Raw genomic sequence first — 90894 nt, 5'->3', positions numbered from 1 at the left:
GTGGTGCTCACCGACCGCGGCTGCGCCTCGGCGTGTGAGCACTTCAGCTCCGCGGTCAAGGACCTGCGCCTCGGACAGCTGGCCGGCACCAGGACCGCCGGGCTCGTCTCCGGCCCGGCGCAACCGTACCTGCTCGCCAACAACACCCTCCTGAGCTTCCCCACCAGGCACCACCTCGGGCCCGATCGCGAGGTGATCGACAAGATCGGCGTGCCGCCCGACCACCACGTGCCCCTGACCCCCACCGACGCCGCCGCCGGACGCGACCCCGCCCTGGCCAAGGCCCTGGCCCTGCTGCACGCGTGAAGGGACCCCCATGAGACAGCTCCTGGCCCTGGCGACGGGACTGGCCACGGGACTGATCGTCCTGGCCGCGTCCGCCTGCTCCGCGCCCACGCCGCCCCGATCCGACGTCCCGCCGGTCACCCCGACCGGCCCCGCCGCCCTGCCCGCCCCCACCGGCCCCCACCCGGTCGGCACCACCGCCCTGCATCTGACCGACACCTCCCGCCCCGATCCCTGGGACCCCGACGCCGACGCCAGGCGGCTCAAGGTCACCCTGTGGTACCCCACCGAGCGGCGCGACGGGCAGCGCTCGCCCTACATGACGGCCAAGGAATCGGAACTCCTGCTGAAGGGCTCCAGGATCACCGGCGCGCCGTACGACGTGCTGAGCAAGACGCGCACGAATGCCGTCAAGGACGCCGACCCTGCGGGGGGCGGGCTCCCGCTGGTGGTGCTCTCCCCCGGCTTCACCAAACCGGTGAGCACCCTCACCTCCCTGGCCGAGGACCTCGCCAGCCGCGGGTACGTCGTGGCCGGCATCGACCACACCCACGAGAGCTACGCCACCACCCTGTCCGACGGGCGGATCGCCGAATGCCTCGCCTGCGACGGCGACACCGACCCCGGCTTCGGCCCGAGAGTGGTCCAGGGGCGGGCCGCCGACGTCTCCTTCGTCCTCGACTGGCTGACCTCCAGCTGGAAACGCTCCGGCCTGATCGACGGCGGAAGGATCGCGATGGTGGGCCAGTCGATCGGCGGGGCCGCCGCCGTGGCGGCCATGGTGAAGGACTCGCGCGTACGCGCCGGGATCGACATGGACGGCACCACCTACGCCCGGATTCCCAAGAGCGGGTTCGCCCGGCCGTTCATGTTCATCGGTGCGCCGCAGCACGTTCCCGGGGGCCGCGACACCTCGTGGGACCGCGACTGGAAGCTGCTGACCGGGTGGAAACGCTGGCTCGTGCTGTCGGACGCCGAACACCACTCCTTCACCGACCTGCCGCTGCTGGCGGGCGCCCTCGGCATCAGGCCCTCCCTCCGCGCTCTGTCCGGGGCGCGCTCCGCCGAGCTCACCCGCACCTACGTGGCGGCCTTCCTCGACCAGCACCTGAAGTCGCAGCGGCAGCCCCTGCTGAAGGGGCCGTCACCGCGCCACCCCGAGGTCACGTTCTGCCCCGCGACGTGCGGCACCCCTTGAAGCCGTACGGCATGAGTGCAGGGGACGTCGGCCGCTCGCCGTCCCGCCACTCGTCACGGCGCCTCCGGGGTCCTGCCCTCATCCGGGCAGGGGGCGGTCACGGAGTTCGGATTTGCGAATCTTGCCCGATCCCGTCTTCGGCAGCGCGTCGACGATCTCGAAACAGACGGGGATCTTGTACTTCGCGAGCCGGGGACGGAGGAAAGCCGTCAGCTCGCCGGAGGTGACGGCGGCGCCGGGACGGAGCACGGCGAAAGCGCGGCCCACCTCGCCCCACCTCCGGTCCGGCATCCCCACCACGGCGACCTCCGCCACCGCCGGATGCGCGAAGAGCGCGTTCTCGACCTCCGCCGGGTAGACGTTCTCCCCGCCGGAGACGTACATGTCCTTGACGCGGTCGACGATGGTCAGGTGGCCCTCCTCGTCCACGGTCGCGATGTCGCCGGAGTGGAACCAGCCGTCCTCGCTCAGCGCGGCGGCGGTCGCCTCCGGGTCCCGCCAGTAGCCGGGGGTGACGTTCGGCCCCCGGATGAGGACCTCGCCGGGCTCCCCGACCGGTGCCGGGGTGAGATCGGGGCGGACCACGGACACCTCGGAGAAGAAGACCGGGACCCCGGCCGAGCCCACCTTGCGCACGCTCTCGCCCGCCTCGAGGAAGGTCGCGCCGGGTGCGGTCTCGGTCAGCCCGTAGCCCTGGCAGAAGACCAGGCCCCTCTCCTGGTAGGCGTGGATCAGCGTCACGGGGACGGCGGCGCCGCCGGACATGAGGGTGCGCAGCGACGAGAGGTCGGCACCGGCCCAGCGCGGCGACCGGGCGAGGTCGGCGAACATCGTGGTGACGCCGAACATCCACGTCACGCGGTGCCTCTCGATGAGGTCGTAACAGAGCTCGACGTCCCAGGACGGCATGATCACCGAGGTGCCGCCCTTGAGGAAGGTCGGCAGCATCGTCTGGTTCAGGGCCGCGACGTGGAAGAGCGGCGCGCTGATCAGCGTCACCTCGGTGCTCGTCACGTCCACGCCGATCATCATGTTGAAGCAGTTCCACACCAGGTTGGCGTGGCTGAGCATCGCGCCCTTGGGACGGCCGGTCGTGCCGGAGGTGTAGAGGATCAGGGCGACGTCGTCGAGCGCCACCGGGACGTCTACGGGATCCGGATCGCCCCGCGCCACCCAGGTCTCGAAGTCGTGCTCCCCCGGGGCGGGCGACCGCAGGGCCACGACCGTGTACGGTCCGGGCAGGTCGCGTACCGTCTCCGCGCAGCCTGGGTCGTACACGAGGAGCGAGGCGCCCGAGTGCCGGAGCATGTAGGCGATCTCGGGCGCGGCCAGCCGGAAGTTCAGCGGGACGAAGACGCCGCCCAGCATGTGGGTGGCGAACATGGTCTCGGCGAAGGCGACGTGGTTGGGGCCGAGGTAGGCGACCCGGTCCCCCGGCCGGATCCCCGTCTCGCGCATCCGCGACGCCAGGCGGGTAGCCCGCTCGTGGACGTCGGCGTAACTGACCGACCGGCCCGCGAAGACGAACGCGGTGCGACCGGGGCTCATCCGGGCCCGGCGGGCGGGCCAGCCGCCGAGCCCGGTGTTACGCATCGGTGGCGGCGGGAATCGCCGGGGCGTCCGAGGCGAGGTCGTCGGTGCTGGTCTCACGCAGGGCCAGCACGCAGACCACGGTCAGCAGGCAGCAGACAGCGATGATCACCGAGATCGTCGTCGTGCTGCCGCCCCCGGACGACGCGTCCAGCTGGGCGAAGAGCAACGGGCCCAGGCCGGCGCCGAGTCCGGCGAGCTGGTAGCCGAGCGAGGCGCCGGTGTAGCGGTTCCTGGTGGGGAAGAGCTCGGCGTACAGCGCCGCGAGCGGACCGAACATCAGCGGGTGGATGACCGCCTGGCCCAGCACCAGCGCGATGACGAGCACGGCGACGCTGCCGGTGTTCACCATCGGGAACAGGACGAAGCCGAACACGGCCATGAGCAGCGCTCCCGCCAGCACGACCGGACGGCGTCCGACCCGGTCCGAGAGCGCCGCCCAGGCGACGATGCTCACCACGGCCAGCGCGGAGGAGAGCGTGAGACCGTTCAGCACGGCCTGCCGGGTGAAACCGGTCCGGACGCCGTAGGCGATGAGATAGGTGGTCAGCGTGCCCTGGGCCACGAACGCGGACAGCCCGACACCCACCCCGAGAAGCAGTGCCTTCGGATGGTGGCGGAACACCTCCAGCAGCGGCATCCGGGCGGCGCGGCCGCCGGCCGCCTCGAACACCGGGGTCTCCTCGACCCGCAACCGGACGAACAGGCCGACCGCCAGGAGCAGGATGCTGAGCAGGAACGGCACCCGCCAGCCCCAGCTCAGGAACGCCTCCTCGCCCACGACGGCCGCGGTGCCGCTGAGCACCCCGGTGGAGAGCACCATGCCGAACGGGGCGCCGGCGTTGGTGAAGCCCGCCCAGAGGCCGCGGCGGCTGGTCGCGTGCTCGGCGGACATCAGCACGGCGCCTCCCCATTCGCCGCCGATGGCGACGCCCTGCAGCACGCGAAGGGCGACGAGGGCGACGGGGGCGAGGACGCCGATCTGCTCGTAGGTGGGGAGCACGCCGATGAGGAAGCTGGCGAGGCCCATCAGGATCATGGTCAGGACCAGCATGCGCTTGCGGCCGAGCCGGTCGCCGAAGTGACCGAAGATCACTCCGCCGAGCGGCCTGGCGAGGTAGCCCGTGGCGAAGGTGCCGAAGCTGGCGGCCGTGGCCGCGAGCGGGTCGAGCGAGGAGAAGAAGATCTTACTGAAGACCACCGCCGAGGCCGTGGCGTACAGCAGGAAGTCGTAGTACTCGATGACGCTGCCCAGGAAGCTGGAGGCCACCGCGCGGCGGAGCTGAACCTGGTTGGGAGGTGAGACCGACGGGTTCGTCATGACCGAGCTCCTCAGCCCGAGAGCGAACTGCTGCGCTTACTTGCCCGGAGGTTAGGCACATTCATGACGAACGTCAATGCTTTGCCCGACATTAGGGAGCGTCGAGCCCGAGCAGGCGTACGGCGTTGTCCTTGACGATCTTCGGGCGGACCTCGGGTTTGATGTCGAGGGCGTCGAAGTCGGCGAGCCATCGGTCCGGCGTGATCATCGGGTAGTCGGACCCGAAGAGCACCTTGTCCTTCAGCAGCGTGTTGGCGTACCGGATGAGCAGCGGAGGAAAGTACTTCGGCGACCATCCGGACAGGTCGATGTAGACGTACGGCTTGTGCGTGGCGACCGCCAGAGCCTCATCCTGCCAGGGAAAGGACGGATGAGCGAGGATGATCCGCAGTTCGGGGAAGTCCACGGCGACGTCGTCGACCAGCATCGGGTTGGAGTACTTCAGCCGGATCCCGCCCCCGCCGGGCAGGCCGGCGCCGATGCCGGTCTGGCCGGTGTGGAACAGCGCCGGCACGCCCATCTCCTCGATCGCCTCGTAGAGGGGGTAGGCCGCCCGGTCGTCGGGCGCCATGCCCTGGACGCTCGGATGGAACTTGAAGCCGCGCACCCCGTGCTCGGCCACGAGCCGGCGTGCCTCGCGGACACCGGCCCTGCCCTTCCACGGGTCGACGCTGGCGAAGGGGATCAGCACGTCGGCGTGGGCGGCGCAACTCGCCGCGACCTCCTCGTTCGAGATGCGCGGATGCCCGGTGGCGTGCTCGGCGTCGACGGTGAACACCACCGCCGCCATCCTGCGCTCGCGGTAGTAGGCGGCCGTCTCGGGGATGGTGGGCCGGGAGTGTCCCCTGAAGTACTTCGCCGAGGCAGCGGCCAGCTCGTCACCGAGCGAGGCGTGCCCGTCGGCGGAGACCTCCGCGTGCGTGTGTACGTCGATGGCGACCAGTTCGTCGACGTTCATGAGCTCTCCTCGGGCAGATATCTGACTTCCGTCAATTATGTGCCTGACATCCGGTCCGTCTACGCTTTCGGTGTGACCATCGGCGGCGAAGACGAACCGGCAGTGCCGGCCGTGCCGGCAGTGCCGGCAGTGCGCCCGCAGTCCCTGATATTCAGCTTCCTCGGCATCTACGCGCTGGACCGGGGCACCGCCATCTCCTCGGGCGGCATCATCGAGGTGTTCGCCCGCCTCGGCGTCTCCGAGGAGGCCGTCCGGTCCACGCTCGCTCGCATGGTGAAGCGCAACCTCGTGACCCGGTACCGGGTGGGACGCAGGGCGTACATCGAGCTCACCCCGTACGCCGTGGCGGTGCTCCGGGACGGGCGCCGGCGGATCTGGGAGACCGGCGCGGTGAACCGCGACTGGGACGGCACCTGGACGGTCGTCGGGTTCTCCCTGCCGGACAGCCGGCGCAGCACCCGCCACGACCTGCGGTCCCGGCTCGTCTGGGCCGGGTTCGGCCCGCTGCAGAACGGGCTGTGGATCGCGCCGGGCGCGAAGGAGGTCACCGGCGTGTTCGACTCGCTGGACGTGGACGACCACGTCACGGTGCTGACCGCCAGGGCGTTCGAACCCACCGAGGCCGCCGACCTGGTCGCGAAGGCCTTCGACATCGAGCAGATCGCCCGGCGCTATCGGGCGTTCCTCACCAGGTGGGACGTCACCCGGCCACTTCCCGACGCGCCGGACGATCTCGTACGGCAGCTGTTGCTGCACACCGACTGGCTGCAGCTCGTCCGGCAGGATCCCCACCTGCCGGCCGAACACCTCCCCGCGGACTGGCCGGCGATCCGGGCAGAGCAGGTCTTCCACGCACGCGCCGAGGAGTACGAACGGCCCGCCCTGAAAGTGGCCGCCGGCCTCCTGGACGGACTCACCCCATGACGCAGGGGGTCCCGTTCAGTGCGAACGCCGTCGGAGCCGAGTTCGTGCCGCTGTACGTGCCCTGGAACCCGAAACCGGTCCGGGCCTGCGGGGCGAGGGTGCCGTTGTAGGAGAGGTTGCGCGCGCTGACCTGGGAGCCCGACTGGGTCACCGTGGCGTTCCAGGCACTGGTGACCCGCTGGTTCCCCGGCCACGTCCAGGTCACGGTCCAGCCGTTGACGGGGGTCGCGCCGGTGTTCGTCACGGTGACGTCGGCGGTGAAGCCGTTGTTCCAGGTGCTGGGAACGTAGGTGACCCTGCACCCGGTGCCCGGGTCGGGGGTGGGGGTGGGGGTGGGGGTGGGGGAAGGAGTCGGCGTCGGGGTGGGACTCGGAGTCGGGGTCGGGGTCGGGGTCGGGGTCGGGGTCGGGGTCGGGGTCGGGGTCGGGGTCGGGGTCGGCCCGCCGGTGAGGCCGAAGAACTGGATCGCGGCGGCGGCCATCCCGCTCATCGGCAGGCTGTGGCCGGCCCCCTGGATGCTGTACGCCTCGACCCGCACCGTGCCGGAGTTGTCGGCGTAGCGGCGGCGGTTCCAGTTCGGCTGCGGCGTGTCCGTGGCGGTGGGCGTCTGGCTCAGGCCGAACACGTTGGTCCACTGGTCGATCGCCTGCTGGTGGGTGGCGTAGTACACGAGGTTGTCCGTGGTGCCGTGCCAGAGCTGGACGCGCGGCCGGGGACCGCTGTACCCGGGATAGGCGGCGCGGACCAGGTCTCCCCACTGCTGGGGCGTCTTGCTGATCCGCCCGGAGGCACAGTTGCTCGCGCCGGGCGAGGGGATGTAGTCGGCCTCGTTCGCGAAGCAGCCGAACGGCACCCCCATGAACGCCGCCCCGGCCTTGAAGACGTCGGGATAGTTGCCGAGCATGATGTTCGTTTCCATGCCGCCGGCGGAGCTGCCGGTGACGTAGATGCGGTCGGCGTCACCGTTGTGGCGCTGCCGCGTGTAGGTGATCATGGACATCAGCGAGACCGGGTCGCTGCCCCCGTCGCGCACCTGCGACGCGGCGGACCAGGAGTCGAAGCAGTTGCCCTTCTTGGACGCCGACGGGTAGATGACGATGAATCCGTGCCGGTCGGCGAGCGTCCGGAACTCCGAACCCGAGTAGAAGCCCGGGCCCGAACCGCCGCAACCGTGCATGGCGAGCACGATCGCAGGGCTGGGTTGCACGTTGTCCGGCACGTAGAGGTGCATCCGCAGGTTGCCGGGATTGGCGCCGAAGCCGGTCACCTCGGTCAGGGTGGCCGCGGCGGCGGACTGTCCGGTCACCAGGAATGTGGCGGCGCACAGTACCGCGGCACTGACGCCCGCGAGCACGGCGGTCAATGACTTCATCGGCTCTCCTCTGCTTGATGTTCGCTCGATGCACGAGGCCGGGGCGCCGCCGACTCGTCCTGACATCAGCCGGTATAGGGCGACACCGACGAACGGTCAAGCCACGCCTGCAAGGGATCATGATGCTCCATTCATGGAAAAGCGCTGCTTGCGCTGGTTATCAAGCCATTTGTTATCAAGTAGCTTGATATAGAGGGCGCGAAACTTACATCGCCGGTTATGGTCATCCCGTGACCTCGCGCCGCACCCCCGCAACCGACCAGCCGGTCAAGCCGGCTCCCCGCCTGAGCTATGTGGTCTACCGGCTGGAGCGTCGCATCCGCGCCCGGCTCGACGAGGCGCTCGTCCGGTACGGCATCACGACGACCGAATACATGGCGCTCAGCGAGCTGCGCACGCGCGCCGGGCTCTCCTCGGCCGAACTGGCCCGCATCGCCTTCGTCACGCCACAGGCGATGAACCTGGTCGTCCGCGAGCTGGAACAACGCGGCCTGATCCACCGTGACGCGCACCCGGACGGCGGCCGGGTGCTCCGCGCCCATCTCACCCGTGAAGGACAGGCGGTGCTGCGGCACTGCGACCGTTCGCTCGACGGCATCGAGGAGGACATGCTCGCCGAGGTCGACGACACCACGCGTGCCACGCTGATGGAGGGTCTCACTCTCTGCACGCGAGCCTTGCGCCCACCCGCCTCCGGCCCGTGAGGCGGGCCCTTCCATCACTTCACCGCGGACGACGAGGCCGTCTCGTCACGTGAGTGCCGTCGCGGTGTCGTCACGTGAGTGCCGTCGCGGTGTCAGCGGGCGCCGGCCAGGCTGCCCGCGCGCAGTCCGGCCATCTCCGGCACCAGCTCGAACCACACCCTGTTGGACCCGGCCTCCCTGACCACGCCCCAGCGGTGGGCCAGCGCCTCCAGCAGGGGCAGGCCGCGGCCCCCTGTCGCGTCGGCCGAAGCTCGGCTCGTGGTGGGGGCCGCGGAGGAGCCCTCGTCCTGGACGGAGACCCGTACCCCCGTCGCCGAGCAGGTCACCGTGACGGTGAACGCCCCGCCGTCCCCCGACCGGGAGTGGATCACCGCGTTGGTGGCGATCTCGCTGGTCAGCAGGACGCAGTCGTCGTGGAGGGGATGGTCTCGCCCCAGGATCATCGAGACCAGGCGGCGGGCTCTGACCACCTGGTCCGGGGAACCCGCCAGGCGGAGAACCCATTCACTGCCGTCGTACTCCGACGAGTCCATACCGCCCCCTCCGATGCTGTTTCACTTCTGGGAAGACGCGGAGCTCGGCGGAGAAGATGTCGCGGAAAAGTAGGAATGCGATCACTTACCGGATAGACAGGTGGGGCTTGCCAAAGGCCCCTTCACCTGCGTGTCCGCACCTGGCGTACCGTGCGGTTCCATCCGTCACACGCGGTGCCAGCGAGCCTCGAAGAAACAGTAGACCGCGAACAGCAGCAGACCGATCGCGACGGCACCGAGCAGCCACGGACCGGCCGGGGTGTCGGCCAGCGAGCGCAGCGTCGAGTCGATGCCCTTGGCCTTGTCGGGGTCGTAGGTGACCGCGGCCTGGATGACGAAGACACCGGCGACCGCGGCGATCACGCCTCGGGCGATGTATCCCGCCATGCCGAACTTCTCGGCGAGCTCTCGCGCCCTCGCGGGCATCTCGCCGGTGCGCAGGTCCTTGAGGAACTCCTTCTTCCAGCCCTGGCGGATCCAGTAGGCACCCAGGCCGATCAGGCCCAGGCCGATCAGGCCGACGATGAACTGCCCCAGGGGCAGGTCCATCAGCGTGGCCGTGATGTCCTTCGAGTGGCTGTCCAGCGAGGCGCCGGGGTCGCCGCGCAGCAGCACGCCGAGCAGCGTGGCCACGATCAGCGTGTAGACCGCCACCCGCGCGCCCGACTCCACCCGGTCCCTGGTCCGCCCGTGGCCCATGATGGCCTCCGACAGCTGCCAGACGACCAGCGCGACGAACCCGACGACCATGAGCCAGAGCAGGAACGTGCCGAACGGCTGCTCGGCCACCATCTCGATCGCGCCGGTCTTGTCGGCCTCCTTGTTGCCGCTTCCCCCGCCGAAGGCGATCTGCAGGGCGAGGAAACCGATCAAACCGTAGAGGACACCCCGGCAGGCCAATCCAACCCGCGCCAGCCTGTCGAGCGTCTGACTGTTGGCCGCTCTGCGAGCGGCACCTTCCACGTGAGCCTGAGGGCTGTTCATGACTATGCGCTCTTACCTGTGAACGCTCTGGTAAACCTCACCGTTCCGGCATCGCGTCCAGCCGCCGCAGGATCACTCCCTCGCGCAGCGCCCAGGGGCACACCTCCAGCTGGGTCACCCCGAACAGGTCCATCGCGGCGTCGGCGACGATCGCCCCGGCCGGCAGCTGCGGCGCCCGCCCCTCGGAGACCCCGGGCAGCTCGGCCCGCTCCCTGGTGCTCATCCTGATCAGCCGGTCGGTCCACCCGACCAGGTCCGCGTGCCTGAGCACCCGGCGCACGGACGGTCCCTCGTGCGAGGGCGCCGCCCCGGCGATCCTGGCGAGCTGCCTGAACGTCTTGGACGTCGCCACCGCGTGGTCGGCCTGGCCGTACCGGGCGACGTTTCCCACCGTGCGGGCGATCTCGGCCCGTACGTGCCTGCGCAGTGCCCGCACCTCGTCGGCGGGCGGCGGGTCGACGGTGAAGCAGTCGCGGGTGAGCCGGCCCGCCCCCAGCGGGAGCGACACCGCCGCGTCGGGCTGCTCGTCGATGCCCGAGGCGATCTCCAGCGACCCCCCTCCTATGTCCAGAACCAGCAGCCGCCCGGACGACCACCCGAACCAGCGGCGCACCGCCAGGAACGTCAGCCTCGCCTCGTCCTGGCCGGACAGCACCTCGATGTCGACCTGCGTGTCGGCCTTGATCCCGGCGAGGACCTCCTCGCCGTTCACCGATTCCCTGACCGCGGACGTCGCGAAGGCCATGAGGTCCTCGACGCCCTTGTCCTCGGCGAGCCGCAGCGCCTCCTCGACGAACTCCCGCAGCCGCGCGGCGCCCCGCGCGGACAGGCGGTCGCCGTCCTCCATGTGCTCGGAAAGCCTCAGGTCCACCTTGTGCGAGTACGCCGGCAGCGGCCGGGCCCCCCGGTGCGCGTCCATCACCAGCAGATGGACCGTGTTGGAACCGATGTCGAGAACGCCCAGTCGCATGGGATGAAGTTACTACTCCCCCGGGACCCGTCAGCCCGCGGTGCGCGTGTGGACGCTCACCGCGTATCCGCCGCCGTCGTAGGGTGCGCCGTCCCAGGTCGCCAGGCGCCGCAGCGGGGTGAGCCCCGACATACGGCACCAGTCGTCGTAGTCCGCCAGGGTGACCGTCGCCGAGGCGAGCGGGAGGTGCGCGGCGTCCAGCCCGAACCCGCTCACCAGCAGCCCGCCGGGCCGCAGCAGCGCCGCGAGCCCCGCGACGGTCCGTGCCTCGGTCCCGGGGGCGAGCAGGGGGATGACGTTGCCCGCGGCGACGACCATGTCGAAGCGCCCGCCTCTCCCGCCCTTCCCCGCCTTCTGCGCCTTCCCGGTCGAATCGCCATGGCCGCCCCGGACGGCCCGGTCCGCCCCCGCCATGAGGTCCGCGGGGTCCGCGGGATCGCCGAGCGCGCCGAGCGCGTCAAGGTCGCCGAGATCGCTGAGGTCGGCCAGGATCCAGGGCAGCCATGGCGCGGTCCGCCGGGCGACGTCGAGCATGGACGCGTCGAGATCGACGCCCACGCAGTCGTATCCCAGCTCGGCCAGCCGGATCGCCACCCGCCCGGTGCCGCACCCGGCGTCCAGCACCCGGGCGCCCGGCGGCAGCAGCTCCGCGCACAACCGCGCCTCGCCGTGCATGTCCGCCCCCGACTCGGCCAGCCGGGCGAACCTCTCCGCGTACCGCTCTCCGGCGTCGCCCCCCGCGATGTCCGTCCAGCGACTCCTCGGTTCCTTCATCGAATACCCCCGGTGTGCCGCCCCCGGCCTGAGCCGTGGGGCGGGATCGCGGCATGGTGCCGCGGGTCGGCGCACCCACCGGCCTTGACCGGCCGTGCGGTGGTGGTGCGGTGGTCGTGTGGTCGTTCCGCGCTAGGAGGACGTCGACGCATCAGGGTTTCATTCCCGAGGGAACCTCTCGCGGCGGCCCGGCGCGAGGGCGTCGCGCACGGCTCGCGCCCCGGCGAACGGCAGGGCAACCGGGCCGCCGACCCCCGGAAGGGGTAGCGTGATCCACACCGCTCTCACGGGCGGCGGCACCTGCGGGAAGACCGGCGAGAGATCGGGGAGAGCCATCGTGGCCCTTATGCGGGCGATCAGCCAGGACGCCTTCGGCGGCCCCGAGGTGCTGCGTCCGGTCCGCGTGGAGCGCCCGGAACCACTGCCCACCGAGGTGCTGGTACGGGTCGTCTCGGCGGGAGTGAACCCGGTGGACCTCAAGACCAGGGCGGGCGCGGGTATGGCCGGGGTCCTGGGGGAGCCGCCCTTCGTCCTGGGCTGGGACGTCTCCGGTGTCGTCGAGGAGACCGGCTTCGGGGTGAGCTCCCTGGAGGTGGGAGACGAGGTGTACGGCATGCCGTGGTTCCCGCGCCAGGCCGGCGCCTACGCCGAGTTCGTGACCGCGCCGTCGAGGCAGTTCACCCTCAAGCCGCGCTCCCTGGGACACGACGAGGCCGGCGCCATGCCGCTGGCCTCGCTGACCGCGTGGCAGGTCCTGGTGGACGCCGCGAGGGTCGCTCCGGGACAGCGCGTCCTCGTCCACGCCGCCGCGGGCGGCGTCGGGCACCTCGCCGTCCAGATCGCCAAGCATCTCGGCGCGTACGTGATCGGCACCGCCCGCGCCGGCAAACACGAGTGGCTGCGCGGGCTGGGAGCCGACGAGCTCGTCGACTACACGGCCGTCCGCTTCGAGGACGTGGTGCGCGACGTGGACGTGGTCGTCGACCTGGTCGGAGACGGGCACGACGCGACGAGCACGCGTTCCCTCGACGTCCTCCGCCCCGGCGGGCTGCTCGTTCCGGTGCCCTCGGGCGCCTCCCCCGACCTGCTGCGCGCCGCCGAGGCCCGGGGGTTTCGCACCCGCACGTTCCTGGTGGAGCCGGACGGGTCCGCCCTGGCCCAGATCACCGAGCTGATCGACGGCGAGCTGATCGCCCCCGAGGTCGAGGAGGTGTTCCCGCTCGACGAGGCCGCCGCGGCCCACGAGCGGCTCGCCGGCGGCCACGCCAGGGGAAAGATCGTGCTGCGGGTGGCCCCCTGATCGCCTTTCCGGCCTTCTGCCCTTTCGGCCTTTTCGGCCTTCCCGCTTTCCCGTTTTCCTGCTTTCCGCCGCGCGTACGGCGCCACTACGACGCCGCCACGACGCGGATACGTGGCGGTGGCCGGATCCGGGCGGGCGCGAATCCCGGATGAGCCGCGCCGGTTCTGTCAACACCACCGTGCGGCCCCTGTCCAGGGATTGTCCGGATCCGGCCACGATAACTAATAGATCTTGTCAGTATGGGCAATTACTGCGAATACTTGCAATTTGTTCTATTCGCGAGGAAGGCCGATAATGAAACGTGTCATTGTCCACAAGCCTGGCACCATCGCACTCAGTGGCACCGCGAGTCCTAAGCACGTCGGCTGAGACTGAATCACAGAACCGGCGTCCAGTGATGGGCGCCGGCTCCCCGGCATAGCCATATCATCAAATATCAGCTAATCGAGTTAAAGGAGTCCGGTGAGTCGGGGACCGTACCCGCAGGGCGACCCGTCTCGTCCCGCACCGCCGCTGCCCGTGGTGGACGCGGACCGGCGCCTGCGCGGGCCGTACACCGCGGGGGGCGCGATCGTCTCCGCCCTGCTGCCCGCGGCCCGGCCCGACCTCGTCGCCCGCTACGACATCGAGCTGCGCGCCGTGGCGCCCGACCTGCGCGATCTGATCCCCGCCCGGCGCCGGTCGGTGGCCGCGAGCCTGCCCGGCGCGGAGCGAATCCTGGTGCACGCGCCGCGTCGCACGTTGCGCCTGGCCAACGGCCTGGCCGAGTTCGTCCGTGAGCACCTGTCGGAAACCGGCCCTCGCACGCTCGTCGTCGAGAACACCGACCTGGCCGACCCCACCGACCTGGAGCTCCTGACGGTGCTGCGGCGCCGCGTCCCCGGGGAGCTGCTGACAGTGGTGACCCGTGATCGGGCCGCCGCCCCCGAGGAGCCGCTCGGCGCGGAACGGCACGACGCCCTCGCCGACGAGCTGGAGAGGGAGGGAACGGTCGGCGCGCGGCTTGGAGCGATCCCGTACCACCGCGAGCGCGGCGGCGACCCGTCGAAGGCGGTGCGGGCGTTCCTGTTCGCGGTGCAGTGGTGCCTGGACGAGGGTTACCACGACGCCGTGGCGGATCTCGGCGAGCGTGCTCTCCGCCTCGCCGGCCCCGAGGACGACCCCGCGACCTGGTGGCGGCTCCTGCACAGCACCGCGACCGCATTGGCCGCGCTGGGCCGCGAGGACGAGTCGGAGGCGCTGTTCGACGTGGCCAGGAGGGAGAGCCTCTCCCCCACGGTCCACGCCTCGGCCGCCTACGCCACCGGGATGCTGAAGGTACGCCACCGCGACCGTACCCGGCGCGACCCCGAGGCCGCGCTGGCGCTGGTGAACCAGGCGATCGCCATCTCCTCGCTGCTGCCCGACCCGCGCGAGCGGGCGTTCAAGATGGGGTTCGACCTCAACGGCCGGGCACTGGTGGAGGTGCGGCGTGGCCGTCCCGCCAGGGCCCTGGAACTGGTCGAGGAGGCCGTCGCCCTGGCCGACCGCGACCTGCGGCCCGGTGAGCACCCGATACACCGGCTGGTGCTGCTGGCCAACAGGGCACAGCTCGCCGTGATGCTGGGCCGCCCCGAGAAGGCGCTGGAGGACCTGGACGCGGTGATCGCGGCCGACCCCGGCTATCCCGACTACTACATCGACCGGGGCAACCTGCTGCACCGGCTGGGCCGGATGGACGCGGCGGTCGCCGACTACGAGACGGCGATGCGGGTCGGCCCGCCCTTCCCCGAGCCCTACTACAACCGGGCCGAGATCCGCTTCTCCGCGGGTGACCACCGGGGCGCGCTCGCCGACCTGGACCACGCGCTGGAGCTGGACCCGGAGTTCGTGGACGGCCTGGCCAACCGGGCGGGGCTGCTGGCCGCGCTCGGCGAGTACGCCGCGGCCAGGGCGGACGCGGAGACCGGGCTGGCGATCGATCCCGCCAACCCGTACCTGCTGTGTGCGCTGGGCCAGGTGGAGACCGCGGAGGGCCGTTACGACAGGGCGCGCACCGCCTTCGACCGGGCCCTGGAGCTCGCGCCCTCGCTGGCGGCGGCCTGGGCGAACCGGGGGCTCCTGTCGTTCGAGACCGGCGACCCCGAAGGCGCCGCCGCGGACTTCACGCGGGCCCTCGGCTCCGGGGACGACCCCGCCCTGCTGTTCAACCGGGCGATGGCGCTGCGCGCCGCCGGACGCGACGGGGAGGCGGTCGCCGATCTCACCCGCGCGCTGGAACTGGCACCGGACGACGAGGACATCAGGCGCGAGCTGAAGTCCTGACCTCCTCCCGGCCGGGGCCGGGAGGAGGTCGCCGGAAAACATTCCGGATTCGGAAGGGCGGCCGGAAAAGCCACGGCCGGTAAGGTGGCGGCTCCGTCCGAGAAAATCCTGTTATCCGAATATCCGCGGCACACACGGTGATGCGCGCGACGTCTCGTATTCGCCCTCCCCGTATCCCCGGAGCCGCAGGCGATAGGAGTGATTTCCCGATGCGCGGTCACCGTGCGCCACGCCGTCGGACACGCTCCCTACGCGAATGCCGCGCCCGCCGGGGACGGGCGGAAACAGACGGAGACGGACGGAGACAGGCTGCGGGCAGCGGCCGGAGGGTCAGCCGAGTGAGCCGGCGAGATAGCGTTCGGCCAGTTCGCAGCTGCCCTCGGTGTAGCCGGAGCCGAGTTCCGCGGCGATGTCGGCGCCGGTGTGGGTGCCGATCCAGGCGACCAGCAGCAGGCGGCGGAACAGGATGAACGTCCAGATCTCGGCCTCGTCCTCGGCCGGGAGGTCCAGGACGGTCCGGTAGCCCCGCACCCACGCGTCGACCAGCTCGGGAACCTCGGGGCGGTGCTCGACGAAGCTGACCGCCGCGGCCAGGTCGTAGAGATGCCAGCCGAAACCGCAGTCGTCGAAGTCGATGACGCCGGGCGGGTTCTCACCCTCCACGAGCAGGTTGGCGGCGCGCAGGTCGGCGTGGATCAGGCCGTATCGTTCCGGACCGCGGCCGAAGCGGTGCAGCCGCTCGCGCAACTCCTTGTCCAGCCGTCCCAGCACGGTCCGCGCCTCTGCCTCCACCCCCAGGCCGTCCTGCCAGCGGCCCCACCGCGACTCGGTGCCGAGGGCGGCCTCGTGGTCCCAGTGGAAACGGGTGAACCCGCCGGGCCGGGACCACCCGCGCGCGTGCCGGTGCATCCGCGCCGTGAGGGCACCGAGCCGTTCGAAGCCGGGCACCGGGTCGTCGTGGGAGGGCTCGGCACCGGGCAGGAACTCGAACATCACGCAGTCGCGCGGCTCGGGGCCGGGGACGGTCAGCACCCGGGAGCCGCCGGGAGCCGGGATCACCCGGGGGGTGCGGATCCCGGCCTGCTCGCGGAGCGCCTCCAGCCAGGCCAGCTCGGACAGGATCGCCGGGGTGGTGTGGTAGCCGAGCCGGTGCACCCGCAGGATGGACCGCGTCCCCGTGACCGGGTCGTCCACCCGGTAGGTGGCGTTCTCGGACACGTTGACCAGGGTGACCTCGGCGTCGGCCAGGCCGTGGATCCGGGTCGCCTCGCGGGCCACGTCGTGCACGCGGTCCAGCACGTCGCCCCCGGCGGACAGGTCGTGGGCCCGCATCGGTTCCTCCAGGTCGGTCGCGCGAAGCGCCAGACTACATCCGGGATTCCTCCGCGAGATCCGGCGCCGCCGGCCCGGCTTCGCGGCCGAGGCGCCCCTGATGCCCCGCTCCGGGCCGGACGCGGCCTCTCTCACCCCCGGAGAGGGCGTGGTCCCGCTCGATCCCGGACGGGTCGCGGTCCCGCTCGATCTCGGGCCGCCCGTGGTCCGGTACGGCCTCCGCCGGGCGGCCGGCGTCCCGCACGGCGTGGTCCCCGGCGTTCTCCCGCCCCGGGATGGTGATGCGGATCTTGGACTGCCGGTGGGGAAGCCGCTCCCAGTCGTCCATGAAGGTCGCCTGGAGCCCGCACGCGGCGGCCAGGTCGAGCAGCGTCTCGGTGCGGTAGTAGAAGTCCTCGCGCAGGACGTGGTGCTCCCTGCCCTCGGTGCGGTCGAAGGTGAAGTCGAACCAGCCTCCCGGCCTCATGATCCGGCCGACCCCGCGGAAGCACTCCTCGATCACGTGGAGCGGGGAGTGGGAGAAGACGCTGTGGGCGTGGATGACGTCGAACGCCTGGTCGGGCAGGGCGGTGAAGCGCAGGTTCCCGACCGGCAGAAGGTGCGGGAACTTGTCGCGCAGGTCGTAGGAGACCAGGGTGTCCTGGGCGGCGATCAGGATGTCCGGGGAGATGTCGATCCCGTAGTAGTTTCCGGGGTCGAGGTAGCCGATGAACAGGCGCCCGGCCCGCAGGTTGCCGCAGCCGATCTCCAGCATGCGGTGCTCGGGCCTCAGCCCGTGCCGCACGAGATAGTCGAACTGCATCTTCCCCATGGCCACCCAGCGCCGGTACGACCTGCTGCCCACGGCCCCCTGGGGACTGCGCGCGGTGTCGGACCTCATGACCGCCCGGTAGTAGGCGACGTGATCGCGGTTGCCCAAACGCAACCACAGGTCCCTGGTCAGCCGTCTCAGGTGCCCGGGCACCCGCCCCGGATGGCCGAGGGCGTACCTGAGCTGGTGGACGACGCTCGCGCGGTTATGACTGTGCATGCCTCTCCCCACGTCCGGACGACACCTCAACGATCCCGCCAGTCACGAGATCGTAGCTCTAAGAAAGAGAAACATCACTCTTGGTGAGCATCCTCGGAATGTCGCCTCACGGTGCCACTTCCCTCGCGGGACGACGGTCCCGGCTCGTACCGGTCCTCCGGAGGGCCCGCGCGGGCGTCGCATCGTTATGACATCTCGCATCACCCGGACGGCGGCGCACGCGCACCCGGCCGCCCGCGCCGAAGACCGTCGGAACGGTTTCGAAACGGTGAGGAGACCGGTGAACCTGGAACTCGCGCTGCGCATGTGTGAGGCCGCGGTGCGGCAGGCCGCGCGGGAGGGCGCGCTCATCTCGGTGGCCGTGGTCGACGCGGGCGGGCACCTGGTCGCGTTCCAGCGGATGGACGGCGCGCGCATCACCGGGCCCGTCCTCGCCCCCGGCAAGGCCTACACCGCGGTGGCCCACCGCATGCCCACCGCCGACCTCGCGCCGCTGGTCCTGCCCGGAGGCGAGCTGTACGGCCTGGCCGGTGACCGGTACGTGTGCTTCGGCGGCGGCGTCCCGCTCGGGGAGCCCGGTGACGAGCGCGGGGTGAGCGGGGTGAGCGCGGTGGCGGGAGCGGTCGGCGTCAGCGGCGGCACCGTTTCCCAGGATGTCGCCTGCGCCGAGGCCGCCGCGGCCCTCTGGGAAGGGGCATAGTCGGATATATCAGCAAAAAATAGGGTCGGCGGAAATCATCTTCCCGACGAAACAGGGGGGCGACGTGTTACCTGCGAGGGTCGCGGGGCAGTGAGGGCTTGCCCCAGACGATGATCGTCTGGGGGTGACCCCCTGGAGGATTCTCGTGGACGTTCTCGTGCTGCTCGCCCTGGTCTGTTTCCTGGCCGCCACGATCTGGTCCGCCATCAGCCGGTCCTGGCCGATCGCGCTGCTCGCCGCCGGAGCCTTCCTGCTCACGCTGTCGGAGACGTCCCTGATCAACGGCTAGACGACCCCCGTTCCCGGCGCGCCGATGCCCCTGGGTGAGGGGCATCGCGGCCGCCCGCGAACGGGAGGCCGACGTCGAGAGGCCGGGCTCGAGCGGCATCCCTGAGCCGGACGTCTCCTCGGTGGCGGCGCTGGACGCGGTGCAGACCAGGTACGCCGCCCGCGGCAAGAAGGTCACCGTCATCGGCCTCAACGAGCCCAGCGCCCGCCTGCACGACAGCCTGGCCGGGCAGCTGTCCGGCGGCCACTGACAACAAGGCCCGGCACTCCCGAAGCGGCGACATGCGCCGACCCGGCGCTCATCGCCTCGCACCGGGCCACTACCAGGCGCTGCCGGCCGGCTCGGCCGGGCCGCGGACGTTCACGCGGTTCGCGGTCGCCGACCACAGAATGCGACTGCTGTTCGCAGAACCGAACGAGCGGGCTCGGAGACACTGATGATCGGCCGGATCCCGCTGCGACGGCTGCCGGCCCACGGCCTGGGTGACGCGCTGCGGCTGGGATCGGAGTTCACCCGGCACCGGACCCACCCCGTTGGCGGTACACCGTTTCCAGAACCGGATGGCCACCTACGCCGGCGAGGCCGTGCGCACGTCGACGCAGCCGTTGCGGTGGATACACCGGCTCGCCACACCCGCGGGAACCCGGACCGCCCGGATCGCGCTGCCGGCTTTCGCCGCCGCCGCACAGCTGGGCCGTACCCTCACCGGGACCCGTGGTGCGTGAGGCGCGGCCCGGCGAGGGGGCATGGGCCGGGCCGCGAGCATCCGCGCGCCGAGGTCAGGCACCGGCTACGGAAAGGCTCCGGTCGATCTCGGCGCGGGTGGGCATCGAGGTGCTGGCACCCGCGCGCTGGACGGACAGGCCCGCGGCCGCGGTGGCGAAGCGGACGGCCCGGCCGGCGGGCTGCCGCTCGACGCGGGCCGCGGCGAGGGCGCCCACGAAGGTGTCGCCCGCGGCCGTGGTGTCCACCACGGGCACCTCGAGGGCCTCGACGCGCACGGCGGGCCCGTCGCCCGAGGCGCTGAGCGCGCCGCGCGACCCCAGCGTGATGATCACCCAGTCGACCGTGCCCCTCAGCTCCTCCAGGGCGCGCTCGTGATCGGCCTGGCCGGTGATCGCGGCGGCCTCGTGCTCGTTGGCCACCAGGACGTCCACGGCCTCCAGCAGCTCGGCGGGGAGCGGCTGGACGGGCGCGGGGGTGAGGACCACGGTGGTCCCGGCCGCGCGGGCGGCCCTGGCGGCGGCGGTGACGGCCTCGACGGGGAGCTCCAGCTGGAGCAGAAGCATGTCGGATCGGGAGATGACCTCGATCTCGGCCTCGGAGGGGGCGGTCACGGTCCCGTTGGCACCGGGGACCACGATGATCGAGTTGCCGCCGTCGCCGTCCACCACGATCTGGGCGATGCCCGAGGGACCGGGAACCGTGCGCAGGTGCGTCACGTCGACCCCCGCCTCGGCCAGCGTGCGCCGCATCTCGGTGCCGAAGGCGTCGTCACCCACGGCCCCGAGAAAGGCCACCTCGGCGCCCGCCCGCGCGGCGGCGATGGCCTGGTTGGCGCCCTTGCCGCCGGGGACCGTGCCGAAGGCGCGGCCGGTCACGGTCTCGCCGAGCGCGGGGGCGACGTCGACGTAGGCCACGAGATCCATGTTGGCACTGCCGAAGACCGAGATCACTGTTCCTCCTCGCGGTCGGGAACGTGGCTGTGAGAGCGCGGGTGCGGGAACGCGGGGTGGGAGCGCGGGTCAGGAACGCAGGTAGGCCAGGACCGCGAGGACGCGGCGGTGCTGGTCGCCGTCCTCGGCGTACAGGCCGAGCTTGGCGAAGATGCTGCGGATGTGCTTCTCCACGGCCCCGTCGCTGACCACCAGCTGGCGGCCGATGGCCGGGTTGGACCTGCCCTCGGCCATCAGGCCGAGCACCTCGCGCTCTCGCGGGGTGAGCTGGGCGAGGGGATCGTCGCGGCGGCGTCGCACCATCAGCTGTGCCACCACCTGGGGGTCGAAGACCGTACCTCCGGCCGCGACCGTGCGCAGGCCCCCCATGAAGTCGTCCACGTCCACGACGCGGTCCTTGAGCAGGTATCCCACCGCACCCCTGGCGTCGGCGAGCAGGTCGTCGGCATAGGACACCTCCACGTACTGCGACAGGATCAGCACCGGCGTGCCCGGAACCCTCCGGCGCGCCTCCACCGCCGCCCGCAGCCCCTCGTCGGTGAAGCCGGGCGGCATCCGCACGTCCACCACCGAGACGTCGGGACGGTGCTCGGCGACGGCCTCCACCAGCCCGTCGCCGTCCCCCACCGCCGCGACCACCTGGCAGCCGAACTCCTCCAGGAGCCTGATCAGGCCCTCCCTGATGAGCACCGCGTCGTCGGCCACAACTACCCGCACGGAACCTCCGCCACTATGACCGTCGGCCCTCCGGCCGGTGAGTCGACCACCAGCTCACCGTCGACCGCCTTGAGGCGATCACCGAGCCCCGACAGGCCATGCCCCTTGGCGACATGGGCGCCGCCGACCCCATCATCCCCGATCGTCAGCATGAGGAAGTCCCCCGTCCTGCTCAGCGTCACGGTACAGACCGTGGCGTGACTGTGCTTGGCGACGTTGGTGAGCGACTCGGCGACGACGAAGTAGACGGTGTTCTCCACCGCGGCGGGGAAGCGTCCCTCGACCTGGACGTCCAGCTCGACGGGGATGGTGCAGCGCCCGGCGAGCGCGGCGAGGGCGGGAGGCAGGCCGCGGTCGCTGAGGATCGGCGGGGCGATGCCGCGCGAGAGGGCGCGCAGCTCGTCCAGGGTCTCGCGGGTGGAGGTGATCGCCTGGCCGAGCATCTGCTCGACGCCCGCCGGGTCGCGCCTGAGCTGGCGCTGGGCCCGCGACAGGTCCATGGCCAGGGAGACCAGTCGCTGCTGCGGCCCGTCGTGGATGTCACGCTCCAGCCGGCGCAGCGCGTTCGCCTCGGCCGACACCGCGGCTGCCCGGCCCTCGGCCAGGTCGTCGATGCGGTCGTGCAGCTCGGCGACCCCGGTCAGCATGGCCCGGCCGAGCCCGGCCTGGACGAGCGCGGCACCCCGCACGATCACCGGGAGGGTGAGGGCGAAGAGCACGCCGATGGTGGTGTTGATGATCACTTCGACCCACAGGCTGCCGCCCAGGCCGAGGAGCATGCCGAGGCCCCCGTCGTTGCCGGGGATGGCGTAGACGATCCACCCGTAGAGCGGGTAGGTGAGGCCGGCGATCGATCCGACCCACCAGACCACCGCCAGCACGAAGGTGACGATGGAGATCGGGAAGGCCACGATGCCGTAGAGCAGGTCGAGCCACGACTGGCCGTTGGTGAACGGGTTGATCATCCTGCGGAACCATCCGGCGTTCTCCGGAGCGGGCCGGTACCTCGGCCGGGAGACGGGACGGCCGAGCACCTCGGGCAGCCAGCGCCGCTCGACGTCCGCGAAGCCCCGGGCGACCAGGAGGGTCGTCGCGAGGATGGGCAGCCCCACGAACGCGACGGCCGAACCGGCCCCCGCGGCGAAACCGGCCACCATCAGGACGAACCAGATGACGGACAGCGGGAAGCCCACGACCAGGTAGCGGGTGTCGGTGCCGATGCGGCGCAGGAGGGTTCTCATGCCGCCCACGCTACGAGGACCGGCCGCGCCGATCGACCCTGCGTGCCCGCTTACGGGGGTGGGGCCAGCACTACCCGGGATGGTGAGGGGATCGGGCGAGAAGACTGCTGCGCGCGTCACTGTGCCGCCGGGGTCCTGGAGAGAGGCTTCTCCTATCGCCATTCCCGAGATCTTCTCTCTCCCTCCCTGAGAATCGAGCTCCTTTTGACCACCGTGATCCCCGGCCCGTCGGTGCGGCCGGCAGCGACCCCGACAGTGCCCTCGACGGTGTTTCCGACAGTGTTTCCGACGGTGTTTCCGACGGTGCCCCCGACAGCCCCCCTGGCGGCGATCCCGACCCCTCGCACGGCACCGGCGCTCGCCGGGCGCGACCCGTTCATCGACGTGCTCCGGGTGTTCGGCATGGTCCTGGTGGTGCTCCAGCACTGGAGCATGCCGCTGCTCTCCTTCGCCGACGGGCGGATATCCACCGGCAACGCGCTGGCCGCCGGGAACGGGTGGATGATCACGTGGATCAGCCAGGTGATGCCGCTGGTGTTCTTCGCGGGCGGCGCGGCCAACGCGATCAGCCGGCGCGGCGCGGCACGGCGCGGTGAGGCGACTCCCGCGTGGCTCGCGGGGCGCCTGCGCCGCCTGGCCTGGCCGGTCGTCCCGCTGGCGGCGGTCTGGCTGCCCCTCCCCCATCTGCTCCTCGCGCTCGGCGTGCCGGAGCAGCCGGTGATGACCGCCTCGCGGCTGGCCGGGCAGCTGCTCTGGTTCCTGGCGATCTATCTTGTCGCGGTGGCGGCGACCACGCCGATGCTCAGGCTCAACATGGTGTACGGCTGGCGGGTGCCGGCCGTGCTGGCGGCGGGGGCCGTGGTGGTGGACGTCCTGCGCTTCACCAGCGGCCTCGACGTCGCCGGCCTCCCCAACATCGTGCTGGTCTGGCTGGCGGTGCACCAGCTCGGCTTCCTGTACGCCGACGGCCGGCTGGGCCGCCCCTGGGCCCTGGCCCTGGCCGGATACGGCCTGGGCGCGGCGCTGACGGCCCTCGGCCCCTACCCGCTCAGCATGATCGGGATGCCGGGGGCCTCCGTCTCCAACATGGCGCCGCCCACGGTCGCGCTGCTCTCGATCGGGGTGGGCCAGGTCGGGCTGGCACTGGCGCTGCGCCGGTGGATCGTCTCCTTCGCGGGGTGGCCGGGGGTCTCGCGGGCGCTGGGCTGGGCCGGCGACCGGATGATGACCCTCTACCTGTGGCACATGAGCGCGCTGTTCGTCATCGTCTCGGTGGTCGTGGTGGGCCTGGGCATCTCCACCCCCGAGCCGGGCACCTCGGCCTGGCTGTCCGGCTGGCCGCACTGGTTGCTCATGCTCGCCCTGGCGATGTGGCCGCTGCTGCGGGGGTTCGCCCGGTTCGAGACGCCGCCCGCGGCCGGACCGTACACCGGCGGGACGGCCAGGGTCCTGGTGGCCGCCGCGCTGGTGGGACTGGGCCTGCTCACGCTCACGGTGACCGGCTTCGTCCCGGGGGCGGCCCCCCTGCTCGGGGCGGGCGCGATCGTGGCGGGCCTGGCGCTCACCGGCTCCTCCCGCGACACCTCGGCCGGCTCGCCGGGGCCGGGCGGGCGCGCTGGCCGGCTCCGCGTCGCCTCTCCGTGACATATATGGACAGTATGGTCATATGCGTGTATATGTACATAGTGTACACAAGTTCGCGGAGGGAGTATCGATCATGAGCACCGCACCGGCTCGCGTCGCCATCGTCACCGGAGGTTCCCGAGGCATCGGCCGCCAGGTCGTGGAGCGGCTCGCCGCCGACGGTTACGCCGTCGTCGTCAACTACGCGAGCAACGACGCCGAGGGACAGGCCGCGGCCAAGGAGGCCTCCACGGCCGGAGGCGGGGGCCTCGCCGTGCGGGCCGACGTCAGCGACCCCGCCGCGGTCTCCGCGCTCTTCGACACGGCCGAGGAGGCCTTCGGCGGCGTCGACGTCGTCGTCAACGCCGCCGGGATCATGGGTCCGCCCGTCCCGGTCACCGACCTCGACATGGAGACGCTGGACCGCATCCTGCGCGTCAACGTACGCGGCACCTTCGCCGTCGCCCAGCAGGCCGCCAGGAGGCTGCGCAGGGGCGGCGCCCTGATCACCGTCTCCACCTCGGTCATCAAGCTCGCCCATCCCGGCTACGGCGCCTACGCGGCCTCCAAGAGCGCAGTCGAGGGCCTCACCCTCATCCTGGCCCGCGAGCTGCGCGGCAGGGACGTCACCGTCAACGCCGTCGCACCCGGCCCCACCGCCACCGCGCTCTTCCTGGACGGCAAGGACGAGGAGACCATCACCAGGATGGCCGCCCAGTCACCGTTCGAACGGCTGGGCGAGCCCTCGGAGATCGCCGAGGTCGTGGCGTTCCTCGCCGGCCCCGCCCGCTGGGTCAACGGGCAGGTGCTTCGCGTCAACGGTGGCGCCATCTGATTTGATCAGCATTTATGCCGAAAAAAGCAGCCATAACTACACAAAGTCACGCACTTTACCTGGAATGTAAGGTGATCCGTGACCGCCTCCGGTCCGACCACCTCAAGTTCTTCGGCAGTATTGAACCGTGAGCCTCGTAGACCGCCTGCCAGAAGAGATCGACGCCGACCCCGACGCCATCTTCGACGCCTTCGTCGAATGGAACTCCGAGCGGGGACTGACCCTCTACCCGGCGCAGGAGGAGGCTCTCATCGAGGTGGTGTCGGGAAACAACCTGATCCTCGCCACCCCGACCGGCTCGGGCAAGAGCCTGGTCGCCGCCGGAGCCCATTTCACCGCGCTGACCAGGGACGTTCGCACCTTCTACACCGCGCCGATCAAGGCGCTGGTGTCGGAGAAGTTCTTCGACCTGTGCGCGGTGTTCGGCACCGAGAACGTCGGGATGATGACCGGCGACGCGAGCGTGAACCCCGGGGCGCCGATCATCTGCTGCACCGCGGAGATCCTCGCCAACGTCGCGCTGCGCGACGGCGCCGCGGCCGACATCGGCCAGGTGGTGATGGACGAGTTCCACTTCTACTCCGAGCCCGACCGCGGCTGGGCCTGGCAGGTGCCGCTCCTGGAGCTGCCGAACGTCCAGTTCATCCTGATGTCGGCGACCCTGGGAGACGTCACCAGGTTCGAGGAGGACCTCACCCGGCGCACCGGCAGACCCACCGCGGTGGTGAAGAACGCCGAGCGCCCGGTCCCGCTCGTCTACTCCTACCGGCTCACCCCCCTCCACGAGACGCTGGAGGAGATGCTCACCACCAACCAGTACCCCGTCTACGTCGTCCACTTCACCCAGGCCTCGGCCATGGAGCGGGCGCAGGCGCTGATGAGCATCAACATGTCGACCAAGGCCGAGAAGGAGGCGATCGCCTCCATGATCGGCCACTTCCGGTTCACCACCCGGTTCGGCAAGGCGCTCTCCCGCCTGGTGCGGCACGGCATCGGCGTGCACCACGCCGGGATGCTCCCGAAGTACCGCCGCCTGGTGGAACGCCTCGCCCAGGCGGGCCTGCTGAAGGTCATCTGCGGCACCGACACGCTCGGCGTCGGCGTCAACGTCCCGATCAGGACCGTGCTGTTCACCGCGCTGTCGAAGTACGACGGCAACAAGGTTCGGCGGCTGCGCGCCCGCGAGTTCCACCAGATCGCCGGGCGGGCCGGCCGGGCCGGGTTCGACACCATCGGCTACGTCGTCTGCCAGGCCCCCGACCACGTCGTGGAGAACGAGAAGGCCCTGGCCAAGATCGGCGACGATCCCAAGAGACGGCGCGGGTTCGCCCGCAAGAAGCCGCCGGAGGGTTTCGTCGGCTGGAGCGAGGAGACCTTCGAGAAGCTGCAGGCCGCCGAGCCGGAGCCGCTGAACTCCCGGTTCAAGGTCAGCAACGCCATGCTCCTCGCGGTGATCAACCGGCCCGGCGACTGCTACGCGGCGATGCGCCACCTGCTCACCGACAACCACGAGGACCGCAAGTGGCAGCGGCGGCACATCAGCCAGGCCATCGCGATCTACCGGTCGCTGCTGGCCGGAGGCGTGGTGGAGAAGCTGAGCGAGCCCGACGACCACGGCCGGATGGCCCGCCTCACCGTCGACCTGCAGGAGGACTTCGCGCTGAACCAGGCGCTGTCCACCTTCGCGCTGGCCACCCTCGAACTCCTCGACATGGAGTCGCCCAACTACGCCCTGGACATGGTCTCGATCATCGAGTCCATCCTCGACGACCCCCGCCAGATCCTGTCGGCGCAGCTCAAGAAGGCGCGCGGCGAGGCGGTGGCGCTGATGAAGGCCGACGGCATCGAGTACGAGGAGCGGATGGAGCTCCTCAACGACATCACGTACCCCATGCCGCTGGCCGACATGCTGCTGGGCGCGTACGAGACCTACCGGCGCGGCCACCCCTGGGTGGGCGACTACACGGTCAGCCCCAAGAGCGTCATCCGCGACATGTACGAGCGGGCGATGACCTTCGCCGACTACGTGCAGTTCTACGAGCTGACCCGCTCCGAGGGCACCGTGCTGCGCTATCTCGCCGACGCCTACCGCACCCTGTCGCGGACCATCCCCGAGCACCTCAAGACCGAGGACCTGGTCGACCTCATCGAATGGCTCGGCGAGCTGGTCCGCCAGGTCGACTCCAGCCTCCTGGACGAGTGGGAGCAGCTGCAGAACCCGACCGGGGAGGTGGAGGCGCCCTCGCTGGAGGAGAACACCAGGCCGGTCACCGCCAACACCCGCGCGTTCCGCGTGCTGGTCCGCAACGCGATGTTCCGCCTGATCGAGCTCGCCTCCGTGGAGAACGAGCAGGAGCTGGAGCAGCTCGCCCCCGACGTCGACTGGGGCGCCGCGCTCGACGCCTACTACGACGACCACGAGGAGATCGGCACCGGCCCGGACGCCCGCGGCCCCGGCCTGCTGCGCATCGAGGAGGAGAAGGAGTTCTGGCGGGTCCGCCAGGTCGTCTCCGATCCGGCGGGCGACGGTGACTGGGGCATCGACGCCCAGGTCGACCTCGCCGCCTCCGACGAGGAGGGTCGCGCGGTGGTCCACGTCATCGGCCTGAACCGCCTCTGACGACCTCGTCCGCCATCCTCCGGTGCGGAAACATCAAACGGGACCGACAAGAATGGCGAGATGAGCGACGACGCGATCAGGCAGGTGCTGGGCCTGCTGTACCAGGAAGACACGTTGAAGGTGCTGGCCGCCCTGGTGCTGGGCGGCAAGCCGGAGGAGGAGTCCGGCCTCGACAGGGAGGCGGTCAGGCGCGCGCTGGACCGCTTGGAACGCGGCGGGCTCGCTGTGCGGGGAGAGGGCGGCGAGTGGGAGGTCCGGCGCGAGCGCTTCCGTGAGCTGCTGCACGCCACCGCCAGGCCCGCCACCCCGGTCTCCCCCGAGGAGAGGGTGCTGCAGTCCTTCCTCGTCGAGGGACGGCTGCGGGCGATCCCCACCAAGCGCGACAAGCAGCTGGTCGTGCTCGACTACGTGGTCCAGGTCTTCGAGCCCGGGGTCCGCTACTCCGAGAAGGAGGTCAACGTCGCGTTGCGCGCCTTCCACGACGACTACGCGGCGCTGCGCCGCTATCTCGTCGACGAGGGCATGCTCAGCAGGGAGAACAACGTCTACTGGCGCAGCGGCGGCTCCGTCGAGGCCTGAAGGCGGGCGGCCAGCGTCCGGATGTGGTCGATCAGCTCGGGCGGCTCCCGTACGGTGAAGTCCAGGCCGAGCTGCCCGACGGTGAGCGCCAGCCACTCCAGCGAGTCGCCGCCGGTGCGCAGCAGGCAGCTGCGCCCGTCCAGCTCCTCCAGCACCCAGTCGGGCCCGGAGAAGCGTTCGGCGACCACGGCCAGGGGCGCGTGCACGACGACCACCGCCCGGTGGCGGCTGAGGGGGGCGACGATCGACTCCTCGACGTAGCCGGGGGGCGGCTCGCGCGGCGGGAAGCGCACGCCGGTGCCCAGCGGGGAGGCCAGCCGGTCCACCCGGTAGGTCCGCCAGTCCTGCCTGCCGGTGTCCCACGCCACCAGATACCAGCGCCGTCCGGTGCAGGCCAGCCGGTACGGGTCGGCGACCCGGCCGCTCTCCCGGCCGTCACGGCTGCGGTAGCCGAAGCGGATCCGCTCTCGGTCCCGGCAGGTCTGGGCCAGCAGCGCGAGGGTGGCCGCCTCCACGGTGGGGGCCGCCCCGATCGGCGCCACCGGCTGCGTCTGCGTCTGCAGGGTGTGCACGCGCAGGCGCAGCCGGGAGGGCAGGACCTGTTCCAGCTTCGCCAGCGCGCGGGCCGAGGTCTCCCCGATCCCGGCCACCGTGCCGCTCGCCGCCGTGCGCAGGCCCACCGCGATGGCGACGGCCTCCTCGTCGTCGAGGAGCAGCGGCGGCATGGCGGTGCCCGCCTCCAGCCGGTATCCCCCGGCCGGGCCGGTGGTCGCGCGCACCGGGTAGCCCAGCTCGCGCAGGCGGTCGATGTCGCGCCTGAGCGTGCGCGGGCTGACCTCCAGCCGCTCGGCGAGCTCGGGCCCCGGCCACTCCCGGTGCGCCTGCAGCAGCGACAGCAGTCTCAGCACCCGTCCCGTGGTGTCCGCCATGCCGTCCACGATGCCACCCATCGCGGCCAGGATCTGACCTAAACCGTGGCTAACGTGCTCGGCATGAGCCACATCGAGATAACGGGCGCCCGGGAGAACAACCTCAAGAACGTCTCGTTGAGGATCCCCAAGAAGCGGATCACGGTCTTCACGGGCGTCTCGGGGTCGGGCAAGTCGTCCATCGTCTTCGACACGATCGCCGCGGAGTCGCAGCGCCAGCTCAACGAGACCTTCACCTCGTTCGCCCGCAACCGCCTGCCCCACCACGGCCGGCCGGACGCCGACGCCATCGGCAACCTCTCGGCGGCCGTCGTCGTCGGCCAGCGGCGGCTGGGCGGCAACTCGCGCTCCACCGTCGGCACCGTCACCGACATCAACCCGCTGCTGAGGCTCCTCTACTCGCGCGCCGGCACGCCGTCCGCCGGTTACTCCAACGCGTTCTCCTTCAACGACCCGGCCGGGATGTGCCCGGAGTGCGAGGGCGTGGGCCGGAAGGTCACCCTGGACGTGGACCTGGCCTTCGACCGGTCGAAGTCGCTCAACGAGGGCGCGATCCTGCTGCCGGGCTTCCGGGTCGGCAACTGGCACTGGAAGATCTACGCCCATTCGGGGCTGTTCGACAACGACAGGCCGCTGGCCGACTACACCGACGCCGAGTGGGACACGCTGCTGTACGGGAGCGAGGCCGACGTCACCTTCGAGGAGCGGGGCGGGACGGTGCCGCAGAGGTACGAGGGCGTGGCCGAGAGGTTCGACCGGCTCCACGTCAGGCGGGATGTCGAGGGCAGGGCGGGCCGGGAGGCGATGGCGGCGTTCGCCTCGGCGCGGCCCTGCCCGCTGTGCGCGGGGGCGAGGCTCAACCAGGCCGCGCTGGCCTGCCGGATCGGCGGGCGCAACATCGCCGAGCTGGCCGCGATGGAGGTCCGGCACCTGGTGGACGTGGTCGCCGGAATCGACGCCCCGGTCGCGGCGACGATGGTCCCGGCGATCCTGACCCGGCTGCGGCACCTGGTCACCATCGGCCTCGGCTATCTCAGCCTGGACCGGCCGACGCCCACCCTCTCCGGCGGGGAGTCGCAGCGGATCAAGATGGTCAGGCACCTGGGCAGCAGCCTGACCGACATGACGTACATCTTCGACGAGCCGACCGTCGGGCTGCACCCGCGCGACGTGACGCGCATGAACGAGCTGCTGCGCGAGCTGCGGGACAAGGGCAACACCGTGCTCGTCGTCGAGCACGACCGCGACGTCATCGAGATCGCCGACCACGTGGTGGACGTCGGGCCCCGCGCCGGGACGAACGGCGGCGAGATCGTCTACGAGGGCGGCGTCGAGGGCCTGCGGCGGGCCCGTACCCTCACCGGGCGGCACCTGCGCCACAACCCGCCGCTCAAGGCGTCGTTCAGGGAGCCGACCGGCGCGCTGACCGTCACCGGGGCCACCGCGCGCAACCTCAGGAACGTCACGGTGTCCTTCCCCACCGGGGTGCTCACCGTGGTCACCGGGGTCGCGGGGTCGGGCAAGAGCACCCTGGTCAACGAGGCGCTCCTGGCCCGGCACCCGGAGGCGGTGGTGATCGACCAGGCGGCGGCCGGCACCTCGATCCGGTCCAACCCGGCCACCTACACCGGGCTGATGGACGAGATCCGCGGGCTCTTCGCCGCCGCGAACGGGGTGAGGCCCGCCCTGTTCAGCTTCAACTCCAAGGGCGCCTGCCCGGAGTGCCAGGGCCTCGGGGTCATCCACACCGACCTGGCGTTCATGGACGGGATCACGTCCAGGTGCGAGGTGTGCCGGGGGCGGCGGTTCCGGCCCGAGGTCCTGCGGCACACGCTGCGCGGCAGGTCGATCTCCGACGTGCTGGAGATGACGGTCGACGAGGCCGCGGAGTTCTTCGTCGAGCCGAAACCGCTGCGCGCGCTGCGGACGCTGCGGGAGGTCGGCCTCGGTTACCTCGGCCTCGGCCAGCCGCTCAGCAGCCTGTCGGGGGGCGAGTGCCAGCGGATCAAGCTGGCGGGGGAGCTCCACGAGAAGGGCGGCGTCTACGTGATGGACGAGCCGACGACCGGGCTGCACATGTCGGACGTCGAGCACCTGATCGAGATCATGGAAAACCTGGTGGACGGCGGCAACACGGTCATCGTCATCGAGCACAACATCGACGTGATCAAGAAAGCCGACTGGATCGTCGACCTCGGCCCCGACGGCGGCGACCGGGGCGGCACCGTGGTCTTCGAGGGCACGCCGCTGCGGCTCCTCGACGCGCGGGGATCCTTCACCGCCGAGCACCTCCGCCGCGACCTGGCCCGCCCGTAGCGGGGCGGCGTCCCCTCGGCGTCCCCTCGGCGTCCCCTCGGCGTCTCCTCAGGGGACGCAGGTGACGCGGACGCGGGACCACGAGGTGTTGGCGTACCCCTTGGGATTCCACACGTGCCGGGCCGACTCCGGCTGGGTGGCCCCGCAGCTGTCCCAGGCGCGGGCGGTGATCACGGTCTCGCCCTCCCCCAGTTCGGCGGTGGTGTGCCAGTGCCGCCACGCCCAGGGGCCCGCCTGCTCGCCGAGATCCGCCTGGACCCAGCTGTCGCCCCCGTCGAGGGAGACGTCGACGCGGGAGACGGTACGGCCGTCCCCGGCGTAGGCGTAGCCGGTGACGCGCGTGAGGCCCGGCCGCGGGCGGGCGCCGTCGGCGGGGCTCAGGATGGCGGTGTTGAGGACGACGGGTCCCAGGGAGATGCCGTCACCGGGTCCCGCCTTGGCGGGGTCGGCCTCGGGGGGCAGGAGGCGGTAGGCGGTGGCCTGGAAGTAGTTGTCCGAGGGGTCCTCCCGCGCGGTGACGCGCTGGAGCCATTTGACGCTGCGGGCGCCGACCCAGCCGGGGACGACGACACGGAGCGGGGCGCCGTGGGCCGGGGGCAGCGGCCGGTCGTTCATGGCCCAGGCCAGCAGGACGTCCCCGCCGGCGGCCTTGGCCACGGGTATCGAGCCGCCGTAGGGCTGGGCCGGATCGGCGAGCCGGGAGACGTCGGGAGCGGCGAAGGCGATGTGCGCGGCCTCGGGGAGCAGTCCGGCGCGGGCGAGGACCCCGGCCAGGCCGACGCCGCTCCAGCGGGCGGTGGAGGTGGCGCCGGCCCCCCAGGGATCCTCACCGGGAATGTCGCGCACCTCGATCAGACCGGCCCGCCGGTTGCCCGCGCACTGCAGGGTCGCCACCAGGCTGATCTCGGGGAACCCGGAGCGCAGGTCCTCCAGGGACAGCGTCAGCGGGCGCTCGACCAGGCCGTCCACGGCCAGGCGCCAGGACCCCGGGTCCAGGTCGGGGACGGGACCGTGGTTGCGGCTGTAGAAGGTGTCGAGCGGGGTGAGGATCTGATCGGCCAGGGCGCCCGGCGGGGGCTCGGCGTTGTACGGATCGGTCCCGTGGACCACCATGTCATCTCTCTTGCCCCACATGTTCACACGCTTCGGAATACCCGGGGACGGGGGCCCGACACGGCCCCCGCCCGAGACGGGAGGCAAACTTGGAGCTCACGGACGCCGCGCACGGCACGACACGGCACGCACCGCACGCGGCGCCGGGCGACGCGCGAGGCCCGCCCCGGGCCGGCCGCACCGCCTCCTCGGGTCGTCTCTCCCCTGGCTCCGCCCCCGGAGGCCGTGGGGAACCGGGAAACCGGGAACCCGGGAACCCGTCAGCCGTAGTACTTCTTCGCACCGTCGTGCAGGGGCACCGGCTCGGTCTTCTGGGCGTTGTCGCGGGTGATGTCCTTGGCCGCGGGGTGGACCTTCTCCAGATCCGCCTTGCGGTCGAAGAGCAGCTTCGTCAGGCTCCCGGCCAGGGCGGGGTCCATCTTCTCGTTCACGACGAGCAGGTTGGGCACCGAGATCGTGGACACGTCGGCCGGGGTCTCGTAGACGTCCTTGGCGATCGTGCCCGCGGCGTACACCTGGCCGTGCTCGGCCTGCATCGCGGGCAGCACCCCGTCCAGCGGGACGAAGACGACCTTGTCCTTGAGCGAGGTCAGCAGGTCGGTGAGGCCCGGTGTGGGCAGCCCGCCCGACCAGACCAGCGCGTCGAGGTCGCCGTCCTTGACGGCCTGCACGCTCTCGGGCAGGCCCAGTGACTGCCGGGTGACGTCCTTGTCCGGGTCGAGACCGGCGGCCTTCAGCAGGCGCAGCGCGATCACCTCGGTGCCGGAGTTGGGCGAGCCGGTGGAGACCCGCTTGCCCTTGAGGTCGGCGACGGACTTCACCCCGGAGCCGGCGGTGGCGACCACCTGGGTGTAGTTGTCGTACAGGCGGGCGACGGCGCGGATCGGCTGGGGCGCGGTGAACGCGCCCTTGCCCGCGACGGCGTCGGCGGCGGAGTCGGCCAGGGTGAAGGCGATGTCGGAGTCGCCCCTGACGACCCGCTGGATGTTCTCCACCGAGGCGCCGGTCGCCTCGGCCGTGGCCTGGTAGCCGGGGAGGTTCTTGCCGATCTGGTCGGCCAGCCCCCCGCCGAGGACGTAGTAGACGCCGGTGGTGTTACCGGTGGCGATCGACAGCCGCTTGCCCGCGGCGCCGCTCTGGCCCGCGCCCTGCTCGGCCGACCGGTCGCCGCCGCACCCGGCGAGGAACAGGACTCCCGCCGCCAGCAGGACGGCCACGCGTTTGACGGTCAATGAACTGCCTCTCGTTTGCGCATCACCAGATGGAGGGAGACGGCCACGATCAGGAGACCCGCCCCGGCGAGGACGGGCAGCGGCGACAGGAACAGCAGCAGCACCGCCGCCACCGCGCACAGCACCCGCTCGACGGGCCCGGCCCGGCCGAGCAGCCGCCCGCCGGTGGCGGCGGCCAGCGCGGCGACCGCGAGCGCCGAGACCCCGGTGGCCGCCAGGATCTCCCCGATCGTGCCCTGGGCCAGCAGCCCGGCTCCGCCGGGGGTCAGCACGAAGGCGAACGGCACCAGGAACGCGGGAAGCGTGTACTTCCAGGTCGCCATCATGGTCCGGTAGGCGTTGCCACCGGTGATGGCCGACGCCGCGAAGGCCGACAGCGCCGTGGGCGGGCTGACCTCCGACAGCACGGCGTAGTAGAAGATGAACATGTACGCCTCGGCCTGGCTGACGCCGAGATCCGTCAGCGCGGGCCCGATGATGACCGCCGCGATGACGAACGACGCGGTCACCGGCACGGCGAGGCCGAGCACGAGCACCGCGACCGCGCACAGCAGCGCGGTGACGGCCAGGATCCCGCCCGAGGCCCCGACGATCAGCGAGCTCGCCTTGAGGCCGAGACCGGTGAGCGTGACGACGGCGACGATGAGCCCGGCGGCGGCGCAGGTCGCCGCGACCGGCAGCACCCCGGTCGTCCCCGCCGCCAGGGCCCTCGCCGCCCTGCGCGGGGTGAGGGCGTGCTCCCTGTCGAGGAAGGAGAGCGCGGCCGCCAGCAGCGTGGCGTACACCACGGCGCGGAACGGCGACTGGCCCAGCGCCATCAGGACGACGATCACGAAGAGCGAGCTGAAGTGGTAGCCGAACCGCCTGACCAGCGGCCAGAACCTCGGCGCGTCCACCTCGACGGCCCGCGTCCCGTATGTACGGGCGTCGATCTCGATGGCGAGGAAGATGCCCAGGTAGTACAGGATCGTGGGGACGGTGGCGTAGAGCAGCACCGTGAGGTAGCTGACCCGCATGTACTCGGCGATGATGAACGCCGCCGCGCCGAGCGTGGGAGGCGACAGGATCGCCCCGATGCCCGCCGCGGCGAGCACTCCCCCGCCCTGCTCGGGCGGGTATCCCGCCCTGCGCAGGATCGGCCAGGCGACGCTGCCGACGCTCACCGTCGTCGCGACGCCGGAGCCGCTCACCGTGCCGAGCAGGAACCCGGCGAGGGTGACCGTACGGCCCGGCGCGGAGCGCGAGCGGCGGAACGCGGCCAGGGAGACGTCCACGAAGAACTTCCCCGCCCCGGAGTGGTCGAGGACCGCTCCGTAGACGGTGAACAGGATGATGTAGGTGGCCGCGACGTCGAGCGGCACCCCGTACACGCCGTCGGTGCCCATCACGAACGAGACGACGATCCGGTCGATGTCGTAGCCGCGGTGCCCGATGACCCAGTCGAAGGGCAGGTAGCCGCCGTAGTAGGCGTAGAGGGCGAACGCGACGCAGACCGCGGGCAGTATCCATCCGACGGTGCGGCGGCAGGCCTCCAGGACCAGCAGCACGATGACCGCCCCGGCCGCCACGTCGAGTGCCGTCGGCTCGAAGGCGCGCCGGATGAAGTCGTCGAAGACCACCAGCGGGTAGAGGCAGGCCACCAGCGCGAGCAGGGCCAGAACCCAGTCCACGACGCCCGGCCGGTCGGTGCCCCGCCGCCCCGGCTTGTAACAGACGAAGGTGAGCGGCAGCACGACCGCGAGGAAGATCATCCGGTACGGGAGCACGGAGGCGGGCCGGAAGGCCCGGTACAGGACGTACAGCGACAGCCCGAGGGCGACCAGCGTGACGGCCCCGGCCACCCAGCCCGACAGCCGCCGGGCGGGCCGTTCCGCGTCGAACTCCGCGATCAACTCGTCCGCCGACGCGGCGCCCGTTGTCGTGTCGCCCGCCGATCCCGCCGATCCCGCCGATGTGGTGCCTGTCAAACCGCCGTCTCCACGTGTGAGCCGCGACCTTTGACCGCACATTACATAGATCACTGACGCCCGTCCGTCAGGGCGCGGTCACATTCGCGTCACACCTGCCGTGCGGAAGGCATCGGGCCGCACGGAACGTACGAAGAGAGTGAAATGTCCAGAGAGAAAGACCGAGAACCGAGCGGCCGAGAGCGGCCGCCCCGGTGCCGTCAGCCGCCCGAGGTGTCGTTCTCGGCGTCCGCGCTGGGAACCGCGAGATCGTAGGGGTCGTCCAGCCATCCGGCGGGCAGGTGGACGCGGTCGCGCGGGTTGGTCTTGCCCCGGGGGGTGTCCACGCCGTCGGGCCACGGCTGGGCGGCGTCGAGCTCGGCGAGCCCTTCCCGCAGGACGGCCAGGCTCTCCGCGGTGGCCAGGCGGCGGCGGAGCTCGGCGCCGACGGTGAAGCCCTTGAGATACCAGCCGACGTGCTTGCGGAAGTCGACCACCGCGTGCCGCTCGCTCTCGAAGCACTCGGCCATCAGGGTGGCGTGCCGGTCCATGGTCGCGGCGACCTCGCCCAGCAGGGGACGGCTCCGCTCGTCGCCGCCCTCGCACATGGCCGCCAGGTCCGCGAACAGCCACGGGCGCCCCAGGCAGCCCCGGCCCACGACGACCCCGTCGCACCCGGTCTCGTCCATCATGCGGCGCGCGTCGGCGGCGCTCCAGATGTCGCCGTTTCCCAGCACCGGGATCTCCGTCACGCTCTCCTTGAGCCGCGCGATCGCCTCCCAGTCGGCGGTGCCGCCGTAGTGCTGGATCGCGGTGCGGCCGTGCAGCGCGATCGCGGAGACGCCCTCCTCGACGGCGATCCGCCCGGCGTCCAGGTAGGTCAGGTGGTCGTCGTCGATGCCCTTGCGCATCTTCACGGTCACCGGCAGCGTCCCCGCGTTGCGCACGGCCTCGCGCAGGATCGCCCGGAACAGGTTCCGCTTGTACGGCAGCGCGGAGCCGCCGCCCTTGCGGGTGACCTTGGGCACCGGGCAGCCGAAGTTGAGGTCGACGTGGTCGGCCAGGTCCTCCTCGGCGATCATGCGGACGGCCCTGCCGACGGTCACCGGGTCGATCCCGTACAGCTGGATGCTGCGGGGGTTCTCCTCGGGCTCGAACCTGATCATCTTGAAGGTCTTGGGATTGCGCTCCACCAGCGCCCGCGTCGTGATCATCTCGCAGACGAACAAGCCGCCGCCCTGCTCCCGGCACAGGGTACGGAACGGCGCGTTGGTGATCCCGGCCATCGGGGCGAGGACGACCGGCGGCCATACCTCCAGCGATCCCAGCTTCAACGACTCCACCTGGCTTTTCTACCGCACCGCGACGAGCAGGACGAATCATCGCTGGGTATGGTGTCTCTGGCGTAGATCAACGTGACACGGGAGGCCGCGGATGCTACTGCGACTGCGGATCGCACTGCCCGACCAGCCGGGCTCCCTGGGGAAGGTGACCCGTGTCCTCGGTGTCGCGGGCGCGGACATCACCCAGGTGGTCGTCCTCGACCGCGGCGAGGGCCGGGCGCTGGACGACATCACCGTCTACTGGCCCGACTCCGCTCCCAGGGAGAGCCTGGTCGAGGGGCTGGAGAGCGTGCCCGGGGTGACGATCGAGGGCGTCTGGGGCACGCGCGAGGCGCCGGGAACCTACCCGGAGCTGGAGATCCTCAAGTACATCACCACCGCGGGCGACCGCGCCCTGGCCACCCTGCTCGACTCCATGCCCGTACTGTTCAGCGCCGACTGGGCGGCGGCGGCGACCGAGAAGAGCCCCCGCACGCTCGTCCACTCCAGCTGGCGCGCCCCCGAGCAGGTGCCCTTCCCCGACGAGACGCCCATCCGCCCGGCGGCCTTCACCCTCGACTCCGGCCTGCACGTGATCGCCGCCCCGCTGCCCCCGCTGGCCCTGACCTTCCTGCTGGCCCGCGCCGACGGTCCCGCCTTCCACCGCATCGAGGTGCACCGCCTCACCCGCATCCTGGAGATCTTCCTCACCCTGCCCGCCGTGGAGCGCGTCGTCGCCCGCCAGCTGCGCCGCCCACCCGAGCAGGACGGCTGAACGATCACCTGGCCGGACCCTCCGCACGGACGGCCGCGGGCGGGTCCGCGCGGGCGGCCAGTGGGTCCGCCGGCTGAACGCACGGTTACGCAACCGCCGGGAAAACCCGCTAGAGTTCTCTCGTCGCCACCGGGTGGGAAACCCGGGGGAAACACGCGGAAGTGGCTCAGTGGTAGAGCATCACCTTGCCAAGGTGAGGGTCGCGGGTTCGAATCCCGTCTTCCGCTCGGAAAAGGGGCATGTGCCCCCCACTCGGTGGAGTGGCCGAGAGGCGAGGCAACGGCCTGCAAAGCCGTCTACACGGGTTCAAATCCCGTCTCCACCTCTGGTCCTTCCCCATGCGGACGATTAGCTCAGCGGGAGAGCACTTCCCTGACACGGAAGGGGTCACAGGTTCAATCCCTGTATCGTCCACCACAGTTTCCCCAGGCCAGCGGCCTGGGGTTTGCTGTTTCCCGGGTTGTCGGCCATGAGATCGGGAGCACGCCGCTCCGCGATGATCGTGACCTCCACCCGCCCCGGCGGTCCGGCGGGTAGAGGTCATCCGATCGCGGGCGTCTTCGGCGCGCCGCCTGGAACACGGGCTTCAGTACCGGCTGCTGATCAGGCAGGTGGCACGTGCGGCTCCGGCATCGTGCGCGAGCCGTCGGTACTCGACCGTCGAGGAGCCGATGCTCACGACGATTACGGCCACGCCCAGTCGCGGATCTCTGCCGGGTCCTCGCCGTGCTCGCGGGTGTGGGCGCGGGCGCGCAGGCGGGCGTCGGCCATGTGCTGGCGCAGGTGCGCCGAGCGCCCGGCCAGCCCGGGGACCCGGTCGACGACGTCCATCACCAGGTGGTAGCGGTCGATGTCGTTGAGCATGGCCACGTCGAACGGCGTGGTGGTGCCCTCCTCCTTGCAGCCGCGAACCAGGCCGGCCCGTCGGTCGGCGTCGATGACGGTGACCGTGCCCACGGCGTAGCGGCCCATCGCCCGCACGATCTCGCTGAACGTCGCGTCCTGGTCCACCGCGATGGCCACGTGACCCATGACGTCCTTGACTTCGATTGACATGGTTTCCTCCTCGGGTTCTGCCTGCACACTCCCGCCTGTGCGGCGGGCGCGGCAGCGGCGAACGTCACCGGCCTCGCCGGCTTAGGTCCCGACCGCGGCGGAGGAGGAGCTCTCTTCATCGAGCAAGCGGCACTCCCCGGGAAGCCGGCTCGGCGGCGCCGCAAGCAGGTGTCCGGGAAGGGTCCACGCGTCGGGGACGAGGTCGTGGCAGGCGGTGGTACCGACGTCGAGCCGCCTCGTGCTCCCGGGGGGAGAACGGCCCGCCGGCCACCGGCGGGCCGCCGGGCGGCGCCGCGCCGATCGGCGCGGCGCTGCCCGGCGGCGAATCGACGATCAGGAGCGGCGGGCACGCAGGCGCGCGAACGCCCGCAGGGTGAGGAGCGCGGCGACGGCCACGACCTGCCCACCCAGGATGATCTTGTTGTAGTCGATCGCGGGCTGCCAGCGGACCTCGCCGTCCTTGACGACGAAGACCCCCGCCGCGGTCGCGCTCGCGCCGAACCCGCCACCGGAGCCCTCGCCCGGCTTCTCGCCGCCCTCCTGCCTGCCGCCACCTCCCCCGCCGCCCCCGCCGACGCGGGCCACGGGGATGACGGTCACCCCGTCCCGCGTGATCGGCTCGCCGAAGACGCGGGTGACGGTGGCGGAGTCGCGAACCTTGTCGATCATTTCGATGACGTCCATGTCTTTCCCTTCATCACGGTGACGGCCGCGGCTGCGGCCGTCGTCGCGCTTGTCCTTGAGCCCGGCCTGCTCGATGACCTCGTCGGGGACCTGCGGGTGGGGGGAGAACCCGGCGAACATCCGCACCGGTTCGGCGACGCTGAACTCCTCTTCGGACCCGGCCTCCTGCAGCACGATGCCGATGCGTTCGCGGTAGGGGCGGCCACCGGTGGCCGGATCGAAGCCGAGAACCGAGACCGAACCGCCGTCGCGTCCCCTGTGTCCTTCCAGGATCTCCACAGCGGTGGTCTTGCCCGCGCCGTTCGGCCCACACCTCGCCCTCGGCCACGGTGAAGCCGACCTCGTCCAGCGCCTGGACGGTCCCGTAGCTCTTGCGCATCAATCGGTCGTGGAGCGCACGACGGCGACGGCGCTGCCGGCGTGCAGCAGCACGGCCCGGCTCACCGAGCCGAGTATCGCCGAGCTGACGGCACCCCGGCCGTGGGAGCCCACCACGACCAGGTCGGCCTCGGCCGAGGCGCGGGTGAGGGCGTCCACCGGGTGCGCGCAGACGACCTCGTGGACCACCCTCACCTGGGGGTGGCGCTCCTGCCGGCCGCGCAGCCTGTCGGCGGCGGCCTGCTGGTGGGCCTGGCCGACCTCGTCGAGGTCGTAGGTGATCTCCGGCGCGTAGACGTGCACCGGGGCCTGCCAGGCGTGGATGGCGCGCACGGTGGCGCCGCGCAGCGCGGCCTGCGCGAAGGCGTAGGCCAGGGCCGGCTCGCAGGCCGGGGAGTCGTCGACACCGACGACGATCTGACCGTGAACGCTCTGCTGCCCGGCCCGCACGACGACCACGGCGCCGTGCGCGTGCCCGGCGACGTGGACGCTCACCGAGCCCATGACCGCTCCGGCGAAACCGCCCAGACCCCGGGCGCCGACGACGAGCTCGTCGGCGTGCTCGGCCTGAGCACGCAGCACCGACACCGCGGTGCCCTCGATCGGCTCGGTGGTCACCTCGATGCCGGGCTGCCGCTTGCGCGCGACCTCCTCGGCCTCGGCCAGCACGCGCCGGGCGCCACGCTCCAGCACGTCGCCCATGACCGGGTTGGGGAACTTGGAGATCTGGTACGGCCAGCGATCGACCGCGTAGACGATGCGCAGCGGCCGGTCGGCTCGGGCGGCGTCGTCGGCGGCCCATTCCACGGCGGCGGTCCCCGCGGCCGAGCCGTCAGCCCCCACGACGATCACGTGAGTCATGATTCCTCCTTGTTTTCCTCCATCACACGCCGCGCCCGCGAGTTGCCGAAGGGCCATAGGTCCCGAGTTCCCGGAGCCTTGGGTCACCGGTGAGGCACGCGCACGACGGCCAGGGGGCAGGTGGCGTGGTGCGGCATGGCCTGGCCGACCGAGCCCGGCACCGGACCGGCGAAGCCGCCGTGCCCGGTGGAGGCCGGCACCGGCAGGTCCGCGCCCGCCGGCGTCTCACGCGGGACTTCTGCCGGATGCCCCCGAATGACCTGCTCGATCACCTCGGCCCTGGGGCGGAGCGCCCGCCGGGGGCGCCGGGCCGAGGTGTCCGCGGGAAAGGGGAACGCGTCGACGCCCGCCCCTGCGCGGGCGGGCGTCGACGCGTCGGGTCACCTCAGGTACGGGGTGCGCCGGACGATGGGCAGGTTGCCGAGTCCGAGCGTGGTGCCCGCGTCGGCCAGCGCGAGGCCGGCCAGCACGACGGCGTAGACGATGTGGTCGTCCATGAACGGGTTGGTGGTCAGCGGCAGTTCGGCCGCCCACATCAGGACCAGCAGCAGGCCGCCGGCCACCGCGGCGATCCGCAGGCCGACGCCGAGCACGAGAGCCAGGCCGATGCCCAGCAGACCGACCATGAACAGCCAGTCCACCCACGCCTGTCCCGCCAGGCCGGAGAAGCATCCTCAGCTCGCCGTGCTGGCCACCGCCGGCGTCCCCGAGGGCGCCCGCCCCGTACCGGCGGCCGGGCCCCGGGCCCGGCCGCGACACCACCCCCACCGGATGGAGGCCACCCGCGATGCGCACGAACTACGTGTACGACTTCGCCGACGGCGACATGGACATGGACATGCTCGGCGGCAAGGGGGCCAACCCGGCCGAGATGACCCGGCTGGGGCTGCCCGTGCCGCCGGGCTTCACCATCACCACCGAGACCTGCCGCTTCTACCTGGAGCGGGAGACGACCCCGCCCGAGCTGGACGCGGAGGTGGACCCGCACCTGCGGCGGGTCGAACAGGCCATCGGACGCCGCCTCGGCGACCCCGGCGACCCGCTACTGGTACCCGACCGGCCCGTGAGCCGGGGGTCGCCCGCGGGATGCGCTCACCTCAGGTTGGATCACCCGCGGATGGTGACATATACGGTGCCGCTCGGTTGGAATGGGCCTGTTCTCCAAAGACCACATCGATCCCGGACGGCGGAACACGCGGTATCCGCCCGCCGGTTCACCCGGGCGCGGGCACCGGCCGGAGCGCGGCGGAAGACGTCGAGGAAGGGCTGACCTCCCATGAACATCACCGAGTACGCCGACACCGTGTGGCGGGGCGAGGCCCCCGACAGCATCGTGCACACCGGCCTCGCCGGGCAGGGCTTCGTGGAGATCGTCGACGGCGTGGGCTTCCGCAGCGGCTTCGGCAACGTGATCGCGCTGCGGCACGGCGGGGAGGTGACCCTCTTCGACACGGGCAACCCCTTCGACGCGGACCGGCTCCACACCGAGCTGCGGGCCTGGACCAACGATCCGGTGGCCGCCGCGGTCTACTCCCACGGCCACATCGACCACGTCTCGGGCGTCGGCCCGTTCGACGCCGAGGCCGACACGGCGCGACGGCCCCGGCCGACGGTGGTGGGGCACGAGGCGGTCGCCGTCCGCTTCGAGCGCTACGTGCTGACCAACGGCTACAACGCCATCGTGAACCGGCGGCAGTTCCAGGCTCCCGGCCTGACCTGGCCCACCGAGTACCGCCACCCCGACGTGGCCTACCGCGACGTGATGTCACTCGGCCACGTCGACCTCTTCCACGCCAAGGGCGAGACCGACGACGCCAGCGTCGGCTGGGTGCCCTCGCAGCGCATCCTGCTGCCGGGCGACCTGTTCATCTGGGTGACCCCCAACTGCGGCAACCCGCAGAAGGCGCAGCGCCACCCGCGCGAGTGGGCGATCGCGCTGCGCAGGATGGCCGAGCTGCGGCCGGAGATCATGCTGCCCGGCCACGGCGCCCCGATCTTCGGCGCCGACCGGGTCGAGCAGGCGCTGACCGAGACGGCCGAGTGGCTGGAGTTCATGGTCGAGCGCACCCTGGGGATGCTCAACGAGGGCGCCAGGCTGGACGACATCGTGCGTGCCGTGCGGCCTCCCGCGCGGCTGGCGGAGCGGCCCTACCTGCGCCCGCACTACGACGAGCCGGAGTTCGTGGTGCGCAACATCTGGCGGCTTTACGGCGGCTGGTACGACGGCAACCCGGCCCACCTCAAGCCCGCGCCCGAGGCCACGCTGGCCGCGGCGGTGGCGAAGCTGGCCGGAGGCGCCGCGAGGCTGGGCGACGCCGCGCTGGAGGCGCTGGCCGCGGGAGACCAGCGGCTGGCGGGGCACCTGGCCGAGATGGCCGTGCAGGCCGCACCGGACGACACGGCACTGCACGGGGTGCGGGCCGAGGTGTTCGCCGCCAGGGCGGAGTCTGAGGCGTCGCTGATGGCCAGGGGCGTGTTCACCTGGGCGGCCGAGGAGTCGCGCAGGGTCGCGGGAGACACCCCGGCCTGACCACCGGCCTCCGGCTCGGGTTCCGGCTCGGGCTCGGGCTCCGCAGGGGCGGGCCCTCCTCGAGTGCGGGCGAGTTCTCCCCGGGTGCGGGCGTGCCCCTCGCGGCGCCGGGTTCCCGGACGTCAGGGAGACCGGATAGCGAAGGGATAGGGGGTGGATGCCGGGCCGTCCTACGGTCCGGACATGAGCACTCCGATCTTTGCGCTTTGCGACGAGTACGTCACCCGCTGGGCGGCGCTCGACCCGATCGCGGCAGGTGCCGAGGGCATCGTGTCCGACTTCGTGGCCGCCACCGACCACAGCCCGGCCGGGAGCGCCGCCCGGGCCGAGCTGATCCGTTCGACCCTGAAGCGTCTCGACGAGCTGGTCCCGACCGGCGAGCCGGACGTCAGGGCGGCCACCCATCTGCGGGAGCGGCTGGAGGCCGAGCTCGCCTGGCACGACACGGGCGAACCGCTCCGCTGGGTGGCGGCGCCGTACGGGCTGCCCTACCGGGTGCGCTCCAGCGTCGTCCTCCTCCCCCACGGCAACGACGACGAGTGGCGTGACGTCGCCGCCCGCCTGGCGGCGATCCCGGAGATGCTCGCCGGGTGGCGGGAGAGCCTGGAGGCCGGTCTGGAGATGGGCCTGCGGGGTGCCCGCAGGCAGGCGCTGGCCATGGCGGACCAGGCCGACCAGTTCGCCGGCGCCGGCGGGACTCCCCCGGCGCACGACGCCTTCGTCGCCACCTACGGCGAGGGCCCGGTCAGGGAGGAGCTGCTCAAGGCGGCCTCGGCGGCCCACGACGCCTACGCCTTCGCGGGGCGCTACCTGCGCGAGGAGTACGCGCCCCGGGCGAGCGAGACCGACGCGGTGGGCCCCGAGCGCTACGCGGTCGCCGCCAGGATCAGCCTGGGCGCCGACATCGACCTGCGCGAGGCGTACGAGTGGGGCTGGGCGGAGCTGGAGCGCATCGGGGCCGAGACTGCAGCCGAGGTCGAGCGGATCAAGCCGGGCGCGACCATCGAGGAGGCGACCGCGATCCTCAACGAGACCCAGGCGGTCGGCTCCCTGGAGGAGTACCAGGCGTGGCTGCAGGAGCGTCACGACCGGGCGGTCGAGCAGCTGAACGGCACGCACTTCGACATCCCCGAGCCGCTGCGGCTCATCGTGGCCGAGGTCGACGTGAGCTCCACGTCCGGCGCGGCCTCCTACAACGCGCCCAGCGAGGACCTGTCGCGGCCGGGCCGCACCCTGTGGCCGGTCGGGGGGCGGACCCGCTTCGCCACCTGGAGCGAGCTGACGACGATCTTCCACGAGGGGGTGCCCGGCCACCACCTGCAGTTCGGCGCGATGCGCACGGCCGGGGACACCCTGTCCAGGTTCGCCAAGGTCTCCTGGGTGGACGGTCACGGCGAGGGGTGGGGCCTGTACGCCGAGCGGCTCGCCGACGAGCTGGGCTGGTTCACCGACCCGGGCACCCGGCTGGGCATGCTCAACTGGTCGGCCCTGCGTGCCGCCCGGGTGGTCATCGACCTGGGTGTCCACCTCGACCTGCCGCTGCCCGACGGCTCGGCGTGGACCTTCGAGAAGGCCTGCGAAGTGCTGCGCGAGCAGGGCCGCTGCGAGCCGCACCGGGTCGAGGCCGAGGTGGTGCGCTACTTCGGCTGGCCCTCCCAGGCCATCTCCTACAAGCTGGGCGAACGGGCGTGGGTGCAGGCCCGCGAGGAGGCCAGGCTGCGCCTGGGTGACGCCTTCGACCTGCGTGCCTGGCACACCGCCGCGCTGGAGCTGGGACCGGTGGGCCTGTCCAGTCTCGCGGAGGCCCTGCGCCGCATCTGCTGAGCACCGGCGGCCCCGCGACCGGTGGCACGGCCGGCGACGACCGCTCGGGGAGGTCCGGCTCCCGGACCTCCCCGGACCATCCGGTCCTCAGGACGCCGGGACCTTCCCCGCCCGTCCTCGCGGTTGTTCCAGGGCGGGTGGCGGAGGAGGCTCCAGCTGGGCGCGTACCCGGGCGGCGATCGCGGGGGGCATCGTGCCGGCCAGTTCGAGGGCCTCCTCCGAGACGCTCAGCGCCGCCTCTGCCTCACCGACGGTGGTGTACGCCGCGCTGAGCATGACCAGGACGCGCATCTGGTGGAGCGGCGCGTCGATCTTGTGGAACAGGCCGAGGGCCTGGTGGAAGCGGCCGATGGCCTGTTCGGTCTGGTCGACGGCGAGCGCCAGCTCGCCGAGCGCGAGCACGACCCTGGCCTCGGCGAGCCTCTCCCCCGCGGTGGTCGCCACCTCCAGGGCGTTCTGGAGGGTGAGCTCGGCCTCCTGGAGGTCCCCCTGGCGCAGCCGCGTGACGCCCAGGCCGTGCAGGGCGTACGCCTCGCCGGTCGGGTCGCCGATGTTGCGCACGGTCGTGAGCGTCTGCTCGAAGACATCGGCCGCCGACGCGAACTCCTCCGACCTGAGGTAGGTCTCGCCCAGCCGGTGCAGGACCTGCGCCTCCACCCGGCGGCTGCCGCCGACCCTGCTGAGTTCCAGTGCCTCGCCCAGCAGACGCTTGGCCTCGTCGAGCTCGTCGCAGTCGAGCCTGATCTGGGCCATGCTGTGGAGCACGTAGGCGGAGGCGACCTGGTCGCCGGTGCCGCGGAAGATGCCCAGCGCGCGGTCATAACGTTCCACCGCGTCGTCGAGCCGTCCGCTCATCCGGTCCAGGAAGGCGATGTTGCGGATGACGAGGGCCACCCCCAGGTCGTCCCCGGCCTCCTCGAACAGCTCGGCCGCCGACTCGAAGTCGCGCCGCGCGTCCCCGAAGCGCTGCTCGGCGATGTACAGCGAGCCGATCGAGTAGAGCATCGCCGCTTGCCCCCGGCGGTCGCCTGCCTGCCGGGCGGCGGCCAGGGCGACCTGGTGGGTCTCCCGCCAGTCGTCGAAGTAGATCCTCGACTCGAACAGGGTGACCGCGCTGATCGCGAGGTCCCAGCACAGCTCGACGAACCCGGCCTGCGCCGCCTGGCGGATGCCCGAGACCAGCGTCAGCCGCTCGCGCTCGTACCAGGGAAGGGGGGCCATCACCAGTTGCTCGACCAGCCGCCCGGGCAGCGGCCAGCGCGGCGCGTCACTGTGGACCTGCACGTAGTCTCCGCCGTACTCGCGGCGGTGCGCCTCGCCGGTCAGGAAGAGCAGGCCGCCGAGCACCCTCTCCAGCGCGGCGTTGCGGTCGGCGACCGCCTCCTCGCCGGCGAGGCGCTCGCGGGCGAACACGTGGATCAGGTCGTGGAAGCGGTACTGGCTGTGCACGCCGTACCCGGCGTCGGTCGTCTCGACCAGCTGGCTGTCGGCCAGGTCGTCGAGCAGGTCCTGCGCGTCGGAGGGATGGCAGTCGAGCAGCGCGGCGGCGACCCAGCCGGAGAAGTGCCGGGACTCCAGGATGGCCAGGCGCCGGAACAGGCGGCGCGCGTCCTCGCTGACGCTCTCGTACGTCAGGGAGATGCTCGCCCTGATGCCCAGGTCGCCGTGTTTGAGCTCGTCGAGCCTGCGGGTCTCGTCCTCCAGCCGTCCCACGAGCTGGTCGATCGTCCAGTGCGGGCGGGCGGCGAGCCTGGCGCCCGCGATGCGCAGCGCCAGCGGCAGATGGCCGCAGAGGTCCGCCAGCTCGGCCGCCGACTCCCGCTCGGCCTGCACCCGCTCGACGCCGGCGATGCGGGCGAGCAGGTCCACCGACTGCCTGGAGTCGAAGAGGCCGACGTCGAGATGGGCCGCGCCCGGCAGGCCCGCGAGCCGGCTGCGGCTGGTGATTATCACCGCGGCCTCGGGATTGCCGGGCAGCAGGGGCAGCACCTGGCTCTCGCTCCTGGCGTCGTCCAGGACGATCAGCATCTTGCGCCCGGAGAGCAGCCCGCGGTACATCTCCGCCCGCTCGTCCACCCCGTCGGGTATCGCGTTGCCCGGCACGCCCAGGGCGCGCAGGAACCGTTCGAGCACCTGCCCGGAGCCGACCGGATGGGACTCCCCTCCGTGCAGGTCGGCGAAGAGCTGGCCGTCCTCGTAGCGTCCGGCGACACTGTGCGAGACGTGCACCGCGATCGTGGACTTGCCGATGCCCGGCTTGCCGACGACGGCGATGACGGGGACGGCGAGCCGCTGCCGGTCCTCCGCGGCGAACGTGAGCTGGCGGCGGATCGCCTCGACCAGCTTGATCCGGCCGGTGAAGTCGGCGATGTCGGTGGGAAGCAGGCGGGGGACCGTCCGCCGGGCGGTCGGCTCCTCCTGCGTCTCCGCGTGGCGCTGGGGCTGATGCTGGTGCTGTTGCTGCCGGCCCGGCGGGTCGAGGCTCTCGTCGGAGGTGAGGATGGCGTACTCGAGCTGCTGGAGGCTCTCGTTGGGTTCGATGCCCAGCTCGTCGATCATCGTCTGGCGGGCACGGCGATAGACCGTCAGCGCCTCGGCCTGGCGTCCCGAGCGGTAGAGCGCGATCATCAGCTGGCCGCGCAGCCGTTCCCTGAGCGGGTGTTCCTCGACGAGCTCGCTGAGCTCGCCCACCAGCTCGTGGTGCCTGCCCAGTTCCAGCTCGAGCTCGACGCAGTCCTCGTTCGCGGTGATCCGGCGCTCGCTCAGCCTGCCGACCGCCCCCTGCACGAGCCGGCTCTCCTGGCCGTCGAGGGCGGGTCCCCGCCAGAGGGCGAGCGCGTCCCGGTAGTGCCTGACGGCGTCCTCCGGACGGTGGCCCTCGCGAGCCTGGCGGGCCTGGTTCAGCAGGCTCTCGAAGGTGTGGGAGTCGAGCTCCCCCTCGGCGACCCGCAACGTGTATCCCTGGGAGTGGGTCGCGATGACGTCGGGCCCGCCGTTGGCGGCGAACAGCCGCCGCAGCGAGGAGATGCAGATCTGCACCTGCGCGCGCGAGGTGCTGGGGAGGTCCTCACCGTAGATCGCGTCTGTCAGCCGCCCGATGGTGACCATCCGGTTGGCCTCCAGCAGGAGGCAGGAGAGGACGACCTGTTGCCGAGGTGCGCCCAGATCCAGGCGCCGGGCGCCGGCGACGACCTCCAGGGGGCCGAGGATCCGATACTCCACCGAATCTCCTTACAGAGTCGCGGCCTGTCCAGAAATTCACCGCACGGTCGGTGTAAGAGAGACATCAGGGATCTAAACGCTGCCTTAAAACCAGGCAACAATAGACTCAACCCCACCCTCCTTGATCTCTGGACATATAACCCAGCGATCACGGTGGGCAATTTATATGCATGAAACGTGGTCTGCCCGGGATCATACAACGTCGCTGGTGGGAGAACCAGTGGGGTTTGTAAAGGTCTGGCCCGATTTGCGACTAACGGGCGGGTTTGAGACATGAAGAAGCGGCCGGAGCTTGGACGGCTCCGACCGCTTCGGCGAACCCCCGCCGCCGGCGACCTCTCCGGGCGGGGGTGCAGTTCAGCCCCAGGGGGTGTTGCTGGCGAGCACGGTGGTCGTCGGAGCCCCGTCGGCGACCGAGGGGACGACGGCGGCGAGACCGAGGCACCCGAGGACCGCGACGGCGGAGACGATGATCCGGAGGGTGGTGAAGCTCGCGAATTCCCGCATTTCCTGTACCTCTTCTTCGTGTCTCGCAGGCCGTTCACTGCTGTCCGCCTGTCTGCTTCAAAACGTAAATAGCCCCCCTATCCGCCCCTTATCCGATCCCTTCTGATCCGGCATCCGAGCCGTCCGGCACGAAAGAATAGGCTCGGGTAGCCGATGGATAGCGGACGGATAGCCCTCCCCTGGAACCTGATGGGACCGAGGCCGCGCGATAAGGGTCACGCGGCCCCGACCAGCAGATGGGTAACCTCACATGAGCATCGCCACGCAGGCACTTGACGGCGTTTACGGCCGGTCCGCGGCCGGTGTCCGAGCTCGCCTGGAGCGCGCCTCGGGCACCGGCTGGGAGCCGGTCTCCGAGGGCGAGACCGACACCGATGGAAACGTCAAAGAATGGACGGACGAATTCATGGAGCGCGGGCTCTATCGTCTCGTCCTCGCCACCGACCACTATTTCGCCGGGCTCGGCATGACCACCTCCTACCCGGAGATCACGGTCATGTTCCGGATGCACGACGAGCGCATGCCGTATCACGTCCAGGTCGTGCTGGCGCCACACTCGTACTCGACGTGCTTCGGCGTCCGCGGGTGAGTCCGCGAGCGGCGGAGTCCGTCCTTCCAAGGGAAGCGAACATGCCCGTTCAACAATTGGCGAAAGCCGGCCCCTGCGACCCCGGGCGGGACGAGGGCACGCCCTCGGTCATCGCCCGATGCCTGAGCAACTTCCGCCTGGAGGTCGACGGGCGGGCCGTCTCGCACTGGCGGGCCGGCAAGTCGAGGGCCTTGTTCCAGTACCTGCTGGTCAACCGTGAGCGGTTCGTCCACGGGGACCGGCTGCGCGAGGTGCTGTGGCCGGAGCGTGAGGACCACCGCTCCAGCTCGCTCAAGGTCGCCGTGCACGGCGTGCGGCGGGTGCTCAACGAGTTCGAGGACAGGGACGGCTTCACCCTGCTCCACCAGGACCACGGGTACGTGCTGCGGACGAACAGCGCGTGGGTGGACATCGAGGAGTTCCAGCGCGCCTTCGACCGGGGCCGGAGCGCGTGGGTGGCCAAGGACCACGACACCGCGATCGCGTGGTTCCAGCGGACCGCCGACCTGTACGTCGGGGACTTCCTCTCCGGCGAGACCGGCGACTGGATCAACGAGCAGCGGCAGTGGATGCGCGGGACCGCGCTGCGCGCCCTGTCCGCGCTGCGCACCGAGGCGCTGGAGCGCGAGGACTGGCCGGCCGCGATGCACTGGTGCCGCAGGGCCCTCGACGTCGATCCCCACCACGAGACCACCTACCAGACCCTGATGATGATGCACGGCGAGCTCGGCGAGCTCGGCCGCGTCCTGAGCTGGTACGAGGTGTGCCGCCACCGGTTGCGCACCGACCTCGACGTGGAGCCGAGCGAGCGCACCGAGCGGCTGCTGGCCACGCTCATGCGGGGCCGGAACCGGCCGCCCCTGACCGGTCGGCGCCCGTGACGGCGCCCGTGACGCCCCCCGGCCGGGGGCCCGATCTGGAACGCCTGCGCGCGGCGGTCGGCGAGTTCGCCCGCTACGGCGCGGCCGACAGGTCGTGGGAGCGGCTGCTGCTGGCGACCGGCCCGTGGGTCGACCCCGCACTCGCCGCCCATCGCCGGGCCCTGCTGACCTGGTTGAACGCGTGGGGGTGCCGGCTGCGCTATCCGCGCGACGGCGAGCCCGACGTCTTCGGCACGGAGACCGCGGCCTGGTGGGACCGCTGGCGGGAGCGCCTCCCCGGCCGGGACGCCACGCTCGCGGCGCTGGACGACGCGGAGATCGACGTGCTGGGCGAGTGCTACGCGGACCTGTCGGCGATGCGCGCGGCCCCCGGGGCCAGGCCCCGCTCCCTGGGGCCGACCGCCGCGACCAAGATGCTGCACGCCCTGCGCCCGGCGGCGCTGATGCCCTGGGACGCGGCCATCGCCGACGCCCTGCACGGGTCCCGTACGCCGGACGCCTACCGCGCGCACCTGCGGCTGGGCCGGGAGTGGGCGCGGCGCCTGCTGGAGGAGGCGGGTGTCGGCGAGCGGGAGCTGGCGGCGCGGCTGGGCCGCCCCGGGCGCCCGCTGGCGAAGATGCTGGACGACTACTGCTACCTGGCGTTCACCGCGGCGACCTGACCGGTCGCCGGGCTCCGCCTTCACGGCCGCGGGGACGGACGACCCGGCCGGGCTCCCTCCGCACGGCGGCGTTCGCGACCGGCGACGGTCACCGGGACGCGACCCGGACGGGTCGCGTCCCCGCGCTCATCGCAGCGACCTGACCAGGCTTCGCGCGGCCGTGCGGCTCGCGGCGAGCACGGTCTTGCCCGCGCCGCCGCTCCCCCCGGTGAAGGTGTAGACGCCCTTGGCCAGGGGACGCAGCGACAGCCCTCCCGTGGGGTGGTAGCACTCGACCGCGGTGACGGCCCTGACCGTCCCGCCGGATGGCCGGTATCCGATCCTGGCCTCGGCGACGTCGAGGATCCTGCTGGTGAGCACCGGGTCGGTCGGCGTGGGTCCAGGGGTGATGTCCCATCTGTCGGTGGGCAGCCCGAGCAGGACCCGTCCTTCGGCGTAGGACCTGCCGTACAGCCCCGACGTCTCGTCCACGAACGCGTCGGGATTCTTCCCCGCCGAGGGACCGAGCACGTACTGGATCACCTTGGTGCGCAGCCCCGCGTCCGTCAGGCCCGTACGGGCGAGAAGTCCCTGGGTCCACGCCCCGGCGGCCACCACGACGGCGTCGAACCTGGCCGGACCGCCCTCGGCCGGCCGGACCTCGGCCTCGGCGGTGATGCCGTCCACCTGCCCGTCGGTGACGAAGGCGCCCGACCTGGCGAGCTCGACCAGGAGCCGGTCGCGGAAGGCGTTCGGGGAGAGGTATCCGGCGCGCTTCTCGACGACGGCCACGCTCCCCTCCGGCAGCTCGCGGAACGTGCCGCGGGTGCTGAGCTCCGCGCCGCTGACCAGGGAGATCGAGCCGGGCAGGCGGCTGCGTACCAGCTCGACCAGGCCCTCGGTGCCCGGTCCGAGGCCGGGCAGCAGGTACACCGAGCCGGTCTCCCGGTAGGAGGCCCACTCGCGCAGCTCCCGGTTCGAGTGGAGCTCGGCCAGGCTGTCGGCGGCCTCCAGGCACAGGGCGGGGTCGGGCTCGAAGGCCCTGGTCAGGCCTCCGGAGGCGGCGCTGGCGTCGGCCCTCCTGTGCGGCTCTCCGGTGTACAGGTGGACGGCGCTCCCCCTGACGACCTCGCACAGCCGCCAGGCCAGCATGGCCCCGGCGATCCCGCCGCCCACGACGGCGATTCTGATCATGGCACTCCTCCGTTCATGTCGCCGAGGCGGTCGCGGTCCGCGACTCGTCGGCCTTGTTCGGGTCCCGCATGCCGATCAGGCCCGCCACGGTCGCGATCGCGGAGACCAGGGCCGCCCACAGCCACACCGAGCGCCCCACCTGGAACCACACCAGGGTTCCGATGACCGGCCCGATCGCGGTGCCGAGCCCGAAGACGCTCTGCATGGCGCCGATGTAGCGCCCGCGGAGCCGCTCGGGACCCGCCAGGGCGGGGTAGGCGAACGTGGTGGGCCCGCCGATGATCTCCGAGAGCGTCCAGACCAGGGTGCCGAGCATGAACCAGATCGGCAGCGGGGAGATCGCGTAGATGGCGTAGCCGACCGAGACGAGCCCGAGGCCGAGCAGCGCGGTCAGCCGGATCGGCCACTTCTGCACGACCTTCGTCATCGCCAGCTCGCAGGTGATGACGATCAGGCCGTTCAGCGACACGGCAGCGCCGTACCACCACAGGCTGATGCCGGCGGCGGAGATGTCGAGCGGGAGGGTGGCCGTGTACTGGCAGTAGACGATGGAGGTGAGCAGCATCGCGACCAGGTAGACGCTGTAGCGCCAGTCGGCGAGCACCGCGAGGTAGCCGGAGCGGCCTTCCGATGAAGACGCCGCCGACGCCTCCGACGCCTCCGCCTGCCTGGCCGCGGCGCGCGCGGCGCGCGGGGCGCGCCGGGGCAGCGCGAACATCACGATGCCGCCGAAGATCAGTGCCGCGGCGGCCTCGCCCCAGAAGAGCGCGTTGTAGGAGACGGCGAGCAGCGCGGCGCCGATCAGCGGGGCGGCGGTCATGCCGAGGTTCAGGCCGAGCCGGTACATCGCCGTGATCATCACGACCCGGTGTCGCGGTGTCAGCTCGGTGAGCATCGTCTGGGCCGCCGGCCGGTAGAACTGGCCGACCGTGCTGACCATGAAGACGGCGGCCAGGATCATGGCGTAGGACGGGGCGTAGAGGATGGACACGATCAGGAGGGCCGAGCCGCCCATGCTGATCAGGGTGACCGTCCGGGCGCCGAGCCGGTCGGAGAGCGACCCTCCGGCCAGCGAGCCCACCACCGCGCCGGCCCCGTACACGCCCAGCGCGAGCCCCGCCTGGGTGGCGGAGAAGCCCCGGTCGGTCAGGAACAGCACCAGGTAGATCTGGATGAACGCGGCCAGCCTGCTGATGAAGCCTCCGAAGAGCAGCGCCTTGACCGCGCGCGGGGACTCCCTCAGGGTGGCGAACACCCCGTCGTCCGGCTTGTCCGGGGGTGTCGAGGACAGGTTGCTCTCGTTCTCGATAACGGCGGTCATGTGGCTGCCTTCACCTTCAGGTTCGCCTCGGCCGCGTCCAGCGCGGCCCGGCACTCGTCGACGGTCGGGGATAGCGCGGTGGCGTAGGCGATACGCCCCCACAGGGTGCCCTTGGGCGGTGGTGAGACGGTCGCGCCCGCGGCGACCACCGGGACGACCCGGTCGATCTCCGGGGGCAGGCCGGTCTCGTCGAACGCGATCGACTCGATCGTGGTGTCGTCCTCGGCGACGTAGAAGAAGCGCACGCCGCCGACGAGCTTGCGCTCGGGGGCGAGGTCGGGGGTACGGCCGCAGGCCACCGCGGCGGCGGCCAGGCCGGGGTCGATCCCGGTGGTGAGCATCCCGAGGTAGGGGATCATGTCCCCGCCCAGGCGCGCGTTCACCTCGATGACGCGCAGTCCCCTGGAGGAGAGCTTGATCTCGGTGTGGGTGAAGCCGTCGGTGAACCCGAGCGCGGTGTGCGTGTCCTGCAGGACGCGGCAGAACCCGGGATCCTGCAGGAGCTCGTCCTGGGCGTCGACGAAGTGGCCTATCTCCTCGCAGTAGGGCTCGTAGCCGAGGACCTTCCTGCCGAGGAAGAGCGGGGTCACCACGCCGCCCTGGACGACGGCGTCGACGCTGACCTCGGGGCCGTCGGCGAACTCCTCGACCAGGACGGGCACCTCGAACGTCGCCCCGCCGGGGACCTTCAGGTCGTGGACGAAGGCGAACCGCTCGGCCAGCTCCGCGGGGTCCTCGACCCTGATGACGCCCAGGCTGCCGCCGAGGCCGCGCGGCTTGAGGATGGCCGGGTAGCCGACCGTCTCGGCGGCGCGCAGGGCCTCGTCGAGCGTGGAGACGGCCAGCGATCTGGGCTGCGGGACGCCGAGCGCGTCGAGCGCGACGCGGGTGAGGTGCTTGTCGCGGCAGCGGCGCACCATCTCGGGGTCGCCGCCCGGCAGGCCGAGGGCCGCCGAGACGTGCGAGGCGGCCAGGATCGTGGCCTCGTCCCAGCACAGCACCCCGTGCACGGGCTCGCGGGCGGCGAGCTCCAGGGCGGCGGCCGCCATCGCGGGGCCGTCGGCCAGGTCGGCGACGACGGTCCAGCCGGTGACGTACTCCCGCTCCCAGCCGGGCTCGGCGGTCACCATGAGGTGGACGCGGTACTCGGTGGCGATGGAGCGCAGCAGGTACTCGCGGTAGTGCCGCATCCCCGTCGCGACCACCAGGATCAGCGGTCTGGTGTCGATGGTCATGTCACGCCTCCTTGGCGGTGGTCACGAGCTGCCTGTCGGTGCTGTCGGTGCCGTCGGTGCCCTGCAGGGTGTCGAAGAACTCCTCGCGGACGGCCTCGTCCTCGGTGGGGGCGATCCTGGCGGCCGCGTGGCGCAGCAGCGGCGGCGCCATCATCGAGGTCACGACCGCGACCAGGACGATGACCGTGTAGGACGCCGTGGTGAGCACGCCCAGGCGCAGCCCCACCATCGCGATGATCACTTCGATCACGCCGCGGGAGTTGAGGCCGGCGCCGAGCGCGAGGGCCTCCCAGCGGGTACGGCGGGCGATGCGGGCCCCGAGGTAGGCCCCGGCGAACTTGGCGGCGATGGCGACGGTCAGCACCACGATCCCGGCGATGAGCACGGGCGGCTTGGCCAGCTCGGTCAGGTCCATGCGCAGGCCCGCCGTCGCGAAGAAGATCGGTGCGAGCACCGCGGCGACGAGCGTCTGCAGGGGTGCCAGCCTGGCGACCTTCAGGTCCGGCGAGGAGCCGACGAGCGCCCCGCAGACGAAGGCGCCGAGGATGGCCTCGAAGCCCATCGACTGGGTGGCGGCGGCCGAGAGCAGGATCATCATCGTCACCGCGGCGATCGTGGTGGCGCTTCCGCCCCGGTCGGCGGCGCGCAGCACCCTGGCGACCACCCTGCGGCCGAGCAGGACCGACACGGCCACGAGGCCGGCGAGCAGCGCGATCGCGGTGAGCGCGGCCTGCCCGGTGCGCGCCCCGGCGGTGGCGAGCGCGGAGACCACCGAGAGCAGGAACCAGCCGACCACGTCGTCGATGACGGCGCTGCTCAGGATGAGCTGGCCGATGTCGCGGTGGAGCAGGCGCATCTCCGTCAGCACCTTGGCGATGACGGGGATGGCGCTGACGCAGAGCGCGACGCCGAGGAAGAGGGCGAAGACGGTGTGGTCGACGCCTTCGGCGATCATCTCGGAGGGGGCGAGGAATCCGAGCCCGACGCCGAGGACCAGCGGGACGACCAGCCCGGCGCCGCTGATCCAGGCGGCGCTCCTGCCCTGGCGGCGGATGAAGCCCAGGTCGAGGTGCATGCCGGTCAGGCCCACCAGCAGCAGGACGCCGACCTGGCCGACCGCGTCGATCATGTGGAATCTGGCCGGGTCGGTGGGCAGCAGCCAGGCGGAGAACTCGGGGGCGACGTTGGCGAGCAGCGAGGGCCCGACCAGGATCCCCGCGCTGAGCTCACCGAGCAGGGCCGGCAGCCCGAAGCGGACGGAGAGACGGCCCAGGACGGTGGCCAGACCCAGGAGCAGCCCGAGCTGCAGCAGGAGGATCATCAGGTCGTGGGCGGGGATGACGGCGACGGGAGCCGCGGCGATCGGCATGGGGATCAGTCACCGCTCTCGACGTAGTACCAGTTCTCCGGGCTGATCATCCCGAAGGGGTTGATCGGCTCGAAGCCGCGGAGCCTGTTGGAGACCTCGAACAGCCGCAGGGAGAAGTTCGGGATGAAGATGACGGGCACCTGCTCGGCGATGTAGTCCTGGTACTCGTAGAGGGCGGCGGGGTCGTCGCTGGTCAGGGTGCGGTCGATGAGCTCGTCGGCCCTCGGGTCGGTGTAGTGGCCGAAGTTGCCGCCGGCGTCGGTCCGAAAGAGGATCTCGCCGCTCGGGTAGTGGTAGACCCAGCCGCCGCCCCAGGTGCTCAGCTCCCACAGGCAGGGGCTGTCGGGCCCGACGACGCAGGGGGCGTCCTCGGCCACCAGGACCGAGCCGTAGACCTCCTGCAGCCGCAGTTCGATGCCGGCCTTGGCCGCGTCGTCGCGGAACTGCTCCATCAGGCGGGTGAGGGCGGGGCGTCCCTCGGCGTACCTGAGGGAGAAGCTGAGTTTCGTGCCGCCGGGGATGTCCGCGCCCGCCTGGCCGGGGCCCTCTCCGGGGTTGACGCAGACGGCGGGCGTCGTGCTGGTGTCCCAGCCGTTGGCCTCCAGCAGCTCGCGGGCCCGCCCGGCGTCGAAGGGCAGGATCGGCGCGCCCTGCAGGGTGGGCGAGACCAGGTCGCTCACCGGGTAGCGGGGCACCGGCCCGTCCTGCCGGTAGGCGTAGCCGTGGTAGATGTCGCGGGCCGCCCGGTCCTGGTCGAGCGCGTGCTGCATCGCCTGCCTGATGTAGGTCTGGGCGAGCATCTTGCCGGCGACGGTCGGGTTGTTGTAGTTGAGCGGGATGTAGCGGATGCAGAAGGCCGCCTGCGGGACCAGCGTGTAGTGCTCGCCCAGCGGGTTGGGGCCGCCCTTGGTGGGGTCGTCGGTCGGCTCGGTGCTGAAGCTCAGCGGCAGGTAGCCGACCTGGATGCCGTCGGGCCCGTCCGGTCCCTCCAGCAGTTTCCGGTACTCCTCGCCGTCGGACATGAAGGGGACCTGCCGGAACTCGTCCAGGTGCGGCTTGTTCGGCCCGGAGTAGTGCTCGTTGGGGACGAAGGTGACGACGCCCTCCATGGTGTAGCTCTTCAGCCGCCATGGGCCGCTGACCACGCTCCACACCGGGCTCGTCGCCCAGTGCACGCGGTCGGAGTTGTCCTCCTCGATGACGCCGCCGTTCTCGCCCATCAGGAAGTCGTAGACCGCGGCGACGTTCTCCAGGCCGTACGAGGCGTCGGAGGGCCCGTCGGCGGTACGGTCCCAGGCCTTGGGCATCGGGGTGATGGTGCTGAGCTGGTTCATCAGCACCCAGCGCTTGGAGTACACCTTGTCGAAGGTGAAGTAGACCTTGTCCTCGGCGAGCTTGCCGTAGGAGACGAGGTTGTCGGGGAAGCAGCCCGGGACGTACTCGCCGTAGCGCTCACCCTTGACCGCCATCATGTTCACCCAGAACAGCACGTTGTCCGCGCAGATCGTCTCGCCGTTGGACCACTTCCAGGGCTTGACGGTGACGGTGACGGTGAGGCCGTCCTCGCTCCACTGCGGGGGCTCGCCGATGCTGAGGTCGTAGTCGACCTCGGGGGTGCCGTGCGTGCCGAAGAAGTAGAGCGGCCGGTACATCAGGATCTGGAACTCGAGCAGATTGCGGGTGCCGAAGCGCTCGGGCGGGGTGAAGGGGAAGATGATGGACGGCGGGAATCCGGGGGCGCAGGCCCAGGTCACCGTGCCGCCCTTGACGGGCTTCTCAACGTTCGGGCGGGCGATGGTGTTCAGGGTCATGGTCGGCTCTCAATCCTCTGGTGGGGCAGCGTGAAGGTGTCGGGGTCGATCTCCTCAAGGAGGGAGACGCCGCTGCTCGCGTGGGCGCCGAAGCGCTCCCACGTCTCGTGGAGCAGGACCCGGCCGTCGGGGAGCAGTTCGGGGGTGCTGCGGCAGTGGCCCGACACGACGGCGCCGGTGTCGAGGACCATGGTGTAGGCGAAGTCGAGGGTGCCGTCGGGGGCGCAGAGGCCGGTGAGGCTGCCCCGGCGGGCGTGGCCGCCGGAGAACTCGCCCCACAGCAGGTCGCCGTCCTGGCGGTACAGGGCGACCGGGTGCCTCTCCCCGGAGGGGACGCCGCCGGTGGTGAAGCGGCGCCCGTTGTAGTCGATCATGAGTGGGCCGCCCTGAGTTCGAGGGTGCAGCACTTGGCGCTGCCGCCGGACTTCAGCAGCTCGGAGAGCTCGACGCCGATGGGCTCGTAGCCGCGCTCGCGCAGCTCGCCCATGAGGTGGGTGGCCGCGGGCGGCATCAGGACGTGGCGGCCGTCGGAGACGGCGTTCAGCCCGAACACCTCGGCGTCGGCCTCGTTGGCGATGATCGCGTCGGGGTACAGGACGCGCAGGACGCCCTGGCTCTCCCTGGAGAAGGCCCCCGGGTAGTACATGATCTGGTCGCGGCCGAGCACGGCCAGCGCGGTGTCGAGGTGGTAGAAGCGCGGGTCGACCAGCCGCAGCCCCGCCACGGGCATCCCGAAGAACCTCTCCGCCTCGCGATGCGAGCGGATGTCGGTACGAAAGCCGGTGCCGGCCAGCAGGTACCTTCCGGCGTGCAGGTAGTCGCCCTCGCCCTCGTTGACGTGGACCGCCTCGCGGGTCTTGTAGCCGCGGGCGCGGAACCACTCCAGGTAGGCGGGCCCCTCGGCGGCCCGCTCCTCGTACCGGAACCTGGCCGACAGCACCTTGCCGTCGATGACCGTCGCGCCGTTGGCGGCGAACACCATGTCGGGGTTGCCGGGCAGCGGCTCGATGAACTCCACCTGGTGGCCCAGGGCGCGGAAGGCGCGCAGCAGGCCGTCCCACTGGAGTCTGGCCAGCGCGCCGTCGACCGGTTTGCCGGGATTCATCCAGGGGTTGATGGAGTAGACGACGTCGAAGTGGGTGGGCGGGCACATCAGGTAGCGGCGGGTGCGGGCGACGCGCAGGGTCCGCGACGGCGCCTCCTCGATCAGCTGTGTCATGACACTTCTCCGTCCTGGGCGAGCGTGACGTTGATCTTGGAGGCGTAGTCGAGCATCGTCTCCCTGGCGTCCTCCAGGGAGGTGCCGGTGGTGCCCAGGAAGCCGAGGATGCTGTTGCCCTCCGGCGGGCGCCGGACGACGTCCCCGGGGCTGGCGGTGATCTTGAGGAAGAAGACCTTGTCGGACTCGGAGACCTCGGCCGGCACGTCGATCGCGGTGATCCGGCCCGCGTCGCACATCAGGCACATCGCGGTGACGTGGACGCCGGTCGGCCGGTAGTGACGCACCCGCGGCGCGGCGCCCCTGGCCACGTCCATGACGGCGCGGATCGGGTTGTGCGCGGCGGTGATCCCGGCGATGAGGTCCAGCCCGCCGCCGCCGGGCCTGATCGCGATCTCCAGCAGGTACGGCTCGCCCCGGTGGAAGCGCACCTCGGCGTGCAGCACGCTGCGCCGCAGCCCCTGGGAGTGCGCCCCGGCCCTGACCACGCGGTGGACCGCGGCCACCTGCTCGGTGGTGAGCGAGGTCGGCCCGTGGTGCACGTCGTCGTCGAAGGTGCCCCCCTCGACGGTGATGCGGTCCACGATGGAGCCGAGGTAGACCTCGCCGTCCCAGGCCACGGCCTCGATGAGGAACTCGTCCCCGTCGAGGAAGGCCTCGACCAGCAGGCCGTGCGGGCCGAGGTCGAGGCCGTGCGCCTCCATCTCGAACCACGACATCCCCTCGATGCCGGCCAGCGCCTGGGGGAACAGCTTCGCCATCTCCTCCGCGTCGTCGATCTTGAACACGAAGTTGCTCGCGGCACCCAGAGTGGGCTTGAGGATGACCGGGTAGCCGAAGTCGGCGGCGGCGCCGAGCGCCGCGTCCAGCTCGGTGACGAAGCGGAAGTCCGGGTGCGGCGCGTCGTGCCTGCGGTGCGCCTCGCGCATCAGCAGCTTGTTGCGGCTGGTCCTGGCCGCCTCGACGCCCACGCCCGGCAGGCCGAGCGCCTCGGCGACGGCCGCGACCGTGGTCACGCCCGACTCGGAGAAGGTGATGATCCCGTCGAAGCGCTCCTGCTCGTGCCACTCCTTGGCCTCGGTGATGAGGTCGTCGATGTTCTGCGAGCCCACGACGCGGTAGTGGTCGCCTGGCCAGAAGTCCGGGGTGCCGATGCCGTTGAGCACGTAGAGCTCGGCGCCGTAGTCCTGCACCTGCTGGTAGCGGGAGCGGTAGTAGGTGGCGTTCTGTCGGGCTTCCATGGCGAGGAGTTTCATCGGGGGCTCCCGGGCAGTCGCGGTAGCGGGAAGGCGTCGATCGTCTCGGCGGAGGTGTCGAGGGTGAGCTCGACACCGGCCGCCTCGGCCTCGGCCGCGACGTCGATGAGGATGGGAGCGGCGCAGGAGAGGAAGGCGCGCACCTCCATCAGGAGGTCGCCGGGCTCGTCGCGCTCGGCGGTCAGCAGCCTCGCGAGCTGGGTGACGATGCCGTCCGCCGCCCTGGTCAGGCTGAACGAGGTGAGGTCGTAGCAGAGCCTGAACCTCTCGACGACGACCGCGGCCCGGCGGCGCCCGGCGTCGGTGACCTTGAACTCCTCCCCCGGGTCGGTGACGAGGGCGTCGAGGCGGTCGGCGAGCGCGTTCCACGGCTCGCGCAGCCTGCGGGCGGTGACCTTGTCGAGCCCCTCCCTGGTGAAGTTGGCCCGCTGGTCCTCCGGGCAGGTCAGGGCGAGGTAGAAGCGGACGAGGTCGCGCGGCACCTCGGCGACCAGGTCGGCGCCGCGGATGAGGTGGCCCCGGCTGGTGGAGAACTTCTCGTTCTCCAGCTCGTAGAACTCGTTGCAGACGTTGGCGTCGGGGGTGAGGTAGCGGTCGCCGTGGGCGAGCAGCATGACCAGGTCGACCATGCCCCAGAAGTAGACGTTGTCGAACCCGTGGAAGTAGACGAGGCTGTTGCCGCTCTCCGCGCGCCAGGCCCGGTCGACGGGGCCCTCGGGCTCGCCGGCCGCCTTCCAGGTGCTGTAGATCGAGGCGGGCATCGCCTCGACCCACGGGTAGAGGATCTGGCCGGGCGTCTCGGCGAACGGGGCGTCGATCCCCCAGCCCGGCGACGGCACCGTGATCGGGATCTCCGGGAGCGGCCGGGCCAGGATCTCGCGGATGAGCTGCCTGCTGTGTCCCCTCCAGGTGTGCTCGCGGGCGGCGTAGTAGGCGGTGAGCTCCTCCCGGTAGTTCTCGATGGGCAGGACCAGGACGGTGACCTCGCGCGAGGTCACCGGGTCGGCGGGGTCGAGGACCGAGCGCGGGTCGCCCAGGTCGTCGAAGTGGTTGGGGTGGCCGCAGCCCTCGCACGACCCGCCGCAGCTCTCGGTCAGGCAGGCCGGGCACTCGCCCTTGACCAGCCCGTCGAACAGGTAGGTGCCCGCGTTCTGCGCGTACGGCATGCGCACGGTCCGCGGCTCGAACCGGCCCCGCTCGTGGAGGGCGGTGACGAAGTCGAGCACGGTCCGGCGGTAGGTGTCGTCGATGGGCGGCATCGGGGCCAGGGAGATGCCCATCGCCTCCACCGACCGCTGGATGGCGGCGGTGGACGCCGAGCACAGCTCGGCGGGCGTGGTGCCGTGCCTGCGGGCGGTCGAGATCATGTACGACTGGCTGTCGTCGGTGCAGGTGTTGTAGTTGACGGGGCGGCCGTCGGCCCGCAGGTAGCGGGCGTAGACGTCGCCGGCGACGTAGGGGCCGGCCATGTGGCCGACGTGCAGGTCCCCGTTGGGCGTCGGCGTCGCGGCGATGACGATCGTCTCCGTCATGTCTCCTCCTGGTGACGACTCTCGAACACGCGGGTCATGTCGTGGTCCCACCAGATGCCGTACATCTCGAAGGAGGCGGTGCCGTCGTTGACGACCCGGTGGTCGGTGCCGGGCGGGAAGTAGGCGACGTCCCCGGCGGAGAAGGGGGCGCGCTCACCCTCGCTCTCCAGGACCGCCTCGCCGGAGACGGCGATGAAGATCTCGTACTCGTGGTGGGCGTGCCGGGTCGAGGCGGTGCCGGGCTCGATGACGCACCAGGCGCCCTCGAAGGGGGCGTTCAGCGTCTGCCAGGGCATCAGCCGCTTGGCGAGCAGGCCGTTGTCCCGGCGCAGGTGGGCGGGGTCATAGGTACGGAGGTCCACGGGGGTTCTCCTCGAAGGGTTCGGAGAGGATCAGGAGGCGATCGGGAGGGCGAACGGCGCCAGGAGCTCGGCGGCGGCGGCGCTGTCCCGGATGTCGTGGACGATCTCCTCCGCCCGGTTGGCCAGCGTGCTGAGCAGGGAGTCGGCGATGCCGTGCGTGTCCTCGTTGACGCCCTGCAGGTAGCAGGAGGCGCCCGAACCGGCGGGCAGGGACAGCTTGTAGAAGCGGTCGACGCCGATCTCGCCGAGACCGGCCCTGGCGGCGAGGTCGCGGATCAGCGCGGGCATCCGGCGGTCGAAGCCGGTGCCGAGCAGCAGGACGTCGCAGGGCAGCTCGTCGTAGCCGCCGCTCTTCCTGTCCTGGAGGGTGAGGACGATCTCGTCGCCCTCCAGCCTGGCCCCGGCGATCTCGGCCATCGTGATCATCTGGATCCTCTCCCGTCCGGTGAGGCGCTCCAGGTAGATCTGCCGGTAGAGGTTTTCCAGCAGGCCCGGGGACAGGCCCGCGTAGTTGGTGCGGTGCATCTCGCCGAGGAGCTGGCGCCGCGCCTCGGGGCGCGAGCGGTGGAACTCGTCGACGAAGGAGGCGTAGAAGAGCTCGTTGGTGAACTTGCTGCTCTCGTAGCCGTTGAGGCCGATGGAGCGCATGATCATCGTGCACTGGGCGTTGGGCATGCTCTGGTGGGTGGCCCACAGCATCTCGGCCGCGCTCTGCGCGCCGCCGATGACCGCGACCCGGTGCGGAGCGTCGTGGTCGAGCCCGGCGATTTTCCGGCTGTACTCGGTGCTGTGGATGATCCGCTCGCGGGGGAGGGTGTCGAACACCTCGGGGACGTGCGCGTCACGGCCCGCGCCGACCACCAGGGTGCGGCAGCCGATCGTCGAGCCGTCGGCGAGCCGGACGACCCACCGCTCGACGCCGCCGTCCTCGGCCATGACCGGCTCGACCGCCACGCAGCGCCGGCCGTACTCGATGCGCACCTGGGCGAGCGACTGCGCCACCCAGAGCAGGTAATTGGAGATCTCCATTCTATACGGGGTGAAACTGCCCAGATTGACGAATTCGCTGAGCCTTCCCACGGAGTGCAGGTGGTTCACGAAGGAGAATCTGCTCTGCGGATTTCTCAGCGTGACCAGGTCCTTGAGAAAGGAGACCTGGCTCTGGGTCCAGGGCAGCAGCATTCCGCGCTGCCAGACCACGTCCCCGTGCTGTTCTATGATCAGCGTTCTGGTGGCCAGTTCCGGAGCGAGCTCTTCGAGGGCAACGGCGAGGGCGAGGTTGGACGGCCCTGCGCCGAGGGCGAGTAACTCGACTTCCTGGTGCTTCACGGTGGTCGCCTCCCGGACGACTTCTCGGGCGCGGTGCCCGTGACGAATGGTTTGCTGGGTTTCTCCTGGTCGGCTCACTGCCAGCCGGCTCCGCCGGCCGGGGCGAGGGCCGCGACGAGGGACGCGGTGGCCGCGAGGCCGGCCCTCCCTCCGGGCACGGCCGCGGTGACGGGGACGGCGGTGAGCGAGCGGACGCCGAGGGCGGGGGCGATGGATCGGACCGTGGTGCTCATTGTTCTTCTTTCCTTTCGACCGGCGATTCTCGGCGCCCTTTTCCTGTTTCGCAGGCGTGCCCCGGATTAACTTTTCCGGACATTTCCTGCTTCGTTCTGACACTTCGATTCTTGGTCGACCCAGCCGGATTCCGGAAGCCCCGGAGCCTGTCAGCGCGCTGCAATGGCAGGACGCTGACAGGCCTCCTCGTCGAACGTCTCGAGGCGCCCGAGCGCGAGGTCGAGATCGGTTCCGCAGGCCACCAGCGACCAGCCGGAGAGCTCGGGCACGCCGTCGAGGGCGCGCAGGCACAGCCGGGCCGCCGCGCTCTCGGCCTCGTCGAGGGTGGGCCTGCGGATGAAGAGCCCGAGACGGATTCCGGCGGGATGCTCCTCGCCGTAGATGTGCTCTATCCCGTCGGCGGGCTCCGCCAGCGCCAGGAGCAGGCGCCGGAGCTCACGCGCGGGTATCCGCCCGCCGGCCGGGGCCGGGCGGCCTTCGATCTCGGGGGCGCGTAGGCGCGCGTTGATGAGATACATGAATCGACCGTGGTTCGCGCGCGGCGAATCCACCAGGTGTTTCCCCTGGCAGGTCCATGGCGTGGCAGGATCATGCCATCGCGCCGCGCTTTCGCGTCCCGGCTCCGGCCGGCCCCCTGGCGACGCCCCGCGAACCCCCGTGAACCGGTGTGCCCCAAAGGGAGCGGGGGCGGTCGCGTAACCCGGTCATCACTGCGCCCGGCTAGTTTCAGACTGCGATCGTCGTGGGCCCCGCCCATCGGATCGCGTCTCGGTCATGCTCGAACCGTGGAGGGGTCGTGCTCATGCTGCTTGGCATCGGGTCCGCCGAGGAAACCGTCTACCGCACCATCCTGGAGAACCCCTCCTACGGGGTGACCGAGCTGAGCCTGGAGCTGGGATGGCCGGTCCACCGGATCCGCGCCACCCTGGACGAGCTGGCCAGGTTGTCGCTCCTGCGCCCCTCGTGGGAGGAGCCGGACGTGCTGCGCCTGGTCCGCCCGGAGGTGGGGCTGGCCGCGCTGCTGGCCAGGGAGGAGGCCGCGCTGCTCGCCAAGCAGCAGGAGATCGAGCGGAGCCGGACGGCCGTCGCCCAGATGATCGCGGCCTACGGCGACCAGCACCCGGCACGCCAGGACGACGGCTCCGAGGCGCTCGTCGGCATCGACACGATCCGCAGCAGGATCGAGGAACTGGTCGCCGAGTGCCGGCAGGAGCTGCTCGGGTTCGAGCCCAAGAGCGCCCAGACCCCGGAGAACATCATGGCGAGCCGCCCGCTGGACGAGGCTCTGCTCGACCGCGGCGTGGCGATCCGCATCGTCTACCCCGACAGCGTCCGCAACGACCAGGCGACCACCGGATACGCGGCCTGGCTCACCGGGAACGGCGGCCAGGTCCGCACCACCCCCGGCCTTCCGCTTCGCATGCTCATCTTCGACCGGCGGGCGGCCCTGCTGCCGACGGACCCCGCCGACAGCAGCGTTGGAGCGGTCCTGCTGCGCGGGGCGGGCGTCGTCGCCGCCCTGATCGCCCTGTTCGAGCAGACCTGGGGGGCCGCCGCCCCTCTCGGCGAGGAGCGCAGGCGCGACGAGAAGGGCCTCAGCGACCAGGAACGCGAGGTGCTCCGCCTGCTCTCGACGGGGCTGACCGACGAGGCGGTGGCCCGCAGGCTCGACGTCTCGGTCCGCACCCTGCGGCGCGTCACCGCCGAGCTGATGGAACGGCTCGACGCTCGCAGCCGGTTCCAGGCCGGATACCTCGCGACCGCCAGGGGATGGCTGCCGTCCTGCCTGTGACCACGCCGCGAGAACCCTGGGCGCTCCCTCGTCCGGAGGCGACGCGGCACGGGGGACCGGCTCCGGCGTGAACGGGGCTCAGCTCGCCGCGGGAAGTGCCGAGCCGTCCATCGGGCCGTCGGGACTGTAGACCACGCACATGACGTCGCGGTCACCGCCGGCCCAGGTCTCCCGGGTCGGCAGGACCGGGTAGAAGTTCAGCCCCGAGGCCGACTCGCCGCTCCAGTGGCTGTCGAATCCCCGCCGGCAGCTCCGCCACGCGAAGGCGCCCAGCGCGGCCGGATCCCATTCGCCGTCGGGAGCGTGCACGAAGCCGTACGACTGGTTGGCCGCCCGCTCGTGGCAGGGCGTGTACAGCACGACGACCTCCGCCGCCTCCCCGGAGTACGCCGGATCGGTGAAGCACTCCCCCGCCTCGATGTGCAGGATCCCGCTCGTCCGCGCGGTGACGAAGGTCTCGTCCTTGATCGTCGGCGCCGCCGCCGGGGTCGGCGGCGGGAACAGCGTCCCGAGCGCCACGAGGCCGAGAAGCAGGGTCCGGCGGCGGGCGGGCCGCCGGGTGCCGGCCTGGCGGGTGACGGTCAACGGGGCGTCCTCTTCCTCGGGAAGCGGCTCTTCACCCGGGGAGCGATTCCGCTGTTCGACGGCTGGTCGGCCACACCATAGGCGTGATCCGCGGAACGCGCGGGCAACGGAGGGTGGCGAGCGCGCGGACTTCCGGCGACATCGGCGGTACGGCCGGGTTCACAGGTTTCCGAGGGAGCATGTTCATCCGGGCGCAATGCTCCATATGGGCATTTGATGATCTTTTCTGGATCAATACGGACGTCCACCGCACTCCCTCGGTGGAATGTGATTCCTCCCCTGAAAAGAGCTCATGATGGGCGAAGTCAACATGCCCCGGCCCGCCGGACCCCGGCGAACGAAGCTGACGGCGGCGGGCGCGGGCGTGCTGCTCCTCGGCGGCCTGGCGTTCGGCCCGGTGGCGTTCGGCGCGGCCGCGCCGCCGAAGTATCCCGCCGCCGACATCCACAAGCCCTCCCCCATGCCCGACCGGGTCATCCTGACCCCGACCACCACCCCGTCGACCAGCCAGAAGGTCACCTGGCGGGCCGTGGCCGACGCCGAGTCGGCGCAGGCGGAGATCCTCGAGGCCCCGCGGGCGCTCGGCGAGGTCGCGCCCGCCGCGGGCGCGGTCGTCAACGTCAAGGCGGCCGTCAGCACCCCGGTCAACACCACCCTGGGGTACGCCTCCACCTACCACACGGTGGAGTTCACCGGCCTGAAGCCGAACACCCGGTACACCTACCGGGTCGGCGACGGCACCAACTGGGCCGAGTGGAGCGACTTCACCACCGCGGCGGCCGACCTGCGGCCGTTCTCGTTCATCTACTACGGCGACGCGCAGAACTACATCGACTCGGCGGTGCCGCGCGTCTTCCGCCAGGCGTTCGCCGACCGCCCGCAGGCCAAGATGATCGTCAACGCCGGTGACCTCATCGACTCCGCGAACAGCGAGGAGCAGTGGGGCCAGTGGTACAAGGCCGCCGGCTTCATCGACGGCCAGGTCAACAACATCTCGATCCCCGGCAACCACGAGTACAGCGGCGGGCTGTCCACCTTCTGGCGGCCGCAGTTCCCCTATCCGGACAACGGGCCGGGTAACCCGGAGCTGAAGCAGACCGCCTACACCGTCGACTACCAGGGCGTGCGCTTCATCGGCCTGGACTCCAACGTGCAGGGCAACCCGGCCCTGATGGCCGCGCAGGCCACCTGGCTGGAGGGCCTGCTCAAGGACAACCCGAACAAGTGGACGGTGGTGACCTTCCACCACCCCGTCTACTCCACCACCGGCACCCGCAACAACCCCGTCGTACGTGCCCAGTGGGGCCCGCTGCTCGAGAAGTACGGCGTGGACCTGGTCCTGCAGGGCCACGACCACTCCTACGGCCGGGGCAACGTGGCGACCGCCCGCAAGTCGGTCACGGTCAACAACGGCGTCGCCTACGTCGTGTCCGTCTCCGGCGGCAAGATGTACGACCTCAACAACGGCGAGAACTGGACCGGCAACGGCGCCGAGGTCGTCAGCCGGAGCCAGAACACCCAGCTCTACCAGCTGATCGACGTCGAGGCCGACCGCATCACGTTCGAGGCCCGCTACGCCAACGGCGAGCACCACGACGGCTTCGTCATCCGCAAGAACAAGGCGGGCGAGCGTACGGTCAACGAGATCCGCACGCCGGAGAACACCGTCGGCGAGCAGGTCACCGTCGACAGGACCACCGTCGAGACGCGTGGCGAGCTCAAGATCTCCGCGTACGGCTACGACCCGGACGAGCGCGTGTCCGTCTTCCTGAGGGAGGCCGGCGACCGCGACAGGGGGAACGGGCACGACAGGGACGACTCGATCGGCGTCCGGACCGCGGACGAGCTGGGCCGCCTGACCTACACCTTCAGGCTGCCGGGCAAGGCGAAGAAGGACGACACCTACGTGGTGTACCTGGACAGCGCCAACCAGAAGATCACCAGCCCGGTCATCACCGTCACCAGGTAGTGACCTCTCCGGGCGCGGGGCGGCCGTGACGGCGGCCCCGCGCCCGGAGGTACCGGCGCCACGCCAAGCCACGCCGGCGCCAGGTCGGCGCCAGGTCGGCGCCGCGCCGAAGTCGTGCCGGAGCCGTGCCGAAGTCGTGCGAACAGGAGATCCGTTGAGAATCCACACCCGCGTGCTGGCGGGCGCGCTGCTCGTCTGCGCCCTGGGCGGCTGGGCCGCACCGGCCGCCGCCCACCCCTTCGGGCCGCCGTCCACCGCGCGGATCGGGGCCGACGGCTCGCGCGTGACCATCTCGTGGTTCGCGGCCGAGGACGACTGGGTCGCCCTCGGCCAGTCGATCGGGGCGTTCGAGGACCCGGCCGGCGGTGCCGTGTCGACGGAGCTGACCGGTGAGCAGAAACTCGAGCGGTCGCCGGCCCTGCGTGACTACCTGCTGGACCGGGTCACGGTCGCCCAGGGCGGCCGGCGGTGCGAGAGCCGGCTGGAGGAACTCCGGGCACTGGTCACCGACGGCGCCCGCTTCGTCTTCGACTGCCGGAGCCCGATCACGCAGGTGGACGTCACCGTCGCCGCCCTGACCGACCTCAACAAGGCGTACCGGACGATGCTCGTCGCCGAGACCCCCGCGACCCCCGGGCGGACGCTTCTCACCGAGACCGAGAGCACCCGGCGCCTGACCTTCTCCGGCGCGGCCGGCGGTGGCATGCCCCCGGGGACGGCCGTCGTCGTCTGGGCCGCCGTACTGCTGGCCGGAGCGGGGGTGTTCGCCGCGCTGTGGAGGCGACGCGGGACGGGCGGGCGGTCGTGACGGAGTTCGGCGGCTTCGAGAGCCGGTTCGTCTCGCTCTTCGACGACAGGGGCGTCTTCTGGGCGGTCCTCGCCGTCGCGCTCGTCGCCGGAGCCCTGCACGCCGTCGCCCCCGGCCACGGAAAGAGCGTCACGGCGGCCTATCTGGTCGGTACCCGGGGCGGTTACCGCGACGCGCTGCGCCTGGGGGTCATCGTGGCGCTGATGCACACCTTCTCGGTGTTGGTGCTGGCGTTCGCCTGGGTGGGGCTGAGCGGCGCCGCGAGTTTCGGCACGAAGAACGTCACCGCCTGGATGCAGGTCGCGGCCGGACTGGTCACGATCGGCGTCGGAGCCCATCTCACCTACCGCCACCTGCGGGAACGGAACCGGCACCGGCCGCGGATCCACCACGGCCATGGACACGGACACGGGCACGGGCACGGGCACGGGCACCAGGTCGAGGCCGGGACGGATCCCTGGTCGCGCCGGGGCCTCCTCGCGCTCGCCCTCTCCGGCGGGTTGCTGCCCTCGCCGTCCGCCTTCGTCGTCCTGATGAGCGGGCTGCTCACCGGCCGGGCCCTCGACGCCGTCGTGCTCGTCGCCGCCTTCGGCCTGGGAATGGCCCTCACCCTGACCGGCGTGGGCGTCGCGACGATCCGGGGGTACGCGCTGCTGACCCGGAGGACCCTCGGCCGGTCCCGGGCCTCCACGGCGCTGGCCTGGGCTCCGGCCGCCGCCGGGGTCGTGGTCTCCTTCGCCGGCGGCCTCTATCTCGTCGCGGCGCTCGGCGCCGTGACCGGCTGACCGGAGAGACGGCGGCACCCCCCGAGGGGCGGACCCCGGCCGCGCGTCCGTCACCGCCGGGGTCCGCGCTCTTTCACCGGCCCTCCTTCTTGCACCCCTTCGGGGGGGAAGGCGGCGGCCCGGTCCATCCCGACTCGGGGCCGTCGGCGCTGTAGTTCACGACCTCGCCCTTGGTCACCCCCGAAGCCGTGCGGGACGCGTAGGTGACGGAGGAGAGCGTCCTTCCCGTCCCCGGGTCGAGGATCTGCCTGTAGTAGGCCGGCAACTTGCCGTAGTCTCCCCTCTCCCCGAAGTCCACGGACAGGCCCTTTCTGCCCAGCGGATCCGTCACCGTGCCCACGACCTTGACGGTCGGCAGGCCGGCCAGGACGCGGATGACGGCGGCGCGCTGGGCGGGGCTGAGCGACATGCCCAGGAGGTACCTAGTGGTGATGGGCAGGGACTTCTCGAAAGGCTGCTCCATCAGACCAGGGCCTTTCCGGCTCTCGTGGTAGGCGCGAAGCCGCTCCACGAGCCCGGCCGGATCGGTGGGGAGCGCCGCCAGATCCGCCATGGTGAGCATGCCGGCTTTTTTCTCGGGGTGAACGTCCTTGGAATCCACCTTCAAGGAATACTGGCAGCCCTTCGGCTCGTCGACGATCGGAATCCAGCTGCACCTCCCGCCGTTCTGGCAGAAGGCCTTGACCCGGGTGGGAGCTCCCGCCGCCCGCCAGGCGCGCTCGTCCCTGGCCGTGGCCGGACGGGCACCTGGCTCCCACAGCTTCGTGAGCACCGGATCGGCGGGGTCGCGCGGCTGCCAGATCTCGATGCGTTCGACCAGCATGATCCCGTAGCCGTCGCTGGACACGTGGCCGCCGCGGATCGTCACCTCTCGCCAGTAGGCGCCGCTCTCCGCGGGGAGCTTCCCGATCCTGTCGGCCAGGTCGAACAGTTCCTGGTTGGTCCTCGGCGGATCGAGCACGGCGGGGGCCGATGCCAGGTTCGTCACCAGCGCGAAGACCAGGGCCACGATCGCCGCCGTGGCCAGCGGCGCCCACAGCGCCCACAGCCGGGGCCGGGGCCGCGGCGGGGTCGGCCCCGGGCGCGACGGCCCGCGCGAGGATTCTCCTGGCGCCTCGGCTGTGGCCATGAGCAGTATGTCGTCGGCGGAGACGCGTGATCCGCGGTCCAGCGAAGCCGGGCGGGCCATGGCGAGCAGGTCCATCGCGTCGGGCTTGCGGCTCATCGCAGCTTCCTTCCTGGAACGGTCACGGATTTCTGGAATGTGCCGGTGCCGGTGGCTTCGATCGCCGACCGCAGCCGACGGCGCGCTCGATGCAGGCGGACGAAGAAGACGGCCTTGGTACAGCCGAGCACCTTGGCCGCTTCCACGGTGGACAGGCCATGCCAGGCGGTCAGGGTCAGGAGCTCCTTGTCGGCTTCGGACAAGCCGGCCAGGGCACGGAGGACGGCGACGCGCTCGGTGGCGTGTTCGCCCGCGTCGGCGACGGCCTCCTCCACCCACGTCCTCAGTTCGGTTTCCAGGGTTTCGCGCCGGGCGGCCCGCCGGAAGTTGTCGCGCAGGATGTTGCGGGCGACGCGGAGGAGCCATGGCAACTGCGCGTGGTCGGGAATGCCGTCCAGACGCCGCCAGGCCACCAGGAAGGTCTCGCTGACCACTTCCTCCGCGAGTTGATGTCCGGCGCGACTTGCCGCATAGCCGTACACCCGCGCTTGGTAGGTGTTGTAGAGCGCGGTGAAGCGCTCATGGGGGGTTGGCACGCCGGTTCCTTCGGTCGGGGACAAACGTTCATAGAGCAAGTGGTCCGAAGGAAGGCTTACTTACATCTCGATTCCGCATTTTTTCCACCGGTCGGCTTCGGGCCCCTACCGGGGCCCACCCCCGAGCGGGCCGACCTGCCGACACCGCGTCCCGTCTACGGGCCCTCCGGGGCCTTGCCACCCTGCGGCCGGTGGCACGGACCCGAGCGCGGGGCCTCGTAGGCGCGCGGGCGGGGCCACCAGCCGGGCACCGCCGCGCGGTATCTCTCGTAGTCGGCGCCGAACGTGCGGCGCAGGGTCGGCTCCTCGTACCAGCGGACGAACGCGACGACCGGCACGGCCACGGCGACGGCGTACAGCAGGAGGACCGGGCGGCCCAGCAGGAGCACCTGCCCGACGATGATCGCGAGGACCGCCACGTACATCGGGTTGCGGACGTGCCCGTACAGCCCGCCGACGACCAGGTGCTCGGTGGGGGCGATCGGGGCGGGGGTGCCGAGGCCCTCCACGACGAACCGGACGAACGCCCTGACCAGCACCGCGGTCCCGGCGAGGGCGAGTGCCGCGCCGACGAGGCGCAGTGACACCGTGATCCAGGAGGGTGCCGCGGGCAGGAGGTCCCCCGCCTCCCAGCGGGTGATCCACCAGGGCAGGAGCCCGGCGACGGTGCCCGGCGCCAGTGCGAAGAAGATCGTGGTCCCGACGGCGGCGGGCGTCCTGCGCATCGCGTCACACTCCCCTGTCGTGGCCGCCGGAGGCGTACGGCCGTCACCGGAGACGATTAATTCATTGTGCGTTGAGTTTAGTTCGAGCCGGAGGGGCGTCAACGGCGTGACGCCCCCGCCTGGCCATCCGGGTGAAAGGTGCCCGAAAGGGAAGGTTCATGGGGGTATGACGGCATGGGTGAATCGCGTTAACCCCGTGCACGTAGGCTGTCCCGGGCTCACAGGGGCGCCGTACACATGGGGGAGACAGTGATTCCGTTACCAGCCGACACCGGCACACCGTCGCGAGCACTCCTGCCGGGAGGTCCCGCGCCGCAGGCCAGGACGTTGCTGGACATTCTCGATCAGACCACGCGACGTCATCCTCACGCACTCGCCCTGGACGACGGGCGGACCCGTCTCGACTACACCGGACTGCGGGCCGAGGCGGGCCGGATGGCCCTGGAGCTGCGAGCGGCCGGGGTCGGGCGCGGCGACCGGGTCGGGGTGCGGATCCCCTCGGGCACCGTCGGCCTGTACGTCGCGATCGTCGCCGTGCTCACCGCCGGGGCCGCCTACGTCCCGGTGGACGCCGACGACCCCGACGAGCGGGCCGAGCTGGTCTTCGGCGAGGCACGGGTCCGCGCCGTCATCGGTGACGGCGGGAAGATCGCCCCCTACGGCGACCCGTACGAGCGTCTGGGCGCCTCCTCTCCCGGCGACGACGCGGCACGCGGGACCGGCCACGGCGGGCATCCCGGCGATCACGCCGCCGAATGTGAGATTCACCACCCCGGCACCCCGGACTCCGGCCCCGGGCGCCCCGTTTCGAAGCCCCCGTCCACCGGCGGGTCGGAACTCGACTACGCGGCGGAGCTGCACGGCGCGGGCCCGCGCGACGGGCGCGGCGGCGGCGCCCCCTGGAGCACCTTCGCGGCGGTCTCCCCCACGGCCCGCGGTGGGGAGGTCAGGGACAGGGAGCGGGAGCGGAACCGGGGCAGCGGCCGGCCGGGTCCCGAGGACGACGCGTGGATCATCTTCACCTCCGGGTCCACCGGCAGGCCCAAGGGCGTCGCGGTGACCCACCGCAACGCGGCGGCGTTCGTGGACGCCGAGGCGCGGCTGTTCCTCACCGGGGAGCCCATCGGGCCCGGAGACCGGGTGCTGGCGGGGCTGTCGGTGGCGTTCGACGCCTCCTGCGAGGAGATGTGGCTGGCCTGGCGGCACGGCGGCTGCCTGGTGGCGGCGCCGCGCGCGCTGGTGCGCACCGGCATGGACCTGGGGCCGTGGCTGCTGGACATGGGCATCACGGTCGTGTCGACCGTGCCGACCCTGGCGGCGCTCTGGCCGGTCGAGACGCTCGACGACGTACGGCTGCTGATCTTCGGCGGCGAGGCGTGCCCGCCGGAGCTGGCCGAGCGGCTGGCCGTGCCGGGGCGCGAGGTGTGGAACACCTACGGCCCGACCGAGGCGACGGTGGTGGCGTGCGCGGCGCCGCTGACCGGGGAGGGCCCGGTGCGGATCGGGCTGCCGCTGGCGGGCTGGGACCTGGCCGTCGTCGGCAAGGACGGCGAGCCGGTGGCCATGGGTGAGACCGGCGAGCTGGTCATCGGCGGGGTCGGGCTCGCCAGGTACCTGGACCCGGTCAAGGACGCCGAGAAGTACGCGCCGCTCGGCTCGCTCGGCTGGGAGCGCGCCTACCGCAGCGGTGACCTGGTGCGGGCGGAACCCGAAGGGTTGATCTTCGTCGGGCGGGCCGACGAGCAGATCAAGCTCGGCGGGCGCAGGATCGAGCTGGGTGAGGTGGACGCGGCGCTGCGGGCGCTGCCGGGGGTCGCCGGGGCGGCGGCGGCGGTCCGCACGACCGGCGGCGGGCACCAGCTGCTCGTCGGCTACGTCGTGCCCGGTGAGGGGTTCGACCAGGAGGACGCCAGGGACCGCCTCCGCCACTCCCTGCCCGCCGCGCTGGTCCCCAGGATCGCCCTGGTGGACGAGCTTCCGACGCGCACCTCCGGGAAGATCGACAGGGACGCCCTGCCCTGGCCGCTGCCCAAGAAGGCCGGGACGCCCGACGCCGGGGTGCCGAACGTCGACCCGTGGGTGGCCGAGTGCTGGACGGACGTCCTGGGCGGCACCGAGGGTGACTTCTTCGCCGAGGGCGGCACCAGCCTCGCGGCGGCCCGGCTGGTCTCGGCGCTGCGGACCCGCTACCCGGCGGTCACCGTCGGCGACGTCTACGACAACCCGACGCTGCCTCAACTGGGCAGGCACCTGTCGGCGCTCGACGCGCCGGAGGTCGTGACCACCGACCGGATCGTCACGCCGATGCCGCGCCGCGCCGCGATCGCGCAGGCGGCGCTCACCGTGCCGCTGCTCAGCGTTGGCGCGCTGCGCTGGGTGGTGGCGCTGGCCGCGCTGAACAACCTGGTGGGCCTGCCCTGGGCCCCGGTCGTCTCGTGGTGGTGGGTGCTCGCGGGCGCGCTGCTGTTCGTCAGTCCGGCGGGGCGGATCGCGCTGGCCGCGGGCGGCGCCCGGCTGCTGCTGCGCGGCCTGAGACCGGGCACGTACCCCAGGGGCGGCGGCACGCACCTGCGGCTGTGGTTCGCCGAGCAGCTCTCCGAGCGGCTCGGGGTGGGCGAGGTGTCCACCGCCCCGTGGCTCACCCACTACGCGCGGGCGCTCGGCGCCCAGGTCGGCGACGACACGGACCTGCACTCGATGCCGCCGATCACCGGGATGCTCAAGCTGGGCCGGTACGCGGCCGTCGAGCCCGAGGTCGACCTGAACGGCTACTGGATCGACGGCGACCAGGTGCGCGTCGGCGAGATCAAGATCGGCGCCTCCGCCACGGTCGGCGCCAGGACGACCCTCTTCCCCGGCGCGAAGATCGGCAAGAACGCCCAGGTCGCGCCCGGTTCGGCGGTGGCGGGCTCGGTGCCGTCCGGGGAGCGCTGGGCGGGCGTGCCCGCGAGCCGGATGGGCAAGGCCCGTCCGCCGTCGGCCGGCCGCCCGCCGCGCTCGTGGCACTGGGCGACGGCCTACGGGCTGTCCGCGCTGGTCCTGAGCGCCTTCCCGGTGATCGCCGCGCTGCCCGGCCTCGCCGTCCTGCTGCGCGGCGGCGCGCCCTCCCTGACGTCCGTCCTGTACGGGGTGCCGGCGGCCACCGTCGCCTCGACGGCCACCCTCGCCCTGCTGACCGTGATCTCGGTTCGGCTGCTGTCCGCCGGCCTGCACGCCGGGCAGCACCCGGTGCACAGCCGCCAGGCCTGGCAGGCGTGGGCGACGGGCCTGCTGATGTCGATGGCGCGGGTCTGGCTGTTCCCGCTGTACGCGAGCATGGTCACCCCCGCCTGGCTGCGCGCCCTGGGCATGAAGGTCGGCCGGGACGTGGAGCTGTCGACGGTGCTGGCGCTGCCGTCGATGACCTCGGTCGGCGACGGCGCCTTCCTCGCCGACGACACGATGGTCGCGCCGTACGAGCTGGAGGGCGGGCGGCTGCGGGTCGACCACGTGCGGATCGGCAAGCGCGCGTTCCTCGGCAACTCGGGAATGACCGCGCCGGGGCGCAAGGTGCCCAAGGACGGGCTGGTCGCGGTGCTGTCGGCGGCGCCGAAGAAGGCCAAGGCGGGCTCGTCGTACCTGGGGATGCCTCCGGTGGAGCTGCGCAGGGCCGCCGAGGAGGGCGACCGGAGCCGCACCTACGACCCGCCGCCGAGGCTGAGGTTCGCCCGCGCCGCGGTCGAGGTGTGCCGCGTGGTGCCGGTGATGTGCACGGTCGCGGTGGCCGTGCTCGTCGCGGCGGCCCTGGAGTGGCTGGCGGGGGCGTACGGCTTCGCGGCGGCGGCGGCCCTGTCGGGCGTGGCGGTGCTGGGCGGCGGGGTGCTCGCCGCGGCGACGGCGACCGTGGCCAAGTGGGTCCTGGTGGGCCGGATCGCGGTGGGCGACCGGCCGCTGTGGAGCTCGTTCGTGTGGCGCAACGAGCTGGCCGACACCTTCGTGGAGGTGCTGGCCGCGCCCTGGTTCGCCCAGCGCTGGCTGGGGACCGCGCCGCTGAACCTGTGGCTGCGCTCCCTGGGGGCCCGCGTGGGCCGGGGGGTGTGGTGCGAGACCTACTGGCTGCCGGAGGTCGACCTGGTCAGCCTGGGCGACGGGGCGACGGTGAACCGGGGATGCGTGTTGCAGACCCACCTGTTCCACGACCGTGTGATGAGCATCGATACTGTCGTCATGCGGGACGGCTCCACCCTCGGACCCCACGGGGTGGTCCTGCCCGCGGCGACGATCGGGGAGAACACCACGGTCGGACCGGCGTCCCTGGTGATGCGCGGCGAGTCCGTGCCCGCCGGGACCCGCTGGTTCGGCAACCCGATCGCGGCGTGGGCCCGGCGGGGATAGCGCACGAAGAACAGAGGAAGCCGGTGTGACCCTGAGCACGACCTCCATCCCTCAGCTGTACTTCCCCATGCACGGCGACGACGGCTACCGGGTGGAGCACTACGACCTGACCCTCGACTACCGGGTGACCCCCAACCGCCTGGGCGGGGTGGCCAGGATCTCCGCGGTCGCGCTGCGGCGGCTCACCCGGGTCGCCTTCGACCTCGGCGCCCTCCGGGTGAGCGGCGTGCTGGTCGACGGCGCGCCGGTGCGCTTCACCCATCGCGGGGGCAAGCTGCACCTGTCGCCGCCGGGGCTGCGGCCCGGCCGGTTCACCGTCGAGATCCGCTACTCGGGCACCCCCCAGCCGGTGAGCAGCCACTGGGGCGGGCTCGGTTGGGAGCAGCTCACCGACGGCGTGATCGTGGCCAGCCAGCCGATCGGGGCGCCCTCGTGGTTCCCGTGCAACGACCGGCCCGACGACAAGGCCACCTACCGGATCTCGGTCACCACCGCCTCCGCGTACCACGTGGTCGCCAACGGGGAGCTGACCTCCAAACGGCGGGCGGCCTCGACGACCACGTGGGTGTACGAGCAGGCCGAGCCGATGGCCTCCTACCTGGCGAGCGTGCAGATCGGCCGCTACCAGCAGGCCGAGCCGAGCCCGGGGATGCGGCTGGTCTTCCCCACCAGGTTCGCCTCGCGGGTGCGCCACGACTTCGAGCGCCAGGGCCGGATGATGGAGGTCTTCCGCGAGCGGTTCGGCCCCTACCCGTTCGGCTCCTACACGGCGGTGGTCGTGGACGACGAGCTGGAGATCCCGGTCGAGGCGCAGGGCATGTCGATCTTCGGGGTGAACCACGTGGACGGCAGGCGGGGCGAGGAGCGCCTGGTCGCCCACGAGCTGGCCCACCAGTGGTTCGGCAACAGCCTGACGGTGGCCGACTGGAGCGGCATCTGGCTGCACGAGGGGTTCGCCTCGTACGCGGAGTGGATCTGGTCGGAGAGTTCCGGCGGCCTGTCATCCGATGACCACGCGCAGCGCTGGCACCGCCGACTCTCCGCGCTCCCCCAGGACTTCGTGCTGGCCGACCCGGGGCCGCGACGGCTGTTCGACGACCGGGTCTACAAACGAGGCGCGCTCACCCTGCACGCGCTCCGCCGCACCGTCGGCGACGAGTCCTTCTTCGCGCTGCTCAGGGAGTGGACGGCCGGGCACCGCCACGGGACCGTCACCACCGGCGCGTTCACCGCGCTGGCCGCGGGCCGCACCACGCGGCCGCTGGACGAGCTGTTCGCCGGCTGGCTGCGGGACCGCCGCCTGCCCGCCCTCCCCTGACCTTCACACATCGGATGACTGCTATAACGGTCTACAACTTCGTGGAGGTACGGCATGCGCGTCGCGTTGCACACCCGGGTCAAGCCGGGCAGGGAGTCGGAGTACGACCGGGCGCACCGGGAGGTGCCCGCCGAGCTGACCGAGGCCATCAGGAGGGGCGGCGCGCACGAGTGGACGATCTGGCGCAGCGGCCAGGACCTGTTCCACGTGATCGACTGTGACGACTACGAGGCGCTGCTGTCGTCGCTGGCGGACCTGCCGGTGAACATCACCTGGCAGGCCAGGATGGCCGAGCTGCTGGAGGTCGTGCACGACTACTCCGGGGAGGGCGCGGGCAAGGGCCTCCCGGCGGTGTGGCGGCTGCCCTGACGCCTTTCCGGAAAGCCCGAGGCCTCCCCTCGGGAAGGCCGGAGGCGCCCCGGGACCCCTCCGGATCTCCGGAAGGACCTGAGGCCTGTCCGGTCCGGATTCCCGGGAGGACCTGAGCCCCTGTCAGGGAAACGAGGTCACGCCGGCTCGGTCGCGAGACAGAAGCCCAGCTGGTTGTACAGCTCCAGCTGGTCGTAGTAATCCCGGTGAGTGACGACCTTGTCGTCCTCGATCGTGCACAGGCCGCACCCCCGAAAGATGATCTTACGGCCGGTTCCCTCCGCCACGTGACCGTCGGGCAGGAGGAAGGACCCCGTGTGGGTGCCCGTGAACGTCCACTCGGTGACGGCGGGGTCGCTGCAGTGCACCTTGTACCAGGGGGTGACGTGCATGTCCGGGAAACCTTCCAGCAAATGCTGGTAGTACCAGAAGATCTGTTCACGACCTTCGGCGATGCCCGCCGGTGTGACGAAGACGGCGTCCTCGCTGTAGAAATCCATCAGCTTGTCGATTTTATGCTCGTTGAGCGCGTCGAACAGCCTGTCTTTGATATCGCGAGCATCGGGCATGCCGTACCTCCCTGGCCGTCAGAACCACGGTATAACCGATTTTTTGGCAGCGGAAGGGTGGCGGCGGCATCCGCCACGAAGCCAGGGCACACGCACTGAGCAGCGACGATGTGAAGCACTTCGGAGGATCGCGGCGGGCTACGATACCCCTGAAGCCCGGAACCTTTCAAGGCACGGTCATCCCAGAATCGGCAAACACATACCCCTCGAACCGGCGGCGGATTTCCAGAGAATCCCTCATCGGCCACATCGGGCGGGCAGCGCGACGGTCTTTCATTGAATTCGCCTGAGGTGATCGTAGAACGATGTTTTGACGATGATGGCCGGCCGGTGACCCGGGCTGATCGGGCGGCACGGAACTTGAACAGATATCTCCCCCCGCCTCTTTTCCGTGCCCGGCATTGATGACAGCCTGAAAAGGCCGGATTTCTCACCGCACGCCGGGCATGGTCGCGGCGGGCCGAACGCCGGAGAGGCCCCGGGCGACCGGAACGGCCCCGGCGGGTGGGGCCGAGGGGCGGCCAACCCTACGGAGGCGAAATGAGCGGAAAGAACGATCGCACGACCAACCGGCTCGCCCGCGCGCTGGGCTGGGCAGGTCTGGGGCTGGGGCTGGGATACGCCGCGGTACGGATGAACCGGCACCGCCCGGATCGAGGGCGCGAGGGCCCGATGAGCCTGCGCGCGGCCATCACGATCAACCGTCCTCGCCCGGAGGTGTACCGGTACTGGCACGACTTCGAGAACCTTCCCCGCTTCATGACGCACCTGGACTCGGTGGAGACGACCGGCGACGGGCACTCGCACTGGAAGGCGAGGGGGCCCCTGAAGCCCGTCGAGTGGGACGCGGAGATCGTCGAGGACAGGTCCGACGAGCTGATCGCCTGGCGGTCCCTGCCGGGCGCCCTGGTCGGCAACAGCGGTTCCGTGCGCTTCGCCGACGCCCCCGGCGGGCGCGGCACGGAGGTGCGGGTGAACCTCGCGTACGACCCGCCGGGCGGCAGGGCCGGCCTGGCCTTCGCCAGGATTCTGGGCGAGCATCCCGAGCAGCAGGTGCGCGACGACCTGCGCCGATTCAAGCAGGTCCTGGAGACCGGTGAGGTGGTCCGCTCGGAAGGCAGCCCGGAGGGCACCCGCGCGCTGCGGCAGGCCATGCAGCGTCCCGCCCAGCCCGTGCCGCTCTGAAGCCGTGACGTGAGGAGAATCCCATGAAGGCCAACTGCTGGATGGGCCGCAACACCGTCGAGGTCCGGGAGGTTCCGGATCCCAGGATCCTGAACTCCCGCGACGCCGTCGTCCGTATCACCTCGTCCGCGATCTGCGGCTCCGACCTGCACCTCTACGACGGCTACGTCCCGACCATGAAGAAGGGCGACATCCTCGGCCACGAGTTCATGGGCGAGGTGGTGGAGGTGGGCCCGAAGGTGACGACCCTGAAGGTCGGCGACCGGGTGGTCGTGCCCTTCCCGATCGCCTGCGGCAACTGCACCTCCTGCGAGCACGGCATGTTCTCGGTGTGCGAGAACTCCAACCCCAACGCGGGCATGGCCGAGAAGCTCATGGGTCACACCCCCTCGGGCATCTTCGGCTACTCCCACATGCTCGGCGGCTATCCGGGGGGCCAGGCCGAGTACGCGCGCGTGCCCTTCGCCGACGTGGGACCGATAAAGATCGAGGACGACCTGCCGGACGAGAAGGTGCTGTTCCTGTCCGACATCCTGCCCACCGGCTGGATGGGCGCGGAGATGTGCGACATCAAGCCCGGCGACACGATCGCCGTGTGGGGAGCCGGCCCCGTCGGCCAGTTCGCGGTCGCCAGCGCCTACCTGATGGGCGCCGAACGGGTCATCTGCATCGACCGCTTCCCCAACCGGCTGAGGATCGCCGAGCGCGCGGGCGCGGAGACGCTCAACTACGAGGAGGTCGACGTCCTCGACGCGCTGCGGGACATGACCGCCGGCCGCGGCCCGGACGCGTGCATCGACGCCGTGGGGATGGAGGCCCACCACCCCACCCCCGCCATGTACGCCTACGACCGGGTCAAGCAGGCGACCCGGCTGGAGACCGAACGGCCGTACGCGCTGCGCGAGGCGATCATGGCCTGCCGCAACGGCGGGATCGTGTCCGTGATCGGCGTCTACGGCGGCGTGCTCGACAAGTTCCCGATGGGCTCCCTGATGAACCGGTCACTGACCCTCAGGAGCGGTCAGTGCCACGTCCAGCGCTACCTGAAGCCCCTGCTGGCGAAGATCCGCGACGGGGACATCGACCCCAGCTTCGTGATCACCCACCGCATGCGGCTCGAGGACGCCCCGCGCGGCTACGAGATGTTCAAGAACAAGCAGAACGACTGCAACAAGATCGTCCTGACCCCGTAGCCGGCGCTCCGTCACCCCGGCCCACGGTGGGCCGGGGTGACGGAGCGGAACCGGCGGTGACGAGGGCGACGGGAGCGGGTGCTGGGTACGGGCGGCCGGGAGCACGGCTCGCGGAGCGGCGTGGTCGCTATCGTGGGCGGGTGCCTCCCGTCCCCGGTGACCACCCGCCCCGCGTCCTCCGCACCCGCCTGCTCGCCGTGCTCGCGGCGCTGGTGACCGTCGCCGCCGGGCTGACCGTCCGCGCGGTCACCGGCGGCTGGTTCGGCAAGTACGCGGGCGACGCCCTCTACACCGTGCTCGCGTACGCGCTGGTGGTGCTGGTGTGGCCCCGGGTCACCCCGGTGCGGGCCGCGGTCGGCGCGCTGGCGTTCAGCTGGGCGGTCGAGCTGGCCCAGCTGACGCCGGTTCCCGCCGCTCTCTCCGAGGCGAGCGTGGTGGCCAGGCTGGTGCTCGGCAGCACGTTCGGCGCGGCCGACCTCGTGGCGTACGCGGCCGGGGCCGTCCTCGCCGCGTCGGCCCACACCCTGGTCGGGCGCCGTTCCCGGCGGCGGGAACGGGCGTTCGCGGCGCCCTGAGCATCGCCGGGCGGATCATATGATTTTCAGACCATGCCTGAAGGACACACCATCCATCGCCTGGCCGGAGAGCACCGGCGGGCGTTCGGCGGGCGGGCCGTGCGCGCGGAGAGCCCGCAGGGGCGGTTCGCCGCCGGGGCCCTGCGGATCGACGGCCGGGTGCTCACCGAGGCCGACGCCCACGGCAAGCACCTGCTGCTGGGCTTCGACGACGAGCGCTGGCTGCACGTCCACCTCGGCATCTACGGCAGGTACACCTTCGGCCAGGCACCCGTGCCCCCGCCGACGGGGCTGGTGCGCCTGCGGCTGAGCAACGCGGGCGAGTACGCCGACCTGCGCGGCCCCAACACCTGCGAGCTGCTCGACCCGGCGGGCAAGGCGGCGCTGCACGCCAGGCTCGGGCCCGACCCGCTACGGGCTGACGCCGATCCCGAGGTCGCCTGGCGGCGGATCAGCCGCAGCCGCGTCTCGGTCGGGGTCCTGCTGATGGACCAGTCGGTCGTCGCGGGCGTGGGCAACATCTACCGGGCCGAGGCGCTGTTCCGCCAGGGGATCGACCCGTCACGGCCCGGCCGCGCCCTCACCCACGGTCAGTGGGAGGCGATCTGGGCGGATCTGGTGCTCCTGATGGCCGAGGGCGTCCGGGTGGGCCGCATCGACACGGTCAGGCCCGAGCACACGCCGGAGGCGATGGGCCGCCCGCCCCGCGTCGACGGCCACGGCGGCGAGGTCTACGTCTACCGGCGCTCCAGCATGCCCTGCTTCCTGTGCGGCACCGAGGTCCGCACGGAGGTGCTCGCCGGGCGCAACCTCTTCTGGTGCCCGGTCTGCCAGGTCGGCTGACCTCCGCGCGGGCCCGGGACATCGAAGCGAGGCGAGGTCCCCGAAACCGGCACCGGCACCGGCACCGGAGAGTGCCTCACATCAGCGTCCTGGCCGTCCAGAGCTCGGGGAAGATCTCCCGCCGCATGCTCCGCTCGAGCCAGCTCAGGCCGCTCGACCCGCCGGAGCCCGGCTTGGCGCCCATCGAGCGCCGTACCGCCATCAGGTGCCGGTAGCGCCAGTCGGAGAACTGCTCGGCCAGGTCGGTCAGCGCCTCGGCCAGCGGCGCGAACGGGCCGCCGTAGACCTCGACCCAGACCGCCTCGACCTCGGGGTCGGGCCCGTACTCGGCGGCCGGGTCGCGATCGAGCACCGAGCGGGGAACCGCGTGGCCCGCGCGGGCGAGGAAGGCCAGGACCGAGTCGTAGAGGCTCGGCCGGTGCAGCGCCTCCACGAGTTCCTCGTACGCCTCGGGGTTGCGGCGGTGCGGCCGGATGAGCGCCTCGGACTTGTTGCCGAGCAGGAACTCCACGTGGCGGTAGAAGGCCGACTGGAAGCCCGAACCCTCGCCGAGGGCGTCGCGGAAGGAGTTGAACTGCGCGGGGGTCAGCCAGCTCAGCGCGGCCCAGGCGGCGTTGAGCGCCTCGAAGTGCCGTACGGTACGCCTGATCGTCAGGGTCGCGGCGGTGACGTCGTCCGCGTCGAGCTGCCGCTGGGCGAGGCGCCACTCGGTGCGGAGCAGTCCGAAATAGAGCTCCATCACCTGGGTGGTGACCAGGAACGGCAGCTCTTCCGGGACGTCGGTGACGGTGCGCTGGAGCCCGTGCAGGGTGGCGGTGCCCACGTAGTCGTCGTAGGGCGTACCGGTTTCGAAGCCCAGCGTCGGCAGCCCCTCGTTGGCCTCGGCGCGCGCCTTACGGTCCTGCTCCGTGAGCTGCTTGATGCCGGTCATCACTCCTCCTTCGTCGGTCTACCTCCATGGTGGTCTGTATCGGTCTGTACGGAAATAATGGGAGAAAGGTAATTATTGGATTGGGCCTTCGGAACGGAAGGCATCGAGCGGATCAAGTTACGACGTGACGGAGCGTGACCGTGGACGCGATGGACTGGGCGTTGCTGGCCGAGCTGCAGGGCGATGCGCGACTGTCGTACAGCGAGCTCTCGCGCCGGGTGCACCTGTCGGCTCCGGCGGTGGCGGAGCGGGTGCGGCGGCTGGAGGAGACCGGGGTGATCACCGGCTACCACGCCCGGATCGACGCGGCGCGAGCCGGGCGCGGGGTGGCCGCCCTGATCAGGATGTCGTGCTACGGGCCCCGCTGCGTGCTCCGCGACGAGCAGGCGCTGGCCTGGCCGGAGATCCTCGAGGTGCACCGGGTGACCGGCGACGCGTGCTGCCTGCTGCGGGTGGCCGCCTCCTCGATGACGGCCTTCGAGGAGATGATCGACCGGCTCGCTCCGTACGGTCACCCGTCGAGCATGATGGTGCTGTCCAGCCCCGTCCCCTGGCGCCCGCTGTCCCCCACCTGAGAAGCCTTCCGAGAGTCCTCTGCCGGGGCCTTCGAGAGGGCCTTCGCCCGGCGAACCCGCCACCATCGGCGGAGGGCCCGCCGGCGGAGGCGGGTCAGGAGGGTCTGCGGTGCTCGGCGACCGCCCCGGCGGTGGCCCGCCAGATCGGTGACGCGGGATCGATGACGTCGAAATGATCGCCCGACATCTCGAGATACGTCACCTGGTCGCCTGACTCCTGGGCGGCTCGCGCGTAGCGGCGCCCGAAGTCGACCAGGTCCAGGTCGTCCCCGCCGCCCTGCACGATGAGCTGGGGCACCCCGAGGGGGAGCCGTTCCAGCGGCCCGGAACGCCGGTAGGCCGCGGGCGCCTCGGCGGCGGATCCGCCGAGCGCGACGGCGACCGCGCCGGAGCTCATGTGCCTGCGGTCCCCCTCGGCCAGGTCGAGTACCCCCGCCAGCGAGACGGCCAGGGTGATCCGGTGGTCGTCGGCGGCGGCGCGGAGGGCGAGTTGCCCGCCCGCCGAGTGGCCGATCACCACGAGCGGCCCCCGGGCGCTCTCCGCCGCGAGGGCGACGCCCCGGGCGACGTCCGAGGTGGTCGCGTCCCAGCCGTGCAGGTCGGGGCGGCGGTATTCGAGGTTCCAGGCGGCGAACCCGCGCTCGGCGAGGTCGACGGCGAGCGCGTCCATCAGGTCCGCCCCCCAGATGGACCGCCAGAAACCACCGTGCAGCAGCACCGCGGTGGGCGTCCGTTCCCCGGTCCCGCGCGCCGCCGTCACCGCGGGCGCCTGCCCGCCGGCCTCGTACGGCGGCGCCCCGGCGGGTGTCTCACGCGGCGGAACCGAGGCGGGCGCCTGACCGGCGGACCCGTACGGGAGGCGCACCTCCGCCCACTGGTCGGGGTGGTCGCCATAGGCGATCCGGTGCGCGGGCCGGCGCAGGCGGTGCACGGCGTGCCTGATCGCCCAGGTCAGCCCCCAGACCCCCCGCCCGTGTATGTGGGTTCCCGTCGTGCTCCTCGTGCCGCCCGTGTCCACCGCACCGCCCGGGGACCCCGCGCCACCCGCGAACGTCGCACCGCCCGCAGAGCCCGTGCCGCCCGCGCCGTCCACGGAGGCGGGAAGCGGGGCGTCGGCCTTCGTCAGGTCGAGCCAGACCGCGTCGGGACGCTCGGCGAACAGGGCGCGGGCCTCCGGATCCGGGCCGGGCAGGACGACCAGGACGTCCGGTGACTCCAGCCCCGCCCGGAAGCCGGACAGGTCCGAGGCCGCCGACACCGTCCCGCTGACGCCGAGAGCCGCGAACTCGCGATCGGCCACCTCGGTGAGCAGGCGAAGGTCCGCGACCAGCCCGGGACCGGTGAGCACCAGCACATGCGAATTCGGAGGAAACATCCGATTATTCTGCCCCATTACGCCATGTTTACGGCTCGGGGATATATGCCTGCATCAGCAGTTTCTCGGCGTCGCCCAGATAGCTCTCCAGGGCCCGTTCGGCCTCGGCCGCGCGTCCGGCCTCCATGAGCTCGACCAGCTCCAGGTTGCGGGCCACGAACGGCTCGTGGAAGGCGCGGGGGTTCTTCATGACGTGGAAGACCAGGCGGAGCTCGGCCAGCAGCTGGCGCATCGCCTCGTCCAGGCGGGGGCTGCCGTTCAGGGCGGCGAGGCTCTGGTGGAAGCGGATGTTGGCCGTGCCGACGTCCTGCCAGCGTCCCTCGACGGCGGCGCGGGACGCCTCGGCGACGGCCTCCTTGATGGCGGCCAGGGCCTCCCGGGGGGCGTGCGCGCCGTTCCGCACCGCGGCACCCTCGATCACCCGGCGCACCCGGTAGAGGTCGGCCACGTCCTCGGCCGACAGCACGCGGACGAACACCCCCCGGTTGAGCCGATGCTCCAGCAGACGTTCGTGACCGAGCAGCCGGAACGCCTCGCGCAGGGTGTTGCGCGAGACCTCCAGCGCCGCGCCGATGCTCTCCTCCGACAGGCGCTGGCCTGGGACGAAAAGCCCTTCGGCGATCCGGTCCCTGAGGATGTCGGCGACCACCTCGGCCGCGCTGCTGCGTCCGAGGCGGCCGCGGTCGCGCTGTAGCGCCGCGGTGACGTTTTCCACGGCTCCAAGAAATCATCAAACAAACCTATTGTCGAATTGTTCAACGATTCTTATGTTGATAGGGACTCACCACGAAGCTAGTCCACGGGACATCCCCCCACAAGAAGCTCACAAGAAGCTAAGGAGCGCACGCGATGGCAAGCTCCCAGACCAGGCGGGTCATTGTGGCCGGACTGGTCGGCACCTCCCTGGAGTGGTACGACTTCTTCCTCTACGGCTCGGCCGCCGCGCTGGTCTTCAACAAGCTCTTCTTCCCCACCTTCGAGCCGCTGACCGGGACTCTGCTGGCGTTCCTCACCTACGCGATCGGGTTCGTCGCGCGACCGCTCGGCGGGATCGTGTTCGGCCACTTCGGCGACCGGGTCGGCCGCAAGAACGTGCTGGTGGTGACGCTGCTGCTGATGGGCGTCGCCACCTTCCTGATCGGCCTGCTGCCCGGCTACGCCACCATCGGCGTGGCCGCCCCGCTGCTGCTCGTCACCCTGCGCTTCGTACAGGGGCTCGGCCTGGGCGGCGAGTGGGGCGGGGCGGTGCTGATGTCCATCGAGCACGGCGATCCCCGGCGGCGCGGGTTCAACGCGAGCTGGCCGCAGGTCGGGGTGCCCGCGGGAAACCTGCTGGCGGCGGGCGTGCTCGGGATCATGTCCGCGGCGCTTCCCGAGGAGGCGTTCCTGTCCTGGGGATGGCGGGTGCCGTTCCTGCTGTCGGGCGCGCTGGTGGTCGTGGGCCTGTGGATCCGCCTGCGGATCGTGGAGTCACCGCTGTTCGCCCAGGTCGAACGGGCCGGCGCGAAGGCCCGGATGCCGCTGGTGGAGGTGCTGCGCACGCACCCGCGCGCGCTGATCTCCGCGGGCTTCGCGCGCATCGGCGTGGACGTCGCCTTCTACATCTTCGTGACCTACATCCTGGCCTACGTCACCGGCCCCCTCGGGCTCGAACGCGGGGTCGCGCTGAACGCGGTGCTGATCGGCTCCGCCTTCCAGCTCTTCCTGATCCCGCTGTTCGGCGCGCTGTCGGACAGGGTCGGCCGCCGGCCGGTCTATCTGGCGGGCGTGGTCGGAGCCGCGGTCTGGGTGTTCGCCTTCTTCCCCCTGCTCGACACCGGATCCTTCCCGGTGATCGCGCTGGCCTCGATCGTGGCCCTGGCCTGCCACGCCGCGATGTACGGGCCCCAGGCGGCCTTCATCGCCGAGCTGTTCAGCACCCGCCTGCGCTACAGCGGCGCCTCGATGGGCTACCAGGTCGCCGGGATCTTCGGGGGCGCCCTCGCCCCGATCATCGCGCTGTGGCTGTTCGACCGGTTCGACAGCACCCTCGCCGTCTCGCTCTACGTGGTCGCCGCGCTGGCCGTCACCGCGGTGGGCCTGGCCATGGCCCCCGGGGCGCACGACGACGACCTGCCCGCCCCCCTCGACGGCACGCCCGGCGACGTCCCCGCCGGAGACCCCGGCGGCCTCTCCGACGGCGACCCGGGAACGCGCACGGGGACCGCTTCCCGGGACGCCTGACCTCCCGGCCGCGGTCACCGGCCCTCCCCGGTGGCCGCGGTTCTCCCCAAAGCCGGAAATCGCCTGATTTTTCGGACATTTCATCGAACTCACCGGCCCACCGGCTCGTCGAACCCGGTTGGAGCACGTGAGGAACCATCAGAGCCCGCCACGAAGGGAAGCCGGTCGGGCCGGCGGCCGGGGACGGCCATCCCCGGCCGCCGCCCTCCGGTGCCCGCCCAAAGGAGGATCGGCATGCCCATCGGAAAAAGCGTCGCCGCCGTGGTGTTCGCGGTCATCGCGGTGATCGTCCTGATCAGCGTCGGAGGTGGCTTCGCACGCACCGAACCGGGCCAGGTGGCCGTCGTCAGGGACGGCGGCCCGCTGGACGACTCCGGGATCCGGCAGGTCATCCCGCCGGACTCGGGACTCACCTGGGTCGGCCTGTGGTCGTCGGTGCACTCCTATCCCGCCCAGCAGCGGATCTACACCATCACCACCGACGCCAAGCGGGCCAGTTCCAGCGGCGTGGACGAGGTGACCGTGCCGAGCTCCGACGGGGTGAACCTCGGCATCGAGGGCACGCTCTACTTCACGCTCAACCTCGACCAGGAGATGCTCAAGCGCTTCGACGACAGGTACGGCACCCGCACCTACCTGGGCCAGGACGGCGAGTCGCGCTCCGCCTGGGACGGGGACGAGGGATGGAACGCGTTCTTCATCCAGTCCGTGCGACCGGTGATCTACAACGCCCTGCGCAGCCAGATCGGCGCCGCCGAGTGCGCCGAGCTGCTCTCCTCCTGCTCGCTGGTGCAGACGACCTCGAACAAGAAGGCCCTGCCGGCCGTCATCGACAGCAACGCCTCCATCATCCGCGCCCAGAACGGCATCAACCAGATCCTGGAGCGCGACCTGGAGCAGCTGCTCGGCGGTCGTTTCTTCACCGGCCTGCGGTTCACGCTGGTCCGGGTGACGCTGCCGTCCGAGATCCAGGCCGCGGTGAACAAGACCCAGGTCGCCCAGGCGGGGATCGCCGAGGCGAAGGCGAAGGCGTCACAGGCCGACGTCGAGGCCGAGGCGAAGATCAGGCAGGCCGAGGCGGACGCGAAGGCGTCGGTCGCGCTGGCCAAGGGTGAGGCCGAGGCGAACAGGCAGCTCCAGGAGAGCTACCGCAAGTGCCGTGCCTGCGTCGAGATCGACAAGCTGAACGCCCTCCCCGAGGGCATCACCGTCTACGCCCCGGGCAACTCCGACATCGTCGTCCCCGCGAAGTGAGCCCGGTCCTCGACGCGGCTTCTCCCCGGATCGCAGGCCCCCAGGACGGCCGGTTCGTCCCGGCGAGGTGAACCCGGCCCCCGCATGCGAGGCCGGGTTCGCCTGAGTCCGGGCACAGGCCTCTCCAGGCCTGGGCACGCACCAAGCCGTGCATATAAGATCACTAAAATGATGGTATGTCCGCTTACCGGGAAGATCTCTAGCCGTGGAACCTCCGAGACGTTAACGTCTGCGCATGCGCCACGTTGAGATCTCGGGCAAGCGACTCCGGCTCAGGGAGATCACCCTCGGCGACGTGGACGCCCTGCATGCCGTGTACGGCGACCCGACGGCCACCGAGCACCTGCCGTTCGACCCCCGCACCCGCGAGGAGGTCGAAGAGACGATCATCGAGGCGATCAAGGGTTCGGAGGTCGAGCCCCGGCGTCTCTACGTGCTGGCGGTGACCGACCTCGACGACGGCGAGGCCTTCGGCGTCGCCCGGCTGCACATCGAGGCCGACCACCCGCACAGCGCCGAGATCGGCCTCGGACTCCGTCCCGACCACTGGGGCCGGGGCATCGGTACCGACCTGATCCGGCTGATCCTGACGTTCGGCTTCCGCGACCTGCGCCTGCACCGCATCTGGGGCGCCCGCTCCCCCGCCAACACCGCCGCCCAGCTGGCGATGCTGGTCGCCGGGATGGTCGAGGAGGGCAGGATCAGGCACCACGTACGGGCCCGCGGGGCCTGGCGCGACTCCATCGTGCACTCGGCGCTGGAGGACGAGTGGGAGGGCCACCGTGACGTCTGACCCAAGGCGTCTCCCAGCCACGAACCGGCCACGAACCGGACGCGCGCCGGCCGCGAGCCAGACGAACCGACCACGAACCGGCCACGAGCCGGCCGTGAACCGCCCGCGCACCGGTCGTGAACCGGCCTCGGACGCGGGAGAATCCACCCCTGAACCTCCCCTTTTCAGAATGTTGTGACGGGAATGCTGCCGTTTCCGGTCACAGGAAGTGTCAAATGGCCCTAGAGTCCGCGCATGTGAGCGAAAGTCCCATCCTCCCCGTACGAGGGCGCCCGGTGCGACCCTCCGGAAGGCACCGCAGGCCGGTACCCTCCCAGCTCCCGCCCGAGGCACCAGCGCTGGTGCTGGCCGCGCTCGGCGACGCCTCCGGCACCGCCGCGGAGCTCGCGGCCCTCATACGGGGGGACAACCCACAGATCCAGGTCCGCCTGGCCGCCCTCGGCGAGGACGGCAAGGAGCTGACCTCCGAGCTGGAGGCGGCGGCCAGGGAACGGCCGCAGGACGCCACGGCCGCCGTCGTGGTGCCGCTGCTGACCGGCCCGCACCCGGTCGCCGACCGGCTGATCGCCGAGGCCGTGGCCTCCAGCAAGGTCTCGGTGACGGTCACCGACCCCCTGGGGCCGCATCCGCTGCTCGCCGAGGCCCTGCACATCCGCCTGTCGGAGAGAAGCCTGGCGCGGGCCGACCGGATGCGGCTGCTCAACGTCTCCAGCCCGGTCGACGCGGTCATCCTCGCCACCGTCGGCGGCGAGAACGCGGCGGTGGAGGCTCAGCCGACGGCGGTGTTGCTGGCCTCGCGGCTGACCCTGCCCGTCCTGGTCGCCTCCCTCGACAGCGCGCCCGCCGTGGCCGACGCGGCCGGGCGGCTGCGCGGCATCGGCGCCCAGCGCATCGCCCTGTCGCCCTGCGTCCTGGGTCCGGAGGCGGCCCCCGGGCTCGCGGGCGCGGCGGCCGAGGAGATCGGGGCCGAGTGCGCCGACGTCCTCGGGGCGCACGATCTGATCGCTGACCTGGCCGCCCGCGCCTACGGAAGCGTCCTGTCGGCGGACTGAGCGACCCAATGTGATCTGTCCCCTCTGACGGGTAATGACCCGAGTAGTTATCAGAGGGGATAGATCATGCTGTTCGGGAAAGAGCACGTCGACCGATACCGCGCGACCGACGGAGCCGAGGGACACGAGTGGCAGGGCACCACCGCCCTGCTCCTCACCACCACCGGCCGCAAGTCCGGCGAGCCGCGGACCACCCCGCTCATCTACCAGCGCCACGGCGACGACCTCCTCGTCGTGGCCTCCAAGGGAGGCTCCGACGAGCCGCCGCTGTGGTACCTCAACCTCCAGGAGAACCCCGAGGTCGAGGTGCAGG

81 protein-coding genes, 3 tRNA genes and 3 pseudogenes (1 of these 87 running past the window's edge) are annotated in these 90894 nt (G+C 71.5%); 42 read left to right on the top strand and 45 right to left on the bottom strand.

The annotated features are described in order from the left end of the window. Positions 1-306, top strand: a 306-nt coding sequence (locus ACVCAG_RS07085; protein ID WP_447189603.1) for a S41 family peptidase, incomplete at its 5' end; no start/stop codon positions are given. A gap of 10 nt (positions 307-316) precedes the next feature. Then, positions 317-1483 carry an alpha/beta hydrolase gene (locus ACVCAG_RS07080; protein WP_447189602.1) on the top strand — a complete coding sequence of 389 codons (1167 nt, stop codon included), beginning with the start codon at positions 317-319 and terminating at the stop codon, positions 1481-1483. A gap of 78 nt (positions 1484-1561) precedes the next feature. Here ACVCAG_RS07080 and ACVCAG_RS07075 read toward each other — a convergent pair whose 3' ends face one another. The 3 genes from ACVCAG_RS07075 to ACVCAG_RS07065 all read right to left on the bottom strand — a co-directional run bounded on the left by ACVCAG_RS07075 (position 1562) and on the right by ACVCAG_RS07065 (position 5352). After that, on the bottom strand, positions 1562-3076 hold the full coding sequence (locus tag ACVCAG_RS07075; protein WP_440082557.1) for a long-chain-fatty-acid--CoA ligase: 1515 nt from the start codon (positions 3074-3076) through the stop codon (positions 1562-1564). After that, a complete protein-coding gene (locus ACVCAG_RS07070; protein WP_440082556.1) occupies positions 3069-4394 on the bottom strand; it encodes an MFS transporter in 1326 nt (441 codons plus the stop codon). Before ACVCAG_RS07070 ends, ACVCAG_RS07075 begins: the two co-directional genes overlap by 8 nt. Positions 4395-4485: 91 nt before the next feature. Then, the gene (locus tag ACVCAG_RS07065) at positions 4486-5352 is read right to left on the bottom strand and encodes an amidohydrolase family protein (RefSeq protein WP_440082555.1); all 867 of its coding nucleotides are present in this window, start codon (positions 5350-5352) and stop codon (positions 4486-4488) included. A gap of 120 nt (positions 5353-5472) precedes the next feature. Between ACVCAG_RS07065 and ACVCAG_RS07060 the strand changes: the two genes are divergently transcribed. After that, complete coding sequence (locus tag ACVCAG_RS07060; protein WP_440082554.1) at positions 5473-6276, top strand: PaaX family transcriptional regulator C-terminal domain-containing protein; 804 nt, start codon at positions 5473-5475, stop codon at positions 6274-6276. Here the strand turns inward: ACVCAG_RS07060 and ACVCAG_RS07055 are convergent. Beyond that, positions 6266-7648, bottom strand: a complete 1383-nt coding sequence (locus ACVCAG_RS07055) for an extracellular catalytic domain type 1 short-chain-length polyhydroxyalkanoate depolymerase (protein WP_447189601.1) — start codon at positions 7646-7648, stop codon at positions 6266-6268. The genes ACVCAG_RS07060 and ACVCAG_RS07055 overlap by 11 nt on opposite strands. 230 nt (positions 7649-7878) lie before the next feature. Between ACVCAG_RS07055 and ACVCAG_RS07050 the strand changes: the two genes are divergently transcribed. Further along, a complete protein-coding gene (locus ACVCAG_RS07050) occupies positions 7879-8352 on the top strand; it encodes a MarR family transcriptional regulator (RefSeq protein ID WP_440082552.1) in 474 nt (157 codons plus the stop codon). A 92-nt stretch (positions 8353-8444) separates the two neighbouring features. Here ACVCAG_RS07050 and ACVCAG_RS07045 read toward each other — a convergent pair whose 3' ends face one another. The 4 genes from ACVCAG_RS07045 to ACVCAG_RS07030 all read right to left on the bottom strand — a co-directional run bounded on the left by ACVCAG_RS07045 (position 8445) and on the right by ACVCAG_RS07030 (position 11613). Next, a complete protein-coding gene (locus tag ACVCAG_RS07045; RefSeq protein WP_440082551.1) occupies positions 8445-8885 on the bottom strand; it encodes an ATP-binding protein in 441 nt (146 codons plus the stop codon). A gap of 165 nt (positions 8886-9050) precedes the next feature. After that, a complete protein-coding gene (locus ACVCAG_RS07040; protein WP_440082550.1) occupies positions 9051-9869 on the bottom strand; it encodes a DUF1206 domain-containing protein in 819 nt (272 codons plus the stop codon). Between the two features lie 37 nt (positions 9870-9906). Next, positions 9907-10839: a Ppx/GppA phosphatase family protein gene (locus tag ACVCAG_RS07035; protein WP_440082549.1), complete on the bottom strand. Its 933-nt coding sequence runs from the start codon at positions 10837-10839 to the stop codon at positions 9907-9909. A 30-nt stretch (positions 10840-10869) separates the two neighbouring features. Next, a complete protein-coding gene (locus ACVCAG_RS07030; protein WP_440082548.1) occupies positions 10870-11613 on the bottom strand; it encodes a class I SAM-dependent methyltransferase in 744 nt (247 codons plus the stop codon). A gap of 346 nt (positions 11614-11959) precedes the next feature. Here ACVCAG_RS07030 and ACVCAG_RS07025 point away from each other — a divergent pair, with 346 nt between their 5' ends. Next, a complete protein-coding gene (locus ACVCAG_RS07025) occupies positions 11960-12913 on the top strand; it encodes a zinc-binding dehydrogenase (protein ID WP_440082570.1) in 954 nt (317 codons plus the stop codon). Positions 12914-13375: 462 nt separating this feature from the next. Next, the gene (locus ACVCAG_RS07020) at positions 13376-15217 is read left to right on the top strand and encodes a tetratricopeptide repeat protein (RefSeq protein ID WP_440082547.1); all 1842 of its coding nucleotides are present in this window, start codon (positions 13376-13378) and stop codon (positions 15215-15217) included. Positions 15218-15547: 330 nt separating this feature from the next. Here the strand turns inward: ACVCAG_RS07020 and ACVCAG_RS07015 are convergent, their stop codons facing one another. Both ACVCAG_RS07015 and ACVCAG_RS07010 read right to left on the bottom strand, forming a co-directional pair. Then, a complete protein-coding gene (locus tag ACVCAG_RS07015; protein WP_440082546.1) occupies positions 15548-16549 on the bottom strand; it encodes a phosphotransferase in 1002 nt (333 codons plus the stop codon). A 34-nt stretch (positions 16550-16583) separates the two neighbouring features. Further along, on the bottom strand, positions 16584-17579 hold the full coding sequence (locus tag ACVCAG_RS07010; RefSeq protein ID WP_440082545.1) for a methyltransferase: 996 nt from the start codon (positions 17577-17579) through the stop codon (positions 16584-16586). A gap of 280 nt (positions 17580-17859) precedes the next feature. Here ACVCAG_RS07010 and ACVCAG_RS07005 point away from each other — a divergent pair, with 280 nt between their 5' ends. The 4 genes from ACVCAG_RS07005 (at position 17860) to ACVCAG_RS06990 (ending at position 19293) form a co-directional block, all read left to right on the top strand. Further along, positions 17860-18279: a heme-binding protein gene (locus tag ACVCAG_RS07005; RefSeq protein WP_440082544.1), complete on the top strand. Its 420-nt coding sequence runs from the start codon at positions 17860-17862 to the stop codon at positions 18277-18279. A 145-nt stretch (positions 18280-18424) separates the two neighbouring features. Then, positions 18425-18568 (top strand): hypothetical protein, encoded by a 144-nt coding sequence (locus tag ACVCAG_RS07000; RefSeq protein WP_329083413.1) that lies wholly within the window; start codon positions 18425-18427, stop codon positions 18566-18568. A 34-nt stretch (positions 18569-18602) separates the two neighbouring features. Continuing rightward, positions 18603-18818 carry a hypothetical protein gene (locus ACVCAG_RS06995; RefSeq protein ID WP_440082543.1) on the top strand — a complete coding sequence of 72 codons (216 nt, stop codon included), beginning with the start codon at positions 18603-18605 and terminating at the stop codon, positions 18816-18818. Positions 18819-19128: 310 nt separating this feature from the next. Further along, positions 19129-19293 carry a hypothetical protein gene (locus ACVCAG_RS06990; protein ID WP_440082542.1) on the top strand — a complete coding sequence of 55 codons (165 nt, stop codon included), beginning with the start codon at positions 19129-19131 and terminating at the stop codon, positions 19291-19293. A 54-nt stretch (positions 19294-19347) separates the two neighbouring features. Here the strand turns inward: ACVCAG_RS06990 and rbsK are convergent, their stop codons facing one another. The 3 genes from rbsK to ACVCAG_RS06975 form a co-directional block, all read right to left on the bottom strand. Then, positions 19348-20244, bottom strand: coding sequence for a ribokinase (rbsK, locus tag ACVCAG_RS06985; protein ID WP_440082541.1), 897 nt, complete (start codon positions 20242-20244; stop codon positions 19348-19350). A gap of 69 nt (positions 20245-20313) precedes the next feature. Continuing rightward, positions 20314-20961: a response regulator transcription factor gene (locus ACVCAG_RS06980; RefSeq protein ID WP_350966815.1), complete on the bottom strand. Its 648-nt coding sequence runs from the start codon at positions 20959-20961 to the stop codon at positions 20314-20316. Beyond that, on the bottom strand, positions 20952-22202 hold the full coding sequence (locus ACVCAG_RS06975) for a sensor domain-containing protein (RefSeq protein WP_440082540.1): 1251 nt from the start codon (positions 22200-22202) through the stop codon (positions 20952-20954). The genes ACVCAG_RS06980 and ACVCAG_RS06975 overlap by 10 nt, the downstream gene beginning before the upstream one ends. 303 nt (positions 22203-22505) lie before the next feature. Here ACVCAG_RS06975 and ACVCAG_RS06970 point away from each other — a divergent pair, with 303 nt between their 5' ends. The 4 genes from ACVCAG_RS06970 to ACVCAG_RS06955 all read left to right on the top strand — a co-directional run bounded on the left by ACVCAG_RS06970 (position 22506) and on the right by ACVCAG_RS06955 (position 27859). Beyond that, positions 22506-23846 (top strand): acyltransferase family protein, encoded by a 1341-nt coding sequence (locus tag ACVCAG_RS06970; RefSeq protein WP_440082539.1) that lies wholly within the window; start codon positions 22506-22508, stop codon positions 23844-23846. A gap of 73 nt (positions 23847-23919) precedes the next feature. Continuing rightward, entirely contained in the window at positions 23920-24660 is a 741-nt protein-coding gene (locus ACVCAG_RS06965) for an SDR family oxidoreductase (RefSeq protein ID WP_440082538.1), read from the top strand. A 127-nt stretch (positions 24661-24787) separates the two neighbouring features. Next, complete coding sequence (locus ACVCAG_RS06960; protein WP_440082537.1) at positions 24788-27280, top strand: DUF3516 domain-containing protein; 2493 nt, start codon at positions 24788-24790, stop codon at positions 27278-27280. Between the two features lie 60 nt (positions 27281-27340). Continuing rightward, on the top strand, positions 27341-27859 hold the full coding sequence (locus ACVCAG_RS06955; RefSeq protein WP_440082536.1) for a DUF2087 domain-containing protein: 519 nt from the start codon (positions 27341-27343) through the stop codon (positions 27857-27859). Here the strand turns inward: ACVCAG_RS06955 and ACVCAG_RS06950 are convergent. After that, a complete protein-coding gene (locus tag ACVCAG_RS06950) occupies positions 27826-28788 on the bottom strand; it encodes a WYL domain-containing protein (RefSeq protein ID WP_440082569.1) in 963 nt (320 codons plus the stop codon). The two genes, ACVCAG_RS06955 and ACVCAG_RS06950, sit on opposite strands and share 34 nt — an antisense overlap. Positions 28789-28851: 63 nt before the next feature. On the opposite strand from ACVCAG_RS06950, the gene ACVCAG_RS06945 reads away from it, so the two are divergent. Beyond that, a complete protein-coding gene (locus ACVCAG_RS06945) occupies positions 28852-31104 on the top strand; it encodes an excinuclease ABC subunit UvrA (RefSeq protein WP_440082535.1) in 2253 nt (750 codons plus the stop codon). Positions 31105-31152: 48 nt separating this feature from the next. Here the strand turns inward: ACVCAG_RS06945 and ACVCAG_RS06940 are convergent, their stop codons facing one another. The 4 genes from ACVCAG_RS06940 to dusB form a co-directional block, all read right to left on the bottom strand. Further along, positions 31153-32217 (bottom strand): sulfite oxidase, encoded by a 1065-nt coding sequence (locus tag ACVCAG_RS06940; RefSeq protein WP_447189600.1) that lies wholly within the window; start codon positions 32215-32217, stop codon positions 31153-31155. Positions 32218-32477: 260 nt separating this feature from the next. Continuing rightward, complete coding sequence (locus tag ACVCAG_RS06935; protein WP_447189599.1) at positions 32478-33449, bottom strand: TAXI family TRAP transporter solute-binding subunit; 972 nt, start codon at positions 33447-33449, stop codon at positions 32478-32480. After that, positions 33446-35416 (bottom strand): TRAP transporter permease, encoded by a 1971-nt coding sequence (locus ACVCAG_RS06930; RefSeq protein ID WP_447189598.1) that lies wholly within the window; start codon positions 35414-35416, stop codon positions 33446-33448. Before ACVCAG_RS06930 ends, ACVCAG_RS06935 begins: the two co-directional genes overlap by 4 nt. 200 nt (positions 35417-35616) lie before the next feature. Then, the gene (gene dusB, locus ACVCAG_RS06925) at positions 35617-36738 is read right to left on the bottom strand and encodes a tRNA dihydrouridine synthase DusB (protein WP_440082531.1); all 1122 of its coding nucleotides are present in this window, start codon (positions 36736-36738) and stop codon (positions 35617-35619) included. A gap of 91 nt (positions 36739-36829) precedes the next feature. On the opposite strand from dusB, the gene ACVCAG_RS06920 reads away from it, so the two are divergent. From ACVCAG_RS06920 to ACVCAG_RS06905, 4 genes are all read left to right on the top strand, one after another. Then, entirely contained in the window at positions 36830-37492 is a 663-nt protein-coding gene (locus ACVCAG_RS06920; RefSeq protein WP_440082530.1) for an amino acid-binding protein, read from the top strand. 155 nt (positions 37493-37647) lie between these two features. Continuing rightward, positions 37648-37719 (top strand) — tRNA-Gly (locus ACVCAG_RS06915). Positions 37720-37746: 27 nt separating this feature from the next. After that, a tRNA-Cys gene (locus ACVCAG_RS06910) sits at positions 37747-37817 on the top strand. A 17-nt stretch (positions 37818-37834) separates the two neighbouring features. Next, positions 37835-37909, top strand: a tRNA-Val gene (locus tag ACVCAG_RS06905). Between the two features lie 267 nt (positions 37910-38176). On the opposite strand, the pseudogene ACVCAG_RS06900 reads toward ACVCAG_RS06905, so the two are convergent. From ACVCAG_RS06900 to ACVCAG_RS06885, 4 genes and pseudogenes are all read right to left on the bottom strand, one after another. Then, a pseudogene (locus tag ACVCAG_RS06900) lies at positions 38177-38404 on the bottom strand (phosphoketolase family protein); the annotation flags it as partial. 477 nt (positions 38405-38881) lie between these two features. Continuing rightward, positions 38882-39511: a spore germination protein GerW family protein gene (locus ACVCAG_RS06895; protein WP_440082529.1), complete on the bottom strand. Its 630-nt coding sequence runs from the start codon at positions 39509-39511 to the stop codon at positions 38882-38884. Between the two features lie 99 nt (positions 39512-39610). After that, positions 39611-40471, bottom strand: coding sequence for a universal stress protein (locus ACVCAG_RS06890; protein WP_440082528.1), 861 nt, complete (start codon positions 40469-40471; stop codon positions 39611-39613). 380 nt (positions 40472-40851) lie between these two features. Continuing rightward, positions 40852-41145 (bottom strand): annotated as a pseudogene (locus tag ACVCAG_RS06885) (hypothetical protein); the annotation flags it as partial. Between the two features lie 113 nt (positions 41146-41258). Here ACVCAG_RS06885 and ACVCAG_RS06880 point away from each other — a divergent pair. From ACVCAG_RS06880 to ACVCAG_RS06870, 3 genes and pseudogenes are all read left to right on the top strand, one after another. Beyond that, positions 41259-41558, top strand: a pseudogene (locus ACVCAG_RS06880) (PEP/pyruvate-binding domain-containing protein); the annotation flags it as partial. 189 nt (positions 41559-41747) lie between these two features. Then, on the top strand, positions 41748-43001 hold the full coding sequence (locus ACVCAG_RS06875) for an alkyl sulfatase dimerization domain-containing protein (protein ID WP_447189597.1): 1254 nt from the start codon (positions 41748-41750) through the stop codon (positions 42999-43001). A 183-nt stretch (positions 43002-43184) separates the two neighbouring features. After that, on the top strand, positions 43185-44825 hold the full coding sequence (locus ACVCAG_RS06870; RefSeq protein WP_447189596.1) for a DUF885 domain-containing protein: 1641 nt from the start codon (positions 43185-43187) through the stop codon (positions 44823-44825). Positions 44826-44912: 87 nt separating this feature from the next. Here ACVCAG_RS06870 and ACVCAG_RS06865 read toward each other — a convergent pair whose 3' ends face one another. Together ACVCAG_RS06865 and ACVCAG_RS06860 are read right to left on the bottom strand one after the other, a co-directional pair. After that, a complete protein-coding gene (locus ACVCAG_RS06865; protein WP_440082525.1) occupies positions 44913-48047 on the bottom strand; it encodes a BTAD domain-containing putative transcriptional regulator in 3135 nt (1044 codons plus the stop codon). A 357-nt stretch (positions 48048-48404) separates the two neighbouring features. Then, complete coding sequence (locus ACVCAG_RS06860) at positions 48405-48554, bottom strand: hypothetical protein (RefSeq protein ID WP_440082524.1); 150 nt, start codon at positions 48552-48554, stop codon at positions 48405-48407. Between the two features lie 250 nt (positions 48555-48804). Here ACVCAG_RS06860 and ACVCAG_RS06855 point away from each other — a divergent pair, with 250 nt between their 5' ends. Genes ACVCAG_RS06855 through ACVCAG_RS06845 form a run of 3 tightly spaced genes read left to right on the top strand, consistent with a single transcriptional unit; the run spans position 48805 to position 50686 of the window. Beyond that, on the top strand, positions 48805-49143 hold the full coding sequence (locus tag ACVCAG_RS06855) for a hydroxyisourate hydrolase (protein ID WP_440082523.1): 339 nt from the start codon (positions 48805-48807) through the stop codon (positions 49141-49143). A 41-nt stretch (positions 49144-49184) separates the two neighbouring features. Continuing rightward, positions 49185-50024, top strand: a complete 840-nt coding sequence (locus ACVCAG_RS06850) for a BTAD domain-containing putative transcriptional regulator (RefSeq protein ID WP_440082522.1) — start codon at positions 49185-49187, stop codon at positions 50022-50024. After that, the gene (locus ACVCAG_RS06845; RefSeq protein ID WP_440082521.1) at positions 50021-50686 is read left to right on the top strand and encodes a hypothetical protein; all 666 of its coding nucleotides are present in this window, start codon (positions 50021-50023) and stop codon (positions 50684-50686) included. The genes ACVCAG_RS06850 and ACVCAG_RS06845 overlap by 4 nt, the downstream gene beginning before the upstream one ends. Positions 50687-50812: 126 nt before the next feature. Here ACVCAG_RS06845 and ACVCAG_RS06840 read toward each other — a convergent pair whose 3' ends face one another. From ACVCAG_RS06840 to ACVCAG_RS06780, 13 genes are all read right to left on the bottom strand, one after another. Next, positions 50813-51859 (bottom strand): FAD-dependent oxidoreductase, encoded by a 1047-nt coding sequence (locus ACVCAG_RS06840; RefSeq protein ID WP_447189595.1) that lies wholly within the window; start codon positions 51857-51859, stop codon positions 50813-50815. A gap of 13 nt (positions 51860-51872) precedes the next feature. Next, on the bottom strand, positions 51873-53180 hold the full coding sequence (locus ACVCAG_RS06835; RefSeq protein ID WP_440082519.1) for an MFS transporter: 1308 nt from the start codon (positions 53178-53180) through the stop codon (positions 51873-51875). Continuing rightward, the gene (locus ACVCAG_RS06830) at positions 53177-54415 is read right to left on the bottom strand and encodes an ATP-grasp domain-containing protein (RefSeq protein WP_447189594.1); all 1239 of its coding nucleotides are present in this window, start codon (positions 54413-54415) and stop codon (positions 53177-53179) included. Before ACVCAG_RS06830 ends, ACVCAG_RS06835 begins: the two co-directional genes overlap by 4 nt. Position 54416: 1 nt before the next feature. Beyond that, a complete protein-coding gene (locus tag ACVCAG_RS06825) occupies positions 54417-55784 on the bottom strand; it encodes a cation:proton antiporter (RefSeq protein ID WP_447189593.1) in 1368 nt (455 codons plus the stop codon). A 5-nt stretch (positions 55785-55789) separates the two neighbouring features. Continuing rightward, the gene (locus ACVCAG_RS06820) at positions 55790-57595 is read right to left on the bottom strand and encodes an ABC transporter substrate-binding protein (protein ID WP_440082516.1); all 1806 of its coding nucleotides are present in this window, start codon (positions 57593-57595) and stop codon (positions 55790-55792) included. Then, entirely contained in the window at positions 57592-57969 is a 378-nt protein-coding gene (locus ACVCAG_RS06815; protein WP_440082515.1) for a hypothetical protein, read from the bottom strand. Before ACVCAG_RS06815 ends, ACVCAG_RS06820 begins: the two co-directional genes overlap by 4 nt. After that, on the bottom strand, positions 57966-58814 hold the full coding sequence (gene ddaH, locus ACVCAG_RS06810) for a dimethylargininase (protein ID WP_447189592.1): 849 nt from the start codon (positions 58812-58814) through the stop codon (positions 57966-57968). Before ddaH ends, ACVCAG_RS06815 begins: the two co-directional genes overlap by 4 nt. Then, on the bottom strand, positions 58811-60055 hold the full coding sequence (locus tag ACVCAG_RS06805; RefSeq protein WP_440082513.1) for an ATP-grasp domain-containing protein: 1245 nt from the start codon (positions 60053-60055) through the stop codon (positions 58811-58813). The genes ddaH and ACVCAG_RS06805 overlap by 4 nt, the downstream gene beginning before the upstream one ends. Positions 60056-60066: 11 nt before the next feature. Next, positions 60067-61602, bottom strand: coding sequence for a class I tRNA ligase family protein (locus ACVCAG_RS06800; protein WP_447189591.1), 1536 nt, complete (start codon positions 61600-61602; stop codon positions 60067-60069). Then, positions 61599-61964 (bottom strand): cupin domain-containing protein, encoded by a 366-nt coding sequence (locus ACVCAG_RS06795; RefSeq protein ID WP_440082511.1) that lies wholly within the window; start codon positions 61962-61964, stop codon positions 61599-61601. Before ACVCAG_RS06795 ends, ACVCAG_RS06800 begins: the two co-directional genes overlap by 4 nt. Before the next feature lie 30 nt (positions 61965-61994). Beyond that, positions 61995-63293: a SidA/IucD/PvdA family monooxygenase gene (locus tag ACVCAG_RS06790; RefSeq protein ID WP_440082510.1), complete on the bottom strand. Its 1299-nt coding sequence runs from the start codon at positions 63291-63293 to the stop codon at positions 61995-61997. A gap of 74 nt (positions 63294-63367) precedes the next feature. After that, positions 63368-63526 (bottom strand): hypothetical protein, encoded by a 159-nt coding sequence (locus ACVCAG_RS06785; protein ID WP_440082509.1) that lies wholly within the window; start codon positions 63524-63526, stop codon positions 63368-63370. 150 nt (positions 63527-63676) lie between these two features. Then, positions 63677-64045, bottom strand: coding sequence for a hypothetical protein (locus ACVCAG_RS06780; RefSeq protein WP_440082508.1), 369 nt, complete (start codon positions 64043-64045; stop codon positions 63677-63679). A gap of 284 nt (positions 64046-64329) precedes the next feature. On the opposite strand from ACVCAG_RS06780, the gene ACVCAG_RS06775 reads away from it, so the two are divergent. Then, positions 64330-65319: a LuxR C-terminal-related transcriptional regulator gene (locus tag ACVCAG_RS06775; RefSeq protein ID WP_440082568.1), complete on the top strand. Its 990-nt coding sequence runs from the start codon at positions 64330-64332 to the stop codon at positions 65317-65319. 78 nt (positions 65320-65397) lie between these two features. Here the strand turns inward: ACVCAG_RS06775 and ACVCAG_RS06770 are convergent, their stop codons facing one another. Beyond that, entirely contained in the window at positions 65398-65904 is a 507-nt protein-coding gene (locus tag ACVCAG_RS06770) for a hypothetical protein (protein ID WP_440082507.1), read from the bottom strand. 295 nt (positions 65905-66199) lie between these two features. On the opposite strand from ACVCAG_RS06770, the gene ACVCAG_RS06765 reads away from it, so the two are divergent. The 3 genes from ACVCAG_RS06765 to ACVCAG_RS06755 all read left to right on the top strand — a co-directional run bounded on the left by ACVCAG_RS06765 (position 66200) and on the right by ACVCAG_RS06755 (position 69466). Further along, positions 66200-67873: a fibronectin type III domain-containing protein gene (locus ACVCAG_RS06765; protein WP_440082506.1), complete on the top strand. Its 1674-nt coding sequence runs from the start codon at positions 66200-66202 to the stop codon at positions 67871-67873. A gap of 154 nt (positions 67874-68027) precedes the next feature. Then, positions 68028-68681 (top strand): hypothetical protein, encoded by a 654-nt coding sequence (locus tag ACVCAG_RS06760; protein WP_447189590.1) that lies wholly within the window; start codon positions 68028-68030, stop codon positions 68679-68681. Beyond that, positions 68648-69466 carry a nickel/cobalt transporter gene (locus tag ACVCAG_RS06755; protein WP_447189589.1) on the top strand — a complete coding sequence of 273 codons (819 nt, stop codon included), beginning with the start codon at positions 68648-68650 and terminating at the stop codon, positions 69464-69466. The genes ACVCAG_RS06760 and ACVCAG_RS06755 overlap by 34 nt, the downstream gene beginning before the upstream one ends. Positions 69467-69539: 73 nt before the next feature. Here the strand turns inward: ACVCAG_RS06755 and ACVCAG_RS06750 are convergent, their stop codons facing one another. The 3 genes from ACVCAG_RS06750 to ACVCAG_RS06740 form a co-directional block, all read right to left on the bottom strand. Next, complete coding sequence (locus ACVCAG_RS06750; RefSeq protein WP_447189588.1) at positions 69540-70691, bottom strand: CU044_5270 family protein; 1152 nt, start codon at positions 70689-70691, stop codon at positions 69540-69542. Further along, a complete protein-coding gene (locus tag ACVCAG_RS06745; protein WP_440082502.1) occupies positions 70688-71227 on the bottom strand; it encodes a sigma-70 family RNA polymerase sigma factor in 540 nt (179 codons plus the stop codon). The genes ACVCAG_RS06750 and ACVCAG_RS06745 overlap by 4 nt, the downstream gene beginning before the upstream one ends. A 155-nt stretch (positions 71228-71382) precedes the next feature. Further along, positions 71383-71952, bottom strand: coding sequence for a methyltransferase (locus ACVCAG_RS06740; RefSeq protein WP_440082501.1), 570 nt, complete (start codon positions 71950-71952; stop codon positions 71383-71385). A gap of 249 nt (positions 71953-72201) precedes the next feature. Here ACVCAG_RS06740 and ACVCAG_RS06735 point away from each other — a divergent pair, with 249 nt between their 5' ends. From ACVCAG_RS06735 to ACVCAG_RS06725, 3 genes are read left to right on the top strand one after another with little or no spacing between them, the layout of a single operon-like run. Then, positions 72202-76326, top strand: coding sequence for a Pls/PosA family non-ribosomal peptide synthetase (locus ACVCAG_RS06735; protein ID WP_447189587.1), 4125 nt, complete (start codon positions 72202-72204; stop codon positions 76324-76326). A gap of 25 nt (positions 76327-76351) precedes the next feature. Continuing rightward, positions 76352-77644: a M1 family aminopeptidase gene (locus ACVCAG_RS06730; RefSeq protein ID WP_440082499.1), complete on the top strand. Its 1293-nt coding sequence runs from the start codon at positions 76352-76354 to the stop codon at positions 77642-77644. 54 nt (positions 77645-77698) lie between these two features. Then, on the top strand, positions 77699-78013 hold the full coding sequence (locus tag ACVCAG_RS06725; protein WP_440082498.1) for an L-rhamnose mutarotase: 315 nt from the start codon (positions 77699-77701) through the stop codon (positions 78011-78013). Positions 78014-78150: 137 nt separating this feature from the next. Here the strand turns inward: ACVCAG_RS06725 and ACVCAG_RS06720 are convergent, their stop codons facing one another. Continuing rightward, positions 78151-78582: an ester cyclase gene (locus ACVCAG_RS06720; protein WP_440082497.1), complete on the bottom strand. Its 432-nt coding sequence runs from the start codon at positions 78580-78582 to the stop codon at positions 78151-78153. 540 nt (positions 78583-79122) lie between these two features. Here ACVCAG_RS06720 and ACVCAG_RS06715 point away from each other — a divergent pair. From ACVCAG_RS06715 to ACVCAG_RS06700, 4 genes are all read left to right on the top strand, one after another. Then, positions 79123-79767 (top strand): SRPBCC family protein, encoded by a 645-nt coding sequence (locus ACVCAG_RS06715; protein WP_440082496.1) that lies wholly within the window; start codon positions 79123-79125, stop codon positions 79765-79767. 23 nt (positions 79768-79790) lie between these two features. Then, complete coding sequence (locus ACVCAG_RS06710; RefSeq protein ID WP_440082495.1) at positions 79791-80960, top strand: alcohol dehydrogenase catalytic domain-containing protein; 1170 nt, start codon at positions 79791-79793, stop codon at positions 80958-80960. Positions 80961-81100: 140 nt separating this feature from the next. Then, the gene (locus tag ACVCAG_RS06705; protein ID WP_440082494.1) at positions 81101-81535 is read left to right on the top strand and encodes a DUF2809 domain-containing protein; all 435 of its coding nucleotides are present in this window, start codon (positions 81101-81103) and stop codon (positions 81533-81535) included. Between the two features lie 33 nt (positions 81536-81568). Beyond that, positions 81569-82378: a DNA-formamidopyrimidine glycosylase family protein gene (locus tag ACVCAG_RS06700; protein WP_440082493.1), complete on the top strand. Its 810-nt coding sequence runs from the start codon at positions 81569-81571 to the stop codon at positions 82376-82378. Positions 82379-82454: 76 nt separating this feature from the next. Here the strand turns inward: ACVCAG_RS06700 and ACVCAG_RS06695 are convergent, their stop codons facing one another. Further along, positions 82455-83309, bottom strand: coding sequence for a tryptophan 2,3-dioxygenase family protein (locus tag ACVCAG_RS06695; protein WP_440063507.1), 855 nt, complete (start codon positions 83307-83309; stop codon positions 82455-82457). A 149-nt stretch (positions 83310-83458) separates the two neighbouring features. Here ACVCAG_RS06695 and ACVCAG_RS06690 point away from each other — a divergent pair, with 149 nt between their 5' ends. Further along, positions 83459-83884 (top strand): AsnC family transcriptional regulator, encoded by a 426-nt coding sequence (locus tag ACVCAG_RS06690; RefSeq protein ID WP_440064739.1) that lies wholly within the window; start codon positions 83459-83461, stop codon positions 83882-83884. A 94-nt stretch (positions 83885-83978) separates the two neighbouring features. On the opposite strand, the gene ACVCAG_RS06685 is transcribed toward ACVCAG_RS06690, so the two are convergent. Both ACVCAG_RS06685 and ACVCAG_RS06680 read right to left on the bottom strand, forming a co-directional pair. Then, positions 83979-85259, bottom strand: coding sequence for an alpha/beta hydrolase fold domain-containing protein (locus ACVCAG_RS06685; protein WP_440082492.1), 1281 nt, complete (start codon positions 85257-85259; stop codon positions 83979-83981). Positions 85260-85287: 28 nt separating this feature from the next. Further along, positions 85288-85974, bottom strand: coding sequence for an FCD domain-containing protein (locus ACVCAG_RS06680; RefSeq protein ID WP_440082491.1), 687 nt, complete (start codon positions 85972-85974; stop codon positions 85288-85290). A gap of 134 nt (positions 85975-86108) precedes the next feature. On the opposite strand from ACVCAG_RS06680, the gene ACVCAG_RS06675 reads away from it, so the two are divergent. The 5 genes from ACVCAG_RS06675 to ACVCAG_RS06655 all read left to right on the top strand — a co-directional run. Next, positions 86109-87482 carry an MFS transporter gene (locus tag ACVCAG_RS06675; protein WP_440082490.1) on the top strand — a complete coding sequence of 458 codons (1374 nt, stop codon included), beginning with the start codon at positions 86109-86111 and terminating at the stop codon, positions 87480-87482. A gap of 234 nt (positions 87483-87716) precedes the next feature. After that, entirely contained in the window at positions 87717-88736 is a 1020-nt protein-coding gene (locus tag ACVCAG_RS06670) for an SPFH domain-containing protein (RefSeq protein ID WP_440082489.1), read from the top strand. 235 nt (positions 88737-88971) lie between these two features. Beyond that, complete coding sequence (locus tag ACVCAG_RS06665; protein ID WP_440082488.1) at positions 88972-89529, top strand: GNAT family N-acetyltransferase; 558 nt, start codon at positions 88972-88974, stop codon at positions 89527-89529. 236 nt (positions 89530-89765) lie between these two features. Then, positions 89766-90581: a CbiX/SirB N-terminal domain-containing protein gene (locus ACVCAG_RS06660; RefSeq protein WP_440082487.1), complete on the top strand. Its 816-nt coding sequence runs from the start codon at positions 89766-89768 to the stop codon at positions 90579-90581. Between the two features lie 66 nt (positions 90582-90647). Then, positions 90648-90894, top strand: the 5' portion of a protein-coding gene (locus ACVCAG_RS06655; RefSeq protein ID WP_440082486.1) for a nitroreductase family deazaflavin-dependent oxidoreductase. 161 nt of this gene lie beyond the right edge of the window; the window shows 247 of its 408 coding nt (coding positions 1-247); the start codon lies at positions 90648-90650; the stop codon falls past the right edge of the window.

Source organism: Streptosporangium sp. G12, assembly GCF_052983175.1.
The sequence above is the reverse complement of the archived record's forward strand: the minus strand, read 5'-3'. Positions and strand labels throughout refer to the sequence as shown.

Coding starts and splice junctions, on each gene's coding strand:
- ACVCAG_RS07080 (WP_447189602.1), top strand. CDS start 317: ATGAGACAGCTCCTGGCCCTGGCGACGGGACTGGCCACGGGACTGATC.
- ACVCAG_RS07075 (WP_440082557.1), bottom strand. CDS start 3,076: ATGCGTAACACCGGGCTCGGCGGCTGGCCCGCCCGCCGGGCCCGGATG.
- ACVCAG_RS07070 (WP_440082556.1), bottom strand. CDS start 4,394: ATGACGAACCCGTCGGTCTCACCTCCCAACCAGGTTCAGCTCCGCCGC.
- ACVCAG_RS07065 (WP_440082555.1), bottom strand. CDS start 5,352: ATGAACGTCGACGAACTGGTCGCCATCGACGTACACACGCACGCGGAG.
- ACVCAG_RS07055 (WP_447189601.1), bottom strand. CDS start 7,648: ATGAAGTCATTGACCGCCGTGCTCGCGGGCGTCAGTGCCGCGGTACTG.
- ACVCAG_RS07045 (WP_440082551.1), bottom strand. CDS start 8,885: ATGGACTCGTCGGAGTACGACGGCAGTGAATGGGTTCTCCGCCTGGCG.
- ACVCAG_RS07040 (WP_440082550.1), bottom strand. CDS start 9,869: ATGAACAGCCCTCAGGCTCACGTGGAAGGTGCCGCTCGCAGAGCGGCC.
- ACVCAG_RS07035 (WP_440082549.1), bottom strand. CDS start 10,839: ATGCGACTGGGCGTTCTCGACATCGGTTCCAACACGGTCCATCTGCTG.
- ACVCAG_RS07030 (WP_440082548.1), bottom strand. CDS start 11,613: ATGAAGGAACCGAGGAGTCGCTGGACGGACATCGCGGGGGGCGACGCC.
- ACVCAG_RS07025 (WP_440082570.1), top strand. CDS start 11,960: ATGCGGGCGATCAGCCAGGACGCCTTCGGCGGCCCCGAGGTGCTGCGT.
- ACVCAG_RS07015 (WP_440082546.1), bottom strand. CDS start 16,549: ATGCGGGCCCACGACCTGTCCGCCGGGGGCGACGTGCTGGACCGCGTG.
- ACVCAG_RS07010 (WP_440082545.1), bottom strand. CDS start 17,579: ATGCACAGTCATAACCGCGCGAGCGTCGTCCACCAGCTCAGGTACGCC.
- ACVCAG_RS06990 (WP_440082542.1), top strand. CDS start 19,129: ATGGCCACCTACGCCGGCGAGGCCGTGCGCACGTCGACGCAGCCGTTG.
- ACVCAG_RS06975 (WP_440082540.1), bottom strand. CDS start 22,202: ATGAGAACCCTCCTGCGCCGCATCGGCACCGACACCCGCTACCTGGTC.
- ACVCAG_RS06965 (WP_440082538.1), top strand. CDS start 23,920: ATGAGCACCGCACCGGCTCGCGTCGCCATCGTCACCGGAGGTTCCCGA.
- ACVCAG_RS06955 (WP_440082536.1), top strand. CDS start 27,341: ATGAGCGACGACGCGATCAGGCAGGTGCTGGGCCTGCTGTACCAGGAA.
- ACVCAG_RS06950 (WP_440082569.1), bottom strand. CDS start 28,788: ATGGCGGACACCACGGGACGGGTGCTGAGACTGCTGTCGCTGCTGCAG.
- ACVCAG_RS06945 (WP_440082535.1), top strand. CDS start 28,852: ATGAGCCACATCGAGATAACGGGCGCCCGGGAGAACAACCTCAAGAAC.
- ACVCAG_RS06940 (WP_447189600.1), bottom strand. CDS start 32,217: ATGGTGGTCCACGGGACCGATCCGTACAACGCCGAGCCCCCGCCGGGC.
- ACVCAG_RS06920 (WP_440082530.1), top strand. CDS start 36,830: ATGCTACTGCGACTGCGGATCGCACTGCCCGACCAGCCGGGCTCCCTG.
- ACVCAG_RS06890 (WP_440082528.1), bottom strand. CDS start 40,471: ATGACTCACGTGATCGTCGTGGGGGCTGACGGCTCGGCCGCGGGGACC.
- ACVCAG_RS06875 (WP_447189597.1), top strand. CDS start 41,748: ATGAACATCACCGAGTACGCCGACACCGTGTGGCGGGGCGAGGCCCCC.
- ACVCAG_RS06870 (WP_447189596.1), top strand. CDS start 43,185: ATGAGCACTCCGATCTTTGCGCTTTGCGACGAGTACGTCACCCGCTGG.
- ACVCAG_RS06860 (WP_440082524.1), bottom strand. CDS start 48,554: ATGCGGGAATTCGCGAGCTTCACCACCCTCCGGATCATCGTCTCCGCC.
- ACVCAG_RS06855 (WP_440082523.1), top strand. CDS start 48,805: ATGAGCATCGCCACGCAGGCACTTGACGGCGTTTACGGCCGGTCCGCG.
- ACVCAG_RS06850 (WP_440082522.1), top strand. CDS start 49,185: ATGCCCGTTCAACAATTGGCGAAAGCCGGCCCCTGCGACCCCGGGCGG.
- ACVCAG_RS06840 (WP_447189595.1), bottom strand. CDS start 51,859: ATGATCAGAATCGCCGTCGTGGGCGGCGGGATCGCCGGGGCCATGCTG.
- ACVCAG_RS06835 (WP_440082519.1), bottom strand. CDS start 53,180: ATGACCGCCGTTATCGAGAACGAGAGCAACCTGTCCTCGACACCCCCG.
- ACVCAG_RS06830 (WP_447189594.1), bottom strand. CDS start 54,415: ATGACCATCGACACCAGACCGCTGATCCTGGTGGTCGCGACGGGGATG.
- ACVCAG_RS06825 (WP_447189593.1), bottom strand. CDS start 55,784: ATGCCGATCGCCGCGGCTCCCGTCGCCGTCATCCCCGCCCACGACCTG.
- ACVCAG_RS06820 (WP_440082516.1), bottom strand. CDS start 57,595: ATGACCCTGAACACCATCGCCCGCCCGAACGTTGAGAAGCCCGTCAAG.
- ACVCAG_RS06815 (WP_440082515.1), bottom strand. CDS start 57,969: ATGATCGACTACAACGGGCGCCGCTTCACCACCGGCGGCGTCCCCTCC.
- ddaH (WP_447189592.1), bottom strand. CDS start 58,814: ATGACACAGCTGATCGAGGAGGCGCCGTCGCGGACCCTGCGCGTCGCC.
- ACVCAG_RS06805 (WP_440082513.1), bottom strand. CDS start 60,055: ATGGAAGCCCGACAGAACGCCACCTACTACCGCTCCCGCTACCAGCAG.
- ACVCAG_RS06800 (WP_447189591.1), bottom strand. CDS start 61,602: ATGACGGAGACGATCGTCATCGCCGCGACGCCGACGCCCAACGGGGAC.
- ACVCAG_RS06785 (WP_440082509.1), bottom strand. CDS start 63,526: ATGAGCACCACGGTCCGATCCATCGCCCCCGCCCTCGGCGTCCGCTCG.
- ACVCAG_RS06780 (WP_440082508.1), bottom strand. CDS start 64,045: ATGTATCTCATCAACGCGCGCCTACGCGCCCCCGAGATCGAAGGCCGC.
- ACVCAG_RS06775 (WP_440082568.1), top strand. CDS start 64,330: ATGCTGCTTGGCATCGGGTCCGCCGAGGAAACCGTCTACCGCACCATC.
- ACVCAG_RS06765 (WP_440082506.1), top strand. CDS start 66,200: ATGGGCGAAGTCAACATGCCCCGGCCCGCCGGACCCCGGCGAACGAAG.
- ACVCAG_RS06750 (WP_447189588.1), bottom strand. CDS start 70,691: ATGAGCCGCAAGCCCGACGCGATGGACCTGCTCGCCATGGCCCGCCCG.
- ACVCAG_RS06740 (WP_440082501.1), bottom strand. CDS start 71,952: ATGCGCAGGACGCCCGCCGCCGTCGGGACCACGATCTTCTTCGCACTG.
- ACVCAG_RS06725 (WP_440082498.1), top strand. CDS start 77,699: ATGCGCGTCGCGTTGCACACCCGGGTCAAGCCGGGCAGGGAGTCGGAG.
- ACVCAG_RS06720 (WP_440082497.1), bottom strand. CDS start 78,582: ATGCCCGATGCTCGCGATATCAAAGACAGGCTGTTCGACGCGCTCAAC.
- ACVCAG_RS06715 (WP_440082496.1), top strand. CDS start 79,123: ATGAGCGGAAAGAACGATCGCACGACCAACCGGCTCGCCCGCGCGCTG.
- ACVCAG_RS06710 (WP_440082495.1), top strand. CDS start 79,791: ATGAAGGCCAACTGCTGGATGGGCCGCAACACCGTCGAGGTCCGGGAG.
- ACVCAG_RS06700 (WP_440082493.1), top strand. CDS start 81,569: ATGCCTGAAGGACACACCATCCATCGCCTGGCCGGAGAGCACCGGCGG.
- ACVCAG_RS06695 (WP_440063507.1), bottom strand. CDS start 83,309: ATGACCGGCATCAAGCAGCTCACGGAGCAGGACCGTAAGGCGCGCGCC.
- ACVCAG_RS06690 (WP_440064739.1), top strand. CDS start 83,459: ATGGACTGGGCGTTGCTGGCCGAGCTGCAGGGCGATGCGCGACTGTCG.
- ACVCAG_RS06685 (WP_440082492.1), bottom strand. CDS start 85,259: ATGTTTCCTCCGAATTCGCATGTGCTGGTGCTCACCGGTCCCGGGCTG.
- ACVCAG_RS06675 (WP_440082490.1), top strand. CDS start 86,109: ATGGCAAGCTCCCAGACCAGGCGGGTCATTGTGGCCGGACTGGTCGGC.
- ACVCAG_RS06670 (WP_440082489.1), top strand. CDS start 87,717: ATGCCCATCGGAAAAAGCGTCGCCGCCGTGGTGTTCGCGGTCATCGCG.
- ACVCAG_RS06665 (WP_440082488.1), top strand. CDS start 88,972: ATGCGCCACGTTGAGATCTCGGGCAAGCGACTCCGGCTCAGGGAGATC.